The 112519-nt window shown below is 72.1% G+C and carries 101 protein-coding genes and 1 pseudogene (2 of these 102 cut by a window edge); 40 read left to right on the top strand and 62 right to left on the bottom strand.

Features of this window, described 5'->3' with window-relative positions; all coding sequences use genetic code 11:
* The 4 genes from ACGF3A_RS02115 to ACGF3A_RS02100 all read right to left on the bottom strand — a co-directional run.
* A protein-coding gene (locus ACGF3A_RS02115; protein ID WP_393724815.1) for an ABC transporter permease crosses the window boundary here: on the bottom strand, positions 1 to 960 show its 5' portion. 168 nt of this gene lie to the left of the window's left edge; 960 of the gene's 1128 nt are visible here — the first part of the coding sequence; it begins with the start codon at positions 958 to 960; the stop codon falls past the left edge of the window.
* The gene (locus tag ACGF3A_RS02110) at positions 957 to 2543 is read right to left on the bottom strand and encodes an ABC transporter ATP-binding protein (protein WP_393727100.1); all 1587 of its coding nucleotides are present in this window, start codon (positions 2541 to 2543) and stop codon (positions 957 to 959) included. The genes ACGF3A_RS02115 and ACGF3A_RS02110 overlap by 4 nt, the downstream gene beginning before the upstream one ends.
* Positions 2544 to 2715: 172 nt before the next feature.
* On the bottom strand, positions 2716 to 3750 hold the full coding sequence (locus ACGF3A_RS02105; RefSeq protein WP_393724813.1) for a BMP family protein: 1035 nt from the start codon (positions 3748 to 3750) through the stop codon (positions 2716 to 2718).
* Between the two features lie 315 nt (positions 3751 to 4065).
* Positions 4066 to 5346, bottom strand: a complete 1281-nt coding sequence (locus ACGF3A_RS02100) for an amidohydrolase (protein WP_393724811.1) — start codon at positions 5344 to 5346, stop codon at positions 4066 to 4068.
* 190 nt (positions 5347 to 5536) lie between these two features.
* On the opposite strand from ACGF3A_RS02100, the gene ACGF3A_RS02095 reads away from it, so the two are divergent.
* Entirely contained in the window at positions 5537 to 6112 is a 576-nt protein-coding gene (locus ACGF3A_RS02095; RefSeq protein ID WP_393724810.1) for a flavoprotein, read from the top strand.
* A 108-nt stretch (positions 6113 to 6220) separates the two neighbouring features.
* Here the strand turns inward: ACGF3A_RS02095 and ACGF3A_RS02090 are convergent, their stop codons facing one another.
* From ACGF3A_RS02090 to ACGF3A_RS02040, 11 genes and pseudogenes are all read right to left on the bottom strand, one after another.
* Positions 6221 to 7351, bottom strand: a complete 1131-nt coding sequence (locus tag ACGF3A_RS02090) for a methyltransferase domain-containing protein (protein WP_393727098.1) — start codon at positions 7349 to 7351, stop codon at positions 6221 to 6223.
* 53 nt (positions 7352 to 7404) lie between these two features.
* Positions 7405 to 7548: a hypothetical protein gene (locus ACGF3A_RS02085; RefSeq protein ID WP_393724808.1), complete on the bottom strand. Its 144-nt coding sequence runs from the start codon at positions 7546 to 7548 to the stop codon at positions 7405 to 7407.
* 230 nt (positions 7549 to 7778) lie between these two features.
* A pseudogene (locus ACGF3A_RS02080) lies at positions 7779 to 7964 on the bottom strand (transcriptional regulator); the annotation flags it as partial.
* A gap of 59 nt (positions 7965 to 8023) precedes the next feature.
* Positions 8024 to 8323 carry a hypothetical protein gene (locus ACGF3A_RS02075; protein ID WP_393724806.1) on the bottom strand — a complete coding sequence of 100 codons (300 nt, stop codon included), beginning with the start codon at positions 8321 to 8323 and terminating at the stop codon, positions 8024 to 8026.
* A gap of 195 nt (positions 8324 to 8518) precedes the next feature.
* The gene (locus tag ACGF3A_RS02070; RefSeq protein WP_393724804.1) at positions 8519 to 8785 is read right to left on the bottom strand and encodes a hypothetical protein; all 267 of its coding nucleotides are present in this window, start codon (positions 8783 to 8785) and stop codon (positions 8519 to 8521) included.
* Between the two features lie 108 nt (positions 8786 to 8893).
* Positions 8894 to 10105: a helix-turn-helix domain-containing protein gene (locus ACGF3A_RS02065; RefSeq protein WP_393724802.1), complete on the bottom strand. Its 1212-nt coding sequence runs from the start codon at positions 10103 to 10105 to the stop codon at positions 8894 to 8896.
* Positions 10106 to 10230: 125 nt separating this feature from the next.
* The gene (locus ACGF3A_RS02060) at positions 10231 to 10875 is read right to left on the bottom strand and encodes an HAD family hydrolase (RefSeq protein WP_393724800.1); all 645 of its coding nucleotides are present in this window, start codon (positions 10873 to 10875) and stop codon (positions 10231 to 10233) included.
* A 37-nt stretch (positions 10876 to 10912) separates the two neighbouring features.
* The gene (locus ACGF3A_RS02055; RefSeq protein WP_393724798.1) at positions 10913 to 12049 is read right to left on the bottom strand and encodes a hypothetical protein; all 1137 of its coding nucleotides are present in this window, start codon (positions 12047 to 12049) and stop codon (positions 10913 to 10915) included.
* A gap of 101 nt (positions 12050 to 12150) precedes the next feature.
* Positions 12151 to 13092 carry an N-acetylneuraminate synthase family protein gene (locus ACGF3A_RS02050; RefSeq protein ID WP_393724796.1) on the bottom strand — a complete coding sequence of 314 codons (942 nt, stop codon included), beginning with the start codon at positions 13090 to 13092 and terminating at the stop codon, positions 12151 to 12153.
* Positions 13093 to 13262: 170 nt separating this feature from the next.
* Entirely contained in the window at positions 13263 to 14555 is a 1293-nt protein-coding gene (locus tag ACGF3A_RS02045) for a cytidylyltransferase domain-containing protein (protein ID WP_393724794.1), read from the bottom strand.
* A 62-nt stretch (positions 14556 to 14617) separates the two neighbouring features.
* Positions 14618 to 16006 (bottom strand): DUF6716 putative glycosyltransferase, encoded by a 1389-nt coding sequence (locus tag ACGF3A_RS02040; RefSeq protein WP_393727096.1) that lies wholly within the window; start codon positions 16004 to 16006, stop codon positions 14618 to 14620.
* A 316-nt stretch (positions 16007 to 16322) separates the two neighbouring features.
* Here ACGF3A_RS02040 and ACGF3A_RS02035 point away from each other — a divergent pair, with 316 nt between their 5' ends.
* The 3 genes from ACGF3A_RS02035 to ACGF3A_RS02025 all read left to right on the top strand — a co-directional run bounded on the left by ACGF3A_RS02035 (position 16323) and on the right by ACGF3A_RS02025 (position 19782).
* Positions 16323 to 17321: a glycosyltransferase family 2 protein gene (locus ACGF3A_RS02035; protein ID WP_393724792.1), complete on the top strand. Its 999-nt coding sequence runs from the start codon at positions 16323 to 16325 to the stop codon at positions 17319 to 17321.
* A complete protein-coding gene (locus tag ACGF3A_RS02030; RefSeq protein ID WP_393724790.1) occupies positions 17321 to 18652 on the top strand; it encodes a polysialyltransferase family glycosyltransferase in 1332 nt (443 codons plus the stop codon). The genes ACGF3A_RS02035 and ACGF3A_RS02030 overlap by 1 nt, the downstream gene beginning before the upstream one ends.
* 575 nt (positions 18653 to 19227) lie before the next feature.
* Entirely contained in the window at positions 19228 to 19782 is a 555-nt protein-coding gene (locus tag ACGF3A_RS02025; RefSeq protein WP_393724789.1) for a hypothetical protein, read from the top strand.
* Here ACGF3A_RS02025 and ACGF3A_RS02020 read toward each other — a convergent pair.
* Positions 19779 to 20435 carry a TetR/AcrR family transcriptional regulator C-terminal domain-containing protein gene (locus ACGF3A_RS02020; RefSeq protein ID WP_393724787.1) on the bottom strand — a complete coding sequence of 219 codons (657 nt, stop codon included), beginning with the start codon at positions 20433 to 20435 and terminating at the stop codon, positions 19779 to 19781. The two genes, ACGF3A_RS02025 and ACGF3A_RS02020, sit on opposite strands and share 4 nt — an antisense overlap.
* Positions 20436 to 20498: 63 nt before the next feature.
* Between ACGF3A_RS02020 and ACGF3A_RS02015 the strand changes: the two genes are divergently transcribed.
* The 4 genes from ACGF3A_RS02015 to ACGF3A_RS02000 all read left to right on the top strand — a co-directional run bounded on the left by ACGF3A_RS02015 (position 20499) and on the right by ACGF3A_RS02000 (position 24878).
* Positions 20499 to 21995 carry an FAD-dependent monooxygenase gene (locus ACGF3A_RS02015; RefSeq protein ID WP_393724785.1) on the top strand — a complete coding sequence of 499 codons (1497 nt, stop codon included), beginning with the start codon at positions 20499 to 20501 and terminating at the stop codon, positions 21993 to 21995.
* Between the two features lie 128 nt (positions 21996 to 22123).
* On the top strand, positions 22124 to 23539 hold the full coding sequence (locus ACGF3A_RS02010) for an amidase (protein WP_393727094.1): 1416 nt from the start codon (positions 22124 to 22126) through the stop codon (positions 23537 to 23539).
* A gap of 43 nt (positions 23540 to 23582) precedes the next feature.
* Positions 23583 to 24452, top strand: coding sequence for a helix-turn-helix domain-containing protein (locus ACGF3A_RS02005; RefSeq protein WP_393724783.1), 870 nt, complete (start codon positions 23583 to 23585; stop codon positions 24450 to 24452).
* A gap of 39 nt (positions 24453 to 24491) precedes the next feature.
* Positions 24492 to 24878, top strand: coding sequence for a VOC family protein (locus tag ACGF3A_RS02000; RefSeq protein WP_393724781.1), 387 nt, complete (start codon positions 24492 to 24494; stop codon positions 24876 to 24878).
* Between the two features lie 27 nt (positions 24879 to 24905).
* Here the strand turns inward: ACGF3A_RS02000 and ACGF3A_RS01995 are convergent, their stop codons facing one another.
* Entirely contained in the window at positions 24906 to 26489 is a 1584-nt protein-coding gene (locus ACGF3A_RS01995; protein ID WP_393724779.1) for a methylmalonyl-CoA mutase, read from the bottom strand.
* Positions 26490 to 26740: 251 nt separating this feature from the next.
* Here ACGF3A_RS01995 and ACGF3A_RS01990 point away from each other — a divergent pair, with 251 nt between their 5' ends.
* Entirely contained in the window at positions 26741 to 27688 is a 948-nt protein-coding gene (locus ACGF3A_RS01990; protein ID WP_393724777.1) for a L,D-transpeptidase family protein, read from the top strand.
* A 160-nt stretch (positions 27689 to 27848) separates the two neighbouring features.
* Here the strand turns inward: ACGF3A_RS01990 and ACGF3A_RS01985 are convergent, their stop codons facing one another.
* From ACGF3A_RS01985 to ACGF3A_RS01975, 3 genes are all read right to left on the bottom strand, one after another.
* On the bottom strand, positions 27849 to 29237 hold the full coding sequence (locus tag ACGF3A_RS01985; protein WP_393724775.1) for a hypothetical protein: 1389 nt from the start codon (positions 29235 to 29237) through the stop codon (positions 27849 to 27851).
* The gene (locus tag ACGF3A_RS01980; RefSeq protein ID WP_393727092.1) at positions 29237 to 29992 is read right to left on the bottom strand and encodes an RNA polymerase sigma factor; all 756 of its coding nucleotides are present in this window, start codon (positions 29990 to 29992) and stop codon (positions 29237 to 29239) included. Before ACGF3A_RS01980 ends, ACGF3A_RS01985 begins: the two co-directional genes overlap by 1 nt.
* 373 nt (positions 29993 to 30365) lie before the next feature.
* Positions 30366 to 31994 carry a glycoside hydrolase family 20 protein gene (locus ACGF3A_RS01975; protein ID WP_393724773.1) on the bottom strand — a complete coding sequence of 543 codons (1629 nt, stop codon included), beginning with the start codon at positions 31992 to 31994 and terminating at the stop codon, positions 30366 to 30368.
* Between the two features lie 169 nt (positions 31995 to 32163).
* Between ACGF3A_RS01975 and ACGF3A_RS01970 the strand changes: the two genes are divergently transcribed.
* The 5 genes from ACGF3A_RS01970 (at position 32164) to ACGF3A_RS01950 (ending at position 36305) form a co-directional block, all read left to right on the top strand.
* Entirely contained in the window at positions 32164 to 32661 is a 498-nt protein-coding gene (locus tag ACGF3A_RS01970) for a 2-oxo-4-hydroxy-4-carboxy-5-ureidoimidazoline decarboxylase (RefSeq protein WP_393724771.1), read from the top strand.
* Positions 32662 to 32857: 196 nt separating this feature from the next.
* Positions 32858 to 33238, top strand: coding sequence for a succinate dehydrogenase, cytochrome b556 subunit (gene sdhC / locus ACGF3A_RS01965; protein WP_393724770.1), 381 nt, complete (start codon positions 32858 to 32860; stop codon positions 33236 to 33238).
* Positions 33239 to 33244: 6 nt separating this feature from the next.
* A complete protein-coding gene (locus tag ACGF3A_RS01960; RefSeq protein WP_393724768.1) occupies positions 33245 to 33739 on the top strand; it encodes a succinate dehydrogenase hydrophobic membrane anchor subunit in 495 nt (164 codons plus the stop codon).
* A gap of 32 nt (positions 33740 to 33771) precedes the next feature.
* Positions 33772 to 35526 (top strand): succinate dehydrogenase flavoprotein subunit, encoded by a 1755-nt coding sequence (sdhA, locus tag ACGF3A_RS01955; RefSeq protein WP_393724766.1) that lies wholly within the window; start codon positions 33772 to 33774, stop codon positions 35524 to 35526.
* Positions 35526 to 36305: a succinate dehydrogenase iron-sulfur subunit gene (locus ACGF3A_RS01950; RefSeq protein ID WP_393724765.1), complete on the top strand. Its 780-nt coding sequence runs from the start codon at positions 35526 to 35528 to the stop codon at positions 36303 to 36305. Before sdhA ends, ACGF3A_RS01950 begins: the two co-directional genes overlap by 1 nt.
* A gap of 12 nt (positions 36306 to 36317) precedes the next feature.
* Here the strand turns inward: ACGF3A_RS01950 and ACGF3A_RS01945 are convergent, their stop codons facing one another.
* Positions 36318 to 37775, bottom strand: coding sequence for an exo-alpha-sialidase (locus ACGF3A_RS01945; protein ID WP_393724763.1), 1458 nt, complete (start codon positions 37773 to 37775; stop codon positions 36318 to 36320).
* Between the two features lie 182 nt (positions 37776 to 37957).
* Here ACGF3A_RS01945 and ACGF3A_RS01940 point away from each other — a divergent pair, with 182 nt between their 5' ends.
* The 3 genes from ACGF3A_RS01940 (at position 37958) to ACGF3A_RS01930 (ending at position 41100) form a co-directional block, all read left to right on the top strand.
* Complete coding sequence (locus tag ACGF3A_RS01940) at positions 37958 to 38884, top strand: trypsin-like serine peptidase (RefSeq protein ID WP_393724761.1); 927 nt, start codon at positions 37958 to 37960, stop codon at positions 38882 to 38884.
* Between the two features lie 337 nt (positions 38885 to 39221).
* The gene (locus tag ACGF3A_RS01935) at positions 39222 to 40475 is read left to right on the top strand and encodes a hypothetical protein (protein WP_393724759.1); all 1254 of its coding nucleotides are present in this window, start codon (positions 39222 to 39224) and stop codon (positions 40473 to 40475) included.
* A gap of 76 nt (positions 40476 to 40551) precedes the next feature.
* A complete protein-coding gene (locus tag ACGF3A_RS01930) occupies positions 40552 to 41100 on the top strand; it encodes a DUF1648 domain-containing protein (protein ID WP_393724757.1) in 549 nt (182 codons plus the stop codon).
* Here the strand turns inward: ACGF3A_RS01930 and ACGF3A_RS01925 are convergent.
* Positions 41097 to 43634: an MMPL family transporter gene (locus ACGF3A_RS01925; protein ID WP_393724756.1), complete on the bottom strand. Its 2538-nt coding sequence runs from the start codon at positions 43632 to 43634 to the stop codon at positions 41097 to 41099. The genes ACGF3A_RS01930 and ACGF3A_RS01925 overlap by 4 nt on opposite strands.
* 290 nt (positions 43635 to 43924) lie before the next feature.
* On the opposite strand from ACGF3A_RS01925, the gene ACGF3A_RS01920 reads away from it, so the two are divergent.
* Both ACGF3A_RS01920 and ACGF3A_RS01915 read left to right on the top strand, forming a co-directional pair.
* On the top strand, positions 43925 to 44695 hold the full coding sequence (locus tag ACGF3A_RS01920) for a response regulator transcription factor (RefSeq protein ID WP_393724754.1): 771 nt from the start codon (positions 43925 to 43927) through the stop codon (positions 44693 to 44695).
* Entirely contained in the window at positions 44692 to 46269 is a 1578-nt protein-coding gene (locus ACGF3A_RS01915) for an ATP-binding protein (protein ID WP_393724753.1), read from the top strand. The genes ACGF3A_RS01920 and ACGF3A_RS01915 overlap by 4 nt, the downstream gene beginning before the upstream one ends.
* A 384-nt stretch (positions 46270 to 46653) precedes the next feature.
* Here ACGF3A_RS01915 and ACGF3A_RS01910 read toward each other — a convergent pair whose 3' ends face one another.
* Positions 46654 to 47925 (bottom strand): metallophosphoesterase, encoded by a 1272-nt coding sequence (locus ACGF3A_RS01910; RefSeq protein WP_393724751.1) that lies wholly within the window; start codon positions 47923 to 47925, stop codon positions 46654 to 46656.
* Positions 47926 to 47947: 22 nt separating this feature from the next.
* Positions 47948 to 48211 carry an SCO4848 family membrane protein gene (locus tag ACGF3A_RS01905; protein ID WP_393724749.1) on the bottom strand — a complete coding sequence of 88 codons (264 nt, stop codon included), beginning with the start codon at positions 48209 to 48211 and terminating at the stop codon, positions 47948 to 47950.
* Positions 48212 to 48321: 110 nt separating this feature from the next.
* On the opposite strand from ACGF3A_RS01905, the gene ACGF3A_RS01900 reads away from it, so the two are divergent.
* Complete coding sequence (locus ACGF3A_RS01900; RefSeq protein ID WP_393724747.1) at positions 48322 to 49581, top strand: D-alanyl-D-alanine carboxypeptidase family protein; 1260 nt, start codon at positions 48322 to 48324, stop codon at positions 49579 to 49581.
* 425 nt (positions 49582 to 50006) lie between these two features.
* Here the strand turns inward: ACGF3A_RS01900 and ACGF3A_RS01895 are convergent, their stop codons facing one another.
* From ACGF3A_RS01895 to trpS, 3 genes are all read right to left on the bottom strand, one after another.
* Positions 50007 to 50891, bottom strand: coding sequence for a YihY/virulence factor BrkB family protein (locus ACGF3A_RS01895; protein WP_393724745.1), 885 nt, complete (start codon positions 50889 to 50891; stop codon positions 50007 to 50009).
* 78 nt (positions 50892 to 50969) lie between these two features.
* Positions 50970 to 51623 carry a 2'-5' RNA ligase family protein gene (locus ACGF3A_RS01890; RefSeq protein WP_393724743.1) on the bottom strand — a complete coding sequence of 218 codons (654 nt, stop codon included), beginning with the start codon at positions 51621 to 51623 and terminating at the stop codon, positions 50970 to 50972.
* A gap of 22 nt (positions 51624 to 51645) precedes the next feature.
* The gene (gene trpS / locus ACGF3A_RS01885) at positions 51646 to 52659 is read right to left on the bottom strand and encodes a tryptophan--tRNA ligase (protein WP_393724741.1); all 1014 of its coding nucleotides are present in this window, start codon (positions 52657 to 52659) and stop codon (positions 51646 to 51648) included.
* A 110-nt stretch (positions 52660 to 52769) separates the two neighbouring features.
* On the opposite strand from trpS, the gene rocD reads away from it, so the two are divergent.
* Both rocD and ACGF3A_RS01875 read left to right on the top strand, forming a co-directional pair.
* Positions 52770 to 53975, top strand: a complete 1206-nt coding sequence (rocD, locus tag ACGF3A_RS01880; protein WP_393724739.1) for an ornithine--oxo-acid transaminase — start codon at positions 52770 to 52772, stop codon at positions 53973 to 53975.
* Positions 53976 to 54051: 76 nt separating this feature from the next.
* Positions 54052 to 54414 carry a MerR family transcriptional regulator gene (locus ACGF3A_RS01875; RefSeq protein WP_393724737.1) on the top strand — a complete coding sequence of 121 codons (363 nt, stop codon included), beginning with the start codon at positions 54052 to 54054 and terminating at the stop codon, positions 54412 to 54414.
* A 263-nt stretch (positions 54415 to 54677) separates the two neighbouring features.
* Here ACGF3A_RS01875 and ACGF3A_RS01870 read toward each other — a convergent pair whose 3' ends face one another.
* Positions 54678 to 56153 carry a PLP-dependent aminotransferase family protein gene (locus ACGF3A_RS01870; RefSeq protein ID WP_393724735.1) on the bottom strand — a complete coding sequence of 492 codons (1476 nt, stop codon included), beginning with the start codon at positions 56151 to 56153 and terminating at the stop codon, positions 54678 to 54680.
* 47 nt (positions 56154 to 56200) lie between these two features.
* Here ACGF3A_RS01870 and ACGF3A_RS01865 point away from each other — a divergent pair, with 47 nt between their 5' ends.
* Positions 56201 to 56695, top strand: coding sequence for a carboxymuconolactone decarboxylase family protein (locus tag ACGF3A_RS01865; protein ID WP_393724733.1), 495 nt, complete (start codon positions 56201 to 56203; stop codon positions 56693 to 56695).
* The gene (locus ACGF3A_RS01860) at positions 56692 to 57423 is read left to right on the top strand and encodes an isocitrate lyase/phosphoenolpyruvate mutase family protein (RefSeq protein WP_393724731.1); all 732 of its coding nucleotides are present in this window, start codon (positions 56692 to 56694) and stop codon (positions 57421 to 57423) included. Before ACGF3A_RS01865 ends, ACGF3A_RS01860 begins: the two co-directional genes overlap by 4 nt.
* 10 nt (positions 57424 to 57433) lie before the next feature.
* On the opposite strand, the gene ACGF3A_RS01855 is transcribed toward ACGF3A_RS01860, so the two are convergent.
* The 7 genes from ACGF3A_RS01855 to ACGF3A_RS01825 form a co-directional block, all read right to left on the bottom strand.
* Positions 57434 to 58483: a CopD family protein gene (locus ACGF3A_RS01855; RefSeq protein WP_393724729.1), complete on the bottom strand. Its 1050-nt coding sequence runs from the start codon at positions 58481 to 58483 to the stop codon at positions 57434 to 57436.
* 82 nt (positions 58484 to 58565) lie between these two features.
* On the bottom strand, positions 58566 to 59519 hold the full coding sequence (locus ACGF3A_RS01850) for an ABC transporter substrate-binding protein (RefSeq protein ID WP_393724727.1): 954 nt from the start codon (positions 59517 to 59519) through the stop codon (positions 58566 to 58568).
* Between the two features lie 121 nt (positions 59520 to 59640).
* Complete coding sequence (locus ACGF3A_RS01845; RefSeq protein ID WP_393724725.1) at positions 59641 to 60603, bottom strand: glycine betaine ABC transporter substrate-binding protein; 963 nt, start codon at positions 60601 to 60603, stop codon at positions 59641 to 59643.
* A 56-nt stretch (positions 60604 to 60659) separates the two neighbouring features.
* Positions 60660 to 62699: an ABC transporter permease gene (locus tag ACGF3A_RS01840; protein WP_393724724.1), complete on the bottom strand. Its 2040-nt coding sequence runs from the start codon at positions 62697 to 62699 to the stop codon at positions 60660 to 60662.
* A 76-nt stretch (positions 62700 to 62775) separates the two neighbouring features.
* Complete coding sequence (locus ACGF3A_RS01835) at positions 62776 to 63915, bottom strand: glycine betaine/L-proline ABC transporter ATP-binding protein (protein ID WP_393724722.1); 1140 nt, start codon at positions 63913 to 63915, stop codon at positions 62776 to 62778.
* Complete coding sequence (locus tag ACGF3A_RS01830; protein ID WP_393724720.1) at positions 63915 to 65462, bottom strand: GMC family oxidoreductase; 1548 nt, start codon at positions 65460 to 65462, stop codon at positions 63915 to 63917. Before ACGF3A_RS01830 ends, ACGF3A_RS01835 begins: the two co-directional genes overlap by 1 nt.
* A gap of 74 nt (positions 65463 to 65536) precedes the next feature.
* A complete protein-coding gene (locus ACGF3A_RS01825) occupies positions 65537 to 67039 on the bottom strand; it encodes an aldehyde dehydrogenase family protein (RefSeq protein WP_393724718.1) in 1503 nt (500 codons plus the stop codon).
* Positions 67040 to 67418: 379 nt separating this feature from the next.
* Here ACGF3A_RS01825 and ACGF3A_RS01820 point away from each other — a divergent pair, with 379 nt between their 5' ends.
* The gene (locus ACGF3A_RS01820) at positions 67419 to 68057 is read left to right on the top strand and encodes a hypothetical protein (protein WP_393724716.1); all 639 of its coding nucleotides are present in this window, start codon (positions 67419 to 67421) and stop codon (positions 68055 to 68057) included.
* A gap of 63 nt (positions 68058 to 68120) precedes the next feature.
* Here the strand turns inward: ACGF3A_RS01820 and ACGF3A_RS01815 are convergent, their stop codons facing one another.
* Positions 68121 to 69053 (bottom strand): LysR family transcriptional regulator, encoded by a 933-nt coding sequence (locus tag ACGF3A_RS01815; RefSeq protein ID WP_393724714.1) that lies wholly within the window; start codon positions 69051 to 69053, stop codon positions 68121 to 68123.
* A 163-nt stretch (positions 69054 to 69216) separates the two neighbouring features.
* Between ACGF3A_RS01815 and ACGF3A_RS01810 the strand changes: the two genes are divergently transcribed.
* Positions 69217 to 70686, top strand: coding sequence for an MFS transporter (locus ACGF3A_RS01810; RefSeq protein WP_393724713.1), 1470 nt, complete (start codon positions 69217 to 69219; stop codon positions 70684 to 70686).
* Positions 70687 to 70752: 66 nt separating this feature from the next.
* On the top strand, positions 70753 to 71637 hold the full coding sequence (locus ACGF3A_RS01805; RefSeq protein WP_393724711.1) for a hypothetical protein: 885 nt from the start codon (positions 70753 to 70755) through the stop codon (positions 71635 to 71637).
* Between the two features lie 52 nt (positions 71638 to 71689).
* Here ACGF3A_RS01805 and ACGF3A_RS01800 read toward each other — a convergent pair whose 3' ends face one another.
* The 10 genes from ACGF3A_RS01800 to ACGF3A_RS01755 form a co-directional block, all read right to left on the bottom strand.
* The gene (locus ACGF3A_RS01800) at positions 71690 to 72544 is read right to left on the bottom strand and encodes a hypothetical protein (protein WP_393724709.1); all 855 of its coding nucleotides are present in this window, start codon (positions 72542 to 72544) and stop codon (positions 71690 to 71692) included.
* Positions 72541 to 73080 carry a DUF2165 domain-containing protein gene (locus tag ACGF3A_RS01795; RefSeq protein WP_393724707.1) on the bottom strand — a complete coding sequence of 180 codons (540 nt, stop codon included), beginning with the start codon at positions 73078 to 73080 and terminating at the stop codon, positions 72541 to 72543. Before ACGF3A_RS01795 ends, ACGF3A_RS01800 begins: the two co-directional genes overlap by 4 nt.
* Positions 73081 to 73102: 22 nt before the next feature.
* Positions 73103 to 73597 carry a nuclear transport factor 2 family protein gene (locus ACGF3A_RS01790; protein ID WP_393724705.1) on the bottom strand — a complete coding sequence of 165 codons (495 nt, stop codon included), beginning with the start codon at positions 73595 to 73597 and terminating at the stop codon, positions 73103 to 73105.
* 37 nt (positions 73598 to 73634) lie between these two features.
* Positions 73635 to 74387 (bottom strand): hypothetical protein, encoded by a 753-nt coding sequence (locus ACGF3A_RS01785; RefSeq protein WP_393724703.1) that lies wholly within the window; start codon positions 74385 to 74387, stop codon positions 73635 to 73637.
* Between the two features lie 193 nt (positions 74388 to 74580).
* Entirely contained in the window at positions 74581 to 75027 is a 447-nt protein-coding gene (locus ACGF3A_RS01780; protein ID WP_393724701.1) for a hypothetical protein, read from the bottom strand.
* Positions 75024 to 76718 carry a hypothetical protein gene (locus tag ACGF3A_RS01775; protein WP_393724699.1) on the bottom strand — a complete coding sequence of 565 codons (1695 nt, stop codon included), beginning with the start codon at positions 76716 to 76718 and terminating at the stop codon, positions 75024 to 75026. The genes ACGF3A_RS01780 and ACGF3A_RS01775 overlap by 4 nt, the downstream gene beginning before the upstream one ends.
* 391 nt (positions 76719 to 77109) lie before the next feature.
* Positions 77110 to 78408 carry a GNAT family N-acetyltransferase gene (locus ACGF3A_RS01770; RefSeq protein WP_393724697.1) on the bottom strand — a complete coding sequence of 433 codons (1299 nt, stop codon included), beginning with the start codon at positions 78406 to 78408 and terminating at the stop codon, positions 77110 to 77112.
* A gap of 88 nt (positions 78409 to 78496) precedes the next feature.
* Positions 78497 to 78682 carry a DUF397 domain-containing protein gene (locus tag ACGF3A_RS01765; protein ID WP_393724696.1) on the bottom strand — a complete coding sequence of 62 codons (186 nt, stop codon included), beginning with the start codon at positions 78680 to 78682 and terminating at the stop codon, positions 78497 to 78499.
* 158 nt (positions 78683 to 78840) lie between these two features.
* Positions 78841 to 79353 carry a GNAT family N-acetyltransferase gene (locus tag ACGF3A_RS01760; RefSeq protein ID WP_393724695.1) on the bottom strand — a complete coding sequence of 171 codons (513 nt, stop codon included), beginning with the start codon at positions 79351 to 79353 and terminating at the stop codon, positions 78841 to 78843.
* Between the two features lie 140 nt (positions 79354 to 79493).
* On the bottom strand, positions 79494 to 79874 hold the full coding sequence (locus ACGF3A_RS01755; protein WP_393724694.1) for a tautomerase family protein: 381 nt from the start codon (positions 79872 to 79874) through the stop codon (positions 79494 to 79496).
* A gap of 92 nt (positions 79875 to 79966) precedes the next feature.
* Here ACGF3A_RS01755 and ACGF3A_RS01750 point away from each other — a divergent pair, with 92 nt between their 5' ends.
* On the top strand, positions 79967 to 80455 hold the full coding sequence (locus ACGF3A_RS01750) for a MarR family transcriptional regulator (protein WP_393724692.1): 489 nt from the start codon (positions 79967 to 79969) through the stop codon (positions 80453 to 80455).
* A gap of 60 nt (positions 80456 to 80515) precedes the next feature.
* On the opposite strand, the gene ACGF3A_RS01745 is transcribed toward ACGF3A_RS01750, so the two are convergent.
* Positions 80516 to 81361, bottom strand: coding sequence for an SAM-dependent methyltransferase (locus ACGF3A_RS01745; RefSeq protein WP_393724690.1), 846 nt, complete (start codon positions 81359 to 81361; stop codon positions 80516 to 80518).
* Positions 81362 to 81423: 62 nt separating this feature from the next.
* Between ACGF3A_RS01745 and ACGF3A_RS01740 the strand changes: the two genes are divergently transcribed.
* Positions 81424 to 82026: an HD family hydrolase gene (locus ACGF3A_RS01740; RefSeq protein WP_393724689.1), complete on the top strand. Its 603-nt coding sequence runs from the start codon at positions 81424 to 81426 to the stop codon at positions 82024 to 82026.
* Here the strand turns inward: ACGF3A_RS01740 and ACGF3A_RS01735 are convergent.
* A complete protein-coding gene (locus tag ACGF3A_RS01735) occupies positions 81986 to 82186 on the bottom strand; it encodes a hypothetical protein (protein WP_393724687.1) in 201 nt (66 codons plus the stop codon). The two genes, ACGF3A_RS01740 and ACGF3A_RS01735, sit on opposite strands and share 41 nt — an antisense overlap.
* Before the next feature lie 25 nt (positions 82187 to 82211).
* On the opposite strand from ACGF3A_RS01735, the gene ACGF3A_RS01730 reads away from it, so the two are divergent.
* The gene (locus ACGF3A_RS01730; RefSeq protein WP_393724685.1) at positions 82212 to 82766 is read left to right on the top strand and encodes a CGNR zinc finger domain-containing protein; all 555 of its coding nucleotides are present in this window, start codon (positions 82212 to 82214) and stop codon (positions 82764 to 82766) included.
* Here ACGF3A_RS01730 and ACGF3A_RS01725 read toward each other — a convergent pair.
* Positions 82753 to 86601, bottom strand: coding sequence for a glycoside hydrolase family 2 TIM barrel-domain containing protein (locus tag ACGF3A_RS01725; RefSeq protein ID WP_393724683.1), 3849 nt, complete (start codon positions 86599 to 86601; stop codon positions 82753 to 82755). The two genes, ACGF3A_RS01730 and ACGF3A_RS01725, sit on opposite strands and share 14 nt — an antisense overlap.
* Before the next feature lie 187 nt (positions 86602 to 86788).
* Between ACGF3A_RS01725 and ACGF3A_RS01720 the strand changes: the two genes are divergently transcribed.
* Entirely contained in the window at positions 86789 to 87358 is a 570-nt protein-coding gene (locus tag ACGF3A_RS01720; protein WP_393727090.1) for a Uma2 family endonuclease, read from the top strand.
* A gap of 69 nt (positions 87359 to 87427) precedes the next feature.
* Here the strand turns inward: ACGF3A_RS01720 and ACGF3A_RS01715 are convergent, their stop codons facing one another.
* The 4 genes from ACGF3A_RS01715 to ACGF3A_RS01700 all read right to left on the bottom strand — a co-directional run bounded on the left by ACGF3A_RS01715 (position 87428) and on the right by ACGF3A_RS01700 (position 92343).
* Positions 87428 to 88417, bottom strand: a complete 990-nt coding sequence (locus tag ACGF3A_RS01715) for a malate dehydrogenase (protein ID WP_393724681.1) — start codon at positions 88415 to 88417, stop codon at positions 87428 to 87430.
* Positions 88418 to 88598: 181 nt separating this feature from the next.
* Positions 88599 to 90206, bottom strand: a complete 1608-nt coding sequence (locus ACGF3A_RS01710) for a DUF2690 domain-containing protein (RefSeq protein WP_393724679.1) — start codon at positions 90204 to 90206, stop codon at positions 88599 to 88601.
* 251 nt (positions 90207 to 90457) lie between these two features.
* Positions 90458 to 91504 (bottom strand): helix-turn-helix domain-containing protein, encoded by a 1047-nt coding sequence (locus ACGF3A_RS01705; protein WP_393724677.1) that lies wholly within the window; start codon positions 91502 to 91504, stop codon positions 90458 to 90460.
* A complete protein-coding gene (locus ACGF3A_RS01700; protein ID WP_393724675.1) occupies positions 91501 to 92343 on the bottom strand; it encodes a peptidoglycan-binding protein in 843 nt (280 codons plus the stop codon). The genes ACGF3A_RS01705 and ACGF3A_RS01700 overlap by 4 nt, the downstream gene beginning before the upstream one ends.
* Positions 92344 to 92592: 249 nt before the next feature.
* Here ACGF3A_RS01700 and ACGF3A_RS01695 point away from each other — a divergent pair, with 249 nt between their 5' ends.
* A complete protein-coding gene (locus ACGF3A_RS01695; RefSeq protein WP_393724673.1) occupies positions 92593 to 93855 on the top strand; it encodes an endonuclease/exonuclease/phosphatase family protein in 1263 nt (420 codons plus the stop codon).
* A gap of 106 nt (positions 93856 to 93961) precedes the next feature.
* On the opposite strand, the gene ACGF3A_RS01690 is transcribed toward ACGF3A_RS01695, so the two are convergent.
* The 3 genes from ACGF3A_RS01690 to ACGF3A_RS01680 all read right to left on the bottom strand — a co-directional run bounded on the left by ACGF3A_RS01690 (position 93962) and on the right by ACGF3A_RS01680 (position 97569).
* Positions 93962 to 96181, bottom strand: coding sequence for an NADP-dependent isocitrate dehydrogenase (locus ACGF3A_RS01690; protein WP_393724671.1), 2220 nt, complete (start codon positions 96179 to 96181; stop codon positions 93962 to 93964).
* A 111-nt stretch (positions 96182 to 96292) separates the two neighbouring features.
* A complete protein-coding gene (locus ACGF3A_RS01685) occupies positions 96293 to 96808 on the bottom strand; it encodes a DUF3017 domain-containing protein (protein ID WP_393724669.1) in 516 nt (171 codons plus the stop codon).
* The gene (locus tag ACGF3A_RS01680) at positions 96694 to 97569 is read right to left on the bottom strand and encodes a bifunctional methylenetetrahydrofolate dehydrogenase/methenyltetrahydrofolate cyclohydrolase (protein WP_393724667.1); all 876 of its coding nucleotides are present in this window, start codon (positions 97567 to 97569) and stop codon (positions 96694 to 96696) included. The genes ACGF3A_RS01685 and ACGF3A_RS01680 overlap by 115 nt, the downstream gene beginning before the upstream one ends.
* 182 nt (positions 97570 to 97751) lie before the next feature.
* Here ACGF3A_RS01680 and ACGF3A_RS01675 point away from each other — a divergent pair, with 182 nt between their 5' ends.
* From ACGF3A_RS01675 to ACGF3A_RS01650, 6 genes are all read left to right on the top strand, one after another.
* Complete coding sequence (locus ACGF3A_RS01675; RefSeq protein WP_393724665.1) at positions 97752 to 98501, top strand: FHA domain-containing protein; 750 nt, start codon at positions 97752 to 97754, stop codon at positions 98499 to 98501.
* 64 nt (positions 98502 to 98565) lie between these two features.
* Entirely contained in the window at positions 98566 to 99204 is a 639-nt protein-coding gene (locus tag ACGF3A_RS01670; RefSeq protein WP_393724663.1) for a hypothetical protein, read from the top strand.
* A gap of 99 nt (positions 99205 to 99303) precedes the next feature.
* Positions 99304 to 100071, top strand: a complete 768-nt coding sequence (locus ACGF3A_RS01665) for an FHA domain-containing protein (RefSeq protein WP_393724661.1) — start codon at positions 99304 to 99306, stop codon at positions 100069 to 100071.
* Positions 100068 to 101468 (top strand): protein kinase, encoded by a 1401-nt coding sequence (locus ACGF3A_RS01660; RefSeq protein ID WP_393724659.1) that lies wholly within the window; start codon positions 100068 to 100070, stop codon positions 101466 to 101468. The genes ACGF3A_RS01665 and ACGF3A_RS01660 overlap by 4 nt, the downstream gene beginning before the upstream one ends.
* A gap of 85 nt (positions 101469 to 101553) precedes the next feature.
* Positions 101554 to 102171: a M23 family metallopeptidase gene (locus tag ACGF3A_RS01655; protein ID WP_393724657.1), complete on the top strand. Its 618-nt coding sequence runs from the start codon at positions 101554 to 101556 to the stop codon at positions 102169 to 102171.
* A gap of 17 nt (positions 102172 to 102188) precedes the next feature.
* Positions 102189 to 102611, top strand: coding sequence for a peptidase inhibitor family I36 protein (locus tag ACGF3A_RS01650; protein WP_393724655.1), 423 nt, complete (start codon positions 102189 to 102191; stop codon positions 102609 to 102611).
* A 67-nt stretch (positions 102612 to 102678) separates the two neighbouring features.
* On the opposite strand, the gene purH is transcribed toward ACGF3A_RS01650, so the two are convergent.
* Both purH and purN read right to left on the bottom strand, forming a co-directional pair.
* Positions 102679 to 104241, bottom strand: coding sequence for a bifunctional phosphoribosylaminoimidazolecarboxamide formyltransferase/IMP cyclohydrolase (purH, locus tag ACGF3A_RS01645; RefSeq protein ID WP_393724653.1), 1563 nt, complete (start codon positions 104239 to 104241; stop codon positions 102679 to 102681).
* On the bottom strand, positions 104234 to 104881 hold the full coding sequence (gene purN / locus ACGF3A_RS01640; RefSeq protein WP_393724651.1) for a phosphoribosylglycinamide formyltransferase: 648 nt from the start codon (positions 104879 to 104881) through the stop codon (positions 104234 to 104236). Before purN ends, purH begins: the two co-directional genes overlap by 8 nt.
* A 202-nt stretch (positions 104882 to 105083) precedes the next feature.
* Between purN and ACGF3A_RS01635 the strand changes: the two genes are divergently transcribed.
* Positions 105084 to 106022 (top strand): hypothetical protein, encoded by a 939-nt coding sequence (locus tag ACGF3A_RS01635; protein ID WP_393724650.1) that lies wholly within the window; start codon positions 105084 to 105086, stop codon positions 106020 to 106022.
* 10 nt (positions 106023 to 106032) lie between these two features.
* Here the strand turns inward: ACGF3A_RS01635 and ACGF3A_RS01630 are convergent, their stop codons facing one another.
* A complete protein-coding gene (locus ACGF3A_RS01630; protein ID WP_393727088.1) occupies positions 106033 to 107715 on the bottom strand; it encodes a DUF6350 family protein in 1683 nt (560 codons plus the stop codon).
* A 135-nt stretch (positions 107716 to 107850) separates the two neighbouring features.
* On the opposite strand from ACGF3A_RS01630, the gene ACGF3A_RS01625 reads away from it, so the two are divergent.
* Positions 107851 to 109074, top strand: a complete 1224-nt coding sequence (locus ACGF3A_RS01625) for a sigma factor-like helix-turn-helix DNA-binding protein (protein WP_393724648.1) — start codon at positions 107851 to 107853, stop codon at positions 109072 to 109074.
* A gap of 95 nt (positions 109075 to 109169) precedes the next feature.
* Here ACGF3A_RS01625 and sucD read toward each other — a convergent pair whose 3' ends face one another.
* The 3 genes from sucD to ACGF3A_RS01610 form a co-directional block, all read right to left on the bottom strand.
* Positions 109170 to 110054, bottom strand: a complete 885-nt coding sequence (gene sucD / locus ACGF3A_RS01620; protein ID WP_393724646.1) for a succinate--CoA ligase subunit alpha — start codon at positions 110052 to 110054, stop codon at positions 109170 to 109172.
* Between the two features lie 23 nt (positions 110055 to 110077).
* A complete protein-coding gene (gene sucC, locus ACGF3A_RS01615) occupies positions 110078 to 111250 on the bottom strand; it encodes an ADP-forming succinate--CoA ligase subunit beta (RefSeq protein WP_393724644.1) in 1173 nt (390 codons plus the stop codon).
* A 216-nt stretch (positions 111251 to 111466) separates the two neighbouring features.
* On the bottom strand, positions 111467 to 112519 hold the 3' portion of the coding sequence (locus ACGF3A_RS01610; protein WP_393724642.1) for a VWA domain-containing protein. The gene runs 180 nt beyond the window's last position; the window shows 1053 of its 1233 coding nt (coding positions 181–1233); the start codon falls outside the window, past its right edge; it ends in the stop codon at positions 111467 to 111469.

Below are 112519 nucleotides of genomic sequence, written 5' to 3'. Positions count from 1 at the left end.
CTCGAATTCGAGCTGGATGCCGGTCCGTTCGAGGAAGCCCCACAGCAGCGCGGCGAACGCCATGCCGATGGGGTGGTTACGGCCGAGCAGCGCGATGGCGATGCCCGTGAAGCCGACGCCCGCGGGGAAGTCGGTGCCGTAGTTGTACGACTCGTTCAGCAGCGTCGGCATGCCCACCAGGCCCGCCACGGCGCCCGACAGCAGCATGCTGGTGACGACCATGCGCTTGACGCTGACGCCGCTGGCCGAGGCCGCCGACTCGTTGCGGCCCACGGCGCGCAGGTCGAAGCCGAAGCGAGTACGGCCGAGCACGAACCAGTAGGCCAGCCCGATGACGATCGCGATCACGATCGTGCCGTAGATCGGCTTGGGGTCGGTCGGGATGGTGAAGAAGTGGCTGGAGGCCGGGATGTTGGTGGTGTGGAAGAGGTTGCCGTCCTTCACCGCCAGCCGGTCCTCGGAGAGGAAGTAGCCGATCAGCGAGCCCGCGATGGAGTTCAGCATGATCGTGGTGATGACCTCGCTGACGCCGCGCGTGGTCTTCAGCACGCCCGCGATGCCCGCCCAGACCGCGCCGACCGCCATCGCCGTGAGGATGATGACCGGGATCTGGATGACGCCGGGCAGCGAGAGCGCCCCGCCGACGACCGCCGCGAAGAACGCGGCGACGCGGTACTGGCCGTCCACGCCGATGTTGAAGAGGTTCATCCGGAAGCCGATGGCGACGGCGGCTGCCGAGAGGTAGTACGGGATCGCCTTGTTGATGATCCAGACCTGGCTGTCGCTCTTCGAGCCGAAGTCGAGCATCACGGTGAAGGCGTGGATCGGGTCCTTGCCGCTCGCCATGATGACGAGCGAGGAGAGGATCAGCGCCGCCACGATGGCGAGCAGCGGCGCGGCGAGCGCCAGGATCAGCTTCTCCTTGGTGAACTTCGCCCGGAGACCTTCGAGTTGGCTCATCGTTCGCCCTCCGGCGCTTCGTCCGCCGCCGCCTCGTCCTCCGACGTCGCGTCTCCCGGATCGGCGGGGTCGGCGGGGTCGGCGGACGGTTCCGGGTGTTCCAGGTGGCCGGTGGCCGTGCCCGTCATCGCGGAGCCCAGCTCCTCGGGCGTGACGGTCGCCGGGTCCGCGTCCGCGACGAGACGGCCCCGGTACATCACGCGCAGCGTGTCCGAGAGGCCGATCAGCTCGTCGAGGTCGGCGGAGATCAGCAGCACCGCGAGTCCCTCGCGCCGCGCCTCCCGTATCTGGTCCCAGATCTGCGCCTGCGCGCCCACGTCCACGCCGCGCGTCGGGTGCGCGGCGATCAGCAGCTTGGGGTGGTGGCTCATCTCGCGGCCGACGATGAACTTCTGCTGGTTGCCGCCGGAGAGGCTGGCCGCGGTCACCTCGATGCCGGGCGTACGGACGTCGTAGTCGGCGACGATCCGCGTGGCGTCGAGGCGGGCGTCCTTGAGGTCGAGCAGCTCGACGCCGAGGACGCGGCCCTTGGTGTTGGGCGGCTCGGTGGCGTGCCCGAGGATGCGGTTCTCCCAGAGCGGGGCCTCCAGCAGGAGCCCGTGCCGGTGCCGGTCCTCGGGGATGTAGCCGATGCCGTCCTCGCGGCGCTTGCGCGTCGGGGCGTGCGAGATGTCCTGGCCGTCGAGGGTGAGCGCGCCGCTGTCCGGGTCGCGCATGCCCATGATGGCCTCGACCAGCTCGGCCTGCCCGTTGCCCTCGACGCCCGCGACGCCGAGCACCTCGCCCTTGTGGATGGTGAACGAGATGCCGTCCAGCACGGCCCGTACGACCCCGTCCGGGTCCGTCGCCGACAGGTGCAGGTCCTCGACGCGCAGCATCGGGGTCTCCGTCACCGTCGACTCGCGGGTCTCCGCCGAGGGCAGCTCGCTGCCGACCATCAGCTCGGCGAGCTGCTTGGGCGTCGTCTCGTCCGGCCGTACGGAGGCGACCGTCGTGCCGCGCCGGATCACGGTGATCGCGTCGGCGACGGAGAGGACCTCGCCCAGCTTGTGGGAGATGAAGATGACGGTGAGGCCCTCGGACTTCAGCTCGCGCAGGTTGTCGAAGAGCGCGTCGACCTCCTGCGGCACGAGCACCGCGGTCGGCTCGTCGAGGATCAGCGTACGGGCGCCGCGGTAGAGGGCCTTGAGGATCTCCACGCGCTGCCGGTCGGCGACCCCGAGGTCCTCGACGAGCAGGTCGGGACGGATGCCGAGCTGGTAGGCGTCGGACAGCTCCATGATCCGCTTACGGGCCCTGCCGCCGATGCCGTGCAGGCCCTCGGCCCCCAGGACCGTGTTCTCCAGGACCGTGAGGTTGTCGGCGAGCATGAAGTGCTGGTGCACCATGCCGATGCCGCGGCTGATCGCGTCGGCGGGGCTGCTGAAGGAGACCTGCTCGCCGCCCAGAGCGATGGTGCCCTCGTCCGGCTTCTGCATGCCGTAGAGGATCTTCATCAGGGTCGACTTGCCGGCCCCGTTCTCGCCCACGAGGGCGTGCACGGTGCCGTGCTGGACCGCGATGTCGATGTCGCGGTTGGCCACCACGCCGGGGAACCGCTTGGTGATCCCGCGCAGCTCGACGGCGAGGTCGCCGGTGCTCTCCTCCGGCGGTGGGTCGCTGCTCTTCTTCGTTGAGGGTGTGATGACGTACTCCTCCCATACTCATCCCGCCGCGACGGAACGCCGTCGCGGCGGGAAGAGGGGGCCTATGGGGTCACGGCTTCGAGGGGACCTTGATCTTGCCGTCGACGATCTCCTTCGACGCCTTGTCGATGTCGCCCTTGATGTCGTCGATGAACCCGCCGGAGGTCGCGACGGAGACGCCGTCCTGCTTCAGGTCGAAGGTCTGGTTGCCGGAGAGCGGCTTGCCGTTCTTCACGGACTTGACCAGCTCGAACACGGCGACGTCGACGTTCTTGACCGCCGAGGTCAGCACGGCCTTCTTGTACTTCTCCAGGCCCTTCTGGCGGTACTGGTCGGAGTCGACGCCGATCGCCCAGGCACCCTTGACCTTGCTGACCTCTTCGATCGAGCCCGCGCCGGACTGGCCCGCGGCGCTGTAGATCACGTCGTTGCCGCGCGAGAGCATGCCCTTGGCCATGTCCTTGGCGCGCGCCGGGTCGTTGAAGCCCTTGTCGGACTCCTTGTAGAGATAGTCGGTCTCGACCTTGATCTTCGGGTCGGTGTCCTCGACGCCCTTGACGTAACCGGCCTCGAACTTCTGGATCAGCGCGTTGTCCACGCCGCCGATGAAGGAGACCTTCTTCTTCTTGGTCTTCTTGGCCGCGGCCACGCCCACCAGGTACGAGGCCTCGTGCTCGGCGAAGGTCATCCCGACGACGTTCTTGCGCTGGGAGCCGGAGTCGACGACGCCGAAGGTGGTGTCGGGGAAGTCCTTGGCGACCTTGTTGATGGACTTGCCGTAGTTGAAACCGACGCCGATGACCGGGTTGTAGCCCGCCTCGGCGAGGGAGGTCAGCCGCTGCTCGCGGGTGGCCTCGGTCTCGTTGTTCCCGGCCGTCATCTCCTTGGTCTTGACGCCGAGTTCCTTCTCCGCCTTGTCTGTACCGCGCGCGGCGGCCTCGTTGAAGGAGTGGTCGTCGCGACCGCCGACGTCGAAGGCGAGCCCGACGCCCTTGTTCTTCTTCTTACCGCCAGACTCCGTAGAGCTCTCACCGCACGCGGTGGCGGTCAGTGCGAGGACCGCGGTGGCGGTGGCCGCGGCGGCAAGCCTTGTTACCCGACGCAAGAGGACGTCCCCTTCGACTCTCGGAAGCGCAGAAGCGCGGAAGCGCGCGAGCGCCTCTTCCGGCGCTGCTTTCGGCACACATTAACGCGCGTAGAATTCCCGCAGAAGACAGTGCGCGGGCCGTTATCGGATCGCAGCGTAGGGGCCGGTTCCGCCGCCCCCACCAACCCGTCCGTACCGCCGTGCAGGGGTCGAATCCCCGGCGAATCCCCCTTCTTCCCTCCAGCCCCGGACGGGGCCGCCTGGCGGGGCCGCCTGGCGGGGCCGGAGGTCGGGAACGGTACGTATGTCGGCGACGTATGTCAGCGACGTACGTCAGCGTGTCGTCTCGTCGAGGAGCACGGCGGCCGTGAGGAGGTCCACCGCGGTGGGGATGGCGGCCTCGTCCGCGTCGAAGTCGCCCTGGTGCAGATCGCGCGCCCGGCGGTCCCCCGGCGGACGCACGCCCAGCCGGGCCATCGCGCCCGGCACCCGCTCCAGGTACCAGGAGAAGTCCTCGCCGCCGAGGCTCTGTTCCGTCGACTCCACGGAGTCGGCGCCGAACCGCGCGGTCATGGCCTCGCGCAGCAGCGCCGTGACCCCCGGCTCGTTCACGACCGGCGGGACCCCGCGCACGTAGTTCAGCTCGCACTTGGCGCGGTGCAGCGTCGCCACCTCGTCCACCGCAGCGTGCACCAGGTCGGGCGCCTCCCGCCACGTCGCCAGGTCCAGGCAGCGCAGGGTGCCGGAGAGCTCGGCACGCTGCGGGATCACGTTGCAGGCGTGGCCCGCCTCGATACGGCCCCAGGTGAGGGCGAGCCCGGCGCGCGCGTCGACCCGGCGGGAGAGCAGCGCGGGCACCTCGGTCACGACCTTCGCCGCCGCCGTCACCAGATCGGTGGTGAGGTGGGGGCGCGCGGTGTGGCCGCCCGCGCCGCTGAGGGTGATCTCCAGCCGGTCGCAGGCCGAGGTGATGGGACCGGGCCGCAGCCCGATCCGGCCCGCGTCCACGCGCGGGTCGCAGTGCAGCGCGATGATCCGGCCCACCCCGTCGAGCACGCCGCACTCGACCGCGTCGGCCGCGCCGCCGGGCAGGACCTCCTCGGCGGGCTGGAACAGCAGCCGCACCGAGCACGGCAGCCGGCCCGCGCGGGCCAGCTCGGCGAGGACGAGCCCGGTACCGAGGACGGCGGTGGTGTGCACGTCGTGCCCGCAGGCGTGGGCCCGGTCCGGGACGGTCGACCGGTACGCCACGTCCTTGGTGTCGGGGATCGGCAGCGCGTCGATGTCGGCGCGGAGCGCGAGCATGGGCCGCGCGTCGCGCGACGCTCCGTGGGGCGCGCCTTCGGCGAGGCCCGGGTGGATGTCGCAGATCAGGCCCGTGCCCATCGCGAGCACCCGAGGACGGAGGCCTGCCAGCTCCAGCCGTGACTTGAGGGCCGCGGTCGTACGGAACTCCTGATTCCCCAGCTCGGGATGCATGTGCAGATCACGACGGAAGGTGATCAGCTCGCTCAGGAGGGCTTCGGTGGTTCTGCCGGGCAGTTCGGTGCGGACGCCGCTGGCTCCGGCCGGGCTTGTGTCCACCTCCGGTGCAGGGGACAGGAGTTCGTTCATGAACGGAAGAGTAGGCCGTTCACCTCACCAACTGACTAGAGATCCACCAAAGTTCAGCCGCACAGGGGAAGAAAAACTAGGCTGTGCGGCGGTTATGTCCGTATGGGGATGGGTATAACTTTGCGCTCGCCGCGCCAGCCCCTGGCGTAGGAGGGACGCTCCGAAGTCGGCCCTGTGGTGGGATACGCGCATGTCGTCCCGTGTGCTGTACCTGTTCGGCTGCGCCGCCCCGCCGGTCCTCGACCTCCCCTCCGCCGTCGACCTGGCCCTGTCGGACGGCTGGACGGTGTGCGTCGGCCTCACCCCCACCGCCGCCGACTGGCTCGGGCCCGGGACCCTCGCCGCGCTGGAGGCCCGTACGGGCCGGCCGGTGCGCAGCGCCCCGCGCCGCCCGTACGAGGAGTGGCCCTGGCCCGACGCCGACGCCACCCTGATCGCCCCGGCCACCCTCAACTCCGTGAACACCTTCGCCCTCGGCCTCACCCCGCACTTCGTCGCCGCGTACGTCGCGGAGGGCATCGGCAAGCGCTGGCCGATGCTGATGATGCCGTGCGTGAACGCCGCGTACGCCACGCATCCCCAGTTCGGGCACAGCGTGTCGGTCCTGCGGGACGCCGGGGTCCGGATGCTGTACGGGGAGGGCGGCTTCGTCCCGCGACCGCCGGGCGAGTCCGACCGGGGGGACTACCCGTGGGGGCTGGCGCTGAGCGCCGCGCGGGACGCCGTACGGGATGGAGGGACGTCTACTTCTCCGAGGGCGGAGTGAGGGCGGATGTGAGCCAGGCCGGGGCGGTGTCGAGCCGGGCCAGGTCTTCGAACAGCCAGTCGGGGGCTTCGGGGTGGGTGGCGAGGACGGGGGCACGGGGGCGGAGCCTTACGACACCCGTACGGGCACCGGGTTGTCCGGGCTGTCGAGCCACACCGTTTGACCGCTCGGGGTGACCGTCAGCCCGTACCGCTCGAACCGCGGCTCACCCTGTTCGCGCCACCAGGACATGACGGCCTCGGCTTCGCTCCACAGGTGGCGCGGCCCGTACTCGGCGACCTCGAACTCGGTACGTCCCGGTTCGTAGTCGCCCGTGGCCCAGGACGTGCACCCCATGTCGAACAGCCACAGCCGATAGGCGCCGTCCTCGCCCCGCTCGACGCGGCAGAACATGTCCGGCACCTGCACGCCGAGCGTGAACATGTGGTGCCAGTCGCCCATGCCGTCCGGCGAGAGGGGCGTGGTGCGCTGCGCCGCCGTGCTCGGCCGGTTCGCCGCTCCCGGAAACGCGTCCGTCGGCGGGAACGTGTCGCGCTGGTCGCGCAGGCGCATGAACGCCGAGGACATCACGAACGGGCCCATGGCGACGCCACCCTCACCGACCGTGAGCCGCGCGACCGCCTGCCCGCCGTAGGGCGGGCCCCACGGGGCAACGATCACGGCCCCTTCAACGGCCTGCTCGACCCACGCGTACGGCACGCGAGAGATCCCGCACGTGGCAATGATCCGGTCGTACGGGGCCCCCTTCACGTGACCCTGGGCGCCGTCGCCGACGACGGTCACCGGTGTGAGGCCGACCGCGGCGAGGCGGCGCCGCGCCTCCTCGGCGACAGCCGGGTCGACCTCGACCGTCACGACGTTGTCCGGGCCGAGCCGGTACGCGAGCAGCGCAGCATTCCAACCCGTGCCGGTCCCGACCTCCAACACCCGGTTTCCCCGCTCCACACACAGCGTGTCGAGCATCGAGAACACCATCTTGGGCATGGAGTTGGAGGAGGTCGGGGACCGGCCCTTGTCCGTGCCCGTGTGCGCGCCGTCGTCCCATTGCGTCGTGAGGGGAACGTCGCTGTAGACCTTCCCCCACCAGCGAGCCGGGTCCGTGTTCCGGTCGATCACCTCACCCTGGCGGTTGCCGCCCGCCGTGCCCGGCCACAGCCGATCGGGCACGAAGGCGTCACGCGGCACAGCCCGGTACGCGGACATCCAGTCCGAAGTGAGTGCGCCCTTCTCCCGCAGCACGGAGGCCAGCTCCCCCGGGCCGGCCCCCTTCGTGCTCTGCGCGTCCCACTCAGTCACTCGCTGCCGTCCGCCGGGCCCTGGCCGTCCGAGGTGTTGCCGCCCTCGTCGGAGCCCCCGCCCCCGTGCTTGTTGCCCTCGTCGCTGTCATCCTGCGGATTTCCACCATCCGCCCGCACCATCCCCAGAAATGCATCCACTGTGTACCTCCTGATCGGGTGGTGCCTGTGCTTGTGCTTGTGCTTGTGCTTGTGCTTGTGCTTGTGCGGTGCTTCCGAAATCCGCCTCGCCCGGGCCCTGCCGGAGTCCATGCGTGAATCGTGTCGCGCCGATTACGCATAGTGAAGAGATGCAGCGTAGGACCGACGGAACTTGTTCCGGGTCAACTCCTACGCTCCGTAGGCGTCATGCGGCCAAGGGAACGCCGATCAATTCGCTGATGCTTCACCCACTCCGGCGCGTCGAGACCGACCTCGACCAGCGTGTCACCGGGCTTGTCGTACAGACCGGCCGAGCACTGCGCGAGGGCAACGTCGAGCTTGTACCGGTTGCGGGCGAGCTTGGGCATGGATGGGGGCAGTTCCGTGAGCGCTGCCAGTTGCAGCGCCCTCCCGTGGTACCCGTGGGGGCTGACGCTGAGGGCTGCGCGGGAGGCCGTCCGGGAGGGAGAGACACCTACCTCTCCGCCGCCGGAGTGAGGGCGGACGGGAGCCAGGCCGGGGCGGTGTACAGCCGGGCCAGGTCTTCGAACAGCCAGTCGGGGGCGTCGGGGTGGGTGGCGAGGAGGCGGGCGCACGGCAGGCAGGCCACGACCTCGAAGCCGGGGCCCGAGGCGGCGGGGACGAGCCGTGCGACCAGGCCGTACGGGGCGTACCGCTCGCACCGGGCGCAGAACCGGGCGACGGTCCGGAGGCCCAGTTCCTTGAGGGCTGTCGCGATGTCGTGTTCCGTGTCCGTCCCCTCGGCCTGTGTCATCGGGACGGCTCCTCGTGGGTGGGTGCTGTTCGGAGGCGGACCGGCGTGCAGACGCACGTACCCCGTACGACGATCCATGGCGGGCCCTTGCGGGGTGCTGGTTCGGAGCGGACGTTGATCAGGGGCATCGTCCGGCAGCGGGGGCACGCGACGAGACCGGCGAGGACCGCTCGGGCCACCGCGTCCACGGCCGGGTCATGAGACACGGCGGCGGGTGCGGGGCACGAGGCTGTCGAACCAGCGCCGCTCGACGGGGGTGGCGGCACGGAGCTTGTCGGCGTGGACCGTCCATTCGGTGCCATGCGGGGTGACCACGCGGACCATTCCGTCGCGGAGCGCTGTTTGGATGCGCACGATCCAGGGGTCCGACGGCGGGCTCATCGACTCGGGGCTCGTGTCCGCGACGTACGTGCCGCGTGCGGGTGCCGTGATCCGTTCGGCGCTCTGGGAAGTGATGGCCATGGCGACCTCTCGTACCGTTGGTGATCGGATGCTCACCGAAGGTAGAAGTGGGCGCGGGCCGGAGGGGGCACAGATTGTGCCCCCTCGTCGTGCCCCCGATGTCCGGGGTCAGGCGGCCAGGAAGCCGAGTCTGACGGCCAGTTTCGAGGCGCGGTGCCGCCGGCGTGGGCTCTTCGCCTCCGCCTCCTCCAGCACGATCCGGCGGGCGTATCCGTTGTAGCGGATCGTCTCCGGCGCGGCCTCGAACGCCTTGTCCAGCGTGGCGAGCGCGGCTTCCGGCCGACCGTCGAGCTGGTAGGCGCGTGCCTCCTCGATACGGTGCCGGGCCCGGCGCGGCCGGGACTTGATGGCGGACGCGTCGGTGGCGGCGGCCTGGCGGACGCCCTCGCCTCCCGCGTGGAGTTCGACGGCGACCGTGACCGCGTGTGCGCCCATGATCGACCGGGAGAACGAGGTCACCGGGTGGGAGTAGTCGGCGGGGAGCCGTTCGGCCTTCCGCCCCGCCCTGTCCCACCAGGACCATGCCATCCCGGTGTCGCCGCGCCGCGCCGCCGTGTATCCGGCCTCGAACTCCAGCGCCCCGGCGATGGCCAGTACGTCGTCCGGCGCCTCGGGGAGGGAGGATTCGAGGTAGCTCAGCGTCGCCAGGTTCACCGCGTCCGCCGCGTCGTAGTGGGCGGGACCGCTGTCCCGGTGCGCCTGCGCCATCAGCCACGCGGCGACGCCGATCGCGTGCGGGTCCTCCGACTCCTGCGCCGCGACCATGCCGCGCTCCGCCACCCGCCACAGCAGACTGCTGTCCGGCTGGTAGGCCAGGAAGAACTGCGACAGCGCGTACACCTCGGCCAGCACGGCCTGTGCGGACCGGCGTTCGGGCCCCGAATCGGCCTGGCGCGCGGCCAGCTGCGCGTCCTCGATCAGGCCAGGCAGCAACTGCCCGATGACCTCGCGGTGGTTGGGAGCCTGATGACGGGCCGCCCATGCCCGCGCCACCCGGGCGGCGAGGTGCGCGGGCGGCGGGGCCGCGCGGTCCGTACCGCTGGGAAAGGCGTTGATGGCGTCCTTCACGGCGGGGAGTCGGCGGTGGCCGGGACCGATGAACAGCTCCAGCCCCGAGTCATGGTCCCCCGTGAGGTCGGAGAGCGAACGGACGCGCAGGGCCTCCGCGATACGCAGGATCATGGGCAGCTTCGGCGTCTGGAGCCGCCCGTTCTCGATCTGCTTGACCCAGCTCGGCGACATGCCGAGAAGTCCGGCGAGCACGGTGCGTGGCATCCCGCGCTGTTCACGGAGAAGCTGCATGCGGGGGCCGAACGCCAAGGACTCGAGCGTCAATGACGCGGCGTACGGCTCCGGGGGATCATCGTGAAACGACACGGCCCTGCCCCTCTCAGTGCATCGACACTCCAGAGTATGGGGGTTGGGGGCATCGGACCCCGCGTTCGTCAGGTGGTGCCCGCGAGGAGTGCGGGCAGTTCGTGGACAGCGCCGATGGTCATGTCCGGGGCGACGTCCGCCGAGTCGGCCCAAAGGTGGCCCCAGGGGCCGCGTCGGATGAGGCAGGTGCGGAGGCCCGCGCGGGTGGCCGGGGTGATGTCGTTCGCCGGGTGGTCGCCCACGTAGAGGGTGGCGGGTGGTGGTGACTGCGTGACCTGGAGGAGCCTGTGGAAGAAGGCTCCGTCCGGTTTGGCAGCTCCCCACTCCCCCGAGGTCGAGACGGTGACGGCGGGGAGGTCGAGGGTGCGGAGGAGCGCTGCCGCGCGGGCGGTCTGGTTGCCTGCGATGTGGACCGCGTAGCCCGCGTCCGTCAGTTCGGCCAGGCCTGGGCGTACGTCCGCGTACAGGTCGGTCTCGTCGAGGTGTTCCTCGTAACCGGCGGTGGCGTCCTTGGCCTCGCGTTCCGCTTCGATGTCGATGCCGGGGCGGAGGAGCCGGAGCGCGTCGGCGTTGTCGCGGCCCTGGGCGACCACCGCGCCGACGAGGGCCGAGAGGGTGTGGCGCGGGACATCGAGCCAGTCGGCCCACGAAGCCCAGTAGCGGTCGTCGCGGACCAGCGTCTCGCCGATGTCGAAGACCACGGTGGTAATCATCGGCGTCAGCCTACGGGCGGGCCCGGCACGGCCTCGGCTAAACGCTGGCCGCGCCGGTTTCCGGAGTTGCCGGGCCGTGAGCCAGTTTGCGGGCTCCTCTTGCTGTGCCGGTCACTCCGGCGAGGAAGCCTTCGGCTCGGGGGGAGGCGCTGCGGGTGAGCCAGGTGGGGTCGACGTCGCAGACCGCCACCGTGACGCTCGTACCCGCGAGGGCGAGGGGGAGGGTGTGGACGACCGTGGAGGGGAAGCTCAGGATCGTGTGGCCCACCGGGCCGCGGCGGGCGACGAGTTCGAGGGGGAGGTCCGGGCGGACGATCTCCAGGCCGGTGGCGGCGCTGACCTGCTGGAGCTTCTCGCTGCTCTCGCGGCGGTGCGCGAAGTAGCGGGTGGCACCGTAGGTGCGGGCGAGGCCCGCTACCGCTTCGAGGTAGCGGTCGGTGTCGACCACCCCCGTTTCGACCAGGGACGTGCCGACCAGGTCGGTGCCTCGGGTGAGGCGGGGCGGGCCGAAGCGGGAACGGGTCCAGGTGAAGTCGTTGGTCGTGACCGTGACGCCCGGCGGGGGTTCGACCGGCATCGCGCTGAACACCTCGACCGTCTGGCCCTCGCGGGGCGTCAGGCGGCGGCGGGCGCGGCGGGAGAAGGGGGCGAAGAGCATGCTGCGGGCGATGTTGCCGAGGCCGCCTGCTCCCTTGCGGTGCCAGCGGACGAAGCGTTCGCCCTGGGCCAGCTGGCTCACGAACTCCATGGTCGCGGTGCCGTCGTCCACCACGGTGATGCGGTGCGCGGTGCGCGCCGAGGTGAGGGTGAGGAGCATCTGGACGTAGCGCGAGAAGGGGTCACCGATGACCAGGGTGCGGGCCCGGCGCATCTCACGGGCGAGGGAGAGGAGTGAGGTGGAGCTGGTCAGCGCTCCGCCCCGCGCCTCCTCCCACCGCACGGTGATCCCCTCGTCGCGGGCCAGCTCCACCATGCGGCGCAGCTGACCCCGCGTCATGGGGTCGTGGGGCGGGAGGATGACGAGGGTCAGGGAGGAGGGGGCGTGCGGGTAGTGCGTATGGGCCCACTCCAGGACGTTGAGGAGCTGGACGGGGCTCTCGACCAGGGCGAGGGCCCCGTCCAGCTCAAGGGGCTCCGCCGCTCCCGTTCCGGAGGGTTTGCGGGGGAGGGACACGGGCTCACTCCGCTTCGTGAGGGTTCGTGAGGGTGTGTGTGGGGGTGTGAGGGTGAGTTAGGGGTGTGGGGGCTGGGTTGGGCCCTTGCGGGCCCCCCGCGTCAGACCGTGGCGGGCTGGCGGGTCTCCTCCGCCTGCTCGGACTCGGCGACGACACCCTTGACACGGCGGAGCTTCTGCATGGGCTTCAGCTCGCTGTCGTAGACCTTCTTCACGCCGTCGCCGAGGGACTCCTCGATGGTGCGGATGTCGCGGACGAGGCGCTGGAGGCCCTGCGGTTCGACGGACGCGGCCTGGTCCGAGCCCCACATGGCACGGTCGAGGGTGATGTGGCGCTCGACGAAGACGGCGCCGAGGGCGACGGCGGCCAGGGTGGTCTGGAGGCCGGTCTCGTGGCCGCTGTAGCCGATCGGGACGTTCGGGAACTCCTCGTGGAGGGTGTGGATCATCCGGAGGTTGAGCTCCTCCGCCTTCGCCGGGTAGGTGGAGGTGGCGTGGCAGAGAATGATGTTCTCGCTGCCCAGGACCTCGACGGCGTGCCGGATCTGCTTCGGGGTGGACATGCCGGTGGAGAGGATCACCGTGCGGCCGGTGCCACGGAGGGCGCGCAGGAGTTCGTCGTCGGTGAGGGAGGCCGAGGCCACCTTGTGGGCCGGGACGTCGAACTTCTCCAGGAACGCGATGGACTCGACGTCCCAGGGGGAGGCGAACCAGTCGATGCCGCGCTTGGCGCAGTGCTCGCTGATGGCGCGGTAGTCGTCCTCGTTGAACTCGACGCGGTGCCGGTAGTCGATGTACGTCATCCGGCCCCAGGGGGTGTCGCGCTCGATGTCCCACTGGTCGCGCGGGGTGCAGATCTCGGGGGTGCGCTTCTGGAACTTGACGGCGTCGCAGCCCGCTTCGGCGGCGGCGTCGATGAGGGCGAAGGCGTTGTCGAGGTCGCCGTTGTGGTTGATGCCGATCTCGCCGGTGACGTAGACGGGGTGACCCGGGCCCGCGGTCTTGGAGCCGAGGGTGCGGAGGCGAGGGTTTGTGTTCGTCATTTTCAGCGGTTTCTTTCCTTGGTGGTGACAGATGGGGATGGGGTTGGTCGGGGCGGGGTCGGGGGCTGGTGGCGGCCTAGGTTGGGGAGTGGTTCGGGGGCGGCGGGCCGGGTGGGCGTCGCGGGTGGGGCGGGCGGGTGTTCCCCTTGTGGGTGGGCCCACGTGCGGGGTCAGCTCTGTCCGTCCCCCGCCAGCCCCTCCCCCAGCAGCCACCCCGCGATCTCCCTGATCGCGCCGTCGCCCCCGCTCCGCGAGGTGACGGCCGCGGCGCCGGCGCGGACGACGTCGTGCGCGTCGCCCACCGCCACCGGCCAGCCGACGAGGCCGAAGCAGGGCAGGTCGTTCACGTCGTTCCCGGCGTAGAGCACGCGTTCGGGGGCGATGCCGTGCTCCTCGCACCACTGCTTCAGCGCGAGGTCCTTGCGGTCGATGCCGTGCAGCACCGGGATCCGGAGCTTCCGGGCGCGCGCCGCGACCACCGGGTTCTGCTCCGTCGAGAGGATCAACAGCTCCAGCCCGGACCGCCGCAGCGCGGCGATCCCGAGCCCGTCCCCGCGGTGCACGGCGACGGATTCCCGTCCCTCCGTGTCGACCCAGACCCGGTCGTCGGTCTGCGTGCCGTCGAAGTCGAGGACGACCGCGTCGATGTCGTCCCGCGTGGGCAGCGCACCGGCGCGCCCGCTCGGCGGACGAGCGTCCAGCAGCGGCGCGAGCGCCCGCGCACGCGCCAGGTCGTGCGGATCGTCGACCTCCAGCACCCGCGCCGGGTCGGTCCGTACGAGCGCCGTACGCCCGAAGAACCGGTGCCCCGCCTCGCGGAAGCCCATGGCGTCCATCGCGTAGGCGGCGCCCGTCTCCAGCAGGTCCTCGGGCCGGTCCTGCCGCCGCGGCCGTACGGAACGGTGGTGGTTCACGCCCCGCGCACCGGCAGCGACGTCCTCCTCGGAAACATCAGCACCGTCCCCGCCGTCGAGGCCGTCGGCCGTCTCGCGCCACACGAACCCGTGGAACGGCGCCACCGTCAGCGCGGTGTCCGCGCCCTCCTCAATGACCGCCGCCGCGACCCCGCCGACGTCCTCGCGGAGCAGGAACGGGCTGGTGCACTGCACGAGCAGCACGGTGTGGAGGGGCTGGCGGTGCCGCTCCTCGTAGACGTCCATGGCGTGCAGGACGGCCGCCTCGCTGCTCGCGAGGTCGCCCGCGATCTCCGCGGGGCGCTCCACCACCTCGGCACCGGCCGCGGTCGCGGCGGCCGCGATGGCGGGGTCGTCCGTCGAGACGACGACGTCGGTGATGTGCCGCGCCGCCAGGCACTCGCGCGCCGCACGCGCCACAAGGGGCACACCGCCGACGGGGGCCAGGTTCTTCGCGGCGACGCCCTTGGAGCCGCCGCGCGCGGGGATCACCGCGAGGACGCGGGGACTCACGCGGGGACCCGGGAAACTGGGGGCAGTGGGGGACATGGTGGTTGCTCCTGACTGATTCACCGACTGGTCGCTCACAGCACTCACGGCACGCCCGGCACTCACAGCTCGCCCACCCGCCGGATCACCGGGGCGACGCGCTGCACCCCGTGCCGGTACGCGCCGCGCGCGGCCTCGCGCAGCGCCCGCCGTACGACGCCGGGTCCCGCGGCCCCCGCCGCACCGTCCGCGCCCCCCGCCAGCGGAATGCCGTCGGGGCCGAGCCCGTAGCGGCGGAGGATGCCGGGCAGGTAGCCGGGGGCCGTACGGAGCGTGTAGTACGGCGCGAGCGGCGGCAGTCCGCCGTCCTCCGCGCGGGCGCGCGCCACCAGCGCGGTGACGCGCTCACGTGCCGCGCGGAAACCGCGGCCGCCGCCGCCCGCTCCCTGGCGCTCCACCCACTCCGGGTCGGCCTCGGGCAGGGCGCCCTCGTCGAGCTGGTCCCAGGAGGCCAGACAGCCGGAGCCGAGGAAGTAGTGGTTGCCCAGGGCCTCGCGGACGCCGAGGTCGGTGAGCACGGCGGTGGGCACGCCCCGGTGCAGGGACTCCAGCGCAGCCGTCGAGCTGACGGTGACCAGGAGCCCGCCCGTGCCGCGGGCCTGGTCGAGGATGGTGCCCATGTGGCCGTAGACGAGACGGCAGTTGGGCGGCAGCCCGCCCTCCGAACCGGCGGCGGGCAGCTTGCGTACGAGCTTCTGGTACGGCTCTTCCTCGATGTGCGTGGTGTGCTCGCCGGGCTTGCTGCGCAGCTTGATGAGCACCTCGCGCTCGGGGTGCTTACGGGCGTGCCCGAGGGCGCGCCGCAGCAGGTACGCGCGGTCCGCGCGGGAGGCGGGCACCGAGGGCTGGACGGCGAAGACGACGGTGAACGGCCCGTCGACCCCGCTCACCGCGCCTTCGCCCGAACCCGAACCCGAACCCGAACCCGAGCCCGCGGCCTCGCCCGGCGCTACGGCACCGGACACGGGCTCACCCGGAAGCGTGCCCTCCAGGAACGGCAGCACGCTCTCCACGACCGCCCCGCTGTCGGCGCCCACGCCCTCGTAGACGGCGCGGAAACGGTCCGCGTCGTACGGGGAGTTGGCGAGCACCAGGTCGGCGCCGTGCCGCAGGAGCAGGCCGTCGGAGAGCTTCTCGTAGACGACGCCGACGTATCCGGTCACGACGACCGGGCGGCGTTCGGCACGCGCGAGGCCGTGCAGCATGGCCTGGACGGCGCCGCCCACGCAGGCGAGGACCACGAGGTCGTAGTCGCCGCGGCCCGCCGTCCGTACGAACTCGGAACCGGTCACCTCGCGCAGCGCGTCCACGGTGACGCCGACCTCGGCGAGCTGCCGGGGCGTCGGGGTGGCGCGTCCGCGCAGCAGCAGGCCGTCGATACGGGCGCCGGGCGCGAGGCGGCGCGCGGTGAGCGCTCCCCACTTCCAGCGGGTGTCCGAGTCGGCGAGCACGGCGATCCGCGCGGGTCCGCCGGCCGTGTCGCCGAATTCAAGATCAGGATTACTGCCAGGAACGATCTCCTGCCCTGATTCATGATCCGGTACGGCCGCCGGAGTGGTGGGCGAGTTACGTGAGGGCACGTCGCAGACGCTAGAAAGGGATTCCGGAAAAAGGCCCAACGCAAATGCAACAGACGGTTAACAGCACACCGACGAATGGCCAACCGGACCGTTCCCGAGCCGCGTTCACCGTTCCGCCATGCGCCGTTCACCCAGGGGTCCGCAGCAGGTCAAGACGGAGCTCGGCGGGCGACCTAAGGTCCCCTGCGTGGTCAAGCTCTCCGTCATCGTGCCGTTCTACAACGTGCAGTCATATGCCCCGGAAACACTCCGGAGTCTGCGTGCGAATGCGCGCTCGGATTTCGAATTCATTCTGGTCGACGACGCGTCGACCGATGAGACCCCGGAGATCCTGGAGCGTGCCGCCACGGAACTCCCGAACGCCGTCCATGTCCGGCACGCGCGCAACGGCGGCCTGGCCACCGCGCGCAACACCGGGCTGGACCGCGCCAACGGCGAGTTCATCACCTTCCTGGACGGTGACGACTGGCTGGCGCCCGGTTACTACGACGATCTCGTCGCCACCGTCGAGCGCCTCGGCTGCGACTTCGTGCGCACCGACCACGTCCAGTGCACGGCGCGCGCCCGTACGCTGGCGCGCGTCCCGCACGGGCGGCGCGGGGTGGTGCTCGACCCGAGGGACGCGATCCTCCCGGCCGGGCGGACGACCTCGGTCGACTACGCGTACGCGTGGGCCGGGATCTACCACCGCAGGCTCCTGGACGACGGGGTGCTGCACTTCCGGCACGGGCTGCGCACCGCCGAGGACCGGCCGTGGATCTGGCGGCTGCACCGCGAGGCCCGCTCGTTCGCCGGCGTCGGCCTGCTGGGCGTCTTCTACCGGCGCGGGGTCGCCTCGTCGCTGACGCAGATCGGCGACGTGCGCCAGCTCGACTTCATCCGCGCCTTCGACCAGGTGATCGACGAGACCTCGCGGGACGCGGACGCGGCGACGCTGCTGCCGAAGGCCGTACGGACCTACTGCGCAATCATCTCCCACCACCTCACGAGCGGAAGGTTCGAACCGCAAGTGGCCCGCAAACTGCGCACGCTGAGCGCCGCAGCCCTCAAGCGCCTGCCGTCCGACGTGCTGTCGGAGGCGCTGGACTCCATGGACGCCGAACGCGCCTCCCGGCTGCGCAGGCTGCGCCGCCGCCCCGCGGACAGCGCGGCGACCCCCGAGGCCGTGGACGGAGAGGCCGCCTGATGCGTACGCAGATCTTCTTCGCCTCCACGCTCTACGGGGCGGCGACGCTGGCCGCCGCGCTCGACGCGGACTGCTTCGCCCCGGCCGACAGCCGCGTGCTGCTGGTCAGCAACAACGCGCCGTCCCCTGAGACGGCGCCCCCGCTCGACGAGATGCCCGGTTTCGAGCGGCTGCGCGACCGTTTCGACCGGGTGCTGTCCTGGAACGACGCGATCCGCCCGTTCCACCCCGGCGGCTGGTCGCCCCGCTCGGACGACGTGCCGCTGTGGGAGCGGTATCTGCGGATGCTGTGGAACCTGGGCGACGGCCCTGAGGACGAGGTCGAACTCGTCGTCGAGTCGATCCAGGTCGACCCGGCCCTCGCCCTCGCCCGCCTCTTCCCCGACGCGCCGATCGACGTCTACGCGGACGGCCTGATGAGCTACGGCCCCACCCGCAACAAGCTCGACCCCCTGATCGGTACGCGCGTCCGCCGCCTGCTCTACCTGGAGCTGGTCCCGGGGCTCTCCCCGCTGCTGCTCTCGGAGTTCGGCGTGGCCTCGGAGATCGTGCCCGCGCGCGCGTTCACCGCCGTGCTGGCTCAGATCGCGCGGGACGCGCCCCCGTCCGTGACGGAGGCCCCCGAAGGCGCCGCGCTGCTGCTCGGCCAGTACCTGTCGGCGCTGAACATCCTCACGCCCGAGGAGGAGGAGCAGCTCCACGTGCGGATGCTGCGCGGCGCCGCCGGACGCGGCCACCGCCAGGTCATCTTCAAGCCGCACCCGGTCGCGCCCGCGCGCTTCTCGCGCGCGCTGGAGAAGGAGGCGAGCGACCTCGGCGTCGAGCTGACGGTGCTCAGCTCGCCGGTGCTGGCCGAGGCCCTGTACGAACGGGCGCGCCCCGCGCTCGTCGTCGGCTGCTTCTCCACCGCACTCCTGACGGCCACGGCGTTCTACGGCCTCCCGGCGGCCCGTACGGGCACCGAGGTGCTGCTGGAACGGGTGACCCCGTACCAGAACAGCAACCGGGTCCCCGTCACGCTCGTCGACGCGCTGCTCCCGGACGTCGAACGGCAGGGCGCCGCCGAACGGCCGGACGACCTGGACGGTCTGGTGCGCGCGGTCGGCTTCTGCATGCAGCCGCAGATCTACCCGGAGCTGCGGCCCGAGGTCGAGGCCTACCTCACCGCGCACCTGAACGAGGAGACCCGCGCCTACTTCAAGCGTCGCCGCCTCACCGCCCTCGCCCTTCCGGGCGCCCTCCCCCGCCAGTTCGCCTTCGTCCCCCGCAACCGAGCGGTCCGCCGAGTAGCCCGCCGAGCCCGAGCCCTCAAAAGAGCAGCCCTGGGCTAACGCCCCCCGCACTTCTCCCTCCGCCCCTGCGAAGCTTGGGAAGTCTGCGCAAGGCGCAGGGTTGGCAAGCGCAGCCCACTTCGCCGGGTGCCCCGCGTACAAGAGCCGCGCCCGAGGTGCCCCGGGCTGTGCTTCGCGGACTGCGAGTGCGTCGTGGCTCGTCGCGCAGTTCCCCGCGCCCCTGAGGGAGAAGGGGCAAGCCCCTGCTCTTCCGCCAAGCTTGGGAGGTCTGCGCGAAGGCGCAGGGCTGGCAAGCGCAGCCCCCACGCCGGGTGCCCCGCGTGCAAGAGCCGCGCCCGGGGTGCCCCGGGCTGTGCTTCGCGGGCCGCGCCCGCGTCGTGGCTGGGCGCGCAGTTCCCCGCGCCCCTAATCGGGCAAGCCCCGAGGTGTCGTGACCCGTCGCGCCCACGCGGCGGAGCCCCTGACGGGGCGCGTTCGTGTAGCCCCCAAGTCGCATACACAGGGCGGTCGTTGTCAGCCACCGGGCTGACGCGGTGACGTCCATGGACGGATGTGGCGGGCAAGGCCCGGCGGGACTCTTGAGACGTCACGTTCGGCGTCTCCCGGAGGTCCACATGCGTACCGTTCACCGCCGCTCCGCACTCGTAGCCGGAGCCCTCGTCCTCGTCGCCGCCGCAGCGGGCGGCGCGAGCGCCTCCGCCTCGGAGGGCCACGGAGGCGGCGGCAAGGACGAGGCCAGACTCGTCGGCGCCGCGAAGCTGTTCCGCGAGGACGGCCAGCGCGTGCGCTTCTCGTTCGACGCACGCGGCTTCGGCTGGAACGAGCTCCCCGACGGCAAGGGCACCTCGCGCGGCACCTTCCGCTTCAGCCACTACACGCCCGACGGCAAGGACGGCGCGTTCGCCGAGGGCCGTATCGACTGCCTGGAGACCGGCGGCCCGGTCGCCACGGCCACGGGGGTCATCACCCGCACCGACCTGAAGGGCGCGAAGGGCAAGCGCGTGGGCTTCACCGTCTATGACAACGGGCGGCACGACCGCGTCGGGTACAGCTGGGGCGGCGGGGACGGCGACCTGCGGACGATGGAGGTCGAGCCGTGCCTGAGCGCGGCGCCCTACGAGACCGTCGAGAAGGGCGACTTCACGGTCCACCACAAGATGCCGTTCTAGCGGGGAGCGGCGCCGCCGCCCAGCAGCGTGACCTCGACGCCCGCGACGACGGCGGCCAGGCCCTCCTCGAACCGGGTGTCGAAGTCGCCGAAGAGGTCCCCGCTGACCTGGGCCGCCAGCGGATGGTCGGACAGGCGGGCGGCGCGCTCCGCCACGTCGTACCCGGGGGCGCGCTCGCCCGGCATCGGGTGGACCGCCTGCTCCTCGATGACGAAGCCCATGGTGAAGGTGTAGGCGATGAAGAACGCGCGGGCGGCGGCGCCGGGCGCGAATCCGGCGCCGGTCAGGTGCCTCAGCAGCTCCTCCTGGCGCGCGGCGTGCCCGGTGCCGGTCAGGCGGGTGCCGCCGAAGACCTTGGCGCCGTCGCGGTGGCGCAGCAGTCCGCGCCGCAGGTGCCGGAACATCTCCGCGAACCAGTCCTGCCAGGGCACGGCGGGGTCCGGGTGCGCGCCGGTCTCGTCCAGCTCGCGCTGGAGGGCGGTGGCCATCTCGTCGAGCAGCGCCTGCTTGTTCGCGAAGTGCCAGTAGAGCGCGGGCGCCTGGACGTCCAGCTCCTTGGCGAGACGGCGCAGGGTGAGCCCTTCGAGGCCGACCTCGTCCAGCAGCTTCAGGGCGGTGCGCACCACCTGGTCACGGTCCAGCCGCGCGGCCATGGGCTCCGTCCTTCCCGCTCGCTCCCCTTGACTCCTTAACAAGGTTAAGCGCACCATGCCCGCATGAGCGAATTTAACGACGTTAAGGAGACGGGGGCCGACACCGAGGTCCTGATCGTCGGCGCCGGGCCCACCGGGCTGACCCTGGCCTGCGATCTCGCCCGGCGCGGGATCCACGCCCGCCTCGTCGAGGCCGCGGACGGCCTCTTCCCCGGCTCCCGCGGCAAGGGCATCCAGCCCCGCACGCTGGAGGTCCTCGACGACCTCGGGATCGTGGACGCGGTGCTGCGCGACGGCGGCCCGTACCCGCGGATGCTGCTGTGGGAGGACGGGCGGCCCGCGGGCGAGCACTCCATGGTCGAGCGCGCGGAGGGCCCCGGCGTGCCCTACCGCGAGGTGTGGATGCTGCCCCAGTGGCGCACCCAGGAGCTGCTGTACGAGCGGCTGCGCGCGCTCGGCGGCGACGTGGAGTTCGGCGCCCGGCTGACCGGCCTCGCGCAGGACGGGGACGGCGTCATCGCGCACTTCGCCCACGCCCCCTCCGTACGGGCCGCCTACCTGGTCGCGGCCGACGGCGGGCGCAGCGCCGTACGGGGCGCGCTGGGCGTCCGGATGAACGGCGAGAGCCTCACCGAGGAGCCGACCCTCATCGCGGACGTACGGATCGAGGGCCTCGACGCACTGCACTGGCACGTGTGGCCCAAGGCGGCGGACGGCCCGCTGGCCCTGTGCCCGCTGCCCGGCGCGGACGTCTTCCAGATGGCGGCCATGAACGCGCGGCTGCCCGAAGGCGAGGCCGACGCCCCCCTCGCGCGCGTACGGGAGCTGGTCGCCGCGCGTACCCATCTGGACGGCGAACAGGTCAAGGAGGTCCTCTGGGCCTCGGACTTCCGGGCGAGCGCCGCGCTGGCCGACCGCTTCCGCGAGGGCCGCGTCTTCCTCGCGGGCGACGCCGCGCACATCCACTCCCCCGCGGGCGGCCAGGGGCTCAACACCAGCGTCCAGGACGCCTACAACCTCGGCTGGAAGCTCGGCCTGGTGCTGCGCGGCCACGCGGACCCGGCGCTGCTGGACACGTACGAGGAGGAACGCGCCCCGCTCGCCGCCGGGATGCTCGGCCTCTCCACCCGGCTGCACCGTACGGGCGGGACCCGACGGGGCCACGAGACGCACCAGTTGGACCTCTCCTACCGGGACGGCTCCGGCGACGGGCCCGGCGACGGCCTCCGCGCGGGCGACCGCGCGCCCGACGCCGAGTGCTCCCTGCCGGACGGCGGCGACCGCGCGCCCGACGCCGAGTGCTCCCTGCCGGACGGCGGCGACGGCACGGCGCTGCGCCTCTTCGACGCCTTCAGGGGCCCGCACTTCACGCTTCTCGCCCTGGGCGGGACGGAGCCGCCGGAGAACCTCCCGCCTCTTGTCCGTCCGTACGAGGTGCCGTCCGCGCCCGGGTATCCGGAGCGTGCCCTGTGCCTGGTACGGCCCGACGGCTATGTGGCGCTCATGACGGAGTCCCCCGGGGACGTCGACGCGTACCTGCGCCGTCTGCGCTCCCTCTAGCTTGTTACTGACGGGTTTCGCGGTCGCGCCACTTCGGGGAGAGTGGGGAACGACCACTGGAGGTGCACGTCGTGTCAGCCGAGACCGGTCCGCCCGCCGCTCCCCACCGTCCCGACCGCTCCCCCACGGTGACCGCCGTCCCCGGACTCGCCGCGCAGGCGGCGGCCCTGGCCTCCGGCGAGGTGACCTCGCGCGAGCTCACCGAGCGCGCGCTGGCGCGGATCGCCGCGAGCGGGGACACGCTCAACGCGTTCCGCGTCGTCCGCGGCGAGGCCGCGCTCGCCGAGGCGGAGCGGGCCGACCGGGCCCTCGCCGAGGGGCGGCGGCTGCCGCTGCTGGGCGTGCCCGTGGCCGTCAAGGACGACACCGACATCGCGGGCGAGCCCACGGCGTTCGGCTGCGCGGGCGACTTCCCGCTCAAGACGGCCGACGCCGAGGCCGTCCGCAGGCTGCGCGCCGCGGGCGCGGTGATCGTGGGCAAGACGAACAGCCCGGAGCTCGGCCAGTGGCCCTTCACCGAGGGCCATGCCTTCGGCGCGGTCCGCAACCCGTGGAACACCGCCTTCACGCCCGGCGGTTCCTCCGGCGGTTCCGCCGCCGCCGTCGCCGCCGGGCTGGTACCGGCCGCGCTCGGCTCGGACGGCGCGGGCTCCGTCCGTATCCCCGCCTCCTGGACGCGCCTGATCGGCATCAAGCCGCAGCGCGGGCGGATCTCGACCTGGCCGGACCCCGAGGCGTTCAACGGGATCACCGTGCACGGGACGCTCGCGCGGACCGTGGGCGACGCCGCGCTGCTCCTGGACGCCGCGCAGGGCAGCCACCCCGGCGACCTCCACCGGCCGCCGCCCGTCGAGGCGCGGGCCGCCGCCACCCGCGACCCCGGACGGCTGCGGATCGCGCTCTCCACCCGTACGGCCTTCACCGCCACCCCCAAGCGGCTCCACCCGCTCGTCGCCTCGGCCGTGCGCGGCCTGGCCGACCGGCTCGCCGCGCTCGGCCACGAGGTCGAGGAGGCCGACCCGCACTACGGGCCGATCGGCCTGACGTTCGTACCGCGCGCCACGGCGGGCATCAGGGAGTGGGCCGGGCGGATGCCCGACCAGGAGCTGCTGGACCCCCGTACACGCGGCGCGGCCCGCACCGGACGGCTGCTGGGCGGGCCGCCGCTGCGCGTGGCGCGGGCGGCGGAGGGGCCGCTGCACCGGTACGTCGGCCGGATCTTCCGCCGTTACGACGTGGTGCTCGCGCCCACCACCGCGACCCCGCCCCCGCGCGTCGGCGACCTGATGGGGCTGACCAGCTGGCAGACGGACCGCACGATGATCGCCCACTGCCCGTACGCGTGGCCGTGGAACGTGCTGGGCTGGCCCGGGATCAACGTCCCCGCGGGCATGGCCTCCCCCGGCCCCGGCGAGGCCCCGCTGCCGCTCGGCGCCCAGCTCCTCGGCCCCGCGCACGGCGAACCGCTGCTGATCTCGCTCGCCGCCCAGCTGGAGGCGGACCAGCGCTGGTACGAACGCTGGCCGGAGCCGCTCCCCGCGTGACCGCCGCCGTGTGACTGTCAGTGGGGTCTGCCACCGTGGAGACATGCCGGTACGCACGACGGGGCGGGTCGAGGAGGGCTTCGGCTGGCGGATGTGGGAGCGGGCTCCCGCGCCGCCGCTCGCCGGGCTGTCCGGGCCGTACCAGGGGTACTGGGAGCGGACCCCCGCCCCCCTCAGCCGCGCCGAGGTGCCGCACACGGGCGTGACCCTGATCCTCAGCTTCGGCGACCCGCTCTCCTCGCTGCCGCACCCCGCGGCGTCCCGTCCCGAGCGGTTCACCAGCTTCGTCGCCGGGCTCTTCGACGCCCCCGTGGTCACCGAGCACGCGGGCCGGCAGCACGGCATCGAGGTCCCGCTCACCCCCGCGGGCGCGTTCGCGGTGCTCGGCGTCCCGCCCGGGGAGTACGGGAACAGGATCGTGCCGCTGGACGACCTCCCCTGGCCCCCTGACCTGCTGGAGCGGCTCGCCGAGGCCCCGGGCTGGGAGGAGCGCTTCGCGCTGCTGGACCGCGCGCTGGCGGCGCGCGCCGCGCACGGGCCCCGCACCTCCCCCGAGGTCGCCCGCGCGGTGCGGCTGCTCACCGCGAGCGGCGGCCGGACGCCCGTGGCGGAGCTGGCGCGCGACACGGGCTGGAGCAGGCGGCACCTGACCGGGCGGTTCCGGGAGCAGACGGGGATGACGCCCAAGGCGTTCGCCCGGGTCGTCCGCTTCCAGCGCGTCCTGGAGCTGCTCGGCTCCTCCCCCGGCACGCCGCTCGCCGAGGCCGCGCAGCGCTGCGGCTTCTACGACCAGGCGCATCTCAACCGGGACTTCCGCGCCCTCGCGGGCTGCTCCCCCACTGCCTACCTGGAGCGACACCCGCCGGACGGCGCGTTCCCATTCGTCCAAGACCTGGCGGGCGCCGCTCCGTAGCGTCGTACGCACCAGACCTGACCGGAAAGGACGGACACCATGTCTTCCCAGTCGCCCACCGCCATCCCCGTGCTGACCTACCGCGATCCGCGCGCCGCGCTCGCGTTCCTGGAGCGGGCCTTCGGCTTCACCACGCTCGCGGCGCACGAGGACGGGAACGGCACCGTCGTCCACGCCGAGATGCGGCGCGGCGACGGCGTCGTCATGTTCGGCCAGAAGCGCGACGAGGGCGTGATGGCCGGGCTCGGTCCCTCGGCCGTCTATGTCGTCGTGGACGACCCCGACGCGCTGCACGCCACCGCCGAGGCGGCGGGCGCGGAGATCGTCATGCCGCTGACCGACATGGACTACGGCTCGCGGGAGTTCGCGGCCAAGGACCCGGAGGGCAACTTCTGGAGCTTCGGGACGTACGCGCCGAAGCTCTGAAGCGCGCCCCGCCGCGCGGGAAGCGGGTCAGAACGAGTCGGCGGGCACGTAGCGCCCCCACACCTCGCGGAGCGCGTCGCAGACCTCGCCGACCGTCGCGCGGGCGCGCAGCGCCTCCTTCATCGGGTAGAGGATGTTCTCCTCGTCGTCCGAGGCGGCCTTGCGCAGCGCGTCGAGCGCGGCGGTGACCGCCTCGCCGTCCCGCTCGGCGCGCAGCCGGGCGAGCCGCTCCGCCTGCTGCTGCTCGATCGCGGGATCGACGGTCAGCGGCTCGTACGGCTCCTCCTCGGCCATCTGGAAGCGGTTGACGCCGACGACGACGCGCTCGCCGCTGTCCGTCTCCAGCGCGACGGCGTACGCGCTGCGCTCGATCTCGCTCTTCTGGAAGCCCTGTTCGATCGCGGCGACGGCCCCGCCCCGGTCCTCGACCTGGCGCATCAGGTCGACGGCGGCGGCCTCCACGTCGTCCGTCATGGACTCGATGACGTAACTGCCCGCGAAGGGGTCCACCGTCGCCGTCACGTCCGACTCGTAGGCGAGCACCTGCTGCGTACGGAGCGCGAGGCGGGCCGACTTGTCGGTGGGCAGCGCGATGGCCTCGTCGTAGGAGTTGGTGTGCAGCGACTGGGTGCCGCCCAGGACCGCGCCCAGGGCCTGCACGGTGACGCGGGCGAGGTTGACCTCGGGCTGCTGCGCGGTGAGCTGCACCCCGGCCGTCTGCGTGTGGAAGCGCAACATCAGCGACTTGGGGTTCTCGGCGCCGAACTCCTCCTTCATCACCTTCGCCCAGATCCTGCGCGCCGCGCGGAACTTGGCGACCTCCTCCAGGAAGGTCGTGCGCGCCACGAAGAAGAAGGACAGGCGCGGCGCGAAGTCGTCCACGTCCATCCCGGCCGCGACGGCCGTACGGACGTACTCGATGCCGTCCGCGAGGGTGAACGCGATCTCCTGCGCGGGCGTCGCCCCGGCCTCCGCCATGTGGTAGCCGGAGATCGAGATGGTGTTCCACTTGGGGATCTCGGCCCTGCAGTACTTGAAGATGTCCGCGATCAGCCGCAGCGAGGGCTTGGGCGGGAAGATGTACGTCCCGCGCGCGATGTACTCCTTCAGCACGTCGTTCTGGATCGTCCCCGTCAGCTTCGAGGGCTCGATCCCCTGCTCCTCGGCGACGAGTTGGTAGAGCAGGAGCAGCAGCGCGGCCGGGGCGTTGATCGTCATCGACGTCGAGACCTTGTCCAGCGGGATGCCGCCGAACAGGACACGCATGTCGTCGATCGAGTCGATGGCGACACCGACCTTGCCGACCTCGCCGCTCGCGATCTTCGCGTCGCTGTCGTGGCCCATCTGGGTCGGCAGGTCGAAGGCGACGGAGAGACCCATCGTGCCGTTCTCGATGAGCTGCTTGTAGCGCGCGTTGGACTCGGTGGCGGTGCCGAAGCCCGCGTACTGCCGCATCGTCCAGGGACGCCCGGTGTACATCGACGGGTAGACGCCCCGCGTGAACGGGTACGCGCCGGGCTCGCCCAGCTTCTCGGAGGCGGACCAGTCGGACAGCGCATCCGGGCCGTAGACCGGTTCGATGGGCTGACCGGATTCCGAATGGCGTGTCATGGTCTGAAGCCTCCGTGCGTGCTGCGTACGTGCGTGCGTGCTGAAGCCGGGCCGGTACGGGTAGCGGGGTCGCGGGTGGATGTCGCCGTCTCCGCGCCCGACACGGACTGTAGCGAGCGGCGTGCGAGCCGTGGAACACCCTCGCCTGGGACCTTCCTCACAGCTTCCTCCGCCGGGCGGCAGGTTCGCGAGTGCCGCGCGCTGGGCAGTGATGGGGCCGTACATCCACGGGACTGTCCGGGGGGATTCGGATGGACGGGGCACCACGAAAGGCAGCCGTACGGACCCGCGCCCGGGGGCGGACCCGGGGCGCGAGAGCCGGTGCCGCCGGGGCGGCGCTGCTGCTCGGGGCGGGGGCCGCGGCGGGATGCGCGGTGCAGGACGGGGCGGGCGGGAAGGCCGACGGGTCACCGATACGGATCTCCCAGGCACCCACCCAGACCCCCGCCGAGCGGACCCCGCACTCCTCGCCGCCCGCGTCCCCTGTGACCAAGCCCACATCGGCCACGCCCCGTCCGGAGCGCTCCACCCCGACCGGGCCGCCGCGCACCGCGCGCCCCGCCGCGCACCCCGTGCTGATGCGCTCCGGCGCCGAGGGGCCCCGCGTCCGCGAACTCCAGGCCCGGCTCCGGCAGCTCAAGCTCTTCGACCGCAACCCGACGGGGTACTACGGCTCGGTCACCGCCGACTCCGTCCGCGCCTTCCAGCGCCAGCAGGGCCTCACGCGCACCGGCACGGTCACGGACACCGTCTGGTCCGCGCTCCGCGCCCGTACGCACGCGCCCTCCCGGAGCGAGCTGCGTCCGCCCACCTCGCTCCCCCTCGACGACCCCGACCCGCGCTGCATGACGGGGCGGGTGCTGTGCGTCAGCAAGGAGAGCCGGACGCTGGCGTGGATGGTGGACGGCAAGGTCCGCTCGGCGATGGACGTCCGCTTCGGCTCGGCGTACACGCCCACCCGCGAGGGCGAGTTCAAGGTCGACTTCAAGAGCCGCCGCCACCACTCGACGATCTACGACACCCCGATGCCGTACGCGCTCTTCTTCAGCCGCGGCCAGGCGATCCACTACTCGGCGGACTTCGCGGCACGCGGCTACACGGGCGCCTCGCACGGCTGCGTCAACGTACGGGACAAGAAGAAGATCGCCGCCCTCTTCGACACCGTGAAACCGGGCGACAAGGTCGTCGTCTACAAGTGATCCCCGAGGGGGCGCGGGCGGGACCGGGGGAACGTGCCCCGCCCGCGCCTATCGCGCGAACCCTGAGGTACGGGGGGAACCTCGGGCTTACCGCGCCGCCGATGACCAGTCGGCTCACTCACTACTGCGCCGTACCGAGAAAATGTGTCACACCCGCGTGTCAGTGAGCGGGTGTGGCGCCCGTCACTGCCCCGTCGGCCGGGGCGGAGACGCCGGAGGCGGTGGGCGCGCTCGCCGAACCGCCGGTGGAAGCGGTCGAACCCGTCGCACCCGAACCCGTCGCGCCGGAGCCGCCTGAGTCGCTCTCCCCACCGGAGCCGGCGGAGGAACCGCCGTCCTCCTCACCGCCTCCCGTGTCGCCGCCGGAGCTGCCGGGCTTGCCGGTCGAGCCGCCGGAGCCGGAGGAGCCGCCCGCGCCGCCGCCCGAGTCGTGGTTGCCACCCGAGCCGCCGGGACCGCCGCCGGAGCCGCCGACCGCTCCCGCGCCGCCGGAGCCGCCCGAGGCGGCCGTGCCGCCGACGGGGCCGCCGTGCTTGGAGCAGAACTTCTGGACCACGGCCCGGCCGCCCGCCGCGCGCTCCAGCTTCCTGCGGTCGCTCGCGCTGAGCTTGCCCTCGTCGTACGCCTTGCACAGCGCTGCGGCGACGGCCTGCTTGTTCTGGGAGCCGGAGCCGCTGCCCTCGTCCCAGTCGCCCTGGTCGTCGTGGTCGTCGCCGTGCTTGCCGTGGCCGGTGCCGCTGTCCGTGTCGTCCGGCGAGCCGCCGGAGCCGGAGTGGCGGTCGCCGGGCGCGCTGGGGCTCTTGGATTTCTTGCCGTCCGGGTCGCGGTCGGGCTTGCCGCCCGAGGTGTCGCGGGTGTCCTCGTCGTCGGACGGGTCGGAGCTGGCCTCGCCGGAGCCCCGCGAGTGTTCCTCGTCGGGGCTGGCGACGGGCGAGACGCTCACCGCGGGGGTGCCCTTCCCGCCGAACGGCGTCGGCAGGACGCCCGCGCCCGCGGCCACCGCGACGCCGCCGAGCGCGCAGCCCGCGAGGGCCACGGCGAACCCGGCGCGCAGGGGTCTGCCGCCGAGCACGGAGCGGCCGCGCCGCTCGCCGTGCGGGCGGCGCTTCGCTCGGGAGCGCCCGCCGCCACGGCCGCCGTTCGGGGTGCCGGATGCGGCGGAAGCGGAGGCCGAACCGGAATCGCCGTTGGAGCCCGCCATGCCCACGGAGCCGCTGTGCAGCACACCGACGCGCGCCGCGCGGAACGCGTCGAGCGCGGCGGCCTCGCCGGGCAGCTCGACGGCGGTGGAGCCGCGCGCGGGGGTCTCGGCGTGGGTGTGCTCGGTCGCCAGGGCGTCCAGCACCGAGGCGAGCCGTTCCGCCGTGCGCCGGTCTGCCTCCTCGAACCACGCGTCACCGGGGACGTTCAACGCGCCCTGGCCCTTGCGGTCCTTCCGGTTCCGGTCCCGGCTCCGCTCGCGACGGGTGTCCTGGGCGTCGACCGGCAGACCGCGCAGCAGGCGCTCCGCGGTTTCCTCGTCCAGCCAGTTGTACCGGTCGTCCGCCATCACGTTTCCCTCAGCGTTCGTGTGGCTTTATGCGTCACACCGCGCGCCAGGCCCCGTGCCCTGCCCTCGCCCCCGGCGTTGCCCTGCCGCGGGGCGCGCGCGGAACCTCCGGCGGAGCCCGAGGCCCCGTCCCCGGCGGTTCCGCCTGCCGTTCCCGGGGCGCCTCGCTCGGGGCGTCCGCCCGGGTGTTCGTCGGGGTGTTCGGGGGGCGCGTCCAGCATCTCCGCGAGCTTCCGCAGGCCCCGGTGCGCCGCGGTCCTGACCGCCCCCGACCGCTTGCCGAGCACCTGCGCGGCGCTCTTCGCGTCGAGCCCGACGACGACCCGCAGCACCACGGCCTCCGCCTGGTCGCGGGGGAGTCGCGAGATGAGCGCCATGGTGCGGCCCGTGCCCAGGGCCTCCAGCGCCTCGTCCGCCGTGTCGGCTCCGGCGGGGAGCCCTGTGAGTTCGCTCTCGTCACCGCCGACCGCGGGGCGCCGTCCCCGCATCCGCAGGTGGTCCAGCGCCCGGTTCCTGGCTATGCGCGCGGCCCAGCCGCGGAACCTGTCGGCGTCGCCCTTGAAGCGCGAGAGGTCGCGGGCTATCTGGAGCCAGGCCTCGGAGGTGACGTCCTCCGCGTCCGGGTCGGCGACCAGGGTCCGGACGTATCCGAGCAGACGCGGGTGCACGGTGCGGTAGACGGTGCGGAAGGCGGCCTCGTCCCCCTCCTGCGCCGCGCGTACCGCAGCGGTCAGCTCCGCGTCGTCCCCCTGCACGCTTGTGTCTCGCCCCACTCTCGGCGCACCGAACGGTCGTCCACGCACCGACCGGCGTCGATGCGATGCAGCACGCTAAGGCCAAGTGTGCTCGCTCGTCCATGCCGGACCGGCGAGTAGGGCCACTCGGTACGCGGTCCGTGAGGACACGATCGCCGGGCGTCAGTGCCACCCTGCCACGAGCACCCCGGCACGCGCGCGCGAAACGTGCCGTACGCCTCCCGTAACAGATTGCGGGCGTCCGGCGCTGAGGTGAGTACGGGCAAGCCGCTGGCGTAGTGCGCCCGTGCCCGACGGCGGCCGGGGTCTCTCCTGTGGGGGGTGGCGACCCCGGTCGTCTTCGCTTTTCCGGCCCGTCTCCGGAGCGCCCCCGCTACTCGACCTTGTTCGCGAGCGCGCTGAACTCCGGCCAGGACAGCTTCGGCTCCGCCGGGTTCCAGATCTTCTGCGCGGTGGCCTTGAGCGGCATCCGGATGCCCTTGGCGACCTGCTCGGTGGTCTGGGCGTTCGCGAGGTCGCCCCAGACCGCGAAGCGCGCCCCCGGGATGCGGTCGCTCCCCGCCCACCTGGACGGCACGGGCTTGGTGCCGCGCAGCACGGCGGGCGTCCACTCCTCGTAGATCCGCTTGCCGGTGGGGTACGTGAAGTCGTTGGGCTGGCCGAGGACGTAGTACAGGTACTCGTCGTTGAGGTTGAGGACCTTCCAGCCCTCCTTCAGGTACTCCTCGGGCTGCCGGGCGCCGATCTCCTTGCCCGTCCAGTAGGCGACCTCGCGGCCCTTGGACGGCTTCACGGTGCCGTCGCGGTGCATGCCGTCGTTCCAGACCTGCGGGACCTTGCCGTGCTTGCGCACGGTGGCGGCCCGGTCGTTGAGCCAGGCGGTCGCGAGGTCCTGGATGTCGGCGGCGCCGCCGTGCGCGGAGCGGGCCTTCGCGGCGAGCCCGGGGTACGAGCGGGACGGGTTCTCCGTCATCAGCGCCTGGTACTCGTCGCCGCCGAGGTGCCAGTAGCGGCCGGGGAAGAGGTCCGCGTACTCGCCGAGCAGATCGTCGACGATCTTCGCGGCCTTCGGCTTCGAGATGTCGATGGCGCCGCGCGCCACGCTCCCCGAGGCGCTGCGGAGCTGGAGATCCGGGTGGGCCTTGAGGACGGCGCCGAGGTGGCCGGGCGAGTCGATCTCGGGGATGACGGTGATGTGCCGGGAGGCGGCGAGCTTCACGATCTTCCGGACCTGCGCCTTGGTGAGGTGCTGGTCCGAGACGACCTCGGGGTGGCTGTCGCTGGCGACGCGGAACGCCTGGTCGTCGGAGAGGTGCAGCTGCAGCTGGTTGAGCTTGAGGTCGCCCATCTCGCGGATGCGGGCCTCGATCCACTCGGCGCTGAAGTGCTTGCGCGCGATGTCGAGCGAGAAGCCGCGCTGCGGGCGGTCCGGCGCGTCCTTCACGGTGCCGTCGGCGAACCGGCCCTGGGCGCGGTAGGTCTGGAGCAGCGTGCGTGTGCCGTAGAACACACCGGCGTCGGAGCCGCCGCTGACGGTGATCCGCCCCTTGCCGCTGGTGAGCGTGTACGCCTCGCGCCCGCCGTCGCCCGTCTTGCCGGAGGTCTTCAGCTCGATGTCGCCGGTGCGGGCCGGTCCCTTGGAGACGGGCACCTTCAGCTCGGCGGCGAGCAGCTCGGCCTCGTCGGCGAGGGAGGCGCGGGTGGCGACGACGCGGGTCCACTTCGTCGGCTTCCAGCCGGGGCCGCGCACGGGCTGCCAGTCCCGTACGGAGGGGATCGCGGAGGGCTCGGGGCCGAGGCGGGCGGGGCCCGTGGGCGGCTTGGGGCCGGGCGTGCGGGACGCGCCGGCGCGGTCGTCCGTGCCGTGCTTGCCGCTCGCGCCGTCGGAGCCGTCGGAACCGTCGGAGCCGCCGGTCAGACCGTTGAGCGTGAGCGCCGCCACGGTCCCGGCGGCGAGCACTCCGCCGGAAACAGCAAGCGTCTTTGGCCAGTTACGTCCCATAGGAATACGGTATTGCCCCTTTCGGACCGCCTTTGTCAGCTATGCATGACAGAGCGTTCCCGTCCGGGTGAAAAACTGAGGTTCGGTCGGACGAGTCCCTGCGCACGCGGCTACGGTGACGAGACTCCTACACCACTTCTGTATCCGAAGTCACATCCGAATGGAGCCCATGCGTCTGTCCACCGCCACCGTCCTGGAGCGGTTCAACGCCTCGCGGCCGGACGAGGTGGAGGCGCTCCTCCTCGGCTGCTGCGCGAGCGCCCGCTGGGCGCGCCGGCTGGCGGCGCACCGCCCCTACCCGGACGTGGACGCGCTGCTCGCGGCGGCCGACGAGGCGAGTTACGACCTGACGGCGGAGGACCTCGCCGAGGCGCTCGCCGGGGAGACGGCCCCGCACCCGCACCAGGGCTCCCTCGGCGGCGACCCGCAGCCCGGCACCCTGGCGGCGCACACCGCGCTGCGCGCCGCGCAGGCGGCGTACGAGAGCAGGTTCGGGCACGCCTTCGTGATCTGCCTCGACGAGTGGGCGCCGGACGAGCGCCTGGACCAGACCCTCGCGGGCCTGCGTGTCCGGCTGGCGAACGAGCCGGAGGAGGAGCGCGTCGTGGCGGCCGACGAGCTGCGCCGGGTGGCGCGCGGGCGGCTGGCGCGCCTCGCGGCGGGCTGACACGGGCCGCCACCCCCCTCGTTCCGGGGCTTCCGCTGGGCCAACCGGTGGCTGATTGATCACACCTGCACACCCGGCACCGGTGTGCCGACAGCGCGTCGCTACGATGACGGATGGCCGGTGGACCGTACCCGGCCGGGCCCGACCGACCCAGGAAGCCGGCTGGCCCCGATATCCGCTCCCGGAGGGTTTTTCCGTGCCGGCTGGAACGCTGTACCGCGGCCGGGAAGGAATGTGGTCCTGGGTGGCTCATCGAGTCACCGGCGTCCTCATCTTCTTCTTCCTGTTCGTGCACGTCCTCGACACCGCGCTCGTCCGCGTCTCCCCCGAGGCGTACGACGACACTGTCGCGATCTACAAGACACCGCTCGTCAACCTGATGGAGTACGGCCTCGTCGCCGCCATCCTGTTCCACGCGCTGAACGGCCTGCGGGTCATCGCCGTGGACTTCTGGTCGAAGGGCGCCAGGTACCAGAAGCAGATGCTGTGGACCGTGATGGGCGTGTGGATCGTCCTCATGGCCGGTGCCTTCTACCCGGTGCTGAGCCACACGCTGCGCACGCTGTTCGGGAGCTGATGCCTGATGTCGACCGAGACGACCAAGACCGACGAGGTCCAGGACGCGGTGCCCTCGACCGAGGGCGTGAGCCTGTACGACGTGGACCACCCGGCGCCCGTCATCGAGGCCCCCCGCGCGCGCACCGCCAAGACCCCCAAGGCGTCGCGCACCAACTTCGAGATGTACGGCTGGCTGTTCATGCGGCTGTCCGGCATCGTGCTCGTGGTGCTCGTCCTGGGCCACCTGCTGATCCAGCTCGTGCTGGACGGCGGCGTGAGCAAGATCGGCTTCGCCTTCGTGGCGGGCCGCTGGGCCTCGCCGTTCTGGCAGGTCTGGGACCTGCTCATGCTGTGGCTGGCGATGCTGCACGGCGCGAACGGCCTGCGCACGGTCATCAACGACTACGCCGAGCGGGACAACACCCGCTTCTGGCTGAAGATGCTGCTGTACACGGCCACCGTCTTCACCGTCCTGCTGGGCACGCTGGTGATCTTCACCTTCGACCCGAACATCCGCTGAAGCTCGAACGGGACGAGGCTGAGGTAATCCCCATGCAGATCCACAAGTACGACACCGTCATCGTCGGCGCCGGCGGCGCGGGCATGCGCGCGGCCATCGAGTCGACCAAGCGCAGCCGTACCGCCGTGCTGACGAAGCTCTACCCCACCCGCTCCCACACCGGCGCGGCGCAGGGCGGCATGGCCGCGGCCCTCGCCAACGTCGAGGAGGACAACTGGGAGTGGCACACCTTCGACACGATCAAGGGCGGCGACTACCTGGTCGACCAGGACGCCGCCGAGATCCTGGCGAAGGAGGCCATCGACTCGGTCCTCGACCTGGAGAAGATGGGCCTGCCCTTCAACCGCACCCCCGAGGGCCGGATCGACCAGCGCCGCTTCGGCGGGCACTCCCGCAACCACGGCGAGGCCCCGGTGCGCCGGTCCTGCTACGCCGCGGACCGTACGGGCCACATGATCCTCCAGACGCTGTACCAGAACTGCGTCAAGGAGGGCGTGGAGTTCTTCAACGAGTTCTACGTCCTGGACCTGCTGCTCAACGAGGTCGACGGGGTCAAGAAGACCGCGGGCGTCGTCGCGTACGAGCTGGCGACCGGCGAGATCCACGTTTTCCAGGCCAAGGCTGTCGTCTTCGCCTCGGGCGGCAACGGCAAGTTCTTCAAGGTCACCTCGAACGCGCACACGCTGACCGGTGACGGGCAGGCCGCCGCGTTCCGCCGGGGGCTGCCGCTGGAGGACATGGAGTTCTTCCAGTTCCACCCGACCGGCATCTGGAAGATGGGCATCCTGCTGACGGAGGGCGCCCGCGGTGAGGGCGGCATCCTCCGCAACAAGGACGGCGAGCGCTTCATGGAGAAGTACGCGCCCGTCATGAAGGACCTCGCCTCGCGTGACGTCGTCTCCCGCGCGATCTACACCGAGATCCGGGAGGGCCGCGGCTGCGGCGCGGACAAGGACCACGTCTACCTGGACCTCACGCACCTGCCGCCGGAGCAGCTGGACGCCAAGCTGCCCGACATCACCGAGTTCGCGCGTACGTACCTCGGCATCGAGCCGTACACCGACCCGGTGCCGATCCAGCCGACCGCGCACTACGCGATGGGCGGGATCCCCACCAACGTCAAGGGCGAGGCGCTCCTCGACAACACCACGCCGATCCCCGGCCTGTACGCGGCGGGCGAGGTCGCCTGCGTCTCCGTGCACGGCGCCAACCGGCTGGGCACCAACTCGCTGCTGGACATCAACGTCTTCGGCCGCCGCGCGGGCATCGCCGCCGCCGAGTACAGCGCGACGGCCGACTTCGTCGAGCTGCCGGAGGACCCGGCTAAGTTCGTCGAGGACGAGATCGAGAACCTGCGCGACGCGACGGGCACCGAGCGCGTGGTCGACATCCGCAAGGCGCTCCAGGAGACCATGGACAAGAACGTCATGGTCTTCCGCACGGAGCAGACCCTCAAGGAGGCCGTCGAGGAGATCGGCGCCCTCCGCAAGCGGTTCCGGAGCATCAGCGTCCAGGACAAGGGCAAGCGCTTCAACACGGACCTGCTGGAGGCCCTGGAGCTGGGCAACCTGCTGGACCTCGCCGAGGTCACGGCGGTCTCGGCGCTGGCCCGCAAGGAGTCGCGCGGCGGTCACTACCGCGAGGACTTCCCGAACCGCGACGACGTCAACTTCATGCGGCACACCATGGCGTACCGCGAGGTGGGCGACGACGGCACCGAGTCGATCCGGCTGGACTACAAGCCGGTCGTCCAGACCCGCTACCAGCCGATGGAGCGTAAGTACTGATGGGCACAGCGACACTTGAGAAGAACGACTCCGCCGGTCCTGTCGACTCGGCGGAGAACAGCGCCTCCCACCTGATCACGGTCACGCTGCGGATCCGCCGCTTCAACCCGGAGGTCGCGGAGGAGGCGAACTGGCAGGACTTCACCCTGCAGATCGACCCGAAGGAGCGCGTGCTCGACGCGCTGCACCAGATCAAGTGGGAGATGGACGGGACCCTCACGTTCCGCCGCTCCTGCGCGCACGGCATCTGCGGCTCGGACGCCATGCGGATCAACGGCCGCAACCGGCTGGCGTGCAAGACGCTGATCAAGGACATCGGCCCGGACAAGCCGATCACCGTCGAGCCCATCAAGGGGCTCACGGTCCTCAAGGACCTGGTGGTCGACATGGAGCCGTTCTTCCAGGCGTACCGGGACGTCATGCCGTTCCTGATCACCTCCGGGAACGAGCCGACGCGCGAGCGTCTGCAGTCCGCCGAGGACCGCGAGCGGTTCGACGACACGACCAAGTGCATCCTGTGCGCGGCGTGCACCTCGTCGTGCCCGGTGTTCTGGAACGACGGCCAGTACTTCGGCCCGGCGGCGATCGTCAACGCGCACCGCTTCATCTTCGACTCGCGTGACGAGGCGGGCGAGCAGCGCCTGGAGATCCTCAACGACCGCGACGGCGTGTGGCGCTGCCGTACGACCTTCAACTGCACGGACGCCTGCCCGCGCGGCATCGAGGTCACCAAGGCCATCCAGGAAGTGAAGCGCGCGCTGATCACGCGTCGTTTCTGACGGATCCTTCTCTCACGGAACGGCGGTGCCCTGCGGGGTGCCGCCGTTCCGCTGTGTGAGCCACTCCGGGGTGAAGCGGGCGAAGAAGATCCCGCCGGTGTCCCCGACCTCGTAGAGGCAGCCCACCGAGCCGTCGCGCAGGACGGCCAGGGCCGAGTACCCGGCGCGGCCCGGCTTCAGCACCGCCCGGTACGGCCAGTGCGCGCCGTCGTCACGGGAGAGCCGCACCGTCAGCTCGTGGCGGCGGACCGCCGAGGCGGTGTTGCTGAAGAGCACGGTGCGCGTCAGCCCCGGGGCCCCCGGCCGGGGGCGCAGATACGAGATCTCGTCGGCGTTGTTGGCGGGGTCGGGCAGCGCGGCGGCGCGGCGCATCGGGCCGTAGGGGCGCGTGCCGTCGGGCGAGACCGCGTAGTAGCGGGCGCCTTTCTCGTTGTGCCGCATGTTCTGCGCGAGGACGCCCGTGGAGCGCTGGACGGGCTTGGACTCGTTGACCGCGCTCCCCGCCCGCGCGCCGGTGCGCCAAGTCCTGCCGTGGTCGTCGCTGACGATGTTCTCCGCGTACGTGCTCCGCGCGTCGCGGTGGACCAGGGGCTGGACGAGGCGCCCGCCGCTGAGCTGGATCCCGTGCCCCGAGGAGGCGAACAGCTTGGTCCAGCCCGGCTTCTTCACGCGCGCGGTCAGATCGACGGGACGGCTCCAGGTCCGCCCGTCGTCGTCGCTGGTGACGTACATGACGCGCATGCTCTTGGCGTTCCGCTCGAAGAAGCCGGTGCCGGGGCGGGCGTAGTTGTAGAAGAGGAAGACTCGGCCGGTGACGCGGTCGACGAGCAGGCTGCTGTCGCCCGTGCCGTCCCGGGTGCTCTCCGCGTGCACGGCGATGCGCGGCGCGCTCCACGTGGCGCCGTCGTCGGTGCTGCGGCGCAGGCCGAGCTGGATGTCGGCGGGCAGGTCGGGCGGCCCGGCCACGCGCGCGTCGGTGACGGCCAGGAGCGTGCCGGAGTTGGTGACGGCCAGCGCGGGGATGCGCACGGAGCGGGCGGTGCCGGGGCGTGCGCGGCCGTCGTCGTGGAGCAGCGCCTGGAAGGGGGCGTCCGTGGAGAAGAGCCGCGTCGTGTTCATCCCCGGCGTCCCGGGGCCCAGCCCGCAGGAGGCGCGGCCCGCGTCCCGTACGGCGAAGCCGCCGGGCGCGGTGACGCGCAGCGCGTAGCGGGCGCCGTCCGGGAGCGCCCAGCGCACGGCGGTGCTCGCGCGCGGGCCGACCTCGCGGACCGTACGCTTCGCGTCCGGCCCGGTCACGGTGAAGGTCCGCGCCTTCCCCGTCCGGTTCTCCAGGGTGAGCCGGAGCTCTTCCCTTCCGCAGTCCACGCTCGTACGGGCGGCGAGCGGCACGCCCTCGACGGCCGCCGCCGGAACGACCGTTCCGACCGTCGCGGCGACGGCGGCGAAGCCCATGAACCCCACGCGGCGCATCCGTACTCTCCTCTCGCTGGGACCTCCGGAACCTCCGGATCTACCGGATCGCGGACCCGGATCCGGGGCGGCGCGCGGCGACGCGTTCCGGACATCCCGGACTGGCTCCTTCCTCCCTCTCGCCCGCCCCGCCGTTCGGGAACGATGCGCCCCACGGACCCACATGGATGGAAGGAGCGCACATGAGACGCGCAGGACGCGTCAGCGCCACGCTGGCCACGCTCGCGGCCACGGCCCTGCTGCCCCTCGGCTTACCGGGGAACGCCGCCGCCGCCTCGGACGCCACCGACTACTGGACCGCGGAGCGGATGCGCGACGCCGTGCCGCTCGAACCGCCCGTGGCCCCGAGGGAGAAGCAGCGGCCGGTCCCACGAGGCGAGCCGCACACGTTCGCGCCGTCCGGCGGGCTCGCACCGGGCATCGTGGACTTCCCCCAGCCGGGCGGCCCCTGGAAGGGCGGCGGCGCGGTGGTGAAGACCTCGGGCAAGCTCTTCGTCACCATCGAGGGCAAGCGAACGGCCTGCTCCGCCGACGCGGTCACCAGCCGGAACCGCAGCACGGTGATCACGGCGGGCCACTGCGTGAAGTGGGAGACCTGGCACGAGAACCTCGTCTTCGTCCCCGGCTACCACGACGGCAAGGCGCCCTACGGCAAGTGGAAGGTCCGCAAGGCCCTCACCACCCCGCAGTGGGAGAAGGGCCAGGACCTCGACTACGACGCGGCGGCCGTCGTCGTCGCGCCGCGCGGCGGCAAGAGGCTGACGGACGTCGTCGGCGGCCAGGGGCTGAGCTTCAACGGGGCGTACGGCGAGGCGGCGTACAGCTTCGGCTTCCCCCTCGAACCGCCCTACGACGGCGAGAAGCTCATCTACTGCTCCGGCGGCAGCTTCAAGGACCCGACCGGCTACTCCTCCGCCCACGGCATGTCCTGCAACCAGACGCCCGGGTCCAGCGGCGGGCCCTGGTTCCAGTCCTTCGACGAACGCACCGGCAAGGGTCTGCAAATGACCGTGAACAGCTTCAGCTACTCCCACATCCCTGGCCTCCTCTTCGGCCCGTACTTCGGCGACGAGATCAGAGCCGTCTACGAGAGGGCCCAGCACATCTGAAAGACCACCCCCCTACTCCGCCCTCGACCCCACTGTGCTTGGGAAGTCTGCGCAAGGCGCAGGGTTGGCAAGCGCAGCCCCCCACGCCGGGTGCCCCGCGTACAAGAGCCGCGCCCGGGGAGCCCCGGGCTGTGCTTCGCGGGCTGCGGCCGCGTCGGGGCTGGGCGCGCAGTTCCCCGCGCCCCTTAGGGAGAAGAGGCAAGCCCCGAAGTCTTGAACCCGGAGCGCCCCGCGGCGGAGCCGCATATCGAACACAGCCCCGCGCTCCTGAGGGCAAAGGGGCGAGCCCCGGAGTCCTGGGGCGGGGCGCGTTTGTGGGTCACGTATCGTGCGGGCCGTGGCACGTATCGGGATGGCGGGAACTGTACGGAGGGTCGCCGCGGCCGGACTCGTCGTGGCGCTGGGCGCCGGGTGCGGGGGCGGGTCCGACGGGTCCGGGGACGCAGGCGACGGCGGCCGGAAGAAGAGCGGTCCGGCCCTCACCGTCGCCGGAGGCACGGGCTCCGCGCTCGCCGATCAGCCCGTGGACGTGGGTGCGAAGCGGCTCCCCGCGAAGGCCAGGGTGACGGTCGCCGCGAGCGCGAAGGACCGCTACGGCAAGACGTGGCGCGCGACGGCGAAGGGCCGCGCGGACGCGGAGGGGCGGCTCGCGCTCGGCGAGAAGGCGTCCTCGGAGCTGCTGACCCGGATGCTGCCCGCCCGGCACCCGAAGCTCGGCACCGGCAAGACGTTCTCGTACCACCCGGGCCCGCCCGGCGAGCAGCGCTCGTACCGCGTACGGCTGAGCGTCGGCACAGCGGAGAAGACGCTCGCCACCCGTACCCTCACCCGCGAGTGGCTCGCCGAGGGCGCCACGCACCGTGAGCTGACCGTCGGCGAGGACAAGCTCGCCGGGGACCTCTACAACCCCCCGAAGGGCAAGCCCCGCAAGGCGCCCGTGCTGGTCTTCGGCGGTTCGGAGGGCGGCAACGCCGGTACGTACACCGCCGCGCTGCTCGCCTCGCGCGGCCATCCGGCGCTCTCCCTCTGCTACTTCCGCTGCGGCAAGGGCTCGGGGCGGCCGGACGCGATCGACATGATCGACCTCGACTACTTCACGCGCGCCGCCCGCCTGCTGGGCGAGCAGCCCTCCGCCGACCCCGCCAAGCTGACGGTGATGGGCAACTCGCGCGGCAGCGAGGCGGCCCAGCTCCTCGGCCAGCGCCGCCCCTCGGTCGTACGGAACGTCGTCGCGTACGCGCCCTCGTCCAAGGCCATCGGCCCCTACCCCACCGGGCAGGCCGCCTGGGCCGACCACGGCAAGGCGCTGCCCGCCGGGCCGCTCGCGCTCGACAAGGTGCGTGGCACGGTCCTCGCCGTCGGCGGCGGGAACGACAAGATGTGGGGGTCGGCCGCGTCCGCGCGGGACATGGCCGCGCACGGCGCGAAGAAGCTGCTCTACCCGGACGCCGGGCACCACGTGAACTGGTTCCCGTACGGGCAGCCAGGTCAGGAGGGCGGCGCGGACGGGAACGTCGCCGGGACCTCCGCCGCCGACCAGCGCGCCCGCGCCGATTCCTGGCCGAAGGTCCTGAAGCTGCTGGAGAGCTGAGCGGGCAGGGAGTCCCCGCGTGTCGTTGCCGGGGACGGGCAACGACACGCGGGGCCGCCTCGCGCAGAATGGGGCCATGCCGGAAGCCACGTACACCCCGCCGCGCTTCCCCTGGAGCTGGCTGGCGGCCAGCGTGTCGCTGCTCGCCGGGATGGCCGCCTGGGGCGCCGCCGCGTATCCGCACCTGCCCGACCGCGTCCCCCAGCACATCGGCACCGGGGGCGTGGACGCCTGGACCGACAAGTCGGTGGGCTCCGTCTTCGTCCTCGTCTTCCTCTACGCGGGCCTGACGGCGCTGACGGCCTTCCTGACCGCGATGCTGCTGCGCACCACACCGCTCGCCGAACTCCCGGCCTCCGAGCCCCGCTTCGCCGCCGGGAGCAGCAAGCGCCCCGCCACCCGCGTCACCGCCCGCCGTACGGCCGTGTCGCTGCTCGTCCTCAACTTCGCGATCGGCCTGTCGTTCGTCGTCGGCAACACCGTCCAGTGGCGCACCAGCACCACGTCCGAGGTCCCGTGGTGGTTCCTGCTCGGGATGCTCGTGCCGATCCTGGGCGGCACGCTCCTCACCGTGGCGGTGGCCTGGCAGGACCACGGCGAGAAGCGCCGCCTCAACGCGTCCTAGACCTCGCCCGGTAACTCGACGCGGAGGTCGAGCTCCACGTCCGTGTCGGAGACCAGCACGCTGTGGCTGCTGGCGCCGAGCGAGGGCGAGGTCGCGACCACGATGTACGCGCCGCTGCCGGGCACCGGCAAGGTGTAGCGCCCGTCCTCCGCCGAGGTCGTACGGGCGATCTGCGCGCCGTTCGCCGCGACGAGGGTGAGGGAGGCGCCGGGCAGCCGGGCGCCCAGCGAGTCCAGGACCGCGCCCCGGACCGCGACCGACTCGGCGGCGACGGCCGCCGCTCCCCCGCCCACGGGGGCGAGTTCACGGGCGCCGGTACGGACGTACGCGGAGGCGTCCACCGGGTCCACCGCACCCACCGGATCCGGCGGGTCGGGCGCGTCCACCGGATCCGGCGGGTCCACCGCCAGGTGCGGGAGGTGGCGGTCCAGCCAGCCCGGCAGCCACCAGTTGGCGCGCCCGATGAGGAACATCAGCGCGGGCACCAGGATCGTACGCAGGATGAACGCGTCCAGCGCGACCGCGCCCGCGAGGCCGATCCCGGCCATCATGCCGCCCCGGTCGCCGCTGAGGACGAAGGAGAGGAAGACGCAGATCATGATGAGCGCCGCGCAATTGATGACCCGGCTGGTGTCGGCGAGACCGGCGCGCACGGAGCGCGCGTTGTCCTTGGTGTGCGTCCACTCCTCGTGCATCCGGGAGACCAGGAAGACCTGGTAGTCCATGGAGAGGCCGAAGAGCAGCGGCAGCATGATGACGGGCAGGAAGGAGATGATGGGCCCCTCCTTGCCGAGGCTCAGCAGGTCCATCCCCCAGCCCCACTGGAAGACGGCGACGAGCAGGCCGAAGGAGGCCGCCGCCGCGATCAGGTTCATGAGCGCGGCCGTCAGCGGGACGACGACGCTGCGGAAGGCGACGAGCAGCAGCAGCGCGCCCAGGCTGACGATGATCGCGATGAACATCGGCAGCTTCTCGCCGATGACCGAGGCGAAGTCCTTCTGGATGGCGGTGGGTCCGCCGATGTCCACGGAGAGCGTGGTGCCGCGTTCGGCCGCGGGGACCGTCGTGTCGCGCAGCGTGTCGATGAGCCGGTCGGTCCGCTCGTCCTGCGGTGAGCTCTTGGGCACGACCTGGACGACGGCCGTGTCCGAGCCGGGCGGCAGCGGCAGCGGGACGGCGCGCACGACGTCGTCCATGCGGGCCGTCTCCGCCGTGAGCCGCTTGAGCGCGGCCCGGTCCCGCGCGCCGCCGCCGACGTCGGCGACCATCTGCAGCGGCCCGTTGAAGCCGGGCCCGAAGCCCTCGGCGAGCAGGTCGTAGGCCTGGCGCGTGGTCTGCGACTCGGGCTGGTTGCCCTGGTCGTTGGTGCCGAGCCGGAGGGAGAGCGCGGGGATCGCGAGGACGGCCATCACGACGATCGCGACCAGCGCCAGCGCCTTGGGCCGCCGCTCCAGCACCCCGGCCCAGCGGGCGCCGAGCCCGCGGCCGCTCTCCGTGCCCTCCGTACCCGCCGCCAGGCGGCGCCGCTCGCGCCTGCTCAGCGCCTTCGTGCCGAGGAAGCCGAGCATGGCGGGGAGCAGCGTGGTGGCCGCGAGGACGCTGAGCAGAGTGGTGAGGGTGGTGGCGAGGGCGATGCCGTTGAGGAAGTCGAGGTTGAGCGTGAACATCGCCAGCAGCGCGACACAGACCGTGCCGCCCGCGAAGAGCACCGCGCGCCCCGAGGTGTCCATCGCGCGTACGGCCGCGACGTCCGGGTCGAGACCGGCCTTCAGGCCCTTGCGGTGCCGGGTGACGATGAAGAGCGCGTAGTCGATGCCGACGCCGAGCCCGATCAGCGAGCCGAGCAGCGGCGCCACGTCCGGCAGGGGGACGGCGTGGCTGAGCACGATCAGCCCGGTCATCCCGATGCCCACCGCGAAGACCGCGTTCAGCAGCGGCAGCAGCATCGCGAAGAACGAGCCGAACGCGAGCAGCAGCACCACCGCGGCGGCGGCCAGCCCGACGCCCTCGGCGAGCCCGGCGGGCGGCTCCTGGGTCTGCTCGATGGCCTGGCCGCCGAGTTCGACCTGGAGCCCGTCCGTACGGGCCTCCCCGGCGCGGTCGATGACCTGCTCGGTGTGGGCCTTGTCGATCTCGAAGACCTGCTCGGTGAAGGTCACCTCGGCGTAGGCGATGGTGCCGTCCTCGCTGATCTGCGCGGCGCCGCCCTTCGCGTACGGGCTCGTGACGGTGCCGACCTGCGGCACCTCGGCGATGTCGGCGAGGGCCGCCTCCATCCGCTGCCGCACCTCCGGGTCGCGCACCGTGCCGCTCTCGGTGTGCCACACCACGGTGTCCGTGTCGCCGGACAGGTCGGGGAAGGCGGCGCGCATCGAGTCGTACGCCCGCGAGGACTCGGTGCCGGGGAAGCTGAAGTCGTTGGAGTACGCGCTTCCCAGGGCGCCGCTCGTCGCGCCCGTGCCGAAGAGGGCGGCCACCCACAGGAGGAGCACCGCCCACCGGTGCCGGAGGCACCACCGCGCCAGAGCAGCCATGCCGGGATCCCTTCGTACGCCGACGGGCGGTCGGCCCGGCGGAGGAATGGGGGGGTGGCGGTGTGACGGGGCCACGGGGTGACGGAGTCACGGGGTCACGGGGTGACGGGGTCACGAGGTGACGGAGTGGCCCCGGGTTGGTGCTGTCATCGATCCCCATCGATCCCGCCCAGGGCCACGGCCACCACCCTCCGGCGCGCGGCCGCGCGGCGCCGTCCCGGGCGCCCAGCTCTCAAGAACCTCCAAGGGTTCCCCCGGAAAACCCGCAATTCCGCCCGGATACTGGGGGAATGACAGCGACCCCCGCCACCGTCCTGATCGTCGAAGACGAGCCGAGCATCGCCGACGTCCTGGCGATCACGCTGCGCTTCCACGGCTTCGAGGTCGTCACCGCCTCGGGGGCGCAGGCCGCCGTCACGGCGGCGCGCGAGGCGCGCCCCGACGCCGTGCTGCTCGACATCGCCCTGCCCGACGGCGACGGACGGCAGGTGTGCCGGGTGCTGCGCGCCGAACGCGGGGACCTGGCCGTCGTGTTCCTCACCGCGAAGGACGCGCCGTCGGAGGTCATCCAGGGGCTGACGCTGGGCGGCGACGACTACATCACCAAGCCGTTCAACGTGGACGAGGTCGTGGCCCGGCTCCGCGCCGTCCTGCGCCGCACCTCACCGTCCACGTCCGCCCCGTCCGACGGCACGGAGGCGCCGCCCGCTCCCCGGCCACCGGTGATCCGGTACGGGGACCTGGAGCTGGACGAGGCCACGTACACCGTGCGGCGCGGCGGGCGCAGCGCGGACCTGACGCCGACGGAGTTCGCACTGCTGCGGCACCTGGTGCGGCACGGGGACCGGATCGTGCCCAAGGAGCAGCTGCTGCGGCACGTGTGGCGGTACGAGCACCGGGTGGAGTCGACGGTCGTCGAGACGTACGTCAGCTATCTGCGCCGCAAGCTCGACCCGCTGGGACCGCCGCTGATCCGTACCCGCCGGGGCGTGGGGTACGGGCTGCGTCCGCTGCCGGAGACGGGCCCGGGCGCGGGGCCGGGAGAGGGCGCCGGATCGTGAGCGCGGCGCCGTCCCCCTCCCCGTCCCCCACCCTCCGCCATACGGGCTCGCTGCGGGCCAAGATGACGGCCATCGGCATCGTGATGCTGGCCCTCGGCATCGTGGTCGCCACGGCCATCAGCCTCATGGGCGTCCAGCACTATCTCGTCTCCTCCGTGGACGCGGAGCTGGCCTCGGCCCGTAAGCAGATCGCCCGCGTCAAGCTGACGGTCGACGACGTCAACGCGTTCGCGAGCATCGCGGGGATGCGGGACGCGCTCAACCCGAACGTCGCGGAGGCCACGGACACCAACCCCACCGTCTTCGTCCCCCTCGACGACCGGGGCAGGCCGACCGCGCTGCTGGGCCACGAGCCCTCCGCGAAGCAGCGGGCCCTCGCGCGCGCCGTCGAGGACCCCCAGGCGCTGGTCCGCGACCCCGGCCCGATCGACATCCGGCCGGACGGCGACACCCCGTACCGCGCGACGGCGATGCGCCTCGCCGACGGGCAGACCGTGCTCATGGCGACGGAGGTCGGGGCCGCCGGGGAGATCATGCGCAAGGTCCTCCGGCTCGAACTCTGCGTCGGCATCGCGCTCATGGCGGTGCTCGGCACCGCCATGTACTACGCCGCGCGGCGCCGGCTGCGCCCCATGGAGGACATGGTCGAGGCGGCCTCGGCGATCGCCGAGGGCTGCGAGAAACAGGGCTCGGCGGGGCCGGAGGGCGCGCCCGGCATCGACCTGTCCCGCCGCGTCGCCGCGGGGCGCGGCGGCAAGCACAACAGGGTCCTGGAGGTCGAACGGCTCCGCCTCGCGCTCAACGCGATGCTGCACCAGGTCGAGGCCGCCTTCCTCACCCGCGAGCACGCCGCGGCGCACCTGCGGCGCTTCGTCGCCGACGCCTCCCACGAGCTGCGCACGCCGCTCGCGGCGATACGCGGCTACCTCCAGCTCTACGAGCGCGGCATGCTGCGCGACGAGGAGGAGAGGGCACGCGCGCTGGCCCGTATGACGGCCGAGACCGAGCGCATGGCCCGCCTCGTCGACGAGCTGCTCGCCCTCGCCCGGCTCGACCAGCGCCCCGAGCTGCGCCCGCGCCCCGTCGACCTCGCACGGGTGACGGAGGAGGCGCTGGCGGACCTCGCGGCCCAGCAGCCCGAACGCGAGATCGACTTCGAACGCCCCGAGGGGGCCGCGCTCGCCCTCGCCGACGAGCCCGTCCTGTGCCAGGTCGTCGGCAACCTGATCTCCAACGTCCGCGTCCACACCCCCGTCGGGGCCGCCGTCCGCGTCTCGGTCCACGCGGGGCACGACGGCTGCGTCCTCCGCGTCCAGGACGAGGGCCCGGGCATGCGGCCCGAGGACGCCGCCCGCGTCTTCGACCGCTTCTTCCGCACGGACGGGGCGCCGAGCGAGGGGAGTGGCCTCGGGATGTCGGTCGTCAAGGCGGGTGTCGAGGCGCAGGGCGGACAAGTCCGCATCAGCACGGCCCCCGGAGCAGGCCTCAAGGTAACGGTCACCCTCCCCTCCGCCCACCCCGTGCCGACCCCCGCACCCCACACAGCCCTCAAGACCCCAGGGCTCGCCCCATAGGGACCCGCCCCTGTGCTCGCTTCGCGGCTCCACCACGGGGCGCGCCGGGTCACGACACATCGGGGCTGTGCTTGATTTGCGGCTCCGCCGCGCGGGCGCGCCCGGTCCAAGACTTTTGGGCTTGCCCGATAAGGGGCGCGGGGAACTGCGCGCCCAGCCACGACGCGGCGGCAGCCCGCGAAGCACAGCCCGGGGCACCCCGAACCCGGCCCAGTTGCGCGGGACACCCGGCGCAGGGGGCTGCGCTTGCCAACCCTGCGCCTTGCGCAGACTTCCCAAGCTCAGCGGAGGGAGAGCCAGGGGCGCGGGGAACTGCGCGACAAGCCACAGCGCGCGGCGCAGCCCGCGAAGCACAGGCGGGGCAGCCCCTGCCCGGCGCAGAGCTCAGGCTTCTGGGGAGGCGAGGCGGACTATGGTGATGTCCGAGTCGGCGCCGACTCGGACCGGTGGGCCCCACGCGCCCGCGCCACGCGTCACGTAAAGCTGCGTGTCCCCGTACCGCTCCAGCCCCGCCACCGTCGGATTCGCCAGCTCCGCGAGGTACGGTCCCGGCCACAGCTGGCCGCCGTGGGTGTGGCCGGAGAGCTGGAGGCCGACCTTGTGGTCGACGGCTTCGTGGATCTGTACGGGCTGGTGGGCCATGAGGACCGAGGCACGCCCCGGGTCGCGGTCGCCGAGGGCCTTCTTGAAGTCGGGCCCGTCGCCCTGGTCCTCGCCCGCGACGTCGTTGACCCCGGCGAGGTCGAAGGCGGGCAGCTCGCGGCGCGCGTTCTCCAGAGGGTGGACGTTCAGCTCGCGCAGGTGGTCGACCCACTCGGCCGCGTCACCGAAGTACTCGTGGTTGCCGGTCACGAAGAACGAGCCGTGGCGGGAACGCAGATGCCGCAGGGGCTCGGCCGCCGGGCCCAGGTCGGCGACCGAGCCGTCGACGAGGTCGCCGACTATGGCGACCAGGTCCGGCTGGGCACCGTTGATCGTGTTCACGATGCGCTGGGTGTGGGCCTTGCCCAGGATCGGCCCCAGATGGATGTCGCTGACGACGGCGATGCGGTACCCGTGCGCCGCCCGCCCCAGCTTCGGCAGCGGCACGGTGACGTGCTTGAGCGTGGGCCCGTTCAGCACGCTGTACGCCCCGGCGCCGACCGTCGCCGCCGCCGTCGCGGTGGCCCCGACGGCGAGCGTACGGGCGAGGAAGACCCGGCGGGACGGCTCCGGCCGCCCGGACCCGGGCTCCGACGGCTCCGACGGCACGGACACGGGCTCCGGCTCCGGCCGGTCCGGCTTCGGGCGGGCAGGCGGGCCCCCCACCGCTCCCGCGTCCGGCACGGAGGTGGCGGCGGAGGCGCGTGCGCGGCGGACGACCAGCCGGACGACCTCGCCCACGAGCAGCGCCAGCACCAGGTAGAGCAGCATCGCGAGCCACATGAAGCCGGGCCACGCCAGCACCCGCTGCACGGAGAACGGCGCTCCGGCCCGGCTGCTGATCATGTTCGCGACGCTCACCAGCGGCAGCGCCACGACGAGCACCGTGCCCACCCGGCGCCACAGCCCGTCCGGCGCGGACACGTCGCGCACCAGCCGCCGCCAGACGTACCAGTGCACGACCACCAGCAAGGAGACCGCGACCAGCGCGATCAGTACGAAAACCGCCACCATCGCGGTCCCTCCCCCCTCGTTCCTACGACTGCCGCAGCGCTCTGAGCCCGCGCAGACCGATCACTCCGATCGCCGTCCCCAGCAGGAAGGAGGTGATAGCCAACAGCAGATGGACCCAAAAGTAACCGGTCGGGTCACCCGCATCGTCGAACGCGAGTCCACTGCTGTCTTTCCACAAGTTTTTGACAAAGGTGATCCAGACAAACCAGGACCAGACGCCGAAAGCCAGCAGAAAGAGGGACACGGGCTTGCTCAGCCTGAGCCCCCGTGTGGTGGTGTCGTGCATGGCAGCCAGTATGGCGATGCCCTCCGTCGGGGCCCGAGGAGGGGCCAAGCGGCCCAATTTCGCCGGGGCTCGGCGTCCCCTTCCCCTCGCACGCCCCGTACGCTCGCAGGGTGCCCAATTCTTCGCATTATTCAGCCCGCTTCCGTCACACCTGTGCCGTAAGCGCTCTCTCGGCCACGCTCGCCGCGTCCCTCGTCGTCGTCGCCTCTCCCGCCGCGTTCGCGGACGGGACACCGGAGGGGAAGGGCAAGCAGCCGAAGCCCCCCGCGACGATGTCCAAGGTCGGCGGCTCGCAGCTCGGGCAGCCCGGCACCCAGGTGAAGCCGAAGGCGGGCGCGCCAGCGCTGCCCAAGAAGCTGTCGGCGCGCTCGTGGATCGTCTCGGACGCGGAATCGGGCCGGGTGCTCGCCTCGCACAACGCGCACTGGAAGCTCGCCCCCGCCAGCACCCTCAAGATGCTCTTCGCCGACACGGTGCTGCCGAAGCTGCCGAAGGACCGTCAGTACAAGGTCAAGCCGCAGGACCTCCAGGGCATGGGTGAGGGCAGCAGCCTGGTCGGCGTGAAGGAGAAGGAGACGTACTCCGTCCACGATCTGTGGCTCGGCGTCTTCCTCCGTTCGGGCAATGACGCGGTGCACGTGCTGTCCGCCATGAACGGCGGCGTCGACAAGACCGTGGGCGAGATGAACGCGAAGGCCCGCTCGCTGAACGCGACGGACACCCGCGTCGTCAGCCCCGACGGCTACGACCACCCGGGGCAGGTCTCCTCGGCGTACGACCTCTCCCTGTTCGCGCGCTCGGGCATGCAGAACGCGGACTTCCGGAAGTACGCGGCGACGGCCGACGCGAAGTTCCCCGGCGAGACGAAGAAGAACAAGAAGACGGGCAAGAAGAAGCGCGAGAGCTTCGGCATCCAGAACACCAACCGCCTGCTGACCGGCGACGTCGGCCTGGACCCCTACCCCGGCATCGCCGGAGTCAAGAACGGCAGCACCACCAACGCGGGCAGCACCTTCACGGGCGTGGCCGAGCGCAACGGGCGTGTGCTGCTCGTCACGGTGATGCACCCCGAGAAGGGGGACGGGCTGGCCGTCTACAAGGAGACGGCGAAGCTCCTGGACTGGGGCTTCGCCTCCGACGGCAAGGTCAGCCCCGTCGGGCGGCTGGTGACCCCCGGCAGCGGCACCGGCACCCAGGCCGGGGGCCAGGCGGGCGGCACGGCGGACGGGAAGGCGGCGCACGCCTCGGCGAAGAAGAGTTCGCCGTCGGGCGGGGTGGGGGTTGCCGTGGGCATCACCGCGGGCTGCCTCATCCTGCTGGCCGCAGTGGCCTACGCGGTCCACCGCCGCTGGCCCCTCACCCGCCGCTAGCCCCTCACCGGGGCGCGCCGTGCCGAGGCTCGCCCCTTTGCCCTCAGGGGCCCGGGCCTGTGCCGTTCAAGACTTCGGGGCTTGCCCCTGTTCCCTAGGGGCGTGGGCCTGTGTTCGATGTGCGGCTCCGCCGCGTGGGCGCACCCGGTTACGACCTCGGGGCTTGCCCCTTCTCCCTAAGGGGCGCGGGGAACTGCGCGCCCAGCCCCGACGCGGGCGCGGCCCGCGAAGCACAGCCCGGGGCACCCCGGGCGCGGCCCCGTTACGCGGGGCACCCGGCGAAGTGGGCTGCGCTTGCCAACCCTGCTCCCCCAAGCTCTTCGAGCAGGGGGGACCCCCAGCGCAGACTTCCCAAGCACAGTGGGGCGGAGGGAGAAGCGCAGACAGCCCAAGCACAGCGAGGTGGAGGGCGGAGTGGAGCAGGGCTACTCGGGGGGCTGCTCCTCCTCGATGCCCTCCGGAGGAGAGGGGGCCGTGGCGGTCCAGGCTGCGCACCAGAGGAGGAGCTTGGTCATGAAGCTGATCCAGAGAAGAAGGGCGATGGGGACCCCGAAGGCGCCGTAGACGCTCTTGGCGGCGACCCCCTTCAGATAGCCGCCCAGCAAGAGCTTGAGGAGCTCGAAGCCGATCGCCCCCTGGAGCGCCGCCGCAGCGGTGGCCCGACGAGGGGGACGGACACGAGGCAGCAGCGTCAGGACGTACCAGAGCAGAACGAAGTCCGCGGCGACAGCCGCCCCGTACGCCGCAAGGCGCAAGAGCACCGTGCCGACGCCCCCCTCGGCCAGCCCCATCTGCTCCGCGACCCACGTCACGGCCGTGATCGCGAACGCGGAACCGCCGAAGGAGATCGCCCCGACGACCCCGAGCCCGCAGAGGATGCCGAGGTCCATGGCCTTGCGGGCGAAGACGTTGCCGGGGTCCTCGTCGAGGTCCCAGACCGCGCGGAGGCTCTCGCGCAGGGTCCCCACCCAGCCGACGCCGGTGACGAGGAGCAGGGCGCCCGCGATGACCCCGACCGTGCCCGCGTTGTCGACCAGGTCCTGGATCTTGAGCTGGTCGGAGATGCCGGGCACCTGGTCGGTGAGGAAGTCCTGGGCCCGGCGCATCTGGGACTCGGTCAGCAGCGCGGCGCCGACCGCGGCGCCGACGGCGAGCATCGGGAAGAGCGCGAGGAAGCTGGTGAACGTGATGGCCGCGGCCAGGCGGCTCCACTTCCGCTCGTCGAGGTGCTCGTAGGCGCGCCAGACGCGGGTACGGAAGAACCACGCGAGGAACGGGCCGATCCACGGCAGACTCGTCAGTTTCTCCACGTTGTCCCACCTTGCCGCCGTCGCCCGTTCCATGCGTGACGGTCAGCGTACGCACCGTACGCGACGAAACGTCCGACCTCAGTGGGCCGTGGCAGGGGGGCGGGCCGAGGAGACGCGGCGCTGGCCCGGCGTACGGCAGGCGACGGCGCCGACGTCCGGCATCTCGCCGCTCGCCTCGCCGCCGAAGGTGAACTCCCGCTGGAGGCGCCAGACGTGGTCCTCGCCCTGCTCGTAGAGCGCGAAGCCGCTCGCCGTCCACTCGGCCTCGAAGTCGGCCAGCTCGGCGTAGGCCTCGTCCATCGCCTCCTCGGCGATGCCGTGCGCGACGGTGACGTGCGGGTGGTACGGGAACTGGAGCTCGCGGGCGAGGGGGCCGTCCGCCGCGCGGACCCGCTCCTGGAGCCAGGAGCAGGCCGAGCCGCCCTCGACGACCTGGACGAAGACGACCGGCGACAGCGGCCGGAAGGTGCCGGTGCCGGAGAGCCGGATCGGAAAGGCGCGGCCCGCGAGGGCCACCCGCGCGAGGTGCTCCTCGATCCCGGCCCTGGCCGCCGCGTCGACCTCGGTCGGCGGCAGCAGCGTGATGTGGGTGGGGATGCCGTGGGCCGCGGCGTCGCCGAAGCCCGCGCGGCGCTGCTGCAGCAGGCTGCCGTACGGCTCCGGGACGGCGAGCGAGACGCCGAGCGTGACAGCTGCCGAAGGCCCGGCCGACCCCGCCGCTCCCATGCCCATCTCTTCTCCCTCCGCGCCCGCGTCAGCGCTTGGCGGGCAGGAAGCCCACCTTGTCGTAGACCGTGGCGAGCGTCTCCGCCGCCACGGACCTGGCCTTCTCCGCGCCCTCGGCGAGGATGCGGTCCAGCGTCTCCGGATCGTCCAGATACTCCTGCGTACGGGTACGGAAGGGTGTCACCCACTCCGCGACGACCTCGGCGAGGTCGGTCTTCAGCGCACCGTAGCCCTTGCCGTCGTACTTGGACTCCAGTTCCGGGATTCCGGTGCCGGTGAGCGTGGAGTAGATCGTCAGGAGGTTCGAGACGCCGGGCTTCTCCTCCGGCGCGTAACGGATCACGGTGTCCGTGTCGGTGACCGCGCTCTTGATCTTCTTCGCGGAGACCTTCGGCTCGTCGAGCAGGTCGATGATGCCCTTCGGCGTGGACGCCGACTTGCTCATCTTGACCGTGGGCTCCTGGAGGTCGTAGATCTTCCCGGTCTCCTTGAGGATGTACGGCTCGGGGACCGGGAACGTCTCCCCGTACCGCCCGTTGAACCGCTCCGCGATGTTCCGCGTCAGCTCCAGGTGCTGGCGCTGGTCCTCGCCGACGGGGACCTCGTGCGCCCGGTAGACCAGGATGTCGGCGGCCATCAGCGCGGGGTAGGTGAAGAGGCCGACCGTCGTGCTGTCGTTGCCCTGCTTCGCCGACTTGTCCTTGAACTGCGTCATGCGCGACGCCTCACCGAAGCCGGTCAGGCACTCCACGACCCAGCTCAGCTGGGTGTGCTCGGGCACATGGCTCTGCAGGAAGAGCTTGCAGCGCTCGGGGTCGACCCCGGCGGCCAGCAGCTGGGCGGCGGCCATCCGCGTGTTGGCGCGCAGCTCGGCCGGGTCCTTCGGCACGGTGATCGCGTGCAGGTCGACGACCATGTAGAACGCGTCATGGGTCTCCTGGAGGGCCACCCACTGCTTGACGGCACCGAGGTAGTTGCCGAGGTGGAAGGAGCCGGCGGTGGGCTGGATTCCGGAGAGCACGCGCGGTCGGTCGTTGGCCATGCTGTCCATTCTCTCAGGTGTACAGCACCACTCGGGACCCGGATTCCGAGCCCCGATGTGAGGTAGTAAAGAGCCACCGGTTACGCACGGAGAGAAACGGAGACCCCGTTATGTCCACTTCAGAACGGCTGATCGCCGCCGCTGACGCCCACAGCGCGCACAACTATCATCCGCTCCCCGTCGTGATCACTTCCGCCGACGGCGCGTGGATGACCGACGCCGAGGGACGCCGCTACCTCGACATGCTCGCCGGGTACTCGGCGCTGAACTTCGGGCACCAGCACCCGCGCCTGATCGCGGCGGCCAAGGCCCAGCTCGACCGTGTGACGCTCACCTCCCGCGCCTTCCACCACGACCGCTTCGCCGCGTTCTGCGAGGAGCTGGCCGAGCTGTGCGGCAAGGAGATGGTCCTGCCCATGAACACCGGGGCCGAGGCGGTGGAGACGGCCGTCAAGACCGCGCGGAAGTGGGGGTACCAGGTCAAGGGCGTCCCGCAGGGCAAGGCCAAGATCGTCGTCGCGGACGGCAACTTCCACGGCCGTACGACCACGATCATCTCCTTCTCCACGGACGAGGAGGCACGGGCCGACTTCGGCCCCTACACCCCCGGCTTCGAGATCGTCCCCTACGGCGACCTCGCCGCGCTCGACGCGGCCGTCGACGAGCACACGGTCGCCGTGCTGATCGAGCCGATCCAGGGCGAGGCGGGTGTGCTGGTGCCCCCGGCCGGCTACCTGACCGGGGTCCGCGAGCTGACGCGGGCGCGGAACGTGCTCTTCATCGCCGACGAGATCCAGTCGGGCCTGGGGCGTACGGGCGCGACGTTCGCCTGCGAGGACGAGGGCGTCGTCCCGGACATGTACGTGCTGGGCAAGGCGCTCGGCGGCGGCGTCGTCCCGGTCTCCGCCGTGGTCTCCTCGCGTGAGGTGCTCGGCGTCTACAAGCCGGGCGAGCACGGCTCGACCTTCGGCGGCAACCCGCTCGCGTGCGCGGTGGCGCTGGAGGTCGTCGCGATGCTGCGCGACGGCGAGTACCAGGAACGGGCGAAGGAACTGGGCGCCCACCTGCACGAGGAGCTGGGCCGCCTGGTCGGCGGCGGCGCCGTCAACGAGGTACGGGGCCGCGGCCTCTGGGCCGGCGTCGACATCGACCCCTCGCACGGCTCGGGCCGCGACATCTCGGAGAAGCTGATGGCGCGCGGGGTGCTGGTCAAGGACACGCACGGCTCGACGATCCGGATCGCGCCGCCGCTCGTGATCTCCCACGAGGACCTCGACTGGGGCCTGGAGCAGCTCCGGGCGGTCCTCACCGGCTGACCCCCGCACTAGGCTCGTGCCCTCGCCCTCGCCTTCGTCGCGAGGGCACGGGCCGGGGGGCTCAGGAGGGGGCAGTATGCGCATCGGTGAGCTGTCGCAGCGCACGGGCACGGCCCGCAGGCTGCTGCGCTACTACGAGGAGCAGGGCCTGATCGCCGCCGACCGGGCGCCGAACGGCTACCGCGACTACGACGAGCGCTTCGTCGACCGGGTCCTCCAGATCCGGGGCCTCCTGGACGCGGGGCTGCCCACCCGGATCATCAAACAGATCCTTCCCTGCCTGGACCGGCCCCGCGTCATTCACTTCCGTGACGCCACGCCGGAGATGCTGGCCACGTTGGAGCGGGAGCGGGACCGTATGGACGAGCGCATCGCCTGCCTCGTCCGCAACCGCGACGCCATGAACGAATACCTGGCCGCAGTAAGACCAGACCGCTGACTCTCCCTCCCCACCCCTTCTGAGCTTGCCCGATCAGGGGCACGCCGGGTCACGACACATCGGGGCTTGTCCCCTTCTCCCTCAGGGGCGCGGGGAACTGCGCGCCAAGCCACGACGCGGGCGCGCCCCGCGAAGCACAGCCCGGGGCACCCCGGGCGCGGCCCTTGTACGCGGGGCACCCGGCGAAGGGGGCTGCGCTTGCCAACCCTGCGCCTTGCGCAGACTTCCCAAGCTTCGCGCAGGGAGAAGCGAGACGGGTCGCTTCACAGTTCGCTCAGTGCGTCGCACAGGGCGGAGAGGGCGGCGGAGTAGGCGTGGTCCGGTGGGGTGCCGTAGCCGACTACCAGGGCCTGGGGGTACGGCAGGGGCGGGGCGGCGCGGTGGCGGAAGGCGGTCAGGGCGTCCGTGCCGAGGTCGTGGCGGCGGACCGCCGCGACCGCCGCGGACTCGGTGACGCCGGAAGGGAGTTCGAGGACCGCGTGGAGCCCGGCAGCGATGCCGGTGGCCCGTACGCGCGGCGCCCGCGCAGCAAGCGCCGCGACGAGACGGTCACGTCGCGAACGGTACCGCTGGCGCATGAGCCGGACGTGACGGTCGTACGCGCCGCGGTCAAGGAAGTCGGCCAGCGTGAGCTGGTCCAGCGCGCCCGTGGTCCACTCGGCGGGCGTCTTCGCCGAGACGACGGGGTCGACCAGCCGGTCCGGCAGCACCATCCAGGCGAGCCGCAGCGCGGGGGCGAGGGCCTTGCTGGAGGTGCCGAGGTGGACGACGTGTTCCGGGTCGAGGCCCTGGAGGGCGCCGACGGGGTTGCGGTCGTAGCGGAACTCGCCGTCGTAGTCGTCCTCCAGCACCAGCCCGCCCGTCCGGGACGCCCAGTCCACGACGGCCGTACGGCGGTCCGGGTGGAGGGAGACGCCCGTCGGGTACTGGTGCGCGGGGGTGAGGAGCACCGCGCGTACGTCCGCGAGCGCGGGGTCGTCGTCCAGGGCCGTGGTCCGGGCGCCGTGCTCGTCCAGGGAGAGAGGCAGCGTGCCCGTACGCCCCACCCCCGCCGCGAGGATGTCGTGGTGGAAGAAGAGCCCGTGGTCCTCCACCGCGATCGCGCCCCGGACCACCCGCGACAGCAGCGTGAGGCCCTGCGCGAACCCGGCGCACACGACGATGCGTTCGGGGTCCGCGCGGACGCCCCGCGCCCGCGCGAGGTAGTCGGCCAGGGCGCGGCGCAGCTCGGGCGTGCCCCGTACGTCGCCGTGGCCGAAGGAGCGCGCGGGTGCCGCCGTGAGGGCGCGGCGCGCGGAGGCCAGCCACGCCGCGCGCGGGAACGCGGAGACGTCCGGGCCGCCGGTCCGCAGGTCGTGCGTAGGGCGCTCGGCCCAGCGCCCGAAGCCGGAGGGCAGGACCCGTTCGGGGCGGCGCGGGCGGGGTGGCGGCGTCGGTTCGGGCCGGTGCGCGACGCGGGTGCCCGAGCCCTGGCGGGCGGTGAGCCAGCCCTCGGCGACGAGTTCGCCGTACGCGCCCGCCACGGTGTTGCGGGCCAGGCCCAGGTCGGCCGCGAGGGCGCGGGAGGAGGGCAGGCGGGTGCCGGGGGCGAGGCGGCCGGTGCGTACCGCCTCGCGCAGGGCGCGGGTGAGGGAGGCGCGCGGTCCGCCGCCGGAGGTGCGGTCCAGGTCGAGGTCCAGGTCGAGATGGAGATCGCTGCCGCCGCCGGACGCCCCTGAAGTGGCCCACGTTTTCCGCATGGAAGTGGACCATAGCGAGGGCCCATTGCCGCTCTAGGCTCGGGTCCATGACGTCCACGACCACGCACGCACACGGACCCCACGGACCCCGGATGAACCTCTGGAAGCTCGCCCCGGAGGTCTACGAGGGGATGTCCGCCTTCCAGGCCGCGGCCGCCAAGGGCCTCGACCCGACTGTCTCCGAGCTGGTGAAGATCCGCGCCTCGCAGATCAACCGCTGCGCGTTCTGCCTCGACATGCACTACAACGAGGCCCGCGATCTGGGCGAGACGCAGCAGCGCCTCGACCTGCTGACCGCCTGGGACGAGGTCGGCGAGCTGTTCACGGCGCGCGAGAAGGCCGCGCTGGCGCTGACCGAGGCGATGACGGAGCTGACCGACGGCTTCGTCCCCGACGAGGTGTACGCGCGGGCGGCCGAGCACTTCGACGAGACCGAACTGGCCCATCTGATCGCCCAGATCGTCGCCATCAACTCCTGGAACCGCTTCCAGGTGACGACGCGGGCCGTGCCGATGAGCCTCCAGCGCAAGGACGACGCATGAGCAGCCACGCGGACCTCTTCCGGTCCCTGCACGAGAAGCGGCCGACGGCGGCCGGTGAGCCGCTGGTCCTGCCGGGCCCCTGGGACGCGGCGAGCGCCCGCGCGTTCGCCGGGGCGGGCTTCCCGGCGCTGGCGACGCCGAGCCACGGGGTGGCGGAGTCGCTGGGGTACGAGGACGGGGAGTGCCCGGCGGAGGAGATGTTCGCCGCCGTGGCGCGGATCGTGCGGGCCGTGGACGTCCCGGTGACCGCCGACATCGAGCGCGGGTACGGGCTGCCGCCGCGCGAGATCGTGGAGCGGCTCCTGGAGACGGGTGCCGTGGGCTGCAACCTGGAGGACACCGAGGACGGCACCCTGGTCGGGCCCGCGCGCCAGGCCGACTTCCTCGCGGAGGTCCGCGCGGCGGGCGACGCCGGGACCCTCTTCCTCAACGCCCGGATCGACAGCTATCTGCGGGGCACGGCCGATCCGCTGGCCGACGCGCTGGAGCGGGGACGGCGCTACGTCGAGGCGGGCGCCGACGGCGTCTACCCCATCGCGGCACCGCTCGCCGACCTGACGGTCCTCGCCCGCGAGCTGCCGGTACCGGTGAACGCGATCAGCGTCCCCCAGACCGCGCCCCCCGCCGAACTGGGCGCGGCGGGAGCGGCCCGGGTCACCTTCGGCGGCAGCCTCGCGCTGCGTACGTTCGCGGGCGTCGCGGAGCTGGCGGCCGAGCTGCGCGGCTAGGGCAGCGGGCTCAGTTCTGGGGCGGTACCGGTGCGACCGTCAGCAGGGCTGAGAGGACCAGGACGGCGCCGAGTGCGGCCAGTTCGGCGGCGGTCGGGCGCAGTACGGCGCCGTACGTCGTGCCCTTGTCGCGGCTCTTGACCAGGACGTGCCGCGCGAAGAGGGCACAGATGGCGACGGCCGCGACGAGGACGAGCTTGGCGATGAGCGTACGGCCGTAGGCCGAGGAGAAGACCTGGTCGAGCGGGAGGCGGCGCAGGGTGCTGAAGGTGCCGGTGACGCAGATGGCCGCGAAGAGCCAGAACGCGCGGCGGGCGTAGGCGGCGAGGAGGGCGCGGGCCGCGCCGGGTTCGCCGTGCCAGGCGCGCATCGTGCGCAGGACCTGGATGAGGCCGCCGGTCCACAGGATCGTCGAGGTGAGGTGGACGAGGGTGAGAGCGATGCCGATCGCCGGGGTGTTCGTTTCCGGGTGTGCCCGGAACGCCTCGCACAGGACGACGCCCGCCAGCGGCACGCACGCCCACACGGGGCGGCGGTAGAAGAGCAGCAGGGCCGAGAGCAGGAAGCCGTTGGCCTCCAGGAAGGCGATGCGGCCGTCCCGCGTGCCGTAGATCTCGCTGAGCTGGGGCAGGCCCGCGGTGAGCGAGCCGTCGCGGGCCGCCGCCATGGAGGCGAGGCCGAGCGCGGCGATCATCCCGGCGATCGCCGCGTACGTGCCCCAGGGGCGGGGCGAGCGGTCGCCGAGACCGCCGGGCAGGGTGCGGGCGACGCCCCTCGCGAGCCGCTCCCCGGCGACCTCTCCGATCTGCACGCAGAGCGCGACGAAGAGGACGGAGCGCAGCACGGTCAGTTTGCCGCCCCCGGGTATCTGGAGGTCGTGCGTGCTGTCCGTGGTGAGGTCCGTGCCGGTGAGCGCGACGACGGTGAGCACCGCCACGCAGGCCAGGACGAGGACCGCGGGCAGGTGGCGCCGTCTTCGGACAGCACGCTGTGCCCTGTGCCTGCCCTGCTGAGGGCTGGGGGCACCGGGGACGCGGGGAGACGAATCGGGCTGAGTCACGCACCCAATTCTGCCTGTGCCCCGCGCCGTGCGGACCGGCCGGTGCCGACCGGCCGGTCCGCACGGCCGGTGCCCCGTGTGGTCAGTCCTGCTCGATCCCCCAGAGCCAGACCTTCCAGGTCTCGGGGTTGGCCTTGATCCATTTCACGGCGGCGGCGCGGGGCGACATGCCGTCCTTGGCGATCATGCGGGCGACCTCGTTCTGGTCGTCCTCGCCCCACTGGAAGTTCTTGAGGAACTTCGCGGCGTTGCCGTTCTTCTTGCTGAAGGCCTTGTTGAGGTACTTCTTCAGCGGGGTCTCGGGGTAGCCGCAGGTGAGGGTGCGCGGGTCGTCGTCGCAGCCCTCGTAGTGCGCGGGGAGGGGGATCTCCTTGAGCTTGGCCTCGTTCGCCAGCCAGTGCGGGCGCCACCAGTAGGTGAGGAACGGCTCGCGCCGCGCGGTGCGCTTCTGGATCTCGGCGATCTGCGCCTTCTCCGAACCGGCGTACACCGCCTTGTAGTTGAGGCGGAGCGTCCGGATGAGCGTCTCGTCGTGGGTGAGGAACTCCGGGGAGCCCTCCAGGAGCTGTCCCTTGCCGCCGCTGCGGGCGGTGCGGAAGAGGGGGGCGAGGCGGTTGAGCTTCTTCCAGTCGGTGAGCTCGGGGTGCTTGTCCAGGACGTACTCGGGGACGTACCAGCCGATCTTGCCGGTGACGCCGACCTGCCCGGCGGGGACGACGGTGTCCTTCTTGTTGATGTACTTCTTCTCCAGGTCCGGATGTCCCCAGTCCTCAAGAATGGCGTCCGCCTTGCCTTCGCCGAGTGCGCTCCAGGAATCCTTCTCGTCCATACGGCGCACTTTCACGTCGTATCCGAGTTTCTTCTCCAGCAGATAGCGGGCAACCGCGACATTCGCCTGTCCACCCGTCCACGTGGGTTCGGTGAGGACTACGGATTCGGCTTTGTCCGCCGATTCTCCGGAGCATGCGGTGAGGGCGAGAGGGGCGATTATCGCGAGCGTGACGGCTATCGTCCGGCGCGGGGGTGTGACAGACATGGTGCGCGTCGTTCCAGGTGGTGGGGGCAGCGAGCTGCCGAGGCTGGGCCCCCAAGATCATAACGGCCCCCGGAAAGCGAGGCTTTCCGGGGGCCGTTGTGCACGGTCGGTTATCGACGCGTCACTTCTTCTTCGGGATCCACTTCTCCCAGGTGGACTTGTTGTCCTTAATCCACTTCTCGGCCGCGTCCTCCGGGTCCATCTTCTTCCCGGCGATCATCTCGGCGACCGTGTTCTGGTCCTTGGTGGTCCACTTGAAGTTCTTGATGAACTTCGCAGCGTCACTGTCGCTGTCCGCGAAGTCCTTGTTCATGAACTTCTCGAGCTGGTTGGTCTCGTAGCCGCACTTGGCCTTCGACGCCGGGATCTCGCAGCCCTTGGTGTACTTCGGGAGCTTGACCTCGACCATGTCGATCTGGTTGTTCATCCACTGCGGCTCCCACCAGTAGGTGAGGAACGGCTTCTTGGCGTCGTACAGCCGCTTCAGCTCCTTGAGCTGCGCGGCCTCGGCGCCCGAGGGGATGTGCTTGAACTTCATCCCGAGGTTCTTGATGAGCTCCTTGTCGTGCTGGGAGTACGACGGAGCGGCACCGATGAAGTGACCCAGGTCCCCGGACTCGGAGGTCTTGAAGTCCTTGTAGTGCTTGTTGAGGTTCTTGTAGTCCTTGACCACGTCGGGGTTCTTGTCCGCGTAGTACTTCGGCACGAACCAGCCGATGTGGCCGACGACGCCGAGGTCGCCGCCGGAGACGACGGTCTTCTTCTCCTCGACGTACTTCTTCTGCTTCTTCGGGACGCCGTGCCAGTCCTCGAGGATGGCGTCGGCCTTGCCGCTGTCGAGCGCGTCGAAGGCGACGGGCTCGTCCATCTGCTTGGCCTCGACCTTGACGTCCAGCTCGTCCTCCATGAGCTTCTTGACGACGGCCGCGTTGGCGGAGGCACCGACCCACGACGGCTCGGCGAGGACGACCTTGTCGTCGCCGCCACCGCCGCTCTTGGTGTCGGCGGCGCAGGCGGACATCGACAGGACGCCGAGGGCGCCGATTCCGGCGATGACGGTGGTACGTATGCGCTTGGAATTCATGAGTGCTGTGTCTCTTCCTCTGGAGGAGCGGGGGGTGTCCTGAATGACGGGGGTCTTCACTCGCGGCCTCGGCGGGTGCCCGGCTGGGAGAGCCGGTCGAGCATGATCCCGAGGCAGACGATCGCGACGCCGGCCGGGAAGCCCTGCGACAGCTGGCCCTTCGAGAGGCCCTGCACGACCTGGTAGCCGAGCGCGCCGCCGCCGATGAGGCCCGCGATGACGACCATCGACAGCACCAGGACGACGCCCTGGTTCAGCGCGACGAGCATCGACTTGCGCGCCAGCGGCAGCTGGACCCCGAAGAGCTGCTGCCTGCTGGTGGCCCCGAGCGAGGTCGAGGCCTCCATGGAGGCCGGGTCGACCTGGCGCAGCCCCTGCGCGGTGATGCGGATGACGGCGGGCGCGGCGTAGATGATGGCGGCGAGGATGCCGCCCGTACGGTTCTGGCCGACCAGCGCGATCACCGGGATCAGGTACACGAACTGCGGCATCGTCTGCATCGTGTCGAGCACCGGGCGCATGATCCGCTCGGCCCGGTCGACGCGCGCGGAGAGGATGCCCAGGAGCACGCCGACGACGAGCGTCAGCAGCAGACCGGCGAGGACCTGCGAGAGGGTGTCCATCCCGATCTCCCACAGCCCCATCCAGCCGACGAGGCCCAGGCAGACGACGCCCGCGAGGGCGGCGCGCCAGGAGCTGACCAGCCAGCCGATGACGGCGACGAGCAGCGCCAGCGCCCACCACGGGGTGGCGAGCAGGCCGTCGCGCAGCGGGTTGAGGATGTAGTCCGTGAAGCCCTCGGCCCAGGTGAACGTGCCGCCGAGGACCGGGATGCCGGAGCCGAGGTGGTCGGTGAACCAGTTGACCGCGTCGTCGATCGAGTTCGCCCAGTCCACGGTCCAGCCGTCGGGCCACTCGCCCTCGCCGAGCGAGGAGCCGATCGCGGCGAAGAGCCCGATCAGCACGACGATCCCGCCCCAGGCGGCCTTGCGCACCCGGTCCGCGCTCTTGGAGACCCCGGCCTTGACGACGTCGTCGAGCCGCTCGCCCGCGGCCGCCGTCGTACGGTCGAGCAGCACGGCGATCAGTACGACCGCGGCACCGGCGATCAGCGCCTTGCCGATCTTCAGCGCGCCGAGCGCCTGGTAGATCTCGTCACCGAGGCCGCCGCCGCCGATCAGCGAGGCCAGCACGACCATGGAGAGACACATCATGATCGTCTGGTTGAGGCCCAGCATCATCTGCTTGCGGGCCAGCGGCAGCCGGGCCGTGAAGAGCCGCTGCCGGGAGTTGGCGCCCAGCGAGGTGGACGCCTCCATGGCCGCCGGGTCGGCCTGGCGCAGGCCCAGCGAGGTGAGGCGGGCCATCGGCGGAGCCGCGTAGATCACGGTCGCGAGCAGCGCGGAGGGCACGCCGACGCCGAACATCAGCAGCAGCGGCAGCAGGAACGCGAACGCGGGCATGACCTGCATCGTGTCCAGCACGGGCCGCAGGATCTTCTCGAACCGGTCCGAGAGGCCGGAGGCGAGGCCGAGGAGGAAGCCGAGCAGCGAGGCGGCGATCACGGCGCCGACCATCAGCGCCAGCGTCTCCATCGTGGGCTCCCACACGCCCAGCACGCCGCAGACGATGAACACGCCGAGGCCGGTGAGCCCGGTGCGCAGCGCCCGCTTGGAGAGGTCGGCGCCGCCGGCCGCCCAGGCGATCAGGGTGCCGACGACGGTGACGCCGATGTAGCCCATCGAGTCGAAGAGGCTGACGAGCGCGTCGTAGGAGCTCTCCGCCGCGTTGCTGAAATGCAGCAGGAAGTAGAGGAAGAGCCAGTGGGTCTCGCGGTTGTCGACGAGCCAGTCGTCGAGGTCGTCGAGCGGCGTCCTGACGTCGGCCGTCAGCGAGCCGGGCCAGGACGCGTTGCTGACCACGAAGGCGCTGACGATGACGACGAGGACCGCCGCCGCGAGCACCATGGCGCGGGGGCTCGCCAGGAAGCGGGCCATGAGGCCGTTGCCGCCGGGCGGGGTCGGCGCGCCGCCGGTCCCTGCCTTCGGGGCCACGGGCTGTGCGGGTTCGTCCTTGGCGAGGGTCGGGGAGCTCATATCAGGCCCCCCTCACCAGGATGGGACTCGCCGGAGCGGGGCCCGCCGGAGCAGGACCCGCCGGTGCGCGGAGTGCTCATACCGCCGCCACCTCCCGCTCGGTGCCCTCGCCCGCGTCGCCGTTCCCGCCGCCGTTCTCGTCGAGCTTGGCGACGACGGTGAGCAGCGCGGCGTAGTCGACGATGCCGACGGTGCGGCCGTCCTCGACGACGCGGCAGTGCTCACCGGTGCGGGCGACGGTCTCGATGGCGTCGGACACCAGGGTGTCGGGGCCGATCTCGGTGCCGGTCGTGGTCTCCGGGGTGCCCGCGTCGACGGGACGCATGGCGCGGCGCACGGAGATGACCTGCTCGCGGGGGACGTCGCGGACGAAGTCGCGGACGTAGTCGTCGGCCGGGTTGGCGACGATCTCCTCGGGGGTGCCGAGCTGCACGATCCCGCCGTCGCGCATCAGCGCGATGCGGTCGCCGAGGAGCAGGGCCTCGGAGAGGTCGTGGGTGATGAAGATCATCGTCCGGCCCTCCTCGCGGTGCAGCCGGATGACCTCCTCCTGCATGTCGCGGCGGATCAGCGGGTCCAGCGCGCTGAACGGCTCGTCGAAGAGCAGGACCTCAGGGTCGACGGCGAGGGCGCGGGCGAGGCCGACGCGCTGCTGCTGGCCGCCGGAGAGCTGGCCGGGGCGGCGCTCGCCGAGCCCTTCGAGGCCGACCTTCTCGACCATCGCCGCGGCCTTGGCGCGGCGCTCCTCCTTGCCCATGCCCTGGATCTCCAGGCCGTAGGCGACGTTGTCGATCACCGAACGGTGGGGCAGCAGGCCGAAGTTCTGGAACACCATCGAGGCGCGGTGCCTACGCACCTCGCGGAGCTGCTCCTTGTCCATGCCGACGACGTCCTCGCCGTCCAGGATGATCTCGCCGGAGGTGGGCTCGATCAGCCGGGTCAGGCAGCGTACGAGCGTGGACTTGCCGGAGCCCGAGAGGCCCATGACGACGAAGACCTCGCCCTTCTGCACGTCGAAGGAGACGTCGCGGACGGCCGCGGTGCAGCCGGTCTTCTCGCGCAGCTCGGCCTGGGAGAGGCCGGTGACGGAGGAGTCGCCGGGGATCCGGTCGGCCTTCGGGCCGAAGACCTTCCACAGCTTGCGGACGGAGAACACCGGGCCGCCGCCCGTATCGGCGGGGCTGGTCTCGGAGCGCTCGGTGCGGGGCTCGGACATCACGCAACACCTCCCGGTGCCGTCGTCGAATGGGGTCGGATGAGATCGGCCGCCTTCTCGCCGAGCATCAGCACGCCGATCATCGGGTTGACGGCGGGCATGGTCGGGAAGACGGAGGCGTCGGCGATGCGGATGCCCTCCAGGCCGCGGACGCGCAGCTCGGGGTCGACGACCGCGAGTTCGTCGGAGACGGCGCCCATCCGGCAGGTGCCCGCCGGGTGGTAGACGGTGTGCGCCACCTTGCGCGCGTACTCGCTGAGGTCCTCGTCGGAGGTGACCTCGGGACCGGGCGCGACCTCGCGCTTGAGCCACTTGGCGAACGGCTCGGCCTGCGCGACCTTACGGGCGAGCTTGATGCCGTCGACCAGCGTCCGCCCGTCGTAGTCGCCCTCGTCCTCGAAGTACTTGAAGTCCAGCGCGGGCTTGACCTCGGGGTCGGCGGACGTCAGGTAGACGCGGCCGCGCGAGCGGGACTTGGGGATGTTCGGGGTCATCGACACGCCGTGCTCGGGGCGTTCGTAGCCCAGTCGCTCCGGGTTGTCGGTGAAGGGGATCTGGTAGAAGTGGAACATCAGGTCCGGGCCCTCGTGGTTCGGGTCCCGGCGGACGAAGAGTCCCGCGTCGGAGTCCATCGCGGAGTTGCCGGGGATGGGCCCGTTGGTCTCCCAGACGATGACCGACTCGGGGTGGTCGATCAGGTTCTCGCCCACGCCCTGGAGGTCGTGGACGACGGGTATCCCGAGCGCCTCCAGATCCTGCCCGCGGCCGACCCCGGAGAGGTTGAGCAGCCGCGGGGTGTCGACGGCCCCGGCGCAGACGATGACCTCGCGCCCGGCGGTCAGCAGCGTCTCGGTGCCGTCCTTGGCCCGGACGTGGACGCCCTTGGCCGTCTTCCCGTCCAGCTCCAGCCGGTACGCCCAGGTCTCCAGCAGGATGTGCAGGTTGGGGCGGTCACCGGCCTCGATGTGCTCGTGGAGGTAGGCGACGGAGGCGGAGGAGCGCTTGTTGTCCTCCGGGTGGTACGAGAGGTCGAAGAAGCCGACGCCCTCGTAGAACGGCTGGTCGTTGAAGCCGACGACCTCGGGGACGTCCAGCGCGTCCTTGGCGGCGTCGATCCAGTCCTGCGCGATGGCGTTCTGGTCCTTCTTGGCGACGCGCACGACGTTGTTGCGCAGCTTGCCGAAGTAGGGGTCCATGGCCTTGGCGTTCCAGCCCGCGGCGCCCGCCTTCTCCCACTCGTCCCAGTCGGAGGGGAGCGGCTTGAAGGAGATGAGGGTGTTGTGCGACGAGCAGCCGCCGAGCACCTTGGCGCGGCTGTGCAGGATGTGCGAGTTGCCGCGCGGCTGCTCGGTGGTCGTGTACTCGTAGTCGTACTCGCCGCCGAGCAGGCCGAGCCACTTGCGCAGCGTCAGCACCTCGGGCTTGTCGATGTCGGTGGGGCCGCCCTCGATGAGGGCGACGGTGACGTCCGGATCCTCGGTGAGGCGCGCGGCGATCACCGAACCGGCCGTTCCACCACCGACGATCACGTAGTCATAGCTGGACATAGGGGTCTTGCTCCTTGGGGGGTTGAGCTCCACGTACACGAGGGCCGCCGGGCCCGGGGTTCGGTGCGGGTCGGTCAGCCCGCGAACCACCGGACGGGCGCGGGGCGCAGGTTCTCGTACACATGCTTGGTCTCGCGGTACTCGGCCAGGCCGTGGGGGCCGAGCTCGCGGCCGACGCCGGACTTGCCGAAGCCTCCCCACTCGGCCTGCGGCAGGTACGGGTGGAAGTCGTTGATCCACACGGTGCCGTGGCGCAGTCGCGCGGCGACGCGTCGCGCGCGTGCCGTATCGCCGGAGAAGACGGCACCTGCGAGGCCGTACTCAGTGTCATTGGCAAGCGTTACAGCTTCGTCCTCCGTGCTGAAGCTCTCTACAGTCACGATTGGACCAAAGGTCTCCTCGCGGACGACCTTCATGCCGCGGTGGCAGTCGTCGAGGACGGTGGGGGCGTAGAAGTAGCCGCCCTCGGGCCGCACGTCGGACGGCTTGGGGCGCTCGCCGCCGCTGCGCAGCACGGCACCCTCGGCGAGCGCGCTCGCGACGTACGCCTCGACCTTGTCCAGCTGCTGCTGGGAGACGAGCGGTCCGCACTCGACGCCGTCCTCGGTACCGCGGCCCAGCTTGATCTTCTGGGCGCGGGAGGCGAGTTCGGCGACGAAGCGCTCCTTGACGGACTCCTCGACGATGAGCCGGGCGCCCGCGGAGCAGACCTGGCCGCTGTGGATGAACGCGGCGTTGAGGGCCTGGTCGACGGCGGTGTCGAAGCCCTCCTCGGTCGCACAGGCGTCCGCGAAGACGACGTTGGGGTTCTTGCCGCCGAGTTCGAGGGCGACCTTCTTGGCGCCCGCGATGGCCGCGGAGCCCGCCTTGGTGCCGCTGACCAGTCCGCCGGTGAAGGAGAACAGGTCCACGTCCGGGTGCTCGGCCATCCGCTGGCCGACCGGGAGGCCCGCGCCGGTCACGATGTTCGCCACGCCGTCGGGGAGTCCGGCCTCCACCAGCAGCTTGACCAGGTGCACGGTCGAGAGGGGGGTGACCTCGCTGGGCTTGATGACGAAGGTGTTGCCCGCCGCGAGCGCCGGGGCGACCTTCCAGCTCGCCTGGAGAAGGGGGTAGTTCCAGGGCGTGACCAGCGCGCAGACGCCCACGGGTTCGTGGACGATCACGCTGTGCACGTCGGCGCTGCCCGCGTCGACGACACGGCCGCCGGACTCATTCATGACGAGGTCGGCGAAGTAGCGGAAGGCGTTGGTCACGTCGTCGACGTCGACGCGGCCCTCTTCCAGGGTCTTTCCGGTGTCCCGCGACTCCATCAGCGCGATGTCCTCGCGGTCGCGCTGCAGCAGCTCGGCCACGCGGCGCAGCAGCTCGGCGCGTTCGGCGGTCGGGGTGGACGGCCACTCGCCGTCGTCGAACGCACGGCGGGCCGCGGCCACGGCGGCATCGGTGTCCTCCGTGCCGCCCTCGGCGACAACGGTGAGGATGGTGGCGTCAGCGGGGTCCAGAATCTCCCGCGTGCCACCGGACGTGGCGGTGCGCCACACTCCGCCTACGTGAATGCTCTCCAACACGGACACCTTGGGTACTGCCTTCCATAACCGAAATGTTCCTCGCCATGCCCCTGGGCAGATGGCAAGACCGACACCTGCCCCCCCTCCCGGATCTCATGTCTGGAATTCGCTAACAAGTGGGCTTCGTCACTGGCCGAAGTGCGCGGGGCGGGGGCGGAACGTACGGTAAATGGGTCCATATGCCCTCATTCCCGGTCGGCTGCCCCGTGGCCGCCGGGCGAGGATCGGAGCTTGGGACATGCGAAAGCAGCACCGCACAGCGCTGGCTCTGGCCGTATGCGCTGCGACAACGGCGGGAGGCGCGCTACAGACCCAGGCGAGTGCCGCCCCGCGCACGGAGAGTGACCTCGACGGCCTCTCGGGGCAGGAGATCGCGCGGAAAGCCGTGAAAGAGCTGAATTCCGCTTCCTCGCTGCGGCTGAAAATGAAGGCCCGGGATCTGGAGCTGAATCTCACCCTCGACGAAAAGGCGAATTGCGCCGGAAAGATCACCATTCCGGGCAAGGGGTCCGTCAAGCTGATCAAGCGGGGCGGAACGGTGTGGATGAAGCCCAGCGCCGCGTTCTGGCGGCACGAGATCGGCGGCGCGGCGGGCGAGTCGGCCGCCGATCGCTTCAAGGGCCGCTACATCAAGGGCAGTTCGGACGAGGCCCTGCTCGGCGGCAACGGCCTCGCCACCGCCTGCGACCTCGACGCCTTCCGCGCCTCCGCGGGCGCCGACACCGAGCGCGGCCCCGGCCGCTGGAAGCGCGGCGGCCCGACGGAGATCAAGGGCCACGACGCGGTCGCCGTCACGCGCGTACGGGACGACGTCAAGGTCAGGATGCTCGTCGCGGAGCACGGCAAGCCGTACCCGCTGAAGCTGGAGCGCGAGGCGGGCCCCGAGCACGACCAGATCCGCCTCGGCCGCTACGACCGCCCGGTGCCGGACAAGGCGCCGCCGCGCGAGAAGACGGTGGACGTCTCGGAGCTGCGGGAGCAGCTGGGCGAGCAGGAGCAGGAGGGGCCCTCGGAGGAGGTGTAGGGGAGGTGTAGGGGAGCGCCCGAGGGGGATCGGGGGCACGGGGGGGGCTCCCGGTCGTACGCCCTACGCGGTTCCCGCCCCCTCCCCCGCGAACTCGGCGGCGATCTCGCGGACGCGGCGGCGCAGCCACATGTGTGCCGGGTCCTTCTCGTCGCGCGGGTGCCACGCCTGGGCGATCGGCAGGTCCGGCAGGTCCAGCGGGATCTCGAACGCCACCAGGCCCAGCCGCTTCCGCTGCCAGGCCGCCAGCCGCCGCCCCGTACGCCCCACCAGGTCCGTGTCCGCCACGACGAGCATGGCGGCGGTGAAGGTCGGCACCGACGCCACCACCCGGCGCCGCAGGCCGCGTTCGGCCAGCAGGTCGTCGATCGGGCCGTGCAGTCTGCCGCGCCGTGACGCGGTGATGTGCGCGGCGGCGGCGTACCGCTCCGGCGTGATCCCCCCGTCCCGTACCTCCAGCAGCGGGTGACCGGCGCGGACGACGCCGACGTTGTCGTCCGTGAACACGTGCTCCACGCGCGTCTCGGGCGCCGGGCCGTGCACGACGCCGATCTCCAGGTCGGCGCGGCCCTCGCGGAGCGCCGTCGCGTCGCCGGGCCCCTCCGGCACGAGCCGCAGCGCGACGCCGGGCGCCTCCTCCCGTACGCGCTCCAGCAGCCGCATCCCGATCGAGGAGAGCAGCGCGTCGTCGGCCAGCAGCGTGAACGTCCTCTCCAGCGTGGCCAGTTCGAGCGGGCTGTCCGCGGTGAAGACGGCGGTGGCCCGCTCGACCACCTCCCGCACCTCCTCGCGCAGCTCCAGCGCACGCGGCGTGGGCACCATCCCCCGGCCCGACCGCACCAGCACGGGATCGCCGAGCGCCTTACGGATCCGGGTGAGCGTACGGCTCATCGCGGGCGGCGAGAGGTGCAGCCGCTGCGCCGCGCCGGTCACGCTGCCCTCCGCGAGCAGGGCGTCGAGGGCCGTCAGCAGGTTCAGATCGAGCTTGGATTGCATGGGGCGCAATTATTGCTTGAAAAGGTTGCAATTGTGGTAATCGATGCAGCCTGCCTACGGTGTCGGTGCGACGGGATGCGGCGGCCGCGACCTCCCGTGAGCGACGCGCGTGAGCCACGCGCGAGCGAACTCCCTCCCCTTCTCCTGGATTTGAGGCCCTGTCATGCCCGAAACCGCCGCCGCGACGCCCGACACGCGAAGTCCGGCGCCGCCACCCCCGTCCGCCGCCCGGCCCGGCGGGGTCCTGGCCCTGATGTCGGCGTGCGTCGTACTGGCCGTCTCGCTGGTCGCCGCCGTCAACCTGGCCCTGCCGAAGCTCGCCGCAAGCTCCCTGCACCCGGGCCACACGCAGCTCGTGTGGATCGTCGACGCCTACGTCCTCGTCTTCGCCTGCCTCCTCGTCCCCGCGGGCGCGCTCGGCGACCGGCGCGGCCGCAAGGGCGCCCTCCTCGCGGGGCTCGCGGTCTTCGCCGCGGGGTGCGTGCTGGCGGCCCTCGCGCCGAACGTGGCCGTCCTCATCGCCGCCCGGGCGCTGTCCGGCGCGGGCGCCGCGCTGATCATGCCCGCGACGCTGTCGCTGGCCGTGGGCGCGGCGGAGCCCGGGCGCCGGGCGCACGCGGTCGCCATCTGGACGGCGGCGACGGGCGCCGCGGGGATCGTGGGCAACCTCGGCGGCGGACTGGTCCTCCAGTACCTGCCGTGGCAGGGCCTGTTCTGGGCCTCGGCGCCGCTGGCCCTGCTCCTCCTGGCGCTGACCGCGCGACTGACACCCCGCATGGCCCCGTCCCCCACGGCGGGCCCCGCCGACCCGCCGGGCACAGCCCTCCTCGTCCTCGCCTCCCTCGCCCTCCTCACCGGCATCATCGAGGGCCCCGAGCACGGCTGGTCCTCGCCCCTGGTCCTGGGCGCCTTCTGCGGGGCGGCCGTCCTCGGGGCGCTCTTCCTCGCCCACGGACTCCGCTCCGCGCGGCCCCTGTTCGACCCCCGCGTCTTCCGGGCCCGGGCGCTGAGGGCGGGCACGCTGGGCATCACGGCCACCTTCTTCGGCCTCTTCGCGCTCTTCTACGTCAACGCGCAGTACCTCCAGTACGAGAAGGGCTACTCCCCCGCGCTCGCCGGGCTCGCCATCGGCCCCGTGGCCATCGGCATGATCGTCGTCTCGCGGCTCAGCCCCGCGCTCGTACGCCGCCGGGGCCGACCGCTCGTGGTCGCGGCGGGCCTGGCCTGCGTGGTCGCGGGCCTGGCCCTGCTGTCGCTGCTCACGAGCGGGACGCCGTACGTCTGGTACGCGGCCATCCTCCTGCTCCTCTCCCTGGGCATGGGCCTGGCCATGCCGGCCCTGTCCACGGCCGTCCTCTCCGCGCTCCCCGCCGAACGGGCGGGCCTGGGCTCCGGACTCAACGGCGCGGCCCGCGAGTTCGGCAGCGCACTGGGCGTCGCCGCGATGGGCACGACCCTGGCGGGCCGTACGGACTTCACGGACGGCATGTCCTTGGGCTTCCGCGTCACGGCGGCGGTGGTGGCACTCCTGAGCGTGCCGACGGTGTGGTGGCTCCGCGCCCGCACCGGTCCCGCGCCGGAGGACCGCTCACCGGCCCGGCACCCGGAGAAGAAGGAGCTGGAGCAGCGGTAACCCGTTCGTGCGACAAGCACACGATTCCTGCGGGTGGTTGACAGATGTGCCCTTACTGTCCAGCGCATGGTCAGTGCACCGCACGAAGCACAGCACCGGATCTTCCAGGAGAATCCGCGGCTGTTCGCCAGCGCGTTCCGCGTGCTCGGCATCCCCTTCCCCGATCCGGTGGAGGTGTCGCTCATGGACACCGACCTCACGGAGATGAAGCCGCTGGAGCGGCACGTGGACACGCTGCTGCGGGTGGAGGTGGAGGACGGCAGCAGCTATCTCCTCGCCATCGAGGCGCAGGGGAGGAAGGCCCCGGAGAAGCCGAGCAGCTGGGCGTACTACCTGGCGCACCTCTACGCGAAGTACCGCTACCCGCCCATCCTGCTCGTGGTCTGCCGCGACAAGGGCACCGCCACGTGGGCGGCCGAGCCCATCCGCATCGGCCTCCCCAGCCACCCCACCCTCACGGTCCACCCCCTGGTCCTGGGCCCGCACAACGTCCCGGCCATCACCGACCCCGCCGAGGCCGCCGCCGACATCCCGCTCGCCGTGTTCTCGGCGATCACGCATGGTAACGACCCCGATGCCGCTGCCATACTGGAGGCGCTGGCCTCGGCCCTCACCTCGACAGACGCCGAATCCGCGGCGATCTTCGCCGAATTCACCGAAGTCGGTCTGGGCGACACCCCGGCCCGTGATCTCTGGAGGCACTTGATGAGCACCAGCCTCAGCCACTTCCACGGCCTTGTCGCCGAGACCTTCCGCGAGGAAGGGCGTTGCCTGGAGAGGGCCTCGGCGGTTGTGCAGGCGCTCGAATTCCGCGACGTCCCTCTCACCGACGCCGATCGCGCCCGGGTCGCCGCGTGCACCGACATGCCCACCCTCGCCCGCTGGTTCGAGCGTGCCTTCACGGTCACGTCCGCCGACGAGCTCTTCGCCGACGAGGACGAGGAGAGCTAGCGGAGGTCCCTGAGGTGGCGGAAGCGTTCCAGGACTGCGGGGGTCTCGTCGGTCACGGTAGTGGCCGGGGCAGGCCCATGGGGTTGGGGGTGGGGAGGGCGGCTGTCTCGAAGAGGTGGCGGGCCAGGGGGGTTGCCCGGGTGATGATCCGCTCCGCCAGCTCGGGGTCCGGGGGCGCGGCCAGGGCGTCGGTGCGGGCCTCCAGTGCCGTGCGGAGGGACTCGCCGGACGGGGTGAGGCGGCCGTCGGCGGTGAGGAGGCCGCGGGCGGCGAGCGTGTCGGCGGCGGTGGCCCATTCCTCCTCCGTCCAGCCCCGCGTGGTCCGGAGGAGCGCGGCGGGGACGAGGCCGGTCGCCGCGTGGGTGACGCCCGCGTCGAGCCCCGTCAGCCCGTGCTCGGCGGCGGCCCGTATGTGCCCGTCGCCCCGGTGCTCGCGCAGGACCGTGGCCGCCAGCCACAGCCGTTCCGGCCACGCGCGCGTGCCGGGGCGCGGGACGCGGGCCCAGGCCGTCGCCAGGGGGCGGTCCTCCACGTCGTACGCGTCGGCCGCGCGTTCCAGCAGTTCCGTCAACGCGCGCAGTTCCTCCGGAGGGAAGTCGTCCGGAAGCGCGCGGGCCAGCGCGGCGCCGGTCGCTTCCAGGCGGGTACGGAGCACCTGTTCCGGCGAGGCGTACCCCCACGCGTCCGGCAGCGCGCGGCCCACCCGCGTCGGCGCGAAGACGAAGCACAGGGCCTGACCGGTCGCCGCGCCGACGGGCCCGGCGGGGGCCAGGCGTCCCGCGAAGTACCCCATCCACCAGCCCCGCAGGCCCACTTCGCGGGCGGCGTCGGCCGTCTCGGGGGCGAAGTACGAGAGCGCGTGCAGCGGTTCGACGGCCGCCCAGAGACGGCGCGCGAGGCCGTTCATGAGGAGGACCCCGTGCCTGTACCCGTGCCCGTGCCCGTGTCCGTACGGGCGGGCAGGTGGACCAGGATGAGGGTGAGGCCCGCGAACATGAAGTTGCGGGCCGCCGCCTCCGTACCGTTCCACTTCTCGGACTGCCACATGGCGAACCACTCGCCGCCGATCGCCAGGAACCCCACCCCGAAGAGGAGCAGCAGCATCAGCAGGCCGAGCGTCGAGGCACGGCGCGGGCGTTCGTGGCCGCGGTCGCCGTGGCGCAGGGAGCGGGCCCAGAGCACGGTCGCCGCCACCAGCACCAGCGCCGCCACCGTCTCCCAGACGATGATCGCGACGTACGCGACGTCGGCGACCGTCTCGTTCCCGATCGCGCGCCACATCAGGTCCTCGTCCTTGAACGTCGTGTCCATCGCGAAGACGTGCCGCACGAAGTCCTGGTTGGTGCCGAAGTCCGTGATGTTCCCGAACGCCACCAGCGCGATGTAGAGCGCGAGCGTCCCCGTCAGTGCCGTCGCCACCACCGGCAGCGTTCCCGCCTTCATGGCCCCACCCCTCCTGTCCCGTTCACGTACCCGGCGTGCACGCCTCCGCGATCGCCAGGCTGTCCTCGTAGAGGTGATAGCGGACGACGCGGCCCTCACGCACCGTGAGCCGCATCGCGTACGGCGAGTGGAAGCCCTTGCCCGTGGCGCGCACGTGCCCCCTCAGCATCCCCATGATCACCGCGTCCTCACCGTCCACGAGGACGGTTTCCACGGCCCGTCGGTTGTCCGGCGCGGATTCGACCCCGGCGGCGAGCTCGGCGAAGTGCGCCGCGACGTCGGCGCGCGTCGCGCGGGGGCGGATCCAGGGCACCACGGGGTTCGCGGCGATCCGCCAGTCGACCCGCTCGGCGAAGAGCTCCGCGACGCGCCCGGGGTCGCCCTCGGCGATACGGGTGAGGAGTTCGGCGACGGCGGTACGGGTACCGGCGGACGGGTCGGGGGACGGGGCGGGGGACGGGGCGGGGGACGGGGCGAGGGACGGGGCGAGGGACGGGGCGGTGCGCGCGTCAGTCATGGAGTCGATGGTGGGCCGTGCGCCCGGCTGCCGTCGATTACCTCCCGAGTAAGGCGCTCTTGTCGTCCGACACCCCCTCCTGGACCACGCCGAAGGACGCCCGTGCCGTCTCCACCAGGTCCCGCTGCGCGGAACGGTCCGTGTCCGGGCCCGTCGCGACGAGCGCGTACGGCTCGCCGTTCGGCGCCACGAAGCGGTGGTCGAGCACGTGCCGCGCGCCGAACTCGGCGCTCTCGAAGCGGTACTCCAGTTCGCCGCTGCCGTCCTCCAGTTCGCGCAGGCCGAGCCGTTCGTAGCCGGGCTTCCCACTGACGTACCCCTCGGCCAGCGTCACCGACTCGACCGGCGTGCTGTCCTCCACCCAGAAGACCTGGAGCTGCTCGCCCCCGTCGCTGGACGCGAACGCCACGACCCGGTCCTTGGGCTCCGTACGCGCCCACCCCTCCGGCACGAAGAGGCTCTGCCCGTCGGGCCCCTCGGCCACCTCGAAGCCGAGCGGCGCCTCCAGGGCGGTGGGGCTCGGGGTGGGGGTGGGGGTCGGGGTGGTGGGCGTCGAGGGCTCGTCCTTGGGCTCGGGGTCGGACTCGCGCTCCGTGGGCGTACGCGCCGCGCTCGTCGTCCCGCGCGCGCCCCGCCCCTCGCCCCCGCCGCGCCCGTCGTCCCCGTCGTTCCGTACGAGCAGCCAGCCGCCGACGCCGAGCGCCCCGCACAGCACCACCGCGGCGACGACGAGCGCGAGCACACGCCCCGTACGGGGGACGGGTGGCTGCGGCGGCTCCTCGGACGGCACCCCGTGGAAGGCCCCGAGGGTCGGCTCGTAGGAGGGGTCGTAGGGAAGGTCGTAGGGAGGGGGCGGTTCAGGTTCAGATTCAGGGTCAGAGCCAGGTTCAGGTTCTGGCGGGGGCTGGGGCGGTACGTCCCCCTCCACCCAGCGCTGCCGCTCGGCGTCCCAGCGTCGCGTCACGTCGTCCCCCCCTCCTGGCCTACCCCGCGCCCACGAGCTGCGCGATGGCCTGGGCGACGGCGCCCGCCGAGGCCAGCCCCGCCGCGGCCGTCGCCCCGGCCTGGAGCCGGGCGTTCAGCCGCCGCAGCCGTCCCTCGTCCACGCTCCCCGTGCGTTCGGCCTCGTCCTCGACCTCCGCCAGCGCACCGTCGGTCTCGGCCGTCTCGTCGCTGGGCGCGAGCAGCGCGAGGTGCGTGCGGAGGATGCGTACGGCCTCCAGCAGTTCGCGTACCGCGTCGTCGTACCGCTGGTCGGCGGGCGCGGCGGACGGTGCGGCGTGGTGCACCGCGCTCGCGTGTTCGCCCGACGCCACGGCGCCGCCCGACATCGAGCCGATGCTGATCGCACCGGCGCCCGACTGCCGCGTCTGGTACCGCTTGGTCTCCCGCTCGGTCTCCCGCTCGTCCGGGGCATCCGGGTCGTTCATCTCGCCGCGCTCCTCTCCTCCTTGTGCGTGGCCTGGGCGCCCGGTCCTGTCGCGACCGCGCCCCCGGCCATCTGCCCGATGAAGACGCCGCCCTCGCGCACCTGTACGACCTGCTGCTCGAAGCGGTCGGTCTCGTACCCCTGGGCCTCCAGCGCGTCCCGTACGCCGTTCTCGATCCGGTCCTGGACCGTCTTCACGTAGCGGCTGACGTCCATCTGCTGGAAGAGCGACACCTCGTCCGTACTGCCCATCTCGCGCACCGAGTTGAGCGGGCCGTCCGGCAGCGCGCGGGCCGGGTTCGCGAGCCAGGTACGGAGGACCTGGGCGACCGTGCCGACCATGGAGAGCGCGGCGGCGAACGTCGCGGTCGGGCTGGTCAGCAGCGCGCTCACGCCGTCGCGCAGCACGTCGTCGGGGCGGCGCGCGGCGATCACGTCGACGTCCCGGAACTCCTCCAGGACCGGCCCCAGCACATGCGGCACGACCTCCAGCACCAGCATCCCGCCCTGGGTGTGGACGCGGACGAGGACGGTGACGACGAGCTGCTCGCCCCACGCGCCGACCCGGACGCGCAGGAAGTGGCGCCGCGCCTCCCCGCCCTCGTCGACGGATTCGGCCAGGTGGCGCTGGAGCTCCGCGGGCTCGTACACGCCCTCGTCGCGGCCGACCCCGGACGGCAGGTACACGAACTCGTCGAACGCCAGCTCCCGCAGCCGGTCCCTGCTGTCCCGCGCCGCCGACCGGCGCAGCGCCTCCAGCCGGGGGCGGATGAGGTCGATGACGCGGCGACTGGTGAGCCCGTCGGGACCGGGACCGGGACCGGGACCGGGTCCGGGGCCCGTGGCAGCGGCGGGGTCCGGGTCGGGGACGGGGGCCGCGAACTCCTTCCGCCTGAGTTCGAGCGCGAACGACCAGGGCTGGAAGGGGACTCCGGCCCCGACGAACGGCCTCTGCGGGTCGTACAGCGCCCCCGGCGCGTACTGCTCGCGCGCGATGGCCCGCGCGACCCGCCCCACGCGGGCGGTGACGGGGAGCCGCGGCGGGGGCTGGAGGGGGAACGCGTCCTTGCCCAGCTCGTTCCGCATCAGCCGCGCCATGTGCGTGCGATGCACCCATACGGCCGCCATCAGCGCCAACGGGAAGATCACCGCGCCCGGTGCCTCGGTGAAGACGTACACCGCCCAGACCCAGTACCCGATCGCGAAGAGCCGCGCCCAGAAGGTGACGACCATCGCCGCGCCCCGGCGCGCGGCACCCATCCGCGCGCGGGCGACGCGCAGCGCGACCCGCGCCGAACGGTCCACCGCGTACACCGCCGTACCGCGCCCCGACACGAACCGGGCGCCCCACAGCACGAAGCACACCGCAGCGAACACGAGCGGAGCGAGGACGTCCGCCGCCGCCGGACCCGAGCCCGAGCCGCCGCTTCCGCCGCTGCCGCCGCCGGAGCGGGACCAGCCGACCGCGAAGAAGGCGACCCAGACCGAGAGCAACGTGAGCGCCGTGACCACGTCGAGCCGCCGCGCGCGGAGCGCGTGCGCGAGCACGACGAGCACATCGACGCCGTGCGAGGGCGGAACGGGGCGCTCCTCATGCCCGAGCAGCTCATCGATGACGCGGTGCCGGAAACCGACATTGAGGTACGTCCCGGCGCACAGCAGTCTGGTCGCCTCACTGCGCTGGCCATTCATCCGCCCACCTCCCCAACCCCACGGAAGGGGGCGGGAGTTACCGGTAGTGCGCTCCTCAGCGTACGCCGGTGGCCCGGAGAAGAACGAGGTCAGCACGGCCCTTGACAGCGGCGCCGAGACTCATGGCTGAGGGCAAGGTGCGAGCCGTCCCTGTCCCGCACCTCACCCTGCCTGTGATGCGCTCCTCAGCCTGCGCCACCGGCCGCCACACACGCCACACTTGACCCGTCCCACGGTCCCACGTGGGACGGGACACCCGCTGACCTGCGGGCATACCAGCCGGAATGAAGACGCGGCGGGACGGAGGACGACTCGTGTCGCCTCCTGTCATCTCCTGGGGCCGCTGTGACGGACGGGACAGCCCCTCTCCTCCGGGCCGCCACCCCCCGGCTCAGGAGACCGCCCACGGCATCGCACATGGCCCGTCGTGCTCGGGCTCGGGGCAGACGAGGCGACACAGCGCGTCCTTGAGCACGCCGATCCCTCCGAGCCCGCCCGTGCCGTCCGTGCCGTCCGTGCCGTCCGTGCCGTCCGTGCCGTCCGTGCCGTCCGTGCCGTCCGTGCCGGGCAGAGTGACGGTGACCCGCACCTCGGCGAGCCCCCGGTCCGCCGAGGGCCGCTGCCCCGGATGCTCGATGACCCACTGCTCGGCCAGGTCCTCGTACCGCTCCTCGACATCGGCCCCGCGCACCAGATCGACGGTGCCGCTCCGCACGAGCCCACGCGCCCTCTCCGCCAGACCCTCGACCTCCGCCCCTGTCCCGTAGACCCCGAGCCGCACCTCGTGGGGGCGGTAGGCGTGCGTACGCGTGAACGGCGTGAACCCGAGCGCCCCGTACACCTGGCGCGGAACGGGGTACCCGTCGTCCCCCCGCGCCCCCACCACGGCCCTCCGCGCTCCCGCCGCCGCGAACGCACGCAGCACTGCCCCGCACACCGCCCGCGCCAGCCCTCTCCGCTGATGCCCGGGCCGGGTCGCCACCGGCTCGAACAGCCCCGTCCGGTTCGCCTCGTCGTACCACCCCTGGCAGAACGCGACGACCGTCCCCGCACCATCGACCGCGACGACGTCGAACTCGCCCCGGTACGGCCACACCTCCCGCAGCCGCCCGTACCGCTCCCCCGTGCACCACCCGCCCCCGAACGCCGCGCGATGCACCTCCGCCCTGCTCTCCCTCTCCCGCGCGTCCTCACCCCGCAGGGCCCGTACGGAGATCCCCTCGGGCACCCCCGGCACGTCCCCCTCGTTCCTCTCATCCCCCTCGACGCGCGGGTCCAGGCTCCGTTCCATCCGCACCGTGAACGGCTCGTCGTCCTCGGCCGCGTAGCCGCGCCGCTCCAGCGCGGCGCGCAGATGCGGCTCCGACTCGGCCACATCGACCCGCACCGGAGCCCCGGCAGCGCGCTCCGCCCAGGCGATCACCTCGTCGGCCAGCGTCTCCTCGTCCCTGGCGACCTGCGCCATCAGCCGCCGCTCCGGCAGTTCGAGCCAGCCCCAGGCCACGGCCCGTCCGTCGCGCCGCCAGACCGCGGTGGGCCGCTGGTCCTCACGGCCGAGCGCCAGGCACCAGCTCCACGCGAGGTCGCCCACGTGCCAGCGCCCGGCCCCCTCGAACTCCCGCTGGGCCAGCTCCTGCATGGCCCGCAACGCCCGCGGGCCGGCGTACTCGTCACGCTGAGGCGTATCCATCTCCTCATGCTGGGCGGGCCCGCCGGACCCGGCAACGCAATTCGCCCCGGTCAGGCGGCGCCGGACGGCCGCTGCGGTCCCGGAGGCCTCAACGCGCCACGTACGCCACGAACTTCTCCCACGAGCGCCCGGGGAAGCCCAGCACCGGACGGTCGACGTCCTTGGTGTCCCGCACCAGCACGTCCTCGGTCCCCGCCGCGACCTCAAGGCAGTCCTTGCCCTGACTCTCGCTGTAACTCGACTTGAACCAGTCCAGAGCGTCCATCTCTCTCATCCGCCAACTCCTCGATGAACAGGACGATGCCGCTCTCTGTTGATGCCCCGGGACGCACCGTAGGCACACCTCGCCCACCGCCCGACCGCCGCCGAAAGGCGTGAACCTGTTGCCCGGTTGCCCGGAGCCGTCCGGGGCACCCTCCCCGGGTGGCGCGCTCACCCAGGGCGCACGCGGGACCAGCGGACCTCCCCGTCCTGCCACGCGTCGGTCGGACGGAGCCCGGCCGCCGCCGCGACGGCGGCCGAGGCGTGATGGTCCGGGTGGACATGGGCCAGAACGGTGCGCACACCGGCGGCGTCCAGGGCAGCGACCAGCGCGCGGGCGGCCTCGACGGCGAGGCCCCGGCCCTGCCAGGGAGCACCGACGATCCACGCGATCTCGGCGGTGGGAGTGCGGTCAGGGGCAGACGTCAGGGTGGCCTGCACCGTGCCGACGAGGGCGGTCGTGGCGCGGAGTTGGAGCACCCAGTTGCACCAGGTCACCTCGGGGTCCGGGGCTCCCGCGGTGAGCCGGACGTACCGGGCGCGCAGCTCCTCCTCTCCTGGCGGGGCGCCCCCGATGAACGCGTACAGAACGGGGTCGGACAGGACGTCGGCCATCTCCGCCGCGTGCGCGACGCGCAGGGGCAGGAGGTCGAGACGGCGGGTGCGGATCGGCTCCGTCCGCATGGTCAGCGGCTCCGGGGGCGGGTGACGCAGGGGCGGGGGCGGTCCGCGCGGGCTGCGCAGGCCACGCGAGGGGCGGTCATCGCGGCAAGGTACCGAGCCCCCGGAACACCGGCCAGCCGATTTCGGCCGGACCGCGTCCGCTACACCACTTCGCCGCCCACGCCCGAGCGGCCGGGCGGGACCGGGACGAGGATCACCGTCACCCTCTTCCGTATCTCCTCGCCCAGGGCCGCGACGGCGGCATCGGTGACGGCGGCGATCAGGCGGGCGGGCTTGTCCGCGTGCTCGGGCGCGAAGGCCGCTTCGCGGAGGCGGAGGGTGATGACCGGCGCGCTGTCGCGCGAGGGGGCGCCGCCGACGCCCCAGCGGCCGTCGGGGATGCCGAAGATCTCCACGGCGGCGAGCTCGAAGAACCGCTCTCCGTACACCGAGGCGACAGCTTCGGCCAGTCCACGGATGAGTTTCGGCTCGACCGAGCCGTCAAGGGCCTCTTCACGGATTCTTACGTCGAAGTGGGGCATGGTGAATCTCCATTTGGCAAGGAGGTGCACACGGGATGGGTAACATGGACCATTTCTCTTTGCTTCCAAAGCAGCTTTAATCTCAAAGGTAAATGGAGGAGCGGGCGGTGTCAACGACCAATCACCGACGACGGGGGCTCGACGAGGAAGAGGCCATCAGAGCCCTGCTGCTGCTCATGCCCCGCATGGTCGGACGCGCGAAGCGCATCCCCGTCCCGGACGAGCTCCAGTCCCTGGCCCTCGCGCCCCGTCACCTCTCCCTGCTCTCCTACCTCCTCTTCGACGGCCCCGCGACCGTGAACGACCTGGCCGCGAGGCTCGAAGTCGCCCCCACCACCGTGAGCCTGATGGTCGGCGAGCTGAGCCGTAAGGGCATCCTGGAGCGCCGCGAGGACCCGGACGACCGGCGCCGCCGCATCGTGAGCATCGTCGAGGAGCGGGGCCCCGAGATCGCGGGCTGGCTCGCCCGCGGCGCCGACGCCTGGCGCCAGGCCGTCGCCCCGCTCACTCCCGCCCAGCGCCAACTGGTGATCGACACCCTGGAGACCTACGAGTCCGCGATGGCGGAGGCCGAGGACTGAGGGCCCGAGGACTGAGCGCCCGCCGGCTGAGGGCCCACCGGCTGGGGGCCCGGCCCCCGCTCAGCGTGTGATGCCCACCGCCACATGGAACGGAGCCGCCGCGTCCGGCAGCACCTCCACCTCGCCGAGCCCCTCCGGCTGGGCCTCCGGATGCCACTGGTGCGCCCTGACCATGCCCGGGGCGAGCAGGTCGAGGCCGTCGAAGAAGCCCAGCAACTCGTCGCGCGTGCGCGGCCGCACCTCGATACCGCTCCTGCGGTACGGCTCATTGGCCCGTGCCACGGCCTCCGGGGCGAAGTCCGCCGTGAGGTGGGAGAGGACCAGGAAGCTGCCCGAGGGCAGCGCCGCCAGCAGCCGGGCCACGCACCCGTACGCCTCCTCGTCGTCCGGCACGAAGTGGAGGAGGGCGAGCACGGAGAGCGCGACAGGGCGGCGCAGGTCGAGCGTGCCGGTGACCTCGGGCGAGCCCAGGATGCCCTCCGGGTCGCGGACGTCGGCCTCCAGGAAGACCGCGCGCCCCTCCGCCGCGCAGCTCTCCAGCAGCCGCCCGGACAGCTTCCGTACCGTCGGGTCGCTGTCCGTGTAGACGACACGCGCGTCGGGCGCGACAGCCTGGGCCGACCGGTGCAGGTTCGGCTCGGTGGGGATGCCGCTCCCGACGTCGAGGAACTGCCGGACCCCGTACCGTCCGGCGAGCACCCGCGTGGCGCGGTGCAGGAACGCCCGGTTGCTCCGGGCCAGTCCGGGCACGGTCGGCATGCTCTCCAGGGCCGCTTGCGCCGCTGCCCTGTCGGCGGGGAAGTGGGTCGTGCCGCCCAGGAAGTAGTCGTACATCCGGGCCGCGTTGGGGCGGGAGGTGTCGATGTCGTCCTGGCCGGGTTCGAGTGGGGCGCTGTCGGCTGTCATGGGAGTCCTCTTCCAAGGCCGCGCCGAGCGAAACGGCGGCCCCTCGGGGAGACACTGGGCTCATGAGAAGTGAGCTTCATGATCTTGGAGGGCTCTTCGGGTTCGTGGCGTACAGCGCGCGGCTCCGGGAGGTCACGCGGCACAACAACGCCACCGCCGGGCGCAAGGAGAGCGTGGCGGAGCACTCGTGGCATCTGGCGATGGTGACGTGGACGCTGCACGCCGAGTTCGAGCGGGAAACGGGACATCCTCTGGACCTTGAGCGAATGCTCAAACTCTGTCTGATGCACGATCTGGTCGAGATCGACGCGGGCGATCCGTCCGCGTGGGGACAGGCGGACGACGGGGGCAAGGCGGCGGCCGAGGACGCGGTCGCGCGGCGGCGGTTCGGGGCGCTGCCGGAGCCGCTCGCGGGCGAATTCCTCGCCCTGTGGCGCGAGTACGAGGACGCGCGTACGCCGGAGGCGCTGCTCGTGCGCGGCGTCGACCGGCTCAACCCGGCGCTGATGCGCGCCCTGACGGGGCAGGGCTGGGCCGACGTCGGCGCCGACGCGGCGGCGCTCGACGCGCTCCAGCTGCCGCGCGTCGGCGTCAGCGACACGCTGCGCGCGCTGTACGAGGAGGTCAGGGACGCGGCCGTACGGCAGGGCCTGCTGCCCTCTTGACCAGCTGGCCGTCGACCAGGACGACGAGGCACCCGCAGGGACCGGCGCAGTACTCGACCTCCCCCAGGGACGTCCGGTGCCGGGAGCGTGTCGTCCACTCCCCCGCGCCGACGGGGAGCCAGCACAGCGGGCAGCGGTCCACATCCTGATGCACAGCCATGGGTCCACCGTGCTGTCATGGTCTTATGCAGTTCAACCATTACGGCGGTGAGGCCGCCAAGCTGGCCGCGGACCTGGTGAACGCCCCCGCGCCCTTCACCCCCGCAGCCCTCGAACCCCTGCTCGCCGCCCACGGCATCGTCGAGCGGGCCCTGACGGACGTACAGGCGACGGAGCTGGAGGAGTGGAGCAGCGGGCTCGGCGCCGCCTTCGGGCCGCAGGAGCTGGAGACGCGCGTGGCCGCCGTCAACGCCCTCCTCTCCGCCGCCTCCAGCCGCCCGTACCTCACGACGCACGACGGGCACGCGCCGCACCTGCACTACAGCGCGCCGGACGCGGACCCGGCCGCGCACGTCCGCGCGGTCACGGCGGCCGGGCTGGCGACCCTGGTCTGCTCGGCGGGCGCGCACCGGCTCGGCCGGTGCGCGCACCCGGGCTGCACGCTGGCGTTCGTGGACACCTCGCGCAACGGACGGCGCGCGTACTGCTCCGTGCGCTGCGCCAACAACGACGCCGTCGCGCGCCACCGCGCCCGCAAGGGAACCAAAAGGGCAGCCGAAGAAGCCGTCAGCTCCCCGTGAGCACCCCGTACGCCTCCTTCGGCTCGCGGAACCACGTCAGCAGGCCCTTGTTGTGGAAGCCGCGCACCTCGACGGGGTTTCCGCCGCCGCCCTCCGGGGTGAGCATGAACTCGCTCACCGGCCAGTACATCGTGCCGAGCGTCTTGGGCCGGTCGTCGAGCTGGCGGCCGTACGCGGCGACGAGTTCAGCTTGGTACCGCTCGGTTCCCTTTCCGTCGCCGGGACGGCCCCTGACCGCCTCCGCTCCGTATTCGCTGACAACCAGGGGCTTGCCGCCCGCCTTCTTCTGAATGGCGTCGGTCAGGCCCGCGACGTCGTCGAACTCGCCGTAGTACCAGCCGGAGTAGATGTTCGCGAGGATCACGTCCTGGTACGCGTAGGACTTGTCGTCCGTGTGCCAGGCGCTGACCTCGGTGTAGAGGCGCGAGGGGTCGCGCTCCCTGCCGTGCGCGATCATGTCGCGGACGTACGCTGCGCCCTCGTCGGTCTGCGTGTGGTTCTCGTTGCCGACCGACCAGGTGACGACGGAGGGGTGGCCGCGGTCCCGGCGGACCATGCGGTCGAGGCGGTCACGGGCGAACGCGCGGGTCTTCTCCGAGGCCAGCTGCTCCTTCTTCGCCTGCGTCACGTTGATCTCCTCCACGACGAGGAAGCCCAGCTCGTCGGCGGCGTCCAGCAGCGCGGGCGTCGTCGGGTAGTGCCCTGGCCGGAAGAGCCGGAAGCCGTCGTCATGCAGCTTCCTCAGCTCCCGCCGCGAGAGGCCCGCCGGGTCGGTACGGCCCAGCCCCGGGTGGTCGGCGTGCCGGTTAAAGCCCTTGAGGTTCTTCACCGCGTGCCCGTTGAGCAGGACCTCGCCGTCCTCGGCCTCGACCGTGCGGAAGCCGGTACGGGTGGTGAGCGCCCGGCCCCCGGAGTCCGGGGTGACCCGTACGTCGTACAGACGCGGGTTCTCCAGCGTCCACAGCTCCGGGTCGTCCACCTTGAGCTTCACGGGGCGCGATTCTCCGCCGCCCTCGGGGAGTTCGAAGGTAACCTTCCGGTCGAGTCCCGCCACCCGCACCCGCGCGGGCACCTCCCGGGTCCCGCCCGTCGCGTTCACCCCCGAGGCGCGCAACTCCAGCGTGCCGTCCGCCGCGCCCTGGGCCGTGACATGGGTGACCTCCGCCTCGCGCGTGCGCTCGACACGGACCTCGTCCTGGAGGCCGCCCCAGTTCCAGTACAGGTCCTGGTTGATGCCGTAGGGCGCGATCGTCTCCTTCTTCCGGTTGTCGACGAGGACGGTGAGCTGGTTGTCCCCGTCCCGTACGGCCTCCGTGACGTCCAGGCGTTCGGGGAGATAGCCGCCCGTGGAGGTGCCGACCTGCTCGCCGTTCACGAAGTAGCGGCACTCGAAGAAGCAGGACTCGGCGACGAGCGAAACCCGCCCGCCGTCTCCCCCCGGCTGACGGAACGTCTTCCGGTACGCCGACACCTGCCCCTCGTGGTCGTTCCAGCGCGCCCGTACGGCGCCGAAGGAGCTGGGCACCTGGACCGGGGTCATCGCGGACTCGTCGAAGCCGGGGCGCGCGGCGGGCGGCAGGTCGCCGTCGAGCGCGCCCTCGGGCAGCTCGTCCTCGACGGCGAACTTCCAGGTGCCGTTCAGGGCGCTGGGGCTCCCTCCGCCCCGGACCTCGATACGGCGCTCCGCCGTGACCGTGCCCTGCGCGGTCACGGCCTCGGCGCGCAGGGTGTGCGTGCCGGGCGGCAGCCAGTCGGCGTTCGCCGCGACGCGCCACTCGGCGTCCTCCCCGGTCCCGTCGGCGTACTGCCGGGTCATCTCCGAGAGCGCGGTGCCGTCGACCGAGAAGCGGACGGTACGGGTGTCGTACGGGGCCGTCACCTCGATGTCCGTGACGCCCTCGGCCGTACGGTCGCGGGGCGCGACGAAGCGGACCTCGCGGCGCTCCTCGGGCGCGTCGTGACCGGCCGCCTCGACGACCTTCCGTGCGGCGGACGGGAGTTCGGTGAGCCCGAGATGGTTGGGCGCGAACGTGTTCTTCTCCGTGCCGGACTTCCCTGGGCGCGGATCGTCCGTCCAGTTGTCGCGCGCGATGTTGTAGCCGCCCCAGGAGGCCCAGGCCGAGAGCCACTTGACGTCGGTCTTCTCCAGGTCGTGGTCGGTGATGCTCCACACGACGTTGTTCTGCGTGGTCCAGTGGCGGCTGCGCTCGTCGTGGTAGATGCCGTTGCCGGTGGGCGACTTCTCGGTGTCGATGTCGTTCGCGTAGACCTTCGAACCCGGCGACTGGCCCTGCGTGTAGATCCCGGCGCCGTCGCGGAGGGTGCGCATGTGGTCGTGGATGCGGTTGTGGGAGACGACGACGTCGCGCTGGACGTCCTTGTCCCCGACGAAGTCCCAGCCCCAGCCGACGGAGATCGCGGTGTACGGGAGGTGGGTGACCGTGTTGTGGTCGACGGCGAGGCCGTCGTTGTAGCCGCCGAAGATCCCGACGTTGTCGCGGAACTCGCGGGCGACGTGGGTGATCTCGTTACGGCGTACGACGTTGTCGCGCGAGCGCGAACGGGGGTCCCCGGGGCGGGCCTTCGTGTCGCCGACGAAGACCGCGCCGCCGGACAGGTCGGTGAACGTGCTCCGCTCGACCGTGCTGCCGCTGGTGCCGCCCGACAGGTCGAGGGCGCCCGCGCCGAGGCGCTGCCAGGTCCCGTCGCGGAACGTGACGTCCCGCGCGGCCTCGACCTCGACGGCCGTACGGATGCGGGGGTACTGCTCGCCGTGGCCCGGCTGGGTGCCGGTCGGGGCGCCGTCCACGTAGTGCCCGGCCTGCCCGCTGACGTACCCGTCCCGGGTCGAGGGCCGCCGCCAGGTGGTGTGCTCGAAGCCGATGCCCTCGAACGTGAGTCCGGTGACGGGCTCGTCGAGGGTCCCCTTGACCGTGAGGAGCTGCTCGGCACGGGGCAGCACGGCCTCGGCGAGGGCCATGTCCTCGCCCTCGCGCGGCACGTACGACACGGTCCGCTTCCGCTCGTCCACGTAGAACTGGCCGGGCGTGCCCAGCAGTTCGTACGCGTTCTCGAACCAGTCGATGCCGTGGTAACGGCTGCTGGACGGTGACGCGGACTCCCAGCCGGTCTGCGTCTTGAGCGCCTGGTTGTTCCAGCAGGGCTGGTCGAGCGTGAGGGTGCTGGTACTGGTGCCGCCGTCGCCCTTCGCCGCCTCGGCGACGCCACAGCGGAAGTCCCGCCACTGCACGGCCGTCACGGCCTCCAGGTCCTCGGGGTGCGCGAAGGAGGCGAACCGCTTGTCGGCCCCGGTGATCCCGTCCTCCGTCACCTCGCAGTCGTCCTTGCCGCAGGCCGCGCTCCGCGCCCGTACGGCGCGCTCACCGTCGACGTACATCTGCCGCGCACCCGAGGCACCTTCGGGCAGGGGCGCGGTCCAGACATTCTTCTTCTCGTCCGTCCGCTTCCACCCCTCGACGGGCACCCCGCCGTCGAACACCGGCTCGGCGCCGGGCGCCGCGCGCCACGTCACCCGGTGCCCGTCGCGGCCGGAGTCCTCGGACGTCAGTGCGAGCGGCTCCGCGAGCCGGTACCGCCCGCCCGCCAGTTCGACGGTCACATCCCCCTGGCCGGTGGCCTTACGCGCGGCGTCCCGTGCCCCAGTCAGCCCGCAGGGCGCCTCGGCGGAGCACTCCTCGCCCCGCCCGTCGGGCGCGGCATGGACGGTACGGGCGGGGGTGGGGGCCGACTCGGAGACGGCCGCGTTCAGGGGGAGCAAGAGGGCCGCCGCGAGTCCGGCGGCGAGTGGTCTGACCGTACGTTTCGCGAGCCGCATGGGGGTGCCTCCGCTACGCGCGACGGGGAGAGGTCCTATCTCTGCCGAGCGGGGCGGACTCTAGTGACGCCTGGTGCGGTCATCAAGAGGTAGAGGTCGGATCAATATGAAGAACGCGAGCCGCACGCGTGTCCGTCGGCCCGTACGTATCGTTGAGGCTCTCATCGAAGTCGACGACAGGATCGCGATGGCCGAGAGCGGCGAGCGGAGTCTGGACGAACTGTTCGAACTCCTGGAGCGCATGCCCGTCCCCGAGGGCTACAAGGTCGAGATTGTCGAGGGGACGGTCTACATGACGCCGCAGCGGGATGTGCATTGGCAGACGATCAGGAAGATCCTCCATGCACTTGAGGCGCGGTTCGGCCTCGACGTACCGGTCCTTTCGGACGTGAGGATCGACTTCTCGGGCGACCGGAACGGCTTCGCGCCGGACATCGCAAAGATCAAGGACTCCGCCGAGAAGGGCGCCTCCGGCCGTTGGGGTCCCGAGGACGTGGACTTCATCGCCGAGGTGATCTCAAGGGGCACCGCGTTCAACGACTACGGGCAGAAGAAGAGCGTCTACGCCACCGACGAGGTGCCCGTCTACCTCATCGCCGACCCCTACCTGCGCCGCTGTCGTGTCTTCACCCAACCCGAGGACGGTGACTACAAGGTCGAGACCACGGTGCAGTACGGCGCCCAGGTCGACCTGACCGGCACAGATCTGGACCTGATCCTGGAGACGAAGGACTTCCCCACGGAGCGGAAGAACTGAGCAGGACAACCCGAAAGGGCCCGTACGGATCACTTCCGTACGGGCCCTTCTTCACGCCGTCGGTTCGGCTCAGATCAGGCCGAGGCCGCGTACCGCGTCGCGCTCCTCGGTGAGCTCCTGCACCGAGGCGTCGATGCGGGTGCGGGAGAAGTCGTTGATCTCCAGGCCCTGGACGATCTCGTACTTGCCGTCCTTCGTGGTGACCGGGAAGGAGGAGATGATGCCCTCCGGCACGCCGTAGGAGCCGTCGGACGGGATGCCCATGGAGGTCCAGTCGCCGTCGGCGGTGCCGTTGACCCAGGTGTGGACGTGGTCGATGGCGGCGTTCGCGGCGGAGGCGGCCGAGGAGGCGCCACGGGCCTCGATGATCGCGGCGCCGCGCTTGGCGACGGTCGGGATGAACTCGTCGGCGAGCCACTTCTCGTCGTTGACGGTCTCGGCGGCGTTCTTGCCCGCGACCGTGGCGTGGAAGATGTCCGGGTACTGGGTCGCCGAGTGGTTGCCCCAGATCGTCAGCCGCTTGATGTCGGCGACGGTCGAGCCGGTCTTCTTCGCGAGCTGGGTCAGCGCGCGGTTGTGGTCGAGGCGGGTCATCGCGGTGAAGCGCTCGGCCGGGACGTCCGGGGCCGAGGCCTGGGCGATCAGCGCGTTGGTGTTGGCCGGGTTGCCGACGACCAGGACCTTGATGTCGTCCGCCGCGTGGTCGTTGATGGCCTTGCCCTGCGGCTTGAAGATGCCGCCGTTGGCCTCCAGCAGGTCGCCGCGCTCCATGCCCTTGGTGCGCGGGCGGGCGCCGACGAGCAGCGCGACGTTGGCGCCGTCGAAGGCGACGTTCGGGTCGTCGCTGATCTCGATGCCCTGGAGGAGCGGGAACGCGCAGTCGTCCAGCTCCATCGCGGTGCCCTCGGCCGCCTTCAGCGCCGGGGTGATCTCCAGAAGCCGCAGCTTCACCGGCACATCCGCGCCCAGCAACTGGCCGGAGGCGATCCGGAACAGCAGCGCGTAGCCGATCTGACCGGCGGCGCCGGTGACGGTGACATTGACGGGAGTGCGGGTCATGGCGATCTCCGTAGTGCCTGGTAGAAGCTGACGTGGCCGGCGGTTTGTGGCGCCTCAAGTCTCTCTACGTCAAGAGACCCACCCGTCAGGCTATCCGACCCTCGACGCGCGGGAGGGCCCGGCCCCTGTCCGGGCCGGACCCCCGTTCCGTCACCGCGCTCGTCCCGTACGAGCCGCGCGCTTACTCCTGGACCCTCTTGCCCGGGGTCGTGCAGCCCGAGCCCCCGGCGACGAGGGTCGCGCAGGCGCGGGCCCCGTCCCGGTTCTTGACGGAGACCATCTCGGTGTACGCGTCGTTGGTCGTCTTGACCTTGTCGCTCTCGGCCTGGCCGCCACCGGCGGTGATCTTGAGGGCGTCGCCCTTGGTCGCGCTGGTGATGCGCGCCCACGACGCCTTGCAGACCTTGCTGTAGCGCACCTCTATGTAGCTCTGGCCGACCCAGGCGGAGCTGACGCTCTTCGCGTACTGCCCGCCGCAGCCCATGCTCTCCGGGTCCTTCCCGGAGCAGTCGCTGCCGCTGCACTTCACGCCCGCCGGCAGGTTCGCCGACTTCTTGCTGGGCGAGGGCGACGGCGGTGAGGCCTTGTCGTCGTCACCCGTCAGGTCGAAGAGCAGCACCGCGGCGGCGATCACGACGAGCGCGCCGACGATCCCCGCCAGGAACATCGTCACCCGGCGGCGCCCCGCGTCGCGCCCCTGGACGGCCGGTCCTTCGGGGGTGGCGGGCCCCGGTATGCCCCCCGGGCCCGCCGGGGATATCGGCGGCGCGGCGGAGGCGAGACCGGGGTGCGAGGCGGACGCCTCGGAACTGGTCGCACCGGAGGCCGGGGCGGCGCCCTGGGCCTCGGGACGCGCCCCCCACGCGGAGACGTCCACACGCTGCGGACCCGTCCCCGTCTGCGGCAGCTGGGTCGTCTTCGGCGCCTGCCCCGTGCGGGGCAGCTGCGTCGTCTTCGGGGCCTGGCCCGGCCCGTCACCGGCGCCCGGCGCGCGCGGCTCCCGCTCACGGGTCCCGGCACCGGCTCCCGCTCCCGCTCCGGCGGCACCGCTCGCGGCCGTACCGTCCTTGCGCAGCCGTGCCGTGGCACCGGCGGCAGCGGCCGCACCGGCGCCCGCGCCCGCCGAGGAGCCCGCCTTCAGGGAGGAGTCCCCGGGCAGGGTCACGCGCCGCAGCGCGCGCGTCCTGTCGTCGTCGGCGGCCGAGGTGTCCGAGCCTCCCGGACCGCCCGGACCGCCCGCCGAACCGGGACCGCCCGCCGGTCCGGAACCACCGCTGCGGGAACCAGGCCGGCCCGAGCCACCCGGGCCGCCCTGGCCACCGGGCATCTCCGGGGCCACAGGCCCCGGTGCCACGGGTCCTACGGGCGGTGCGACAGGCCCGGCGGCCTGTCCGGCGGCTGCGCCGCCCTTCGCCTTGCGCCGCTTGCGCCCCTTCGCGGGCTCGTCGCCGAACTCCCCCAGGGCCGCGCGCGCCTGCGCGACCATGATTGCTTCCATCGTGACGTCGTGCCGCATCTCACTACGGCTCCACGCCCGCTCCGCGAGCTCCCACATGGTGCCGAGGTGCCGCACGTCCGTGTCCGTGACCTCGGCCAGCGCCTGGGTCGCGCCACGGGGCGGCAGCAGCCGCCCGTTCAGATAGCGCTCCCAGGACGACTTGCTGTAACCCGTGCGGTCCGCGATGGTGGCGACGCTCATCCCGCTACGGTCGACGAGCCGCCGCAGCTGGCTCGCGAACTCGCGAATCTGCGGGTCCAGTTCCTCTGGTAGCGCCCTCCAACGAGGCATTGCCTCCCCCTTGTCCCCCCGAATCGTGCTTACTTTCCCCCACCTGCGCCGCGGCCCCCCGGGCTGCAGTACTGGCTACCCAGGGGGATGCAGAAAGCCAGGATGTCAGTTCCGGGATCGGGGGCGCACGGGAGCATGACGGGCCAATACCCTCACCCGCGCACACCCCGTTGGTCACGCGTACCCCCTAGTCTGCCAGCCCATCCGGACATCAGTTCAGCCCGGGAGCGGGGGGCACGCGCCGCGACCGTTCAGTCACGGGGCCCGAAGCACGTCCTTTTGCCCCCTTTCGGCACGAGACAGGCCCGGACCTCACCGGTGTCGGACGGACGGACGGCGGCCATCGGCGTCGAGCGCCGCTGCCCCGTCTCGTACGCGTCCTCTATCACTTCACGCTGCGCCTTCACACCGGGCGCGGAAATCTCCACGCGGTCTCCCACCCGCTGCCCCCACATCCGCACCCACGCGGCGCCGCAACGGGGCTGAAAACGGATGTCGAGCATCCGCCCCTCCACCTCGACGGCACGGAGCGTACGCGGTGTCCCGCCCGCGCCGCAGCGCATCTGGACGGGATTCCCGCCGGTGCACTTCGCGCCGTGGCAGCCGACGACCGTCTTCTCCGCCGGAGGGGACGCCTCCGGCGCCTCGGACGGCCCGGACGCGGACGACGCGGACGACGCGGGCCAGAGGGCGAGGGCGAGCGCGAAGGCCCCGGCGCACACGGACGCGCCGAGCGCCGCGAGCCCGAGATGACGCGCCCGCGCCCGGCGGCGCCCCGAACGCCCCGCGCCGCTCGCGGTCGCCCCGGCGGGCAGGCGCGGACGTACGGGCGCGGGCGTGGGCGCGGGCGCGAGGGTCGCGGCCCCGCCCACGGCGTCCTCACCGTCGCGGACATCACGGACTTCTTGGACCTCTTGGGCTTCCTGGGCCTCTTGGGCTTCCTGGCCCGCGCGGTCCTCCCGGTCCTCCCGGTCCTCGCGGTCCTCGCGGTCCTCCCGGGTGTCCCGGTCCTCGCGGGTGTCCCGTAACGCGCGGCCGCTCCAGACCGCGTCCGCCAGCTCCCACAGCGCCGTCGGGCGCCCCGGGTGCTCCCCCGCCACCCGGCAGAGCGCCTCGACGGCCTGCCGCGGCGGCAGCGCCTTGCCGTTGAGATACCGCTCCCAGGACGACTTGCTGTACGGGGTCCTGGCGCCGAGCGCGGCCAGGCTGAGTCCGCTGCGGGAGCGCAGCTCGCGCAGCGTCTCCGCCAGCCGGGCGCACTCGGGCGGCAGCGGGGAGGCGGGCGGCGCGGAGGTCACTTCCGGAGCACCTTCCAGGTGTCGGGGCCGACGGAGCCGTCGTCGGCGATGCCCGCCTTCTTCTGGGCGCGCTTGACGGCGTTGACGGTGTTCTCGCCGTAGATGCCGTCCACGGCGCCGGGCGGGAAGCCCGCCTCGCGCAGCAGGCACTGGGCCTCGACGACCTCCCAGCCGACGGAGTTGATCTCGATCACCTTCCTACGCGTCGCGCTGTGCCCGGCGTACGTCCGCCCGTCGTGCTCGCGGACCTCGCAGCGGTACGTGTCGCCCTTCGGGTGCTTGGGGAACGCGCTCTCGTGCGCGCTCTCCAGCGGATTCCGGCTCCGGCTCTCGGACGGCGACGGCCCCGGGTTCGTCGCGGCCTCGCTCTTCCACGGCTGCGCCGCGACGAGCCCGGTCGCACCGAGGACGAGCCCCGCGGCGACGCCCGCGAGCAGCCAGCGCAGCCCGCGCCGCTCGGGGGCGGCCGGTGCGAGCCGCACAACGGCCGTCTCCGCCTCGGGCACCGCCTCCGGCTCGGGCTCGGGCTCGGGCGCCGGGGCGGCGGCCTGGGTAGGCGGGGGAGCCGGAGTCAGCGACTCCACGTCGCTCGCGACCTCGTAGAGCGCGAGCAGCCGGGTCGGTTCGGTGCCGGTCACGCGGGCCAGCTCCTCCACGGCCTCGCGCGGCGGGAGCGTCTTGCCGTTGAGATACCGCTCCCAGGACGACTTGCTGTACGCGGTCTTGGCGCTCAGCGCCGCGAGGCTGAGACCGCTGTGGTCCTTCAGCCGCCGCATCTGCACGACGAGTTGACGGGCACGCGGATCGAGTGCCTCGGGCAAGCCCTGCCAACGCAGCATGTTCCACCCCGTGTTCGGTGTCCCCCGAGCGGCGTCCGTCCTCGCCGCTCCACTAGTCATGAACGATGCTTTCCGGGCGCGCAAGGTTCCCGTACGCGCCCACTCCGTCCCACAGCGTCCCATCCCACGCCGGACCCCCGCAGGTCAGAGCGGTGCCGTCCCAGAAAAACCCGGGACCGGCGCCGAACGTGGCGCTCCGGGCACGGCCCCGCCAGAGTCGTTCCCCGTCACCGGAATTCGGGGGGATCCATGAGTATCCACAAGCACTGGACGGCGACAGCGGCCCTGGCCCTCACCGCCGCCCTCACGCTCACCGCCTGCGGCGGGGAGGGCGGCGGCGGAGGCGGAGGCGAGGATTCCGGCAAGGGCGTGGGCGGAGGGGCCGCCAAGGCGAAGAGCGCCGAGCTGGGCGCCCGTGCGGGGGCCGGGGCGCGGAAGCCCGGGGCGCTCAAGAAGAAGTGCGACATCTACTCGCAGAACTACAAGATGTACGCCGGGCACTACCGCGGCACGTCCGCCGTCCCGTCCGGTACGGCCGACACAGCGGCGGGGCGCGAGGCCCAGTGCCTGCTCCAGTACGGCCACTTCAGCCCGGGCACCATCGACGGGATCTTCGGCAAGAACTCGAAGCGGGCCATGAAGCGGTTCCAGGAGTACGTCAACTCCACCCAGCACGCGGGACTGAAGGCCGACGGGCTGCCGGGGCCGAAGTCCTGGCCGTACCTGCGCAAGATCAACGAGTACGACGGGCAGATGCCCTCCGCGTCCGGCGCCGGTGAGCGGCCCGCGAAGGCCGCCGGGGTCGTCAGCAACCGCGTGCTCACCTTCAATCTGCACGGCCCCGGCAAGCACAAGGTCGAGGACCAGGCCGCCGAGATCGCCAAGTACAAGCCGACGGTGTTCGGCACCCAGGAGACGTGCGGCGACAAGGTCGACGACTTCCTGCGGGAGCTGAAGAACAAGCACGGCGTGGAGTACTACGCGATCTTCAGGGGCTTCTCCCACAAGGTGAGCCAGTGCGGCCTCTTCAACAACTCCTACGGCCAGGCCCTGTTCTCCACGAAGCCGCTCCGCGACTACAAGTTCGTGAAGTACGACGACAGCGGTCACGAGGGCCGGGGCTACGTCGCGGCGACCACCGAGATCGGCGGCAAGGACGTCCGGGTCTTCAACACCCACCTGGCGTCCAAGGACGACGAGCGCGACGAGCGCGCCAGCCAGGTGCGGCAGCTGGAGGGCGAGGCCCGCAAGCACAACAGGGCCGTGGTGATGGGCGACTTCAACGCGCAGCAGCACTGGCCCGAGATGCGCCCGCTGTACCAGCACTTCACGGAGGCGGACCCGTACTGCGGAGCGACGTACGACGGGCGCTGCAAGCCGACGTTCGGCAAGGGCAAGTTCGACTACGTCTTCCTGCGCCGGGGCGCGTACAGCCCGCCCGGCGTCGGGGTGCACGAGACCCCGCACTCCGACCACCGCATCGTCCACGCGGACATCAAGGCGCGGTTCTGAGCGGCCCGCGCAGCCGCACGACGCTCACGGAGCGCACCGCACAAGGCGGCGGCCCGTCCTTCCACGGGGGGAAGGACGGGCCGCCGTCGTGCGTGCGGACCAGGCGTCAGCCGAGCTTCGCCAGCGCCTCGTTGAGGAGGCGCGACGGGCGCATGACCGCGCCCGCCTTCGCGTCGTCCGGCTGGTAGTAGCCGCCGATGTCGGCCGGGTGGCCCTGGACGCCGATCAGCTCGTCGACGATGGCCTGCTCCTGCTCGCCGAGCGTGCCGGCCAGCGCGGCGAACGCCTCGGCCAGCGCGGTGTCCTCGGTCTGCGCCGCCAGCTCCCGCGCCCAGTACAGGGCGAGGTAGAAGTGGCTGCCGCGGTTGTCGAGGCCGCCGAGCTTACGGCTGGGCGACTTGTTCTCGGCCAGGAACGTGCCCGTCGCGCGGTCGAGGGTGTCCGCGAGGATCTGGGCGCGCGCGTTGTCCGTCGTCTGCGCGAGGTGCTCGAAGGAGACGGCCAGCGCGAGGAACTCGCCCAGGCTGTCCCAGCGCAGGTAGTTCTCCTTGACGAGCTGCTGCACGTGCTTGGGGGCCGAGCCGCCCGCGCCCGTCTCGAAGAGACCGCCGCCGTTGATCAGCGGGACCACCGACAGCATCTTGGCGCTGGTGCCCAGCTCCAGGATGGGGAAGAGGTCGGTGAGGTAGTCACGGAGCACGTTGCCGGTGACGGAGATCGTGTTCTCGCCGCGGCGGATGCGCTCCAGCGAGTACGCGATGGCCTTCTCGGGGGCCATGATCTCGATGGTCAGGCCCTCGGTGTCGTGCTGCGGCAGGTACTTCTTGACCTTGGCGATGAGCTGCGCGTCGTGGGCGCGGGTCTCGTCCAGCCAGAAGACGGCCGGGTCGCCGGTCGCGCGGGCGCGGGTGACGGCGAGCTTGACCCAGTCCTGGATCGGCACGTCCTTGGTCTGGCACATCCGGAAGATGTCGCCCTCGCCGACCTGCTGCTCCAGGACGGTGTTCCCGGCGCCGTCGACGGCGCGGACCGTACCGGCCTTCGGGATCTCGAAGGTCTTGTCGTGGCTGCCGTACTCCTCGGCCTTCTGCGCCATGAGGCCGACGTTCGGCACCGAGCCCATGGTGGCCGGGTCGTAGGCGCCGTTGGCGCGGCAGTCGTCGATGACGACCTGGTAGATCCCGGCGTACGAGGAGTCCGGGATGACCGCGAGGGCGTCCTGCTCCTGGTCGTCCTTGTTCCACATGTGGCCGGAGGTGCGGATCATCGCGGGCATCGAGGCGTCGACGATGACGTCGCTCGGCACGTGCAGGTTGGTGATGCCGCGGTGCGAGTCGACCATGGCCAGGTCCGGGCCCTCGGCCTGCTCGGCGTCGAAGGACGCCTTGATCTCGGCACCGTTGGGCAGGGCCTCCAGGCCCTTGTAGATGCCGCCCAGGCCGTCGTTCGGGGAGAGACCGGCGGACGCGAGCGCCTCGCCGTACTTCTCGAAGGTCTTCGGGAAGAACGCGCGGACGACGTGGCCGAAGATGATCGGGTCGGAGACCTTCATCATCGTCGCCTTGAGGTGCACCGAGAAGAGCACACCCTCGGACTTCGCGCGCGCGACCTGCTCGCCGAGGAAGGTACGGAGCGCGGCGACGCGCAGCACGGCGGCGTCGACGACCTCGCCCGCGAGGACCGGGACGGACTCGCGCAGCACGGTGGTGGTGCCGTCGTCGCCCACCAGCTCGATGCGGAGGGTGCCGTCGGCCTCGACGACCGTGGACTTCTCGGTGGAGCGGAAGTCGTTCTCGCCCATCGTCGCGACGTTCGTCTTCGACTCGGGGGTCCAGGCGCCCATGCGGTGCGGGTGGGCCTTGGCGTAGTTCTTGACCGAGGCGGGGGCGCGGCGGTCGGAGTTGCCCTCGCGCAGCACCGGGTTGACGGCGCTGCCCTTGACCTTGTCGTAGCGGGCGCGGATCTCGCGCTCGTCGTCGGTCTTCGGCTCGTCCGGGTAGTCCGGGAGGGCGTAGCCCTTCTCCTGGAGCTCGGCGACGGCGGCCTTGAGCTGCGGGATCGAGGCCGAGATGTTCGGCAGCTTGATGATGTTCGCGCCGGGGGTCTTCGCCAGCGCGCCCAGCTCCGCGAGGGCGTCCTCGATGCGCTGGCCCTCCTCCAGCCACTCCGGGAAGCCGGCGATGATCCGCCCGGCCAGCGAGATGTCGCGGCTCTCCACGGAGACCCCGGCGGTCGAGGCGTACGCCCTGATCACAGGCAGGAACGAATACGTCGCCAGGGCCGGGGCCTCATCGGTCTGCGTATAGATGATGGTCGAGTCAGTCACCGGTACTCCGCTTCACGCGCTTCACGTAGGTCCATCGTCTCGATATCAAGATATCTCGTTGCCTCCGCTGGCGGATACCGGCCCCCGTCGCCCCCTGCCGACTACGCTCCGTCACCTGCCCACGACGAAGTGGACGATGTCCTCCAGGAACGGGAGCCTGAGCCAGGGCCTGGGCTGGGCCATCATCGCCAGCAGCACGATGGCCGTGCCCAGCACGCCGTACGTCACCAGGTCCGTGAAGCGCGACCGTACGGCCAGCATGCCGACGGACGGCAGGCACCAGCGCAGCGCGGCGCCGCCCAGCATCGAGGCGCCGATGATCAGCGTCCCGGCGCGGAACTGGGCGATCGTGACGAGGACGCCGACCAGCACCCCCGCGCACACGACGAGCAGCGGCCACTGCCGGTACGGCGCCGCGTGCTCGCCGCCCATCGCCCGGCCGCCGCCCTCCGGACGCGCCGTGGTCCGGGTCAGCGTCGGGAACCGGCGCGACTTCGCCGCCCTCACCGCCCTCACGACTCCGCCGGCTCCGCGGACTCCGCCGCGCGCTCGGCCGCCTCCACCACGTTCACCAGGAGCTGGGCGCGGGTCATCGGGCCGACGCCGCCGGGGTTGGGGGCCACCCACGCGGCCACGTCGCGCACGCCGGGGTGGACGTCGCCGACGATCTTGCCGTTCTCGTCGCGGCTGACGCCGACGTCGAGGACGGCCGCGCCCTGCTTCACGTCCTCGGGCTTGACCAGGTGCGGGACGCCCGCGGCGGCGACCACGATGTCGGCCCGGCGCAGGTGCGAGGACAGGTCGCGGGTGCCGGTGTGGCACTGGGTCACGGTCGCGTTCTCGCTGCGGCGGGTGAGCAGCAGCGGCATCGGGCGGCCGATGGTGACGCCGCGGCCGACGACCACGACCTCCGCGCCGTTGATCTCCACGCCGTACTGGCGCAGCAGCCGGATGACGCCCGCCGGGGTGCACGGCAGCGGCGCCTCCTTGCCGAGCACGAGACGGCCGAGGTTCGTCGGGTGGAGCCCGTCCGCGTCCTTGGACGGGTCCATCAGCTCCAGCACGCGGTTGGTGTCGATGCCCTTGGGGAGCGGGAGCTGCACGATGTAACCGGTGCAGGCCGGGTCCTCGTTCAGCTCGCGGACCACGGCCTCGATGGCCTCCTGCGAGGCGGACTCGGGCAGGTGGCGCTGGATCGAGTTGATGCCGATCTGCTGACTGTCGCGGTGCTTGCCCGCGACGTACTTCTGGCTGCCGACGTCCTCGCCGACGAGCACGGTGCCGAGCCCCGGGGTGATGCCCCGGGCCTTCAGCGCCTCGACGCGCACGGTGAGATCGGACTTGATCGCGGCTGCTGTGGCCTTGCCATCGAGAATCTGGGCGGTCATGGGCCCATCCTCGCGGATCCGGGTCCCTGGTCTCCAATCGGCCGTACGGCGGCGGAGATCCGTACGGAGCCCTCAGGACCGTCCCGCGCCCGGACGTACGGCCGGTCGGCGCACCGCTGTGCCCCCGTGCCACCCCTACGCTCCGTTGTGATCCGACACCGTGTGTCAGTAGGCTGCCGAGGATGTTCAGCGTCATCGTCGTCCCTGACGGCTGCCGGGGTCCGGAGCAGCGGGAACAGCAGCGCCGGCTGGAGCCGGGGCAGACCCTGCGCTTCGGACGCGCGGAGCCCGCGGACGCCGGCCTCCCCATCCTCCATCCCGACGTCCCGCCCGCCGCGGGCGAGCTGACCGCGACGGGTGCCTTCTGGACCCTGAGCAACTTCAGCCGCGACCGTACGTACGTCGTGGCGGACCCGGAGGGGGACGGGGACCACATCAGCGTCGGGCCCGGACGGGCCGACGCGCCGGTGCCGTTCGAGTTCGCGCGGGTCAGCCTCGCCGACGCCGAAGAACACCCCGGCTTCGACGTCCTCGCGCCCCGCCACGACTACCTCGGCTATCCGGAACCGCCGGGCCCCGTGCACCGGGACGCGGGCGAGCCCTTCCCCGTGCCGTTCCCGCTCGACCACGCCCGGCACTACTTCCTGGTGCTCGCCGCGCTCTGCGAGCACCGGCTGCGCGGGGCCCTTCCCGAGGCGCCGACGCCGACGGCCGGGGAGCTGGCCGAGCGGCTGCGCGCGGTCTGGCCCGGGGTCACCGAGGCCGACATCGCCTGGAACCTCGACTACCTCGGGGTCAAGCTCCGCCTCAAGCTGCCCTCGACGCGGCTCAACGGGCGGCGGGAGACGCGCGAGTCCCTGGTCGCACTCGCTCTCCGGTTCGACCTGGTACGCGAGGAACATCTCGCCTGCCTGGAGGGCCAGTTGGTGTGAGTCCCCCACAGAAGGGGACATGACAGGCTGGACAGTCCGCCGCCCCACCGCCCACCATGAGCCCGTGAGCTACCCACCGCCCCCTCCGGGCCAGTCGCCCAACCCGTACGCCGGTCCGCCGCAGGGCGCTCCGGCCCCACAGGGCCCGTACGCCCCGCAGGGCTACCCGGCACCGGCGCCGATGCCCGGACCGCAGGGCCATCCCGCGTACCCGGCGTACCCCGGCGGCCCGATGAACGGCATGCCCGGCATGCCCGGCATGGTGCCGCCGAAGGCGAGCATGCCCGGCATCACCATCGCCGCGCGCGTCCTCCTCTTCGTCGCGGGCGCGATATGGGGGATCATGGCGGTCGGCTTCCTGATCGCCGCCATGGCCGCGAGCGACGCCGCTGACGCGGGCTTCGGAGAAGCCTCCATCGGGCTCGTCATGGTCTTCTCCCTCGTCTTCGCGGCGATGTCGGCGCTGCACATCGTGCCCGCCTCGCTCTTCGGCAGGGGCCGCGTGGGCACCCGCGTCACCGCGATCGTCGCCGCCTCGCTCAACACGCTCTGCGCGGTCCTCGGCTTCCTCGGCTCCCTCACCCCGGGGCGCGCGGAGGCCAATCCGCTCGCCGCCGTGCTGTGGCTGGCGGTGTCGGTCTGCACGATCGTCTTCTGCTCGATGTCCCCGTCCGGCCAGTGGTTCGGGCGTCCCCGCTACTGAAACCTCCCGGGCACGCCTTTCGGCGGCGCCCGAAATACTGGAGAACGAGCGTTTTCCGTCCCTACCCTGGCGATCAGCCAACGGGGGGACGAATCGCCCATGTTCAGCATCATCGTGGTACCGCCTGGCAACGACGCGCCGGAGGCCCAGCTCCGGCTCGCGCCCGGAGAGAGCCTCGGCTTCGGCCGTACGGCGGACGGGGCCGGGAACCGGCTCGCGATTCCGCATCCGGGAGTCTCCCGGAACGCTGGAACCGTAACCGCCTCGGCGACCTTCTGGACCCTGAGTAATCTCAGTACCGGCCAGACCTACGTCGTGGAGAACCCGGAGGGCGCGGGCGAGCACATCAAGGTCGCGCCGGGGCGCGCCGAGGCGCCCGTGCCCTTCGAGTTCGCGCGGGTGGTGCTGCCCGCCGAGGGCGAACTGCTCACCTTCGACGTCTGGGCGCCGCGCCACGACTACGTCAGCTGCGGGAGCGACCACCCCGGCGCGGTCACCGCGCCCGCCTTCCCGCTCGACCGTTCGAAGCGCTACTTCCTCGTCCTCGCCGCGCTGTGCGAGCCCCGGCTGCGCGGCGAGCCGTACGCGGTGCTGCCCACGACCGAGCAGCTCATGGACCGGCTGCGCCCGGCGTGGCCCACGGTCGGCCGCAGCGCCGTGCAGTGGAACATCGACTACCTCGCGGTGAAGCTCCGCCTCAAGCAGCCCCCGGAGTCCGCGGACGGCGGCCCCCGGCTCAACGGCAAGAAGGAGTCGCTGGTCTCGCTCGCGCTCCGCTTCGACCTCGTACGCGAGTCCGACCTCGGCGTGCTCGGCGGGCGGCGGGAGCGGCAGGGGCTCAACGGGCAGAGGGAGGCGGCGCGATGAACCGACCCGCCGAGGACTCCTTCACGGTCGCCGTGCCCGCCGGATACCGGGTGGGCGGCTGGGAGGTGCGCGAGCCGCTCGCCTCCGGCGCCTTCGCCAGCGTGTACGCGGCGCGGCGCGTGGACCGCTCGGAGGGCCAGCCGCGTGAGGCCGCGCTGAAGTTCCTGCCCACCGGCACCCGTACGCCCCGCCAGCTCCGCCACCTCCAGGACCTCGCGCGGCGCGAGCTGGAGGTGCACCGCAGGCTGCGCCGCCCGCGCCTGATCCGGATGTACGAGGCCCTCACCGTCGACGACCCGGAGCGCCCCGCCCTCGACGGTGCGACGGTGCTCGTCCTCGAACGGGCGGAGACCTCGCTCGAAGCCCTGCTGGAAAGGAACGGCCGGAGCGCCCGGAACGGCCCCCGGCCGCTGCCGGGCGGGCCCGCGCTGCTGGCGCAGATCTGCGAGGGCCTCGCGCAGCTCCACGGCGCCGGGTGGGTCCACGGGGACCTCAAGCCCGGCAACGTCCTGCTGATGTCCGACGGGACGGTCCGGCTGGGCGACTTCAACCTGGCGGCGGAGCTGGAGGGCACGCACGCCTACGCGCCCGCGTTCGCCACCCCGGACTACACGCCGCCCGAACTGCTCTGGGCCGAGCTCGATGAGCGCGGCCAGCAGGTCAGGACCTCGGGGGACGTATGGGCGTTCGGCGTCGTGGCGCATCTCGTCCTCACGGGCACGCCCCCGCTGCCGGGCGCCACCCCGGCCGCGCGCCGTGAGTCCCTGCTCTCCTACGCGCGCGGCTCCCTCGACCTGCGGTTCTCCGAGGCGCTCCCCGCCGCCTGGCGCCCCCTCGTGGCCGACTGCCTCGCCCGTACGCACGCGGAGCGCGCCGCGCACGACGCCTCCTCGCTGCTGCGCCGGGCCGAGGACGCGGCGGGCACGGCCCGCTCCCCCAGGCTGCCGCGGCTGCGCCCGCGCCGCCTGCGGGGACGGCTCGTCCTGGGCGCCGCGGCCGGGACGGTGGCGGCGACGCTGGGCTTCGGCCTGGTCGCGTTCGACCGTGCCCCCGGCAGCGAGGTGCCCCGCGCCTCGGGCGGGTACGAGCGCTGCTCGCGCGGCAACGTCTGCTTCTTCTCCGAGCGGAACGGGGGCGGCGAGATGTGCAACTGGTGGGACAACGAACGCGACTGGCTCAGCGGCCGCGTCGTCTGCGACTGGGGTGCGGAGCGGGCGCCCGGCTCGGTGTTCAACAACGGCTACACCGAGGACGAGCCCTACCACGACGTGCGCTTCTACCGGAAGAAGGAGTACCGGGGACGGCTCGGGTGCGTACCGGCGGGCGAGAAGCGCGATCTGCCCCGGGACACCGGCACGGTGCGCTCCGTGTCGTGGGAGACCAGCTGCGCACCCTGAGAGTTCCGGGGTACGCGCGGGGCGCCGCGGCGCGGAACATCGTCAGCGTGTCCACGAACATACGCACACTCATGGGGGACAACGCATGACCACGACACGGAAGTTGAGGCGTCCGGCCCAGATCGCCGTCGCGGGCGGCGCGGTGCTCGCGCTCAGCGCCGGGATAGCCCCGGCGGGCGCGGCGGCGCTCGGCGCGCCCGCCGCCGACCGGGCCCCGGCCGCCGAGGCCGCGGCGAAGAAGAAGCCCAAGTTCCAGATGCCGTTCACCTGCAAGAGCAAGATGCGGCTCGACACCTGGGGCCACAGCCCGGCCCTCGACATCGTCAAGAAGGGCAACCCGGGCTCGTCCGGCAAGGCGGTCGTGTCCTCGTACAAGGGCAAGGTCGTCGGGACCTACTACACCAAGGGTTCCGGCAACACGATCCAGATCAAGCACAAGAACGGCTGGTTCACGGCCTACTACCACCTGAAGGACAAGGCCAGCAAGTACGTCCAGAAGGGCGACAAGGTCAAGCGCGGCAAGAAGATCGGCCGCATCGGCGCCTCCGGCGCGACCACCCACGCCCATCTGCACTACGAGCAGCGGTACAAGAAGTCCGGCAACTGGACGGACGAGAGCCACCGCAGGGCGGTCCACTTCAACGGCAAGAAGTACACGGGCCAGGGCAACACCTGGAAGAGCGTCACCAGCAAGAACTGCTGACAGCGAGGGAGATCCGCATGCGCAGGACGAAGATGGTGCTGGTCGGCATCGGCTCGGCGGCTCTGCTCGCCACCGGCGGGACAGCGACCGCGAGTGCCGCCGCGACCGCCGCGGACAGCGGCCAGCAGACCAGCTCCGCCGGACAGGCCCAGGCCGCCAAGAAGGCATGGAGCTGCACGAAGGGCAAGGTCTGCTTCTACACCGGGAAGAACGGCACGGGGAAGCGGTGCTCGACGGCCAACAGCATCAACAAGTGGTCGTCGAAGCGGTGCCAGACCTCGACGTTCAAGTCCTTCCGCAACAACGGCCACTCGGGGCACAAGGGGGATGTGCGCGGCTACACGAAGACCAACCACAACGGCAAGCACCTCACGATCGCCAACGGCGCGCGGGGCAACATGGCCAAGAAGAACCCCATCCGCTCCGTCCAGTGGTTCTGACGTAGCGACGCGGAGCGCCACGCCTGTGCGGCGTGGCGCTCCGTCATGCCGTTCGTCGGCGTCCGGCTCAGTGGAAGAAGTGCCGCGTGCCCGTCAGGTACATCGTGACGCCCGCCGCCTTCGCGGCCTCGACCGTCTGCTCGTCGCGGACCGAACCGCCCGGCTGGACGACGGCCTTGACCCCGGCCTCGGCCAGCACCTCGAAGCCGTCGGGGAAGGGGAAGAACGCGTCGGAGGCCGCGTACGCACCCCGCGCGCGCTCCTCGCCCGCGCGCTGCACCGCGAGGCGGGCCGAGTCGACACGGTTGACCTGGCCCATGCCGACGCCGACCGTGGCGCGGTCCTTGGAGAGCAGGATCGCGTTGGACTTCACCGCGCGCGAGGCGCGCCAGGCGAAGGAGAGCTCGGCCAGCTCGTCGGCGGAGAGGGCCTCGCCGGTCGCCAGCGTCCAGTTGGCCGGGTCGTCGCCCTCGGCCTGGAACGCATCCTTGACCTGCGCGAGCCCGCCGCCGTCGATCGGGCGGAACTCGGCCGGGGCCGAGGGCGCCTCGGGGCAGCGCAGCACGCGGATGTTCTTCTTCTTGGTGAGGGCCTCGACCGCGCCGTCCTCGTACCCCGGGGCGACGATCACCTCGGTGAAGATCTCCGCGACCTGCTCGGCCATCTCCTTCGAGACGGGCCGGTTGACGGCGATGACGCCGCCGAACGCCGAGAGCGGGTCGCAGGCGTGCGCGTTGCGGTGCGCCTCGGCGACGTCCGCCGCGACGGCGATGCCGCAGGGGTTGGTGTGCTTGATGATCGCGACGCAGGGCTCGTCGTGGTCGTAGGCGGCGCGGCGCGCGGCCTCGGTGTCCACGTAGTTGTTGTACGACATCTCCTTGCCGTGCAGCTGCTCTGCCTCCGCGAGACCGCCGCAACCGCCCGTGTACAGGGCGGCGGGCTGGTGCGGGTTCTCGCCGTAACGCAGCACGTTCTTGCGCTCGTACGTCACGCCGAGGAAGCCGGGGAACTCGCCCCCGTCGCCGGTGTAGTCCCCCGCGAACCAGCCCGCGACCGCGACGTCGTACGCCGCCGTGTGACGGAACGCTTCAGCGGCGAGGCGCTTGCGCGCGTCCAGGTCGAAGCCGCCGTCGGCGACGGAGCGGAGGACGTCCCCGTACCGGTCCGGGTTCACGACGACCGCCACGGACGGGTGGTTCTTGGCGGCGGCGCGGACCATCGAGGGGCCGCCGATGTCGATCTGCTCCACGCACTCGTCGGGCGCGGCGCCGGAGGCGACGGTCTGCTCGAAGGGGTAGAGGTTGACGACGACCAGCTCGAAGGGCTCGACGCCCAGCTCGGCCAGCTGCTCGCGGTGCGCTTCCAGCCGCTGGTCGGCGAGGATGCCCGCGTGGACGCGGGGGTGCAGGGTCTTGACGCGCCCGTCGAGGCACTCGGGGAAGCCGGTCAGCTCCTCCACGGCCGTGACCGGGACCCCGGCCGCCGCGATCTTCTTCGCGGTGGAACCGGTCGAGACGAGCTGGACGCCCGCCTCGTGCAGACCGCGCGCCAGCTCCTCCAGCCCCGTCTTGTCGTAGACGCTGATCAGCGCGCGGCGGACCGGCCGACGCTGCTGGCCACTCTCACTCATGTCCCAGTCTTACCTTTCGTCCCTGAATGCTGTAGCCGTCGCGGGCCAGCCGCCCGACGACGTCGACGAGCAGCCCTCGTTCGACTTCCTTGATCCGCTCGTGCAGCGCGGATTCGTCGTCCTCCTCCAGGACCTCGACCGCGCTCTGCGCGATCACGGGCCCGGTGTCGACGCCGTCGTCGACGAAGTGGACGGTGCACCCGGTCACCTTGGCGCCGTACGCGAGCGCGTCGCGGACGCCGTGGGCGCCGGGAAAGCTGGGGAGCAGCGCGGGGTGGGTGTTGACGAACCGCCCGCCGTAACGTGCCAGGAACTCCTTGCCGACGACCTTCATGAAGCCCGCGGAGACGACCAGGTCCGGCTCGTACGCCGCCGTGGCCTCGGCCAGCGCGCGGTCCCACTCCTCGCGGGTCGCGTGGTCCTTGACCCGGCAGACGAAGGTGGGGATCCCGGCCCGCTCGGCCCGCTCCAGACCGGCGGCGGTGCGGCGGTCGGCGCCCACGGCCACGATCCGGGCGCCGTAGGACTCCCCCTGCTCCGCGATGGCGTCGAGCAGCGCCTGGAGGTTGGTGCCCGAACCGGAGACCAGGACCACGAGACGGGCGGGGCGGACGGGGCGGTGGATCAGTGGCGCGGCCACGACGGGCTCTCCCTCGGAAGAGTCGGGGATTGTGTGGTCGTACAAGCACGTGGAGCGGAAGATTCCGGGGAACTCTACGAAGCGTCCGACCGTCGGCAACGATACCGGCACTCCACATGGCCCCCACGGGACGGGGGCGGATGCGAAAGGTAGCGTCGGTGTGACGGATCCGTATCTGCCGCCTATGGAAGACACACACCTGATGACCGACCGACGCCGCCGCGCGGCTTCATCCGACAGCTCCTCCCGCGAGGAGCGCGAGGACAACCCCTTCGCGCCGCCGCCGGAGGGGCAGCCGGACCAGCCGTGGCAGCCGCGCCACCAGGGCTCGGGCGACGGAGACCGGGGGAACGGGAGCGGGAACGGCGACGGGAGCGGGAACGGGGACGGGGGCCGGGACCGGGACCGGGACGACCGCGACAGGTCCTCGTCCTGGGGCAGCCAGTGGAGCAGCAAGCAGCCGGGCCGCCAGAGCGGCGGCTTCGGCGGGCTCGGCGGCAGCAACAGCGGCAGCGGTGGCGGTGGCGGCCAGGGGAACGGGGGCGGCGACGGCTCCGGCACCCCGCGCGGCATGCGCTGGGACCCCACCGACCAGCTCCAGCGGCACGCACGGTACGCCCTCCACGCGGGGATCTGGGGCCTCTTCTTCGCCCTGCTCGGTGTGCCCTACGTCGCGCTGCTGCTCGGCGCGCTGTCCCTGTACTGGGGCATCCACGCGCTGCGCGGCAAGAAGGGCGGAAGCCGGAGCGGGAGCGGGAGCGGCGGCGGTTCGCGCAGGCGCGGCCAGGTCCGCGCGACGGCCGAGGACGTCGCGGGCACCACCCGTACGGACGCCGGTACGGACACGGACGGTGACGGCGACGGGGACCGGGGCCGGGACCGGGACGAGAAGCCGGAGGCCGGTCAGATCAAGCTGTCCGTGACCCCCGAGCAGGCGGCGAAGGCGCAGAAGACGGCGGCGATCAGCGGCCTGGTGACGGCGTCGCTCACGCTCGTGATGGTCGCGGCGACCTTCACGTTCCAGATGGTCTACAGCGACTACTACACCTGCAAGGAGGACGCCCTCACCCAGTCCTCCCGCGACGAGTGCAAGCAGCAGCTGCCCGAGCAGATCCGGCCGATCCTGGAGAACCGCCCGTAGGGCGCCCGCGTCAGTGGGGGTCGCGCGGCTCGAAGTCGGGCATCAGACCGCCCGACGCCTCCTTCATCGCTGACCAGCGCATCCTGCGCGCCTCGTCGTCGTGCCACTCGTCGGTCTCGCCGTCGTAGGGAGCGGACGGGGCCGCGGACACGGACTCCCGCGCCGCCCCCGGCGTCCCGGCGGCCGCCTCAGCACTCGCTTTCGCCTTCCTCTTCGTCTTCGACTTCCTCTTCGTCTTCGCCGTCTCGGGCTTGGGGCCGGGCTCGGCCTCGGTCCCGGCCTTCTTCTCGGCCTTCCCCGTGCGCGTCGCCCGCGTCTCCCGTGCGGTGATCTTCGCGGCCTTCGCCGCCGCCCGGATCCGGCGGCGTTCCGCGCGGGTCGGACGGGCCAGCTGACGCCCGTACCACCAGCGCACGAGCAGCGCGCCCGGCACGCCCACCCCGGCGCACCACGCGAACGCCGCGCCGCACGCCTCCCACCACACGGGCCCGAAGTCCGCGAGCGTCCCCACCCCCAGCGCGCCCCCGGCCAGGGCCGCGAGGAGGGCGACGGCCAGGCCGCAGAAGGCGGCGGCGAGCAGGGCGCGTACGGCCGTCTCGCCGAGCGCCGCACGCGTACGCCCCACGCCCCACGCGCACGCGGCCCCGCCCAGCACCGGCACCGCGCCCGCCAGGCACCACAGCAGCGGCCCCGTGGCGCCGTCGTCCGGTACGGCCGCGAGCAGCGGGAACGGCGGCAGGTGCGGTGCGGTGGCGCCCCCGCCCGCGAACGGGCCCAGCTCGCTCGCCCCGCCCAGGGAGAAGCCGGGGCCGAGCCCGTACGTCAGGGCCCAGACGGCGGCGTTCGGGGCCAGCACGACGGCGAGCAGCAGCACGGAGAAGCGGCCGGACACGGAGCTCGTGAGCTGCGGAAAGCTCGACTGGACCGCGCCCAGGTGCCAGACCACGGCGCCCGTCAGCAGCACCGCGCCGCCGCCCCAGAGCGCGACGACCCCCGCGAGCCCGGCGTGCACCGAGACCTCCGCGCGCTCCTCGACGCGCTCCCCGCCCCGCTCGCTGAGCGCCTCCGGCAGCGGGCGGCCCAGCGCCGTCCACACGGAGATCCCGGCGACGGCGACGGCGAAGAGCGGCAGGTGCCAGGCCGCGCTGACCACGTCGACCTGGACGGGACCGCCGCACGTGTAGACCACGGCGGCGGCCCCGACCAGCAGATATCCGACGGTGACCCAGGCCGCGGCGGCGACGGCCGTGGCGGAGGACGCCGGTTCCCCGGCGGACTCCTCGCCCGCGTCCTCGCCGTCCCCGCCGCCCTCTCCGTCCTCTCCGTCCTCCTCCGAGAGCACGCCCGCCTCGCCGAGCCCCTCCCGGGTCGCGCGGTGCAGCAGCCACACGGGCAGCGCGGTGAGGAGCAGGGGTGTCACCCCGAGCGGCGCGGGCACGCCGGACAGGGTCTCGACGCGGACGAGTTCGACGCCGTGGGCCAGCAGCCACAGGTCGGCGGCGAGGTGCAGCGCCCCGTCGGCGCCGCTGTCGGGGTACGGGGAGACGATCCACAGCAGCAGGACGAGGACGGCGAGCGCGCCGAGCCCCAGTCCGGCGGCGACGGCGCCGCCGAACAGCCAACCGCCTGCCACGGGCAGCGGCTGACGGGCATTCAGGCCGCGCGTGGAGGGCGACGGGCCGCGATGCGTCATGTGGCTCACGTCGTCATGCTGCCAAGAACACCCGTTTTGCCCCGGTAGCAGGCGAATCATCGCTGTGTCGCACAAGCTGAGCTTCATGCACCTTTTCATGCAATCATTCGTGCACGAGCGCGCGGAGAGGCGCGCATGATGCGACGGACCGCCCCCGCCCACGAGTCGACGCCCGAGCCGTCGCCCGATTCGCCGCCCGATTCGACGTCCGAGCAGACGTCCGACGCCCCGTCAGCTTCCGCCGTCGGCACGGACGATCCGGCCGAGGAACGTCCGGAACCGGACCCCGCGACCGGGGACGCGGCCCCCGCAGACGCGGAGACCGCGGACGCCCCCGCGGATACGGACGGCGACTCCGCCGCACACGCCTTCGACCAGCTCTATCTCCGGCACGCGCGGTCGCTGACCCGGCAGGCGTATCTGCTGTGCGGGCACCGCGACGTCGCCGAGAGCGCCGTGGCGCACGCCTTCCACCTCGCCTGGGAACGCTGGCCCGAGGTCGCCGTCGACAGCGACCCGGCGGGCTGGGTGCGCGCGGCGGCGTACGAGTACGCGCTCTCGCCCTGGCACCAGTTCCGCCCCCGCAAGGGCAAGCCCGGGGCCCATCCCGGGCCGCCCGCCGACCGGGAGCTCCTGGACGCGCTGCTGCGCCTGCCGCGTACGTACCGCTCGACGCTGCTCCTGCACGACGGGCTCGGGCTGAGCCTCCCCGACACCGCCGCCGAGACCGAGGCCAGTACCCCCGCGGCGGCCGGGCGGCTCGCCCACGCCCGCGAGTCCGTCGGCGCGCACTGCCCGGAGCTGAGCGCGGCACCGGACGGGCAGCGCGGCCCGCTGCTCACCCGCCGCCTGCGCGAACTGGCCGCGGCCCAGCCCGTACGGACCACGCCGCCGCCCCTCGTACGGCGCGGCAGCGAGCACACCACGCGGCGCTGGACGCGGGCGGCGGTGGGGCTGACCGCGGTGGTGACGGCGGCGACGGCGTTCTCGCTGGTCACGGCCGACGCGCCGGACCGGCCGCCCGGGAAGTGGACGGAGCCGAAGATCACGGTGTCGCCCAGCGGCTCCGTCCCCTCGCCGAGCGCCTCCGTCCCCACGGCGCCGCCCCCGGCCGCCCCGTCGGGACAGGCCGCGCAGCCGGGGCCCGGCGAACCGGCGCTGCGGGTGCGCGAGGCGGTACGGCGGGCCGACCGCGCGTATCTGCCGCAGCTCCGCTCCACGAACGGCCGTGTGCGGCTGGAGGACATCCTGGCCAAGGAGCGGGCGGAGCAACGGGCCCGCGAGGAGGCCCTGGCGAAGCGGGCCGAGTGGGAGCGGGCGAAGGAGGAGCAGGCCCGGCAGCGGCTGCGGGAACGCTGACGGGCCCGCACCCCTCCGCCGAGGGGTGCGGGCCCGTGGTCCCGTGCCGGGGACGTCAGCCGTCGGCGTAAGCCGTGAGCGTCAGCCGTCTGGCGTCAGCCGTTGAGGCGCTCGCGCGCCAGGCGCGCGGTCTCGGACGGGGTCTTGCCGACCTTCACGCCCGCGGCCTCCAGGGCCTCCTTCTTGGCCTGGGCGGTGCCGGAGGAGCCGGAGACGATGGCGCCCGCGTGGCCCATGGTCTTGCCCTCGGGCGCGGTGAAGCCCGCGACGTAACCGACGACCGGCTTGGTCACGTTCTCCTTGATGAAGTCCGCGGCCCGCTCCTCGGCGTCGCCGCCGATCTCACCGATCATCACGATCAGGTCAGTGTCCGGGTCGGCCTCGAACGCCTTGAGGGCGTCGATGTGCGTGGTGCCGATGACCGGGTCACCGCCGATGCCGACGCAGGTCGAGAAGCCGATGTCACGCAGCTCGTACATCATCTGGTACGTCAGCGTGCCGGACTTCGAGACCAGGCCGATGCGGCCCGGCTTGGTGATGTCGGCCGGGATGATGCCCGCGTTGGACTGGCCGGGGGTGATCAGACCCGGGCAGTTCGGGCCGACGATCCGCGTCTTGTTGCCCTTCTGGGTCGCGTAGTCCCAGAAGTAGGCGGTGTCGTGGACGGCGATGCCCTCGGTGATCACGACGGCCAGGCCGATGCCCGCGTCCACGGCCTCGACGACCGCGTCCTTGGCGAACTTCGGCGGGACGAAGATGACGGTCACGTCGGCGCCCGTCTGCTCCATCGCCTCCTTGACGCCGCCGAACACCGGGACCTCGGTCCCGTCGAAGTCGACGGTCGTGCCCGCCTTGCGCGGGTTCACACCGCCGACGATGTTCGTGCCGGAGGCCAGCATGCGCTTGGTGTGCTTCTGGCCTTCCGAGCCGGTCATCCCCTGGACGATGACCTTGCTTTCCTTGGTGAGGAAGATAGCCATGGTGTGTCGGTGTCCTCGTCCCTTTACTTGGCAGCCAGCTCGGCGGCCTTGTCAGCCGCGCCGTCCATCGTGTCCACCTGCTGCACGAGCGGGTGGTTGGCGTCGGTCAGGATCTTGCGCCCGAGCTCGGCGTTGTTGCCGTCGAGGCGCACGACCAGGGGCTTGGTGACGTCCTCGCCCTTGGACTTGAGCAGCTCCAGGGCCTGCACGATGCCGTTGGCCACCGCGTCGCAGGCGGTGATGCCACCGAAGACGTTGACGAACACGGACTTGACGTCCGGGTCGCCGAGGATGATCTCCAGGCCGTTCGCCATGACCTCGGCCGAGGCGCCGCCGCCGATGTCGAGGAAGTTGGCGGGCTTGACGTCGCTGTGGTTCTCACCCGCGTACGCCACGACGTCGAGGGTGGACATGACCAGACCCGCGCCGTTGCCGATGATGCCGACCTGGCCGTCGAGCTTGACGTAGTTCAGCCCCTTGGCCTTGGCGGCGGCCTCCAGCGGGTTCGCCGCGGCCTTGTCCTCCAGGGCCTCGTGGTCGGGCTGGCGGAAGTCGGCGTTGGCGTCCAGGGAGACCTTGCCGTCCAGCGCGATGACCTTGCCGTCGCCGGTCTTGACCAGCGGGTTGACCTCGACGAGGAGGGCGTCCTCCTTGACGAAGACGTCCCAGAGCTTGACCAGGACGTTGGCGACCTGGTCGACCAGCTCGGCCGGGAACTTCGCGGCCTCGGCGATCTCACGGGCCTTGGCCTCGGTGACGCCCTCGATGGCGTCCACCGGGATCTTGGCGAGGGCCTCGGGCTTGGTGGCCGCGACCTCCTCGATCTCGACACCGCCCTCGACGGAGGCCATGGCCAGGAAGGTGCGGTTGGTGCGGTCGAGGAGGAAGGAGACGTAGTACTCCTCCGCGATGTCGGCGGTCTGGGCGAGCATCACCTTCTGGACCGTGTGGCCCTTGATGTCCATGCCCAGGATCTGGCCGGCCTTCTCCACCGCGTCCGCCGGGTCGGAGGCCAGCTTGACGCCGCCGGCCTTGCCGCGGCCGCCGGTCTTGACCTGCGCCTTGACGACCGCACGGCCGCCGAGTCGCTCGGTCACCTCGCGCGCCGCCTCGGGCGTCTCGATGACTTCACCGGCCAGCACCGGTACGTCATGCTTGGCGAAGATGTCCCTCGCCTGGTACTCGAACAGGTCCACGCGCGTCCGTCCCCTTAATCAGTGGTCTCGCGGTCGATGTCAGCGTGGGCGTGCCGCGAGGGCCGCGGCGTCCACGGATCGCGCGGCATGTCCGCCTTGCAGGTTAGCTCCGCGCGTGTGCGCTTGATAAATCGCAGCTCACACCTGAGCGGTGAGACCGGTCACAACTGGACCTCTTTCACCCCTTTGCCCCTGGTGCCCCGAAGGGGCGGGCCCTCACTGGTCCGGCGGCACCGGCAGGGCCCGCTTCTCGATGGCCGCCGCCATCACCTCGGGGAACAGGTCGGGCGTACAGGCGAAGGCCGGGGCTCCCAGCGCCGCGAGCGCCGCCGCGTGCTCCCGGTCGTACGCCGGAGTGCCCTCGTCGGACAGCGCCAGCAGCGTGACGAACTGCACGCCCGCCGCCTTCATCGCCGCGACCCGCTTGAGCATCTCGTCACGTATCCCCCCTTCGTAGAGATCGCTGATCAGCACGACGATCGTCTCGGCGGGGCGACTGATGCGGGACTGGCAGTACGCCAGGGCGCGGTTGATGTCCGTGCCGCCGCCGAGCTGGGTGCCGAAGAGCACGTCGACCGGGTCGTCGAGATCGTCGGTGAGATCCACGACGTTCGTGTCGAAGACGACCAGGCGGGTGTCGAGCGAGCGCATGGAGGCGAGGACGGCGCCGAAGACCGACGCGTAGACCACCGAGGCCGCCATCGAGCCCGACTGGTCGATCGCGAGGATCACGTCCTTCTTGACGGCCTGCGAGGCCCGCCCGTACCCGATCAGGCGCTCGGGGATCACGGTGCGGTACTCCGGGAGATAGTTCTTGAGATTCGCCCGGATGGTGCGGTCCCAGTCGATGTCGCGGTGCCGGGGGCGGGTGACCTTCGCCGAACGGTCCAGCGCGCCGGTCAGCGCCGACCTCGTACGGCTCGTGAGCCGCTTCTCCAGCTGCTCGACGACCTTCCGCACGACGGCGCGCGCGGTCTCCTTGCTGGTCTCGGGCATCGCCTTGTTCAGCGACAGGAGCGTGCCGACCAGGTGCACGTCGGGCTCGACGGCCTCCAGCATCTCGGGCTCCAGCAGCAGCGCGGACAGCCCGAGCCGGTCGATGGCGTCCCGCTGCATGACCTGCACGACGGAGCTGGGGAAATACGTCCGGATGTCGCCGAGCCAGCGCGCGGCCTGCGGCGCCGATCCGCCGAGCCCGGCCGAACGCCTGCCACCGCCGCCCTGCGCCGTGCCTGCCCCGCCCCCTCCCCCGTAGACCGCGTCCAGCGT

Source organism: Streptomyces sp. NPDC048172 (genome assembly GCF_043202595.1).
GTDB lineage: Bacteria > Actinomycetota > Actinomycetes > Streptomycetales > Streptomycetaceae > Streptomyces.
The sequence above is the reverse complement of the archived record's forward strand: the minus strand, read 5'-3'. Positions and strand labels throughout refer to the sequence as shown.

Excerpts from the sequence above, each read along its gene's own strand:
- ACGF3A_RS02100 (WP_393724811.1), bottom strand. The coding sequence starts at position 5,346 with ATGAACGAACTCCTGTCCCCTGCACCGGAGGTGGACACAAGCCCGGCC.
- ACGF3A_RS02095 (WP_393724810.1), top strand. The coding sequence starts at position 5,537 with ATGTCGTCCCGTGTGCTGTACCTGTTCGGCTGCGCCGCCCCGCCGGTC.
- ACGF3A_RS02075 (WP_393724806.1), bottom strand. The coding sequence starts at position 8,323 with ATGACACAGGCCGAGGGGACGGACACGGAACACGACATCGCGACAGCC.
- ACGF3A_RS02070 (WP_393724804.1), bottom strand. The coding sequence starts at position 8,785 with ATGGCCATCACTTCCCAGAGCGCCGAACGGATCACGGCACCCGCACGC.
- ACGF3A_RS02060 (WP_393724800.1), bottom strand. The coding sequence starts at position 10,875 with ATGATTACCACCGTGGTCTTCGACATCGGCGAGACGCTGGTCCGCGAC.
- ACGF3A_RS02050 (WP_393724796.1), bottom strand. The coding sequence starts at position 13,092 with ATGACGAACACAAACCCTCGCCTCCGCACCCTCGGCTCCAAGACCGCG.
- ACGF3A_RS02045 (WP_393724794.1), bottom strand. The coding sequence starts at position 14,555 with ATGTCCCCCACTGCCCCCAGTTTCCCGGGTCCCCGCGTGAGTCCCCGC.
- ACGF3A_RS02030 (WP_393724790.1), top strand. The coding sequence starts at position 17,321 with ATGCGTACGCAGATCTTCTTCGCCTCCACGCTCTACGGGGCGGCGACG.
- ACGF3A_RS02025 (WP_393724789.1), top strand. The coding sequence starts at position 19,228 with ATGCGTACCGTTCACCGCCGCTCCGCACTCGTAGCCGGAGCCCTCGTC.
- ACGF3A_RS02020 (WP_393724787.1), bottom strand. The coding sequence starts at position 20,435 with ATGGCCGCGCGGCTGGACCGTGACCAGGTGGTGCGCACCGCCCTGAAG.
- ACGF3A_RS02015 (WP_393724785.1), top strand. The coding sequence starts at position 20,499 with ATGAGCGAATTTAACGACGTTAAGGAGACGGGGGCCGACACCGAGGTC.
- ACGF3A_RS02005 (WP_393724783.1), top strand. The coding sequence starts at position 23,583 with ATGCCGGTACGCACGACGGGGCGGGTCGAGGAGGGCTTCGGCTGGCGG.
- ACGF3A_RS02000 (WP_393724781.1), top strand. The coding sequence starts at position 24,492 with ATGTCTTCCCAGTCGCCCACCGCCATCCCCGTGCTGACCTACCGCGAT.
- ACGF3A_RS01995 (WP_393724779.1), bottom strand. The coding sequence starts at position 26,489 with ATGACACGCCATTCGGAATCCGGTCAGCCCATCGAACCGGTCTACGGC.
- ACGF3A_RS01990 (WP_393724777.1), top strand. The coding sequence starts at position 26,741 with ATGGACGGGGCACCACGAAAGGCAGCCGTACGGACCCGCGCCCGGGGG.
- ACGF3A_RS01985 (WP_393724775.1), bottom strand. The coding sequence starts at position 29,237 with ATGGCGGACGACCGGTACAACTGGCTGGACGAGGAAACCGCGGAGCGC.
- ACGF3A_RS01975 (WP_393724773.1), bottom strand. The coding sequence starts at position 31,994 with ATGGGACGTAACTGGCCAAAGACGCTTGCTGTTTCCGGCGGAGTGCTC.
- ACGF3A_RS01970 (WP_393724771.1), top strand. The coding sequence starts at position 32,164 with ATGCGTCTGTCCACCGCCACCGTCCTGGAGCGGTTCAACGCCTCGCGG.
- ACGF3A_RS01960 (WP_393724768.1), top strand. The coding sequence starts at position 33,245 with ATGTCGACCGAGACGACCAAGACCGACGAGGTCCAGGACGCGGTGCCC.
- sdhA (WP_393724766.1), top strand. The coding sequence starts at position 33,772 with ATGCAGATCCACAAGTACGACACCGTCATCGTCGGCGCCGGCGGCGCG.
- ACGF3A_RS01950 (WP_393724765.1), top strand. The coding sequence starts at position 35,526 with ATGGGCACAGCGACACTTGAGAAGAACGACTCCGCCGGTCCTGTCGAC.
- ACGF3A_RS01945 (WP_393724763.1), bottom strand. The coding sequence starts at position 37,775 with ATGCGCCGCGTGGGGTTCATGGGCTTCGCCGCCGTCGCCGCGACGGTC.
- ACGF3A_RS01940 (WP_393724761.1), top strand. The coding sequence starts at position 37,958 with ATGAGACGCGCAGGACGCGTCAGCGCCACGCTGGCCACGCTCGCGGCC.
- ACGF3A_RS01930 (WP_393724757.1), top strand. The coding sequence starts at position 40,552 with ATGCCGGAAGCCACGTACACCCCGCCGCGCTTCCCCTGGAGCTGGCTG.
- ACGF3A_RS01925 (WP_393724756.1), bottom strand. The coding sequence starts at position 43,634 with ATGGCTGCTCTGGCGCGGTGGTGCCTCCGGCACCGGTGGGCGGTGCTC.
- ACGF3A_RS01920 (WP_393724754.1), top strand. The coding sequence starts at position 43,925 with ATGACAGCGACCCCCGCCACCGTCCTGATCGTCGAAGACGAGCCGAGC.
- ACGF3A_RS01910 (WP_393724751.1), bottom strand. The coding sequence starts at position 47,925 with ATGGTGGCGGTTTTCGTACTGATCGCGCTGGTCGCGGTCTCCTTGCTG.
- ACGF3A_RS01905 (WP_393724749.1), bottom strand. The coding sequence starts at position 48,211 with ATGCACGACACCACCACACGGGGGCTCAGGCTGAGCAAGCCCGTGTCC.
- ACGF3A_RS01890 (WP_393724743.1), bottom strand. The coding sequence starts at position 51,623 with ATGGGCATGGGAGCGGCGGGGTCGGCCGGGCCTTCGGCAGCTGTCACG.
- trpS (WP_393724741.1), bottom strand. The coding sequence starts at position 52,659 with ATGGCCAACGACCGACCGCGCGTGCTCTCCGGAATCCAGCCCACCGCC.
- rocD (WP_393724739.1), top strand. The coding sequence starts at position 52,770 with ATGTCCACTTCAGAACGGCTGATCGCCGCCGCTGACGCCCACAGCGCG.
- ACGF3A_RS01875 (WP_393724737.1), top strand. The coding sequence starts at position 54,052 with ATGCGCATCGGTGAGCTGTCGCAGCGCACGGGCACGGCCCGCAGGCTG.
- ACGF3A_RS01870 (WP_393724735.1), bottom strand. The coding sequence starts at position 56,153 with ATGCGGAAAACGTGGGCCACTTCAGGGGCGTCCGGCGGCGGCAGCGAT.
- ACGF3A_RS01865 (WP_393724733.1), top strand. The coding sequence starts at position 56,201 with ATGACGTCCACGACCACGCACGCACACGGACCCCACGGACCCCGGATG.
- ACGF3A_RS01860 (WP_393724731.1), top strand. The coding sequence starts at position 56,692 with ATGAGCAGCCACGCGGACCTCTTCCGGTCCCTGCACGAGAAGCGGCCG.
- ACGF3A_RS01850 (WP_393724727.1), bottom strand. The coding sequence starts at position 59,519 with ATGTCTGTCACACCCCCGCGCCGGACGATAGCCGTCACGCTCGCGATA.
- ACGF3A_RS01845 (WP_393724725.1), bottom strand. The coding sequence starts at position 60,603 with ATGAATTCCAAGCGCATACGTACCACCGTCATCGCCGGAATCGGCGCC.
- ACGF3A_RS01840 (WP_393724724.1), bottom strand. The coding sequence starts at position 62,699 with ATGAGCTCCCCGACCCTCGCCAAGGACGAACCCGCACAGCCCGTGGCC.
- ACGF3A_RS01835 (WP_393724722.1), bottom strand. The coding sequence starts at position 63,915 with ATGTCCGAGCCCCGCACCGAGCGCTCCGAGACCAGCCCCGCCGATACG.
- ACGF3A_RS01830 (WP_393724720.1), bottom strand. The coding sequence starts at position 65,462 with ATGTCCAGCTATGACTACGTGATCGTCGGTGGTGGAACGGCCGGTTCG.
- ACGF3A_RS01815 (WP_393724714.1), bottom strand. The coding sequence starts at position 69,053 with ATGCAATCCAAGCTCGATCTGAACCTGCTGACGGCCCTCGACGCCCTG.
- ACGF3A_RS01810 (WP_393724713.1), top strand. The coding sequence starts at position 69,217 with ATGCCCGAAACCGCCGCCGCGACGCCCGACACGCGAAGTCCGGCGCCG.
- ACGF3A_RS01805 (WP_393724711.1), top strand. The coding sequence starts at position 70,753 with ATGGTCAGTGCACCGCACGAAGCACAGCACCGGATCTTCCAGGAGAAT.
- ACGF3A_RS01800 (WP_393724709.1), bottom strand. The coding sequence starts at position 72,544 with ATGAACGGCCTCGCGCGCCGTCTCTGGGCGGCCGTCGAACCGCTGCAC.
- ACGF3A_RS01795 (WP_393724707.1), bottom strand. The coding sequence starts at position 73,080 with ATGAAGGCGGGAACGCTGCCGGTGGTGGCGACGGCACTGACGGGGACG.
- ACGF3A_RS01790 (WP_393724705.1), bottom strand. The coding sequence starts at position 73,597 with ATGACTGACGCGCGCACCGCCCCGTCCCTCGCCCCGTCCCTCGCCCCG.
- ACGF3A_RS01780 (WP_393724701.1), bottom strand. The coding sequence starts at position 75,027 with ATGAACGACCCGGATGCCCCGGACGAGCGGGAGACCGAGCGGGAGACC.
- ACGF3A_RS01775 (WP_393724699.1), bottom strand. The coding sequence starts at position 76,718 with ATGAATGGCCAGCGCAGTGAGGCGACCAGACTGCTGTGCGCCGGGACG.
- ACGF3A_RS01770 (WP_393724697.1), bottom strand. The coding sequence starts at position 78,408 with ATGGATACGCCTCAGCGTGACGAGTACGCCGGCCCGCGGGCGTTGCGG.
- ACGF3A_RS01765 (WP_393724696.1), bottom strand. The coding sequence starts at position 78,682 with ATGAGAGAGATGGACGCTCTGGACTGGTTCAAGTCGAGTTACAGCGAG.
- ACGF3A_RS01760 (WP_393724695.1), bottom strand. The coding sequence starts at position 79,353 with ATGCGGACGGAGCCGATCCGCACCCGCCGTCTCGACCTCCTGCCCCTG.
- ACGF3A_RS01755 (WP_393724694.1), bottom strand. The coding sequence starts at position 79,874 with ATGCCCCACTTCGACGTAAGAATCCGTGAAGAGGCCCTTGACGGCTCG.
- ACGF3A_RS01750 (WP_393724692.1), top strand. The coding sequence starts at position 79,967 with ATGGAGGAGCGGGCGGTGTCAACGACCAATCACCGACGACGGGGGCTC.
- ACGF3A_RS01745 (WP_393724690.1), bottom strand. The coding sequence starts at position 81,361 with ATGACAGCCGACAGCGCCCCACTCGAACCCGGCCAGGACGACATCGAC.
- ACGF3A_RS01740 (WP_393724689.1), top strand. The coding sequence starts at position 81,424 with ATGAGAAGTGAGCTTCATGATCTTGGAGGGCTCTTCGGGTTCGTGGCG.
- ACGF3A_RS01735 (WP_393724687.1), bottom strand. The coding sequence starts at position 82,186 with ATGGCTGTGCATCAGGATGTGGACCGCTGCCCGCTGTGCTGGCTCCCC.
- ACGF3A_RS01730 (WP_393724685.1), top strand. The coding sequence starts at position 82,212 with ATGCAGTTCAACCATTACGGCGGTGAGGCCGCCAAGCTGGCCGCGGAC.
- ACGF3A_RS01725 (WP_393724683.1), bottom strand. The coding sequence starts at position 86,601 with ATGCGGCTCGCGAAACGTACGGTCAGACCACTCGCCGCCGGACTCGCG.
- ACGF3A_RS01720 (WP_393727090.1), top strand. The coding sequence starts at position 86,789 with ATGGCCGAGAGCGGCGAGCGGAGTCTGGACGAACTGTTCGAACTCCTG.
- ACGF3A_RS01715 (WP_393724681.1), bottom strand. The coding sequence starts at position 88,417 with ATGACCCGCACTCCCGTCAATGTCACCGTCACCGGCGCCGCCGGTCAG.
- ACGF3A_RS01710 (WP_393724679.1), bottom strand. The coding sequence starts at position 90,206 with ATGCCTCGTTGGAGGGCGCTACCAGAGGAACTGGACCCGCAGATTCGC.
- ACGF3A_RS01700 (WP_393724675.1), bottom strand. The coding sequence starts at position 92,343 with ATGCTGCGTTGGCAGGGCTTGCCCGAGGCACTCGATCCGCGTGCCCGT.
- ACGF3A_RS01695 (WP_393724673.1), top strand. The coding sequence starts at position 92,593 with ATGAGTATCCACAAGCACTGGACGGCGACAGCGGCCCTGGCCCTCACC.
- ACGF3A_RS01680 (WP_393724667.1), bottom strand. The coding sequence starts at position 97,569 with ATGACCGCCCAGATTCTCGATGGCAAGGCCACAGCAGCCGCGATCAAG.
- ACGF3A_RS01675 (WP_393724665.1), top strand. The coding sequence starts at position 97,752 with ATGTTCAGCGTCATCGTCGTCCCTGACGGCTGCCGGGGTCCGGAGCAG.
- ACGF3A_RS01665 (WP_393724661.1), top strand. The coding sequence starts at position 99,304 with ATGTTCAGCATCATCGTGGTACCGCCTGGCAACGACGCGCCGGAGGCC.
- ACGF3A_RS01660 (WP_393724659.1), top strand. The coding sequence starts at position 100,068 with ATGAACCGACCCGCCGAGGACTCCTTCACGGTCGCCGTGCCCGCCGGA.
- ACGF3A_RS01655 (WP_393724657.1), top strand. The coding sequence starts at position 101,554 with ATGACCACGACACGGAAGTTGAGGCGTCCGGCCCAGATCGCCGTCGCG.
- ACGF3A_RS01650 (WP_393724655.1), top strand. The coding sequence starts at position 102,189 with ATGCGCAGGACGAAGATGGTGCTGGTCGGCATCGGCTCGGCGGCTCTG.
- purH (WP_393724653.1), bottom strand. The coding sequence starts at position 104,241 with ATGAGTGAGAGTGGCCAGCAGCGTCGGCCGGTCCGCCGCGCGCTGATC.
- ACGF3A_RS01635 (WP_393724650.1), top strand. The coding sequence starts at position 105,084 with ATGACCGACCGACGCCGCCGCGCGGCTTCATCCGACAGCTCCTCCCGC.
- ACGF3A_RS01630 (WP_393727088.1), bottom strand. The coding sequence starts at position 107,715 with ATGACGCATCGCGGCCCGTCGCCCTCCACGCGCGGCCTGAATGCCCGT.
- ACGF3A_RS01625 (WP_393724648.1), top strand. The coding sequence starts at position 107,851 with ATGATGCGACGGACCGCCCCCGCCCACGAGTCGACGCCCGAGCCGTCG.
- sucD (WP_393724646.1), bottom strand. The coding sequence starts at position 110,054 with ATGGCTATCTTCCTCACCAAGGAAAGCAAGGTCATCGTCCAGGGGATG.